The following is a 113304-nucleotide window of genomic DNA, read 5'->3' on the forward strand; positions in this document are numbered from 1 at the left end:
ACGTCGCCGGTCGGGTTCTGGATTTTCGGTAATTGGTCGAGCTCTTTGGTCAGCTCTTTACGCAAGCTGTTGACGTCGAAGCCAACCTGCATCAGCAGAGGCTTGATCGAACCACCCTGCTGTTCAAGCATGGCTTGCATCAAGTGCGCCGGCTCAATCGCCGGATGATCGTGGCCGACAGCCAACGACTGGGCGTCGGACAAGGCCAACTGTAATTTGCTGGTTAAACGGTCTATTCGCATAAGTCACCTTCCTTTTGAGCAGGCCGGACCTAAAAACCATCCTGAATAAAGAAACCTGCCAGATACCGCTATAGATGCGGTCGATTCTGCAAGATTCAAGCGTCAGAGGGTTGATGCAGATCAGACAGTTTAGCGGGTGAGCCAAACGAGGGAGGCAAAGCGACCGGTGCGTGACGCACGGCGATAGGAGAAGAAGCGTGGATCGGTCACGGTGCAGAAACCACCGCCGTAAACCGCTGTGACACCACGTTCAGCCAGACGCAGGCGCGCCAGCTTATAGATGTCAGCCATGAACTTGCCGGCATTGTCGCTCGGTACGAAGGCTTCTGCTGCTTCAGGCAGTTGATTGATGAAGACTTCCCGTACTTCCGGGCCGACTTCAAAGGCTTTGGGGCCAATGGCAGGGCCGAGCCAGACCAGCACTTCTGCGGCCGGAACATCGAGACTGTCGAGGGTAGCTTCCAGCACACCCGTCGCCAGACCCCGCCAACCGGCATGAGCCGCCGCTACACGAGTGCCGGCACGATCGCAGAACAATGCTGGCAGGCAATCCGCCGTCATCGCCGCGCAGGCGATACCCGGCGTTGCTGTCCAGCTGGCGTCTGCGGTCGCAACAATGCCCGGATCCGCATGCGCCACGGCAATTCCGTGCACTTGCTGCAACCAGGCAGGCTGTATAGAGAAGTGATCGGTGAGGCGCCGACGGTTCTCGGCCACAGCCTCAGGACGATCATCGACATGATCGCCCAGATTGAGGCTGTCGAACGGCGCCTCGCTGACGCCACCCTCGCGGGTGCTGACGCAGGCTTTGACGCTGGCCGGCGCAGGCCAGTCCGGCGTCAGCCAGTTCATCCGACGAAGGCCTCGCGATCCTGCTTGAGCAGGGTCAGCAGCCAGACGAAATCTTCCGGCAGCGGTGACTCCCAGCTCATGCGCTCACCGGTCGTCGGATGATCCAGCTCAAGGAAGCGCGCGTGCAGGGCCTGACGCGGGAAATGCTTGAGGGATTCAACCATCGTCGGGTTAGCCGCTGGCGGAATGCGGAAACGGCCGCCATACGCCGGATCGCCGACCAACGGAAAGTTGATGTGCGACATGTGTACGCGAATCTGGTGAGTACGACCGGTTTCCAGCTTCACCCGTACGTGGGTGTGCGAGCGGAAGCGCTCCAGCACACGGTAGTGACTGACGGCAGGCTTGCCGCCCTCCATCACCGCCATGCGCTGGCGCTGCTGGCCGTGGCGACCGATCGGGGCGTTGATCTTGCCCCCAGCGGTGACCACACCGATCACGATGCACTCATAGATGCGGCTGACGCTGCGACTCTGCAGTTGCGTCACCAGCTTGGTCTGCGCCTGAATGGTCTTGGCCACCACCATCAGACCGGTGGTGTCCTTGTCCAGACGATGCACGATACCGGCGCGCGGGACATTGATGATGTCCGGCACATGGTGCAGCAACGCGTTGAGCAGCGTGCCATCGGCGTGACCGGCAGCCGGGTGTACCACCAGGCCCGCAGGCTTGTTGATCACCAGGATGTCGTCGTCTTCATAGACGATGTCGAGTTCGATGTCCTGGGCGATCCATTCGCCCTGGGCTTCCTGCTCGGCAGTCAGCTCAAGGATGGCACCGCCGTGCACGATGTCGCGAGGGCGGATGACCGCCCCGTCCACAGTCAGGCGACCTTCTTTGATCCAGGCGGAAAGGCGCGAGCGAGAGTGCTCAGCGAAGAGTTGGGCAGCGACTTGATCGAGGCGTTGGCCGCCCAATTCGGACGGCACCTCTGCGCGAAGTTCAATTTTATCGGACATGCTCTGACTGTGCGTCGGCACAGCTTTTGGTTTCGGCTGCGCGCTTGTGGTTAAATACGGCGTCTTTTGCCCCGAGGCTTTTCAACGGGGCGCTCATCATAACAGGACGGCCCCGCCCAAGACAGCGGCCGTCATAGGGACGCAAGCCGCCATGCAAGTGAAACACCTGCTGCTGATCGCCATCCTCGCATTGACCGCTGCTTGCTCATCGAAGGAAGTCGTAGACGAAAACCTCAGCGAAGCCGAGCTGTATCAGCAGGCTCAGACTGACCTGGACAACAACAGCTACACCAGCGCCACAGCCAAGCTGAAGGCTCTGGAGTCGCGTTATCCGTTCGGTCGCTACGCCGATCAGGCACAGCTGGAGCTCATCTACGCCAACTATAAGAACGCCGAGCCGGAAGCAGCAAAATCCGCTGCCGAGCGTTTCATTCGTTTGCACCCGCAGCATCCGAACGTGGATTACGCGTACTACTTGAAAGGTCTGACGTCTTTCGACCAGGACGTCGGCCTGCTGGCGCGCTTCCTGCCGCTGGACATGACCAAGCGTGACCCGGGCGCCGCGCGCGACTCGTACAACGAGTTCGCCCAGCTGACCAGCCGCTACCCGAACAGCCGCTACGCGCCGGACGCCAAGCAGCGCATGATTTATCTGCGCAACCTGCTGGCCGCCTACGAAATCCACGTGGCTGACTACTACCTGACCCGTCAGGCTTACGTAGCCGCTGCCAACCGTGGTCGCTATGTAGTGGAAAACTTCCAGGAAACCCCATCGGTCGGCAACGGCCTGGCGGTGATGACTGAAGCCTACCAGCGTCTGCACCTGGACGACCTGGCAGCCACCAGTCTGGAAACCCTGAAGCTCAACTACCCGAACCACCCGAGCCTGCAAGACGGCCAGTTCGTGCCACGGGTTGCCGAAGCCGACAACCGTTCGTTCCTGAGCAAGGCGACTTTGGGTCTGATCGAGTCGCGTCCACCGCTGCCGCCGGGAGAAACCCGCGCCAACCAGGACGTGCAGAAGCAGTTCCAGGACGCGAAAGACGCGATTCCGAACGAGCTCAAGCCTAAAGACGAAAACGGCGACGTGATCGAAGAGCCAGAGCCTGAGTCGAGCAACACCGACCGCTCGTGGTTCAGCTACATGACTTTCGGCGTGTTCGACTGATCACACCGTTTGCACCGAAAAGGGAGATCTGCGGATCTCCCTTTTTTATTGCCGCGCGTTAATAGGCTGTGCGCTTGTCGGGAGCTTGGCTAAACTGCCGGATCATCAGTCGGAAAGCCGCTCATCATGCTTCGTTTATTGTTCTGGATCGTCGTGATTTTTGCCGCGATATGGTTGTGGCGTAAATTCAAGGCGCCTGCCGCGTCCAACCAATCCAACCGTGCCCCTCGCGAACAGGACGCCCCACCGATGGTGCGTTGCGCCCATTGCGGCGTGCATCTGCCGCGCGACCGCGCGCTGAGCGTGCAACAACAGTGGTATTGCAGCCAGGCTCACCTTGAGCAAGGCCCGGGTACCCGTGATCGCTGAGGCCACCCACGCCGACAGCAAACAGGCGCAGCGCCTGCTGCGCCTTTATCATCTCTACCGCTTGAGTATCGGCATCACGCTGGTGCTGCTGATCTCCAGCAACATGGACAACCGCCTGCTGACGTCGGCCAACGACGAATTGCTGCGCGCTGGCAGTTGGCTGTATCTGATCCTCAACATTCTGTTGGTGGTGTTCCTTGAGAACACCCGACGGCCAGCGCAGCTGTTCAGTCTGGCCCTCGTCGATGTCCTGCTTTTATGCGGTTTGTTCTTTGCTGCGGGCGGCGTCGGTAGTGCGCTGGGCAATTTGCTGATTGTCTCGGTGGCGATCAGCAACACCCTGCTACGGCGGCGCATCGGGCTATTGATCGCCGCCATCGGTGCGCTGGGCATCGTCGGCTCGAGCTTCCTGCTCGGCTTCAACCATCCCCTTAGCGCCAATGAATACTTGCAGGCCGGCACCCTCGGTGCGCTGTGCTTTGCCGCGTCGTTGCTGGTGCAGGGACTGATCCGCCGCCTCGAAGTCAGCGAAACCCTTGCCGAGCAACGTGCCAGTGAAGTGGTCAGCCTCGAAGCCCTCAACGCGCTGATCCTGCAACGCATGCGCACCGGCATTCTGGTGCTCGACGAGGCGCGGCGAGTGCAACTGGCCAATCACAGCGCGCAAACCCTGCTCGCGCAGTCGCACCTTCAGGGGCATTTGATCGATGACTATTCCACGGCGCTGGTCGATCGCCTGCAACTGTGGCTGAACAACCCGACCTTGCGCCCGCAGAGTCTGAAAATCCCCGGCAACGGCCTGGAACTGCAACCGAGCTTCATTGCCCTCGAACAAAGCCCCCACCAGCAAACCCTGGTATTTCTCGAAGACCTCGCGCAAATCGCCCAGCAAGCCCAGCAACTTAAGCTCGCCGCACTCGGGCGCTTGACCGCCGGCATCGCCCACGAGATCCGCAATCCGTTGGGCGCCATCAGTCACGCCGCGCAGCTATTGGCTGAGTCCGAGGAACTCGATAGCGCGGATCGGCGTCTGACGCAGATCATTCAAGACCACTCCCAGCGCATGAACCGAGTCATCGAAAACGTCCTGCAACTGTCTCGCCGCCAGCAAAGCGCGCCGCAACGCCTGGATCTCAAGCCATGGCTGGAAAACTTCGTTGTCGAAAGTCGTGAACAGGCCAGCGAACGCCAGCAGATTCACCTGCGGATCAATTCGGGAGATTTCACCACGCTGATGGACCCGAACCAGCTCACGCAAATTCTCGACAATCTGCTACGCAATGGCTGGCGCCACAGCGCCCTGCTGCATGATCAGGCCGAAGTCTGGCTCTCGTTGTTCAGTGATCCCGACAGCCAGTTGGCGGTCCTCGAAGTGCAGGACAACGGCCCCGGCGTGCCTGCCGATGAACAGACACATCTGTTCGAACCCTTCTTCACCACCAGCAGCCAGGGCACCGGCCTTGGGCTTTATCTGTCCCGTGAGCTGTGCGAAAGCAACCAAGCGCGCCTAGACTTTCAGTCACGCCAAGGCGGCGGTTGCTTTCGCATCACCTTTGCTCACGGACGGAAACAAAGTTGAATACGAGCCCACGGCAAAAAATTCTCATCGTCGACGACGAACCGGATATCCGCGAACTCCTGGAAATCACCCTGGGACGGATGAAGCTCGACACCTACAGCGCACGCAATCTGGCTGAAGCCCAGGCGCTGCTGAACCGCGAGAGTTTCGATCTGTGCCTGACCGACATGCGCCTGCCCGACGGTACGGGGCTGGAGCTGGTGCAGCACATTCAGCAACGTTATCCACAACTGCCGGTGGCGATGATCACCGCTTATGGCAGCCTGGAAACGGCCATCAACGCTTTGAAAGCAGGTGCTTTCGACTTCCTGACCAAACCGGTCGACCTTACGCGCCTGCGCGAACTGGTCGGCACAGCCCTGCGCATGCCGGCGGCGGGAGGCAGCTTTACCTCCATTGATCGGCGCTTGCTCGGCGATTCGCCACCGATGCGCATTCTGCGCAAGCAAATCGACAAACTCGCTCGCAGCCAGGCGCCGGTGTACATCAGTGGCGAGTCGGGCAGCGGCAAGGAACTGGTCGCGCGGCTGATCCATGAACAAGGGCCGCGCGCCGGCCATCCGTTCGTGCCGGTGAACTGTGGGGCAATTCCTTCCGAGCTGATGGAAAGCGAATTCTTCGGACATCGCAAAGGCAGTTTCACCGGCGCGGTCGAGGACAAGCCCGGGTTGTTTCAGGCAGCCCATGGCGGTACGTTGTTTCTCGATGAAGTGGCGGACTTGCCGTTGTCGATGCAAGTCAAACTGCTGCGGGCGATTCAGGAAAAAGCCGTGCGCAGTGTCGGCGGCCAGCAGGAAAGCGTGGTTGATGTGCGGATTCTCTGCGCCACACACAAGGATCTCGACGCGGAGGTGGCGGCCGAACGCTTCCGTCAGGACCTGTATTACCGCTTGAACGTGATTGAATTGCGCGTGCCGCCCCTGCGCGAGCGCCGTGATGACATTGAAGTGCTGGCGGCCAATATGCTCAAGCGTTTGGCCAAGGACACCGGCCAGCCGGCAGCACGCTTGCATCCGCAGGCGTTGGAAGCGCTGAAGAATTACCGGTTTCCGGGGAATGTGCGGGAGCTGGAGAACGTGCTTGAGCGCGCGCACACCTTATGTGAAAACCGCACGATCGAGGCTGAAGATTTACGTCTGAGCGAAGGCAACTGCGCGGCGGATGGCGGGATTGCCGATCTGACCCAGATCGATAATCTGGAAGATTATCTGGAGAACGTCGAGCGGAAGCTGATCTTGCAGGCGCTGGAAGAAACGCGCTGGAATCGCACGGCGGCGGCGCAGCGGTTGAGTCTTTCGTTTCGTTCGATGCGCTATCGGCTGAAGAAACTGGGCCTGGATTGAGGGCCCCTTCGCGAGCAGGCTCACTCCCACAGTTGATCTTTGTCGGTCACAAAATCCAGTGTGGGAGCGAGCCTGCTCGCGAAAGCGATCTGCCAGGCTCAACAGATATATCTGACTAGATCCGGCCCTCGGGCGCATACGGCGCCGGATCAATAATCGGCGTCCTTCCCAGCATCACATCGGCAAACAACTGACACGACGCCGGCGCCAGCACCAGTCCATTGCGGTAATGCCCGCAGTTCAACCACAACCCGTCAAACCCCGGCACCCGGCCAATGTAGGGAATCCCCTCCGGCGAACCCGGACGCAACCCCGCCCAGTGACCGACCACTTCGGCATCCGCCAGCGCCGGCAACAACTCAACCGCTGAAGCCTTCAGGCTTTCCAGGGCCACATCGGTCGGCGTCTTGTCGAAACCTTCGTGCTCCAGCGTGCTGCCGATCAGGATATGCCCGTCACGACGCGGAATCGCATAACGGCCCTTAGCCAATACCATGCTCGGCAAAAAGTCCGCCGCGCACTTGTAGAGAATCATCTGGCCTTTGACCGGTTCGACCGGCAACGTCAGGTCCAGCGTCTTCAGCAGATCACCGCTCCACGCCCCTGCCGTCAGCACGACCTGATCGCCCTTGATTACACCCATCGATGTCTCGACTCCAATTACCTGCTCGCCCTCTTGGACAAAGCCGCTGACTTCGCACTGTTCGTGAATGGTCACGTTCGGTAATGCCTGCAGTGCAGCTTTCAGTGATTTGACTAGGCGCGGATTGCGCACGTTGGCGACATCGGCCATGTAGATCGCCCGCGAGAAACCGCCACCAAGCACCGGCACCGCATCATGTGCAGCCGAGATATCCACAGCCCTCAGCGGACGGTTCTCCCGCTCGGCCCAGGCCAGTGCTTCGGCTTCATCGTCCAGATCCAGCCAGTGCAGGCCGGTGGTGTGCACTTCAGGATCCACTCCAGTGTCAGCGAACAATCGCTCGCCGAGCTGTGGATAAAAGTCCTGCGACCAGTGCGCTAGCGCCGTGACCGCCGGGCTATAACGCCACGGATACAACGGCGAAACGATACCGCCGCCGGCCCAAGACGATTCCTGGCCGAGGTTCGAACGATCGAGCAGCACCACACTGCGCACTTCGGAGGCGAGATTGTAGGCGGTCAGCAGGCCAATCACTCCGCCACCGACAATCACCACTTGCTGTTGCCTGGTCATGTTTGATCCAACCGTAAATAAGACAGTGGGCGCAAATGGCACCCGAAAGAAAGCGCCTCAGCGGCCCCAGCAATCCTTGGTGGTCAGCCCGGTGGTCGCGTTGTTCATGCTGCGGACACCGGTGTTGGTCAGGGTGAAATCCCCGCACTTGTCGGTGGCCATGGAGGTACCCGTTTTACGGGTAGCGGTCAGCAGGAAGGTCTGGTCAGCGATGGTCGGGATAATCGTGTAGAAATCATTACCCGTACTCAGACCAGTGATGCCGGTATAGACATTGTTCTTGGTGTAGAAACGCTCGAGGGTTTGCGCCTGCTCCGAGAGCAATCCCACCACTTCAGCGCGGCGGCCTTTTTTTACGTATTCGGTATAGCTCGGTGCGGCGATGGTGATGACGATACCGATGATCGCAATCACGATCATGATTTCGATCAGGGTGAAACCACGGTTGGATCTGCGCATGCCTCAAACTCTCACTTACTGTATTTGCCGCCACATGATACGACGACTGCCGCCGCCGCCCTTCTCCACAATGATCGTGATGGTGCCACTGGTGTCGGTCGTCCCCTTGCGCTTGCCATCGCTGGAGACGAAGTTCAGGGTCGGAATGCCACCGGTGAATATCACTCCGCTGGAGATCGAGTCATTGCTGTCGACCAAACCGTCAGAGCTGGTGTCCAGCACGGCGTAATTGAGCATCTTACCGCTGAACGCATCCAGTTCGACCAGTTTGCCGGTACCAAAACTCGCACAGGGATCAGTGGTATCAACACTCGCCGTGGTAAAGACAATACGGCCCAGCACGATACTCGCCTGATTGATCACCCGCTCGCCAGTCAGCACGTTGTTGTACACCAGCGGAAGATACCAGCCCTTCTCCCCCGGATAAGTCGTCTCATTTTGAGTTGTGGTCAGGAATTGCCCGGAGCTGCCGGAGAATGAACCGGTTATCGCCTGCGCCTGCAAACTGCTGACCGTGAGCTGTCCCGAGCCCCCATCGGCATCCCACACCGAGTAAAACGCCTGCAAATCCTTGTTGGCCTTGTCTGCAGTTTCGTTGAATTTACCGGTACCGACGAAAATCTGTTTGCCACCCAATGAATTGTCCGCCAGCAATGGTTGCGCGGTGATCGGCTGACTCGCGCCGCCTGCCGTGGTGAACAGCGGCTTGCCGGAAAACGCCACGCCCCAGCTTTCAGGCGCAGTAGCGCTGAGGTCGAACTTCCACAAGCGCCCTCGCAAGTCACCGCCATAGGCAGCCTGCACCACATTTTGCGAATTGACCTTGAGCTTCACCGACGACAGACCGTTAGTGGTTTCCGAACTGTCGATTACGATTTTCTTGATCAGCGAACCATCGCGTACGTCCAGCACATACAACGCCGCCACGCCGGAGTTGCTGCCGTAACCGTTGGAAATGAACGCCGCCCAGCGACCATCGGCCAAGCGTGCCACTTCCGGCCGGGCGTAGGCATAACCCAGATCATTGAAAACATTTGCGGTGTTCGCAGTCGTTGGCCCACTCACTTCCCACAGCGCACGCATTACGTTGCCAGCCGAAGCGTCGAACAGTTGCAGCGCATAGAACGTCTTACCGCCGGCGCCGGTGCCGCCGATGGCCAAGGTTTTCCAAGCGCTGTTGAATTGCGCGTCATAAACCCCGACCGGGCCATCGACCAGAAACTTGTGGCTGACACCGTTGATGTAGCTCGGATCGGCAATCAGCCGCAGCGACGGCAATACACTCGACGGCATATAACCGTAACGCCGGGTGCCGTTGGCCGAGTTGATCACGTTGACGAAACCGTCGTTGGCATTTACCACCAGGCTTGCATTCATGCTCGCCGCTTTAGTGGTCAGGTAGGAGGAGTAAGAGGTATCGCCCGACAGGTCTGAGGCGGTTTTATCGGTAGGTGAAGCCAGCACCAATGGCGAATTGATGATGTCGCCCAATAACACGCTGCGTGACTTGAGCCCGGTTTTGTTGGTGCCCTTGCTCCACTCCACCAGGTCAATCCCGGTAATGCCGGTGGGCAGGCCCTGATTCAGCGTGGCCTGCTGTGCGGCGGAAAAATTTCCGTAGGTCAGCGTCACAGCGGCGTTGCTTGCGGTGTTCCAGGACTGATAGGTCGGTGCGGTCGCACCTGGCACGATTGTCGTGTCAGTGTTCCAGAGTGCTGTCGATGTATTAACGGTTCCGGTCGAGGTAAAGCCGAATGACTTGATCGTGCCGCGCCAGTCCTTGGGATCGTAAGTGGTCTGATAAAAGCTGCTGCCACTGCTGATCGTTGTCCCACTGACGGTGCCCGCCCCGCCGGAGCCGGCCTTGGAAGTGATATCGCTCAATGCCGAGGACAGCGCGTTGTTGAGACCCGTGCTGTCGGTGGCCTGATAGTACCGGCCTTGCCCGTAACTTGCCGCGTCAGAGAGCATGTCGTTGTCGGCGGTGAAGCCCACGGTATAGGTGTTCATGTTCTGCTTGGGAAAATCCACCGCGTTCCAACTCTTGCCCGCCGCGTCGGTACCGGTCGAGCGCATGTCGATATCGAAGGCGAACTTGGCGATGTCATCCAGATACAGCGTATCCCCTTCTTTGTCGCCATAGAGGTTGTTGCCGTCATTGCTGACACCGTCCCAGTTCGGTAACCGGCTGCCGCCCAATGGGTCGTTGCTCGGAAAGGTACGGTCGAAGGTCGGCAAGCCATCGGTTATCACCACGCCATAATTTTTCTGGCAGCGGTACTGGATCGGACTGGTGTAGGTCGCGGGCGTGCTGTTGTAGTAAGGCGCCATACCGCGCATGTAGCGGGTGATTTCATAGTAGGTTTCTGCCAACGGCGTGTTGGCCACGGCACTCAAACCATTGATCGATGAGATCAGCGCGTTGTAGTTGGTGTCTGCCTGCGCCTGCGTGACGCTCCCGGACACCGGCGCCAAGTCGCTGATCGAGCGGGCGATATAACCGCCATTACCAGAGTCGTTGTTGGTGACCGGGTTGAAAGTCGACAGACCAATACGCAAAGTGCGATTGCTGGTGACCAGCGCCGTCGACACGTTACGCGCAACGTTCATTCGGTAATCGTTGGGAATCGCCCCTGTGGTGAAGTCACGGGTGCCGTTGCTCGTGGCCAGGCCGACGATATAGGAAATGTAATCGGCGGAATATCGGGTGTTCTCATTGCCTACGGGGTCGGGCAGCTTCAGGCATAACGGCGCCACGCTGTTGTTGTAGAACGCATAGGCGCCGCCCGAGCACCCGGAGGTCGGCAGGCTCGATAGAAACACCGTGTCGCCGGTGATCTGCGGAGCATTGAGCGCAGAGCACAATCCCAGGAAGGCATTGCACTGCCGGGCGGGTGCACGGTTGATGTTCGGATCAAATCCGGCGGCGTAAATGATGCTGTTCATACTCCCCGAATCATCAATCAGCAGCATCACATTCGGTGGCACCGCTGCAGCACTCAACAGCGGCGAATCAGAGGGCGTGAATGCATAGACGGGCGTCGCCAGATACAAGCTCAGCAGCAGGCCGAGCAGCAGCGATGTGCAGCGTTCAATACTTCGCATAGACACTCTCCACCACACTGCGCGAGCTGCCGGCAATGCCGACAGCGGTGACGCGATACAACGTCGCAGAGGTGTTGCTCGGCACGTTGACGGCGGTCAGTGTGGTGCCGATGTTCTGCACACCATAGAAACCATTGCCGGCGGCGATCCAGGTCACCCCGGAGGTCGAGTTGAACCCCGCCGCACTGACCACCGACGACTCCGCCGGCGGTGCGCATTGGGTGGTGCCGCTGCACACGGCGAGCGAATAACTGTCCAGTTGCACAGCGCTCTCCCCAACACGCAGAGCCGCCTCGGCCGTCTGGAACGACTGATTGCGCAGGCTCACACTGCCGGCCATTTTTTCCTGCAGGTTGGCGCTTTGCATCGACGACAAACCAATCAGGGTCAACAACAGCAGGAATACCAGACTGACCAGCAACACCATGCCTTGCTGAGTCTGACGGGAGTGAAGAGAAATCCTCATCAGCGCGCCCTCACTGCAAGCGGTTGCGCAAAGCGGCAACCACGTTGAAGGTTTGATTGCGCACCCGATTGTTCGGATCGTTGAGGGTCAGGCTCAGCCGCACACTGCGAATGCGCGCCGGATCGGCGGGGTTGGCGCTGTAGGTCGAGGCCGCCACATCCGTCGCCGAACTGGCCAGACCAAACGTCACGTTGAATGCACTGACATTGTTCACCAACACCTGCTGGGTCGGTGTGCCGCTGCCGGTGCCCATGAGAATCTGATTGTTGCTGAAGCTGTAGATCAGACGCCGGATCGGGAACGCGATTTGCCCGCTCGCCGGGGAGCGCAAGCCGGTATAGGCCGTTGCGCTATTGCGGCAGTCGGAGAGCACCGTCCAGGTTGGCGTGCCCCCGCCGCTGCCGATATCGGCGGTCACCAGTGTCAGTTTCAGGTTGGCATTGTCCCAGTTGATCGGCATGACCTGCGCAGCGTTGAAGTCGCCCGCGGAGCTCGAATCGAGGATCGTGCCCAGACAGCCGAACATCCCGACCATGCGAATTTCCTGAATCATCTTGCTCAATACGAACCGCGCGTCTTCCTGCATCGCGGCGGCAGTGTTCTGGCTGACATAGGTATTTTTCGCCGCGATGAAAATCTGCACCACGCCAAGCACCACAATCAGCCCCAATGCCAAAGCGATAAGTAATTCGATCAGACCGAATCCACGGTTTTGCTGCTTCATGGCGTGGCCACCGGATCAACCGCAGCGCGGCTGGTCAGGATAAAACTGCGTTGAGCACTGGCGGTGTTGGCTGCCCGTGCGTCGCTCCAGTTGATGGTGATGGTGTAGACGCGCTGATTGAGGGTGATGCTGCCGGTGGCGGTCGGCCCGCCGAAATTGATGATGTTGGTCGAGAAGTCGTAGAGATCCTGATCACGCGCAACGCTCAAGTTGCCCGAAGTCGGCGGCGTGACGGTGTAGTCGGCGCCGGAATTGGCGCGGATGCGGTCCATCATGTCGTAGGCAATGAAACTGGCCTGACTGGTCATCCGTGAGCTGTCGGTGTATTTCAGCGCATTCAGTTGCACCGCTGCCGCGCCCAGCAGCCCGACCGTCAGAATCAGCAACGCGACCAGCACCTCGATCAGCGTCATGCCCTGCTGTACGTGTTGACTCCCTGCCCTCATCCGCAACTTCCACCCAATTGAATTCGTCCGTTCAAACACACATTCAGCGTCCTGCTTTGCGTTCCCAACGTGTAACTGATGGTCACCGCCGTCGACGGCGCTGCCAGACCACCGAGGTTATTGAAATCCAGTGCGGTCACTCCTGAGGGTAGCGTCAGAGTTGCGCCACTGCTCATCGCGGGAACAACCCGCAACACATTGGCCGAAGTGCCAGTACTGTCGTAAACCGACAACTCACTGGCCCAGACGCTGCCACCGGCGGTCGGGCGCAGACGCAGGGTAGTGCCTCGGTCGATGGCTTCGAGCCTGGCGAAGTTGATCGCCCGTTGCAGGTCACCCATCTCGGTATCAGCCTTACTGCCTTGTACCGAACGAGTGAACGCCGGCACCGCCAGAGTGATCAGGATCACGAAGATCGCGATCGCGACCAACAACTCGATCAGCGTGAAACCTTTTGTACGAAGATCCATCAATGCCCTCCGTTGCCGTCGGCTATACCTGCTTCTACACGCTAGAACATTCAACCGGCCCGCGTCGGTTGATTTGCCCTGCCCGGCGCACGGAGCGCGCCGTTCATCACATTCCACGGAGGGAGTTTTCATGCCGCAACAGGGTTTCAGCCTGATAGAACTGCTTATGGGACTGGCGATTGGCGCAATTGTTCTGCTGCTGGTCAGTCCGGCGTTTGCCACGCTCAAAGAATCGAACCATCGGGATCAAGCGGCGCAATCGCTGCTCGATGGCCTTCGCAACGCCCGCACACTTGCCATCACGCGCAATCAGAGCGTGGTGATTCATGGCATCAACGGCGACTGGAGTCAGGGCTGGCGGATCATTCTGGATATCAGCGGCAAGGGGCAGAAAGACAGCAACAATCCACTGCTACAAGAAAGTGTGAGCGACACGCAGGTGCCAATTGTCGGCAATTGGTCGGTGAGTCGTTACGTACGTTTCAGCAGTCTGGGGCAACCGCTGATGCCCGGGCGGGCATTTCAGGCAGGGACATTACATGTCTGCTCGGCTCGCGAGCCGGTCAGCCAGCGTCAGATAGTACTGGCGGCGACCGGCCGTGTACGCCTGAACAGCCAAGAGACTGAGCAGGCGCTGTGCCACAAAAGCCAGCGTGTCAGATCGAACGCACGCGCAGCTCTTTAGGCATCGAGAACGTGATGTTCTCTTCGCGACCGGCCAGCTCATCGGCACCGGTGGCGCCCCAAGCCTGCAGTTGCTGAATCACGCCACGCACCAGTACTTCCGGCGCGGAGGCACCGGCGGTGATGCCGATACGCTCAACGCCATCGAACCAGCTCTTTTGCAGGTCTTCCGCGCCGTCAATCAGGTAGGCCGGTGTGGCCATGCGCTCGGCAAGCTCACGCAGACGGTTGGAGTTGGAGCTGTTCGGGCTGCCAACTACCAGCACCACGTCGCACTCGTCGGCCAGTTGCTTGACCGCGTCCTGACGGTTTTGCGTGGCGTAGCAGATGTCGTCCTTGCGCGGACCGCCGATGGCCGGGAAGCGCGTGCGCAATGCATCGATGACGCGACTGGTGTCGTCCATCGACAGCGTGGTCTGGGTCACGAAAGCCAGTTTATCCGGGTTCTGCACCTGCAGCTCGGCGACGTCTTTCTCGTCTTCGACGAGGTAAATCGCGCCGCCATTGCTGCCGTCATACTGGCCCATGGTGCCTTCGACTTCCGGGTGTCCGGCGTGGCCGATCAAAATGCACTCACGGCCATCGCGGCTGTATTTAGCCACCTCAATGTGCACCTTGGTCACCAGCGGGCAGGTGGCGTCGAACACTTTCAGGCCACGGCCGGCGGCTTCGGTGCGTACGGCCTGGGATACGCCGTGAGCACTGAAGATCACGATAACGTCGTCCGGCACCTGATCCAGCTCTTCGACGAAGATCGCCCCGCGGCTGCGCAGGTCTTCAACGACGAACTTGTTGTGCACCACCTCGTGACGCACGTAGATCGGCGGCCCGAAGACTTCCAGGGCGCGGTTGACGATTTCGATCGCCCGGTCCACACCGGCGCAGAAGCCACGGGGGTTGGCGAGTTTGATTTGCATGCTGTGCCTCGTGTCTTGCGCGCGAAAACAATGAATAACCAACTGGGTGGGAGCGAGCTTGCTCGCTCCCACATTTTTACAGCGCTTTGACGGAAATGATTTCCACGTCAAAGGTCAGCGTCTTGCCCGCCAGCGGGTGGTTGAAGTCGATGGTCACTTGCGCGTCATCGAACTCTTTCACCACACCCGGCAACTCAGTATTGGCCGCATCGTTGAAGATCACCAGCAAACCCGGTGACAACTCCATGTCGACGAACTGCGAACGCGGGATGATCTGTACGTTCTGCGGGTTCGGCTGGCCGAAGGCGTTTTCCGGCTCGACGGTCAGCGTACGCTTGTCGCCAGCCTTGAAGCCGAACAGCGCCGCTTCGAAACCCGGCAGCAGGTTGCCGTCGCCGACCTTGAAGGTCGCCGGGGCTTTGTCGAACGTACTGTCGACGGTGTCGCCGTTCTCCAGGCGCAATGCAAAGTGCAAAGTGACTTCCGTGTTCTGGCCGATGCGTTGCTCAGCCAATACCTGTTCAGTCATGAACGGCTTCTCCGGTCTTTTTACTTTTGAACATATCCAGTGCCAACATCACCGCGCCAACGGTAATCGCGCTGTCAGCGAAGTTGAACGCCGGGAAGTACCAGCGGTTCTGCCAGTGCACCAGAATGAAATCGATCACATGGCCCAAGGCAATGCGGTCATACAGATTGCCCAGCGCACCACCTAGCACCAGCGCCAAAGCGACGGCCAGCCAGGTTTCGTTGCGGCCCAGGCGCTTGAGCCAGACCACCAGCACCGCACTGACCACAATCGCGATCAGGGCGAACAACCAGCGCTGCCAGCCGGAGCTGTCCGCCAGGAAGCTGAACGCCGCGCCGGTGTTGTAAGCCAGGGTCCAGCTGAAGTAATCGGGAATGATCACGATCTGCTGGAACATTTCGAGCCTGCCTTCGAAGTAGAACTTGCTGGCCTGGTCGATGACCAGAACCAGCAAACTCAACCACAGCCAGCTCAACCGTCCAAAACGGCCAACGGCATTAGGCATAGTGACGAACCTCGCCAGCGCCGCTGATGTTGTCGACGCAACGACCGCAGATTTCCGGATGCTCCGGGTTCACACCGACGTCTTCACGGCAGTGCCAGCAACGGGCGCATTTCGGGAAGGCCGATTTGACGATCTTCAGCTTCAGGCCGCTGACTTCAGTCACTACCGCGTCGGCCGGAGCCTGTACAAACGGTGCAACGCTGGCCGTCGAGGTGATCAAGACAAAGCGCAGTTCGTTGCTCAACTTGGCCAGGTCGGCGCTCAGGGCGTCTTCGGCGTACAGCGTCACTTCGGCTTGCAGGTTGCCACCGACAGCTTTCGCTGCGCGCTGGATTTCCATTTCTTTGTTGACCGCTACCTTGACCGCCATCACGCGCTCCCAGTAGTCGCGGCCCAGTTCAACGTCGGCCGGCAGTTCGGTCAAACCTTCGTACCAGGTGTTGAGCATGACCGATTCGTTACGCTCGCCCGGCAGGTATTCCCACAGTTCGTCGGCGGTGAAGGCGAGGATCGGCGCGATCCAGCGCACCAGCGCTTCGGAGATGTGGAACAGCGCGGTTTGCGCCGAACGGCGGGCCTTGCTGTTGGCGCCAGTGGTGTACTGACGGTCCTTGATGATGTCGAGGTAAAAACCACCCAGCTCCTGCACGCAGAAGTTGTGGATCTTCGAGTAAACGTTCCAGAAACGGTATTCGCCGTAGTGCTCTTGCAACTCGCGTTGCAGCAGCAAGGTACGGTCGACTGCCCAACGATCCAGCGCGAGCATTTCTTCGGCCGGCAGAATGTCGGTAGCCGGGTTGAAACCGCTCAGGTTCGAAAGCAGGAAGCGCGCGGTGTTTCGGATACGACGATAAGCGTCCGCACTGCGTTGCAGGATCTGATCGGAAACCGCCATTTCACCGGAGTAGTCAGTCGAAGCAACCCACAGACGCATGATGTCGGCGCCCAGAGTATCGTTGACTTTCTGCGGCGCGATCACGTTGCCCAGCGACTTGGACATCTTGCGACCGGCTTCGTCGACGGTGAAACCGTGGGTCAGCAGTTCGCGGTACGGCGCGTGATTGTCGATGGCGCAGCCGGTCAGCAGCGACGAGTGGAACCAGCCACGGTGTTGGTCGGAACCTTCCAGGTACAGATCGGCACGCGGGCCGGTTTCGTGACCCATCGGGTGCGAACCGCGCAGGACGTGCCAGTGCGTGGTGCCCGAGTCGAACCAGACGTCGAGGGTGTCGCTGATCTTGTCGTACAGCGGCGCTTCGTCGCCGAGCAACTCGGCAGCGTCCATCTTGAACCAGGCTTCGATACCTTCGACTTCAACGCGCTTGGCCACTTCTTCCATCAGCTCGACGGTGCGTGGGTGCAGTTCGCCGCTTTCCTTGTTGAGGAAGAACGGGATCGGCACGCCCCAGTTGCGCTGACGCGAGATGCACCAGTCCGGACGGTTGGCGATCATCGAGTGCAGACGCGCCTGGCCCCAGGCCGGAACGAATTTGGTGTCTTCGATGGCTTTGAGCGAACGCACACGCAGGGTGTCACCGCTGGTTGGCTCTTTGTCCATGCCGATGAACCACTGCGCGGTGGCGCGGTAGATCAGCGGGGTCTTGTGGCGCCAGCAGTGCATGTAGCTGTGTTCGATGACGGTGGTGTGCAGCAGCGCACCGACTTCGGTCAGTTTGTCGACGATCGCCGGGTTGGCCTTCCAGATGAACTGGCCGCCGAAGAATTCCAGCGACGGCACGTACACGCCGTTGCTCTGCACTGGATTAAGGATGTCGTCGTTAACCATGCCGTACTTCTTGCAGGTCACGAAGTCATCCACGCCGTAGGCCGGAGCGGAGTGAACCACGCCGGTGCCAGCACCCAGTTCGACGTAGTCAGCCAGATACACCGGCGACAGACGGTCATAGAACGGATGACGGAAGTTGATCAGTTCCAGCTGTTTACCGGTGGTGGTCGCGATGACCGAGCCTTCGACGCCATAGCGCGTCAGGCAGGCTTCGACCAGCTCTTCAGCCAGTACCAGCAGCTTGTCGCCGATGTCGACCAGGGCGTAGTTGAATTCCGGGTGAACGTTCAGCGCCTGGTTGGCCGGGATGGTCCACGGGGTGGTGGTCCAGATCACGATCGAGGCAGGTTTGCTCAACGACGGCAGACCGAACGCAGCAGCCAGTTGGGCTTCGTCGGCGATCGGGAATGCTACGTCGATGGTCGATGACTTTTTGTTCTCGTACTCGACTTCCGCTTCAGCCAGGGCCGAGCCGCAGTCGAAGCACCAGTTCACAGGCTTGAGGCCCTTGAACACGAAACCGCCCTTGACGATTTCGGCGAGGGCGCGGATTTCACCGGCCTCGTTCTTGAAATCCATGGTCTTGTACGGGTTGGCCCAATCGCCCAGCACGCCGAGACGGATGAATTCGGACTTCTGCCCTTCGATTTGCTCGGTGGCGTAGGCACGGCACAGCTCGCGGGTCTTGTCCGCGCCCAGATTTTTGCCGTGGGTCACTTCAACCTTGTGCTCGATCGGCAGGCCGTGGCAGTCCCAACCCGGAACGTACGGCGCGTCGAAGCCCGACAGGGTCTTCGAGCGGATGATCATGTCCTTGAGAATCTTGTTCAGTGCGTGACCGATGTGGATCGTGCCGTTGGCATACGGAGGACCGTCGTGCAGAACGAACTTCGGACGATCCTTGCCAATCTCGCGCAACTTTCCGTACAGGCCAATACTGTCCCAGCGCTGCAGGATCTGCGGTTCGCGCTGTGGCAGGCCGGCCTTCATTGGGAAGGCGGTGTCCGGAAGGTTAAGCGTGGCTTTATAGTCGGTCATTTAAGGCTCTTCATTAGCGATGGGCGCTAGGTGCGGCTAGTGCACGGGCGGTGGCGACATCCGCATTGATCGCCGTTTTCAATGCCTCCAGGGAGGCGAAGCGCTGCTCTTCACGCAGCTTTTGGTGGAAAACCACCGTCAAACGCCGGTCATACAGATCGCCGGCAAAATCTAGAAGATGGACTTCAAGGTGGGCCTTGCCATCACCTTGTACCGTGGGCCGTACGCCGATATTAGCGACACCGGGCCAGGTCTTGCCGTCGATATCGACATTCACCAGATACACACCTGTGAACGGCACGCGACGACGTTTGAGTTGAATGTTGGCAGTGGGCGTACCCAGTTGCCGGGCCAGTTTCTGGCCGTGCAGCACGCGACCGGCAATGCGGTACGGGCGACCGAGCAAACGTTCGGCCAAGGCAAAATCGGCGGCAGCCAATGCATTACGCACCTGCGTACTGCTGACGCGAATGCCGTCCAGTTCGACGGTTTGCGCGGCTTCGACGGTAAAACCGTGCATCTGCCCGGCCTGCAGCAGGAAGTCGAAATCGCCGAGGCGGTCGCAACCGAAACGGAAATCGTCACCGACTTCCAGATGCTGCACGCCGAGACCATCAACGAGGATGGTGTCGACGAACTCACTGGCGCTGAGCTTGCTCAAGCGCTGGTTGAACGCCAGGCACAACACCCGGTCGACGCCTTCGGCAGCCAGCAATTGCAGCTTGTCGCGCAAGCGGGCCAGACGCGCCGGCGCGGTCTCGGGGGCAAAGAACTCCCGTGGCTGCGGCTCGAAAATCACCACGCAGCTGGGTACGCCCAACTCGAGCGCACGCTCACGCAGTCGGGCCAGGATAGCCTGGTGACCACGGTGAACACCGTCAAAGTTGCCAATAGTGGCGACGCAGCCCCGATGCTGGGGGCGCAAGTTGTGGAGGCCTCGAACCAGCTGCATAACGCGCTTCTTGCTCATAAAGTGGTCGATTATAACCACACCCGACGGTCGACGACAGGCAACACCGTAACGCAAAGTGAACGAGCCGACAAAACTGCCGGCCCGCGCCTGTTTATAAAGGGTAAAACCTCAGCTCAAGGCCTTGCGATTGAAATCACGCAAGCGGAAACCGAGCAACAGCAACATACCGAAATAGGACACCACGCCCGCCGCAACCAATGCGCCCAGACGCAGGAAGCGCTCAAGCATGTGCCCTTGATCCCACGCCGGCATGAAATGCATGCCAAGCAGCAACACTGCCGACATTACCGCCACCGCGATCACCAGTTTGAAACCAAACTTGGCCCAACCCGGCTGCGGCTGATACATCTGCTGTTTACGCAGTTGATAGAACAGCAGTCCGGCGTTGAGACAGGCACCGGCACTGATCGCCAGTGCCAGCCCCGCGTGCGCTAACGGGCCAATCAGCACCAGGTTGAACAGCTGAGTGACCACCAGGGTAAAGATTGCGATTTTTACCGGTGTACGGATGTTCTGTTGCGCATAAAAGCCCGGAGCCAACACTTTGATCACAATAATCCCGAGCAGACCGACAGAGTAAGCAATCAATGCGCGCTGAGTCATTTCGGCGTCGAAGCCACTGAACTGACCGTACTGGAATAGCGAAACAGTCAGCGGCTCGGCGAGAATCCCCAGCGCCAGCGCACAGGGCAGCACCAGCACAAAGCACAGGCGCAGGCCCCAATCGAGGATTCGCGAGTACTCATGGCGATCTTTGCTCGCGTAAGTTTTCGCCAGCGTCGGCAGCAGAATCGTGCCCAATGCCACGCCAAGCACACCCGAAGGCAGCTCCATCAAGCGATCGGCGTAATACATCCACGACACCGAGCCTGCGACCAGAAACGAGGCGAAGATGGTGTTGATGATCAGCGAGATCTGGCTGACCGACACGCCGAGAATCGCCGGCAGCATCTGCTTCATTACGCGCCAGACGCCGGTATCGCGCAGGTTCAGGCGCGGCAGCACCAGCATGCCGATCTTTTTCAGGTGCGGCAGCTGATAGAGCAACTGCGCCAGTCCACCGACCAGTACCGCCCAGCCCAGCGCCATCACCGGCGGATCGAAGTACGGCGTGAGGAACAGCGAAAACACGATCATGCTGACGTTGAGCAACGTCGGCACAAAGGCCGGCACCGAGAAACGGTTCCAGGTATTGAGAATCGCGCCCGCCAGTGAGGACAGGGAGATCAGCAATATATAGGGGAACGTCACCCGCAACAGATCGGAGGTGAGCTGGAATTTTTCCGGCGTATCGGTAAAACCCGGGGCCGTCGCCCAGATCACCCAGGGCGCAGCGATCATGCCCAGCGCCGTCACTACCGCCAATACCAGCGTCAGCAGACCCGACACATAGGCAATAAAGGTTCGGGTCGCCTCTTCACCTTTCTGGCTTTTGTATTCAGCGAGAATCGGCACGAATGCCTGCGAGAAAGCGCCCTCAGCGAAGATACGCCGCAGCAGATTGGGCAGTTTGAAGGCAATAAAGAAGGCATCCGTCGCCATCCCGGCGCCGAAAGTACGAGCAATCAGCGTGTCACGAACAAAGCCCAGAATCCGGGAAAGCATCGTGATAGAGCTGACGGCGGCCAACGATTTGAGCAGATTCATTGAGGGAATTTGTGCCTGTCGATAAACAGCAGGCGAACAAAGCGCCTACTTGTGCGATACTCCGCGCCGCAGCAGCACAGAGCCAAAGCTCGCGAGTTTACAGGTCAAGCGCCGGAAATAAATATCCCGCCTCTTTATACCTACCACTTAGCGGAACGTTTCAAGTGCCCTTGACAAGACTTCAACTCATCGGCATGATTCGCGGCCTATTTTGTTTGCTATTTCCTAAAAAGTCTTTCGAGGAGCTCGACGGTGGCCAACTCACCTTCCGCCAAAAAACGTGCAAAACAGGCTGAGAAGCGTCGCAGCCACAACGCCAGCCTGCGTTCCATGGTTCGCACCTACATCAAGAATGTAGTTAAAGCCATCGACGCAAAAGACGCTGAAAAAGCTCAAGCTGCATACGTTCTGGCTGTGCCAGTTATCGACCGTATGGCCGATAAAGGCATCATCCACAAGAACAAGGCTGCTCGCCATAAGAGCCGCCTGAATGGCCACGTCAAAGCGCTGAAAGAAGCTGCTTAATCCGACGTAGTCATTAAAAAACCGACCTTAGGGTCGGTTTTTTATTGCCTGTGATTTAGCAAATACAGCGCAAAAAAAATGTAGGAGTGAGCCTGCTCCGGGCGGCGTTCCGACGATGGCAGTGTGTCAGTCAGCAAATACATATCTGACGCAGGCTCACTCCTACAGTTGGATTTGCGGTGTTATTGCTGGACGGGTACCCACGGCAGGATCGGGATCGCGGTCACGGCATTCTGCGGACTGCCTTCGATCAAGCGATCGCTGTAGACCAGATACACCAGCGTATTGCGCTTCTTGTCCAGGAATCGCACCACCTGCATGGTCTTGAATACCAGCGAAGTCCGCTCCTTGAACACCTCATCGCCATCCTTCAGATCACCCTTGAACTTGATCGGGCCGACCTGACGGCAAGCGATCGACGCTTCTGCGCGATCTTCAGCCAGACCCAGGCCACCCTTCACACCGCCCGTCTTGGCGCGCGACAGGTAGCAGGTCACCCCCTCAACTTTCGGATCATCGAAAGCCTCGACCACAATGCGGTCGTTCGGACCGACAAACTTGAACACCGTCGACACCTGACCGATTTCCTCGGCCGAGGCCAGCAATGGCATCGCCATCAGCAAGCCCAACAATCCTTTCGCTAAACGCATCGAATTTTCCTTAGACCAGAATCAGGTTGTCACGGTGAACCAGTTCAGGCTCCGCCATGTAACCGAGCAAACCGACAATCGCATCCGACGACTGACCGATAATTTTTTGTGCTTCCAGCGCGCTGTAGTTAGCCAGGCCTCGGGCAATCTCACGACCATCGGGCGCCACGCAGACGACCATTTCACCGCGACGGAAACTGCCCTGCACCAACTTCACACCTACCGGCAGCAAACTTTTATTGCCCTGTGACAGCGCCGACACCGCACCATCATCCAGCACCAACGTGCCGCGAGTCTGCAGATGCCCGGCCAGCCATTGCTTGCGTGCCGCGAGCATGCCGCGCTCAGGCGACAGCAACGTACCGATACGCTCACCCGCCTTCAGGCGATCAAGCACACGCTCAAGACGCCCACCAACAATGATGGTGTGCGCACCGGAACGCGCAGCCAGTCGCGCCGCTCGCAACTTGGTCTGCATACCGCCACGCCCCAGCGCACCACCCGTGCCGCCCGCTACCGCATCGAGACTCGGATCATCAGCGCGCGCTTCGTAAATCAGCTGCGCCTCGGGATTGTTGCGCGGATCGGCGTCAAACATGCCATCGCGGTCGGTCAGGATCACCAGCAGATCCGCCTCGACCAGGTTGGCCACCAGCGCCGCGAGCGTGTCGTTGTCGCCGAAACGGATTTCGTCGGTGACCACGGTGTCGTTTTCGTTGATCACCGGGATGACTTTCAGCTCGACCAATGCGCGCAAAGTGCTGCGGGCGTTGAGGTAGCGCTTGCGGTCGGACAAATCGTCATGCGTCAGCAGAATCTGCGCAGTGTGCCGGCCATGCTCGGCGAAGCTCGATTCCCACGCCTGCACCAAGCCCATCTGACCAATTGCCGCAGCCGCCTGGAGCTCATGCATCGCACTGGGTCGTGCGGTCCAGCCCAAACGGCTCATGCCGGCCGCTACCGCCCCGGAGGACACCAGCACCAACTCGACGCCAGCCTCATGCAAGGCCACCATCTGCTCCACCCAGACACTCATTGCCGCGCGATCCAGCCCTTTGCCATCAGCTGTCAGCAAAGCGCTGCCGATCTTCACGACCCAACGCTGCGCACCTGTCACCTTGCTCCGCATCATCTTCAACCTTAGCTTGAGGGCAACGCGACCCAGCGCCGCCCATGACGTTATTTGTGACTTGCGATTTCCAGATACTAAAACGCCGCTCGATTGAGCGGCGCCTTAGAAAAACGGCTTGCAGCGATGATAACACCGCCCTGAGATGAAGACTCAGCACACACCAGCGATCTTCTAAAGGTCAAAAGATCGCAGCCTGCGGCAGCGCCTACCCAACGAATCAGTCACGCACGTAAATGATTTCCGGACCGTCTTCGTCATCCACATCCTCTTCGTCCCAATCATCGTCGCCGATGTCATGGACCGACTTCACGCCGCTGCGACGCAGGGCACGCTTGTCATCCAGCGCCTGCAGCTGCGCACGGGCTTCGTCTTCGATGCGCTGATCGAGGTCGGCCAGCTCTTCCTTGTAAGCCGGGTCATTGGCCAAGCGATCGGCGCGATCTTCCATGTAACGCATGATGTCGTGGCACAGACGCTCGGTACCGATCTTGGCGATCGCCGAGATCACGTAGACCGGGCCAGTCCACTCCAGGCGATCAACGATTTCCTTGACGCGCTCATCGTGCTCTTCTTCAAGGATCTGGTCGCACTTGTTCAGCACCAGCCAGCGATCACGCTCGGCCAGGGACGGACTGAACTTGATCAGTTCGTTGACGATCACTTCAGCGGCATCCGGCGCGCTGGAATCATCCAGCGGTGCCATATCGACGAGGTGCAGCAACAGACGCGTACGTGCCAAATGCTTGAGGAAGCGAATGCCCAGGCCAGCACCGTCGGAAGCGCCTTCGATCAGACCCGGAATATCGGCAATGACGAAGCTCTTCCAGCGATCGACGCTGACCACACCGAGATTCGGCACCAGCGTGGTGAACGGGTAGTCGGCGACTTTCGGCTTGGCCGCAGAAACGGAACGGATAAAGGTACTTTTACCGGCGTTCGGCAAGCCCAGCAGACCGACGTCAGCCAGTACTTTCATTTCCAGTTTCAGGTCGCGCTGCTCACCCGGCTTACCCGGCGTGGTCTGACGCGGCGCCCGGTTGGTACTGGATTTGAAACGGGTGTTACCCAGACCGTGCCAACCACCCTGCACTACCATCAGTTTCTGGCCAGCCTTGGTCAGGTCACCAATCACTTCCTGAGTAGCAGAGTCGATCACCGTAGTGCCGACCGGCACGCGCAGGATCAGGTCTTCACCTTTTTTACCGGTGCAGTCGGTGCTGCCGCCGTTAGAGCCACGCTCGGCATCGAAGTGCCGGGTGTAACGGTAGTCGACCAGAGTGTTGAGGTTTTCGTCAGCCATCATGTAGATGGAACCGCCGTCACCACCATCACCGCCGTTCGGGCCACCGTTTTCGATGAATTTTTCCCGACGGAAACTCATGGCGCCATTGCCGCCGTCACCAGCCTTTACGCGAATCGATACTTCATCAACAAACTTCATAACCAACGCCTCTCGCCGTACGGACGAGCCGAAAAACAATCAAGACATAAGACTCTTGCAAAAATGAGCGCAGCGACCCCAAAACACGACCTGCATCGCACGCCGACAGCCCATACAAACAGTTTTGCAAGAGACTCACCCCACAAACGAAAAAGCCCCGTCGCGAGACAGGGCTTTTCCAGCGATCGCGCAATTAAGCTGCGACAACGCTCACGTAACGGCGGTTGAACGCGCCTTTTACTTCAAACTTGATCACGCCTTCGATTTTCGCGAAGAGGGTGTGATCCTTACCCATGCCAACGCCGTAACCAGCGTGGAATTGGGTGCCGCGCTGACGCACGATGATGTTGCCCGGAATGATTTTCTGGCCGCCATACATCTTAACGCCAAGGCGTTTGGCTTCTGAGTCGCGACCGTTACGGGTACTACCACCAGCTTTTTTGTGTGCCATGAGTCAATTCTCCTAGTGAGGAATTAGGCTGAAATTAAGCCTGAATACCGGTGATTTTGATCTCGGTGTACCACTGGCGGTGGCCCATACGCTTCATGTGGTGCTTACGGCGACGGAACTTGATGATGCGGACTTTATCGTGACGACCTTGGGAGATCACTTCAGCCACAACGGTAGCGCCAGCAACAACTGGAGCGCCGATATTCACGTCGTCGCCATTGGCAACCAACAGAACGCGATCAAAGGTAACGGATTCGCCGGTAGCGATTTCCAGTTTTTCGATCTTCAGGTATTCACCCGGGGCGACTTTGTACTGCTTGCCGCCAGTAACGATTACTGCATAAGACATGGTATTTCTCCGATAATCCTGCTCACCCAGCTCTTTATAAGAAGAGGTATTGGCTGGCATGGCTGCATAAGGCTGGAAGGCCCGTTGCAATTGCGTAAGGCAGGTGCTGCCCAGGAAGTTCAGGGTGCGCGATTGTACGCAAGGTGCCGCAGGCTTGCAAGTAGCCGTCTATCGCGCCTTGACAGGTCTGGATGGGGGTCCTAGCATGCCGCGCAACCCTTCTGGAGCGACTCTCGCTGATGCAACCCCAAGCTTTCTACCGCGCGGTGGCGGACGATTTTAGCGCCGTCGACGGCATCATCAAGAAGCAGCTGACTTCCCGAGTACCGCTGGTATCGAAAATCGGCGATTACATTACCTCGGCCGGCGGCAAACGTCTGCGTCCTTTATTAGTGTTGCTGTGTGGCAAGGCCCTGGGTCGCGAAGGCGACGACATGCGCCTGCTGGCCGCCACCATCGAATTCCTGCACACCGCCACCCTGCTGCATGACGACGTGGTCGACATGTCCGGCATGCGCCGTGGCCGTTCGACCGCCAACGCCATGTGGGGCAACGCCCCGAGCGTGCTGGTCGGCGATTTCCTGTACTCGCGCTCGTTTGAAATGATGGTCGAACTGGGCTCGATGCCGGTGATGAAGATCCTGTCCCAGGCCACGCGCATCATCGCTGAAGGCGAAGTACTGCAACTGTCCAAGGTGCGCGACGCCAGCACCACCGAAGAAACCTATATGGAAGTCATCCGCGGCAAGACCGCGATGCTCTTCGAAGCTTCGACCCACAGCGCCGCTGCATTGGCCGGTGCTACCGCTGAGCAGAGCGAAGCCTTGCGCACCTTCGGCGACCACCTCGGTGTGGCGTTCCAACTGGTCGACGACCTGCTCGACTACAAGGGCGACGCCGAGACCCTGGGCAAGAACGTCGGTGACGATCTGGCCGAAGGCAAACCGACCCTGCCGCTGATCTACACCATGCGCGAAGGCACGCCGGAACAGGCTGCACTGGTGCGTCAGGCGATCCAGAAAGGCGGGATCGAAGATCTGGAAAGCATCCGCATTGCTGTGGAAGCTTCTGGTTCGCTGGAATACACCGCGCAACTGGCCCGTGATTACGTGGCCCGCGCGATCAAGTGCCTCGATGCACTGCCAGCCAGCGAATACCGCGATGCGCTGGTTGAACTGAGCGAGTTTGCGGTCGCCCGTACGCACTGATACCGCTGAAGCAAAATCAAGAGATCGCAGCCTTCGGCAGCTCCTACAGGGGTTGTCGATGCTGCGATCTTTTGCATTTGACTGCCTGAAAAACTAAAACCCTATACAATGTGCGACTTTTAGCGATCCACACCCAAGGAGCCTTAGTGAGCACGTTGCCACCCTGCCCGAAATGCAATTCCGAATACACCTACGAAGACGGTACCCAACTGGTGTGCCCGGAGTGCGCCCACGAGTGGTCCGCCAGCGGCGAAGCCGAAGTGGCGTCTGATGATGCCGTGAAGAAAGACTCGGTCGGCAACGTCCTGCAGGACGGCGACACCATCACCGTGATCAAGGATCTGAAGGTCAAGGGCACTTCGCTGGTGGTCAAGGTCGGCACCAAGGTCAAGAACATCCGTCTGTGCGATGGCGACCACGACATCGACTGCAAGATCGACGGTATCGGCCCGATGAAACTCAAATCCGAGTTCGTCAGAAAGGTCTGATTCCGCTGTCATCCATCCCGCGCCAGGCGTGGGATGGAGCTTCGCCCTCCCCGCTCCCCCCCAGCAAAACCGCGCAATAGCCAAACGCCAGCCGTTTTGACCTTACGCAATCTTTACCCGGAAAATTTCAGAATCCGCCAATAGACGCTTGCTATTTGACGAATAAGAATTATTCTCATTGAAACCCTTCAAGGAGATGAGAACCATGACTTATTTGATCGACGCGTGGCTGGATCGCCCACACCCTTACCTCAGAATCCTCCATCGGGAAACCGGTGAAGTCTGTGCGGTGCTTGAAGAAGAAGCCTTGCATGAACTGCAGGATCAAGGGGATCTGGACGTCAGCAGTCTCAATTCCAGCGAGCCGTTGGTGCTCAAGGAGCTGGTGCGCAATCTGTTCCTGTTCTGCTATGCCCGGGCCTTGCGCCCGACCAGTGAACTGCATCACAAGATAGAACTATGAAACGCGGTAAAAACTGTAGGAGTGAGCCTGCTCGCGAAATCGTTGTATCAGGCAACAGATTTGCTGACTGAAAGGACGCCATCGTCGGATCGCCGCCCGGAGCAGGCTCACTCCTACATTAGCCCGCCATCAAGGCAGGCCCGGTCTTACAGAACGTCCAGCAGCTCGACGTCGAATACCAGAACGCTGTGCGGCGGGATGCTGCCAACGCCTTGAGCGCCGTAAGCCAGTTCGCTCGGCACGTACAGACGCCATTTGCTGCCGGCATTCATCAGTTGCAGGGCTTCGGTCCAGCCAGCGATCACGCCGCCAACCGGGAATTCTGCAGGCTGGCCGCGCTCGTAGGAGCTGTCGAACACAGTGCCGTCGATCAGGGTGCCGTGGTAGTGAGTACGTACTTGATCTTCACGGGTCGGCTTGGCGCCTTCGCCCTGAGTCAGCACTTCGAATTGCAGGCCGGAAGCCAGGGTAGTGATGCCGTCACGCTTGGCGTTTTCAGCCAGGAAGGCCAGGCCTTCGCCAGCAGCGGCTTCAGCTTTGGCAGCGGCTTCGGCTTGCATGATTTCGCGGATAACCTTGAAGCTGGCGGACATTTCTTCCTGGCCAACACGGCTTTCCTTGCCGGCGAAAGCGTCGGTCAGACCGGCCAGGATGGCGTCCAGGCTAACGCCCGGTGGCGGGTTGTCGCGCAGCTGGTCACCCAGCTGACGGCCGATGCCGTAGCTGACGCGGGTTTCGTCGGTGGACAGATTTACTTCGGACATGACACTGCTCCGCTGTGCGGACGGCCACAAGACTTGCCGTGCGAGCACAGCGCGTCCCGGCGCGCCCGGAACCAAAAGGGCGAGCAGACTAGCACAGATGCCCGGCGATGGGGCGCAAGGCCTACAGGGCTGAACGCCAGGCGAGCGGCACCTTCAGGCTTTCATCGATACTACCGGCCAGGCCGCACATTTCGTCATGCACCGAGGTGTGTACAAGATTGAAGGGCAGCACCGGAAACGCATGCAGCAGATCCCGCGCATGCTCCACCGAACGCAGTGTCAGCATGTTGCCTTTGAGATCACTCAACGGATACGCCGCGCCATGCATGCGTGCTTCGAGCAGATAAATCCCGCCTTCCATGGAGATCAGGTTCAACTCATCGACCTTCCTGGCGATGGCAAACGCGTTCAGCTCTTGCAGGTTCATGAAAGCACCTCACACAGTGGCGAGTCTGGACCTCTACAGGGATATGCTCGCGCGCAACAAAGCACAAGCCACAAACGACACCGCCCGTCTGTTTCGCAACAGACGGGCGGTGTTTTTGCAGCGATCAACGGTTGATCAGTGCTTGGTGACTTTGTCCAGGTAACCCATGGCGAACGCCGAAACCACAAAGGTCATGTGGATGATCACGTACCACATCAAGTGCTCGGGATCGACGTTCTTGGCGTCCATGAAGATGCGCAGCAAGTGGATCGAGGAAATCGCCACGATCGAAGCCGCCACTTTCATCTTCAACGACGAAGAGTCCATGGTGCCGAGCCAGCTGAGCTTTTCCTTGCCTTCGTCGATGTTCAGTTCAGAGACGAAGTTCTCGTAGCCGGAAATCATCACCATCACCAGCAGACCGCCGACCAGTGCCATGTCGATCAACGACAGCAGCACCAGAATCAGTTCCGACTCGGCCATCGAAAAAACGTTGGGCAGGATGTGGAACACTTCCTGGAAAAATTTCAGTGCCAGCGCCAGCAACCCGAGCGAAAGCCCGATATAGATTGGCGCCAGCAGCCAGCGCGAGGCGTACATTGCATTTTCGATAAAGCGTTCCATTGAATCTCACACAAGGGGGTGGAAATGGCGGCGAGTATACCAGCCCCCTGTGACAGCCAGAAACTGCCCGAAAATCCGCCACCTGCGCGTGCGGATGATTTTTTTCTGCTAGTGTCGAAACCATTGACAGCCCAGCGACTGCAGACAGGACGTGTGGAAATGGATGTGCGATTACCGATAACGACGGCCGGAATTTGCCTTGCTCTGTTGATCAGCGGTTGCTCGCCCGGCGACGAAAAACACACCACCAGCCTTGAAGAAAAAACGGCAAAGTTCGAACAGTCACTGGACGCCATCACCGACACCAAACTCAAGGACGCCATCACCGAACTCGGCGGCTCACTGCTGCTGCTCGAACGCGCGCAACTCAAGCTCAACGACAATCCGCCGCGCACCGAATACGGTGAAGACGCGCTCGCCGTGCTCAAGCACTACCCTGCCCCGCAGACGCTGGTCGATACGTTTATCAACGGCCTGTTCGTGCTGCACAAGGATGCCAGCTCCGATTACCTCACCGATCTGCAACCGGTGTTCCCGTTCAACCTGAACATTCCCGGCGGTTTCTTGTTTCCACACGGTGTGGAATGGCAGTCGGTGACGTTGAGCAACAAACGCGTGATCGCCTATCAGCCGGAATGGTCGGAAACCGATCCGGGCATTCAGCTCAGCCCCTCCAGCTCCAACGTCACCAACCCCGATGACCTGACCGTGACCTACCCGTTCATTGACGGACTGGACGTGGACAAGAAGTCCCTGCCGCAACCGGTCAGCCTGCAAGGCCAGATCGAAGTCATCGCACCGCGCCGCTTGTACAGCTTCGACCTGACGACAAAAGACGTCGGCCAGACCCGCAGCAATGACAACCTCAGCGTCAAACTGCTGAAGCTCGAAAACAACTACGCCGAAGTCGAATTCAGCAACAGCCTGCCATTGGCTGCGGAAGTCGCAGAGACGCAGCTCAATCCGCTGATCGTCCAAGCCCGCGACAAGACCGGGCAATACCTGATACGCGCCGGCTCGATCAACGAGAGTCCGGAGCAAGTGGCCTTCTATGAAAAACAACTGGCCTACCTGCAACAGCAGAAGGGCTGGAGCGAGGCGCTGGAAAAGCAACTCACCGAAGAGCAGCAGGCATTCGAGGACAAGCACCCGCGTCGCTATAACAAGGTCTATTTCAATGGCCCGATCGACACTCTGGAAGTCAGCGTGCTCGACTTCTCCTCGGCGACGGTGACGCGCAAATCGCTGGATCTGCCGATTCGCACGTTCAGTCAACACACGACGCAGAAGGCTATCCAGCCGCTGGACCTGCCAGTGACGGTCTACGACGATCTGGCAGCCAACTGGCTCAAAGGCGCGAGCCTGACCGAGGACCAATTGAAGGCTGGCATCCGCGTCCATCAATCCGTGGAAGAACCGAGCGCTGCGCGCATCGAGTTTTCCCATCGCCGTACGTTCAACGATGAATTGCTCGGCGATGACTTCAGCCCGGGGGTCAGTCCTGTCACGTTCTTCACTGAAAAGCGCAGTGGCAAGCTTGATGAGCCGATCGAACTGCCGCCCGAGGCTTACCAGGTCGATCCGCTGCGCGCGACGATCACTTACGACCTGAACCTGTTCCCGGAAACCCCGGCGATCGCCGTCGGCTCAATGCCGCTGTTTCTCGCGACTGTGGCCAAGCAGGCATACGACGCCAAGTCCTTGCCCAAAGGTCTGGAGATCAAGAACAACCTGCTGGTGGTGGACCTGAAATTGTTTCCGCCCAACGAATGGCGTTTCTTCGTCAAAGACGACAGCGGCAACTACCTCAAGCAGATTCTTTCTGTCAGCCACGATGCGAGCGCAGAAGGCCCGGCGCTGTTCGGCGTGCACTATTTTTATGGCCGCCCGACTCACGTAGAAACCTACCAGCGCACCGACCTCGCCACTGTGCAATACGGCTTTGAGGTCAAACTCGACCGGGCGCAGGTGCCTGAGGCTGCCCACTGAAGAGCCAGATCAAAAGATCTCAGCCTGCGGCAGCGCCTACAGGGCGCGGCCACGGCCACCGTTGATCTGCCGCAACTGGGCTTGCAGGTGCAGGCTCCAGATCTGCGGATCATCGGCTAGTTCATAGCCGTGCAAGGTCAGGCTTTCAACGATGGTGTCGAGTATCGATTCGGCGGCGACCGGCCCATGAAACGGGCCTTGGGCCTTGATGGCGGAAGGTTGTTCACCGGCCATGCCGGCGGCGAAGAGCAGCGTCCACATGCCGTTATCGCCGGCCAACGGCTTGATGGCGCATTCGATACGGGTCACCAGACCCAGGCATTGACGGGTGAGACAGAGGTTGCGCGACATGGCGGCGACCCTCGGTGAAGCCGGTATTCAGCCCTCACGGGAGGACTGGCTCGATCCAGTGATACTGTCGATATCCTTGAGCTGAGAATAGAAGAAAAGTCCGCTGCGCAAGCCGAATGAGACCAGAAGGCGCCGAATGGTCATTGTGTGAATATTGGCGTCAGAGTTGTGGCGATTTTCCCGAAGATCACCACAAAGACCAATGTAGGAGTGAGCCTGCTCGCGATAACGGTGTGCCAGGCAACTTATTCGCCGACTGACACTCCGCTATCGCGAGCAGGCTCACTCCTACCGTTTGACCGCGTTTGGGTTCAGGCCGGTTTGGCTTCGGCCAGCGCTTCTTGGGCCAACTCTTTCTCGGCTTCCTTGAGGTCTTCTTCGCTGATCATCTCGGCAATGTCACGCAAGCGCTCGACCACCCGTGCGTTGATGCTGCCTTCGGGGAATTCGCCGTCGGCATTCGGTTCACCGGCCGGTTCGCCCACCAACAGACTCAACGCCTCGTCGGCCTGACGCACCGCGTACACGTGGAACTGTCCGGCACGCACCGCCGCCAGGACTTTCTCATCGAGCATCAGCGTGGCGACGTTGGCCTGCGGAATGATCGCGCCCTGCTCGCCGGTCAGCCCGCGTGCTTCGCAGAGACGGAAGAAGCCTTCGATTTTCTCGTTAACCCCGCCCACTGCCTGTACTTCACCGAACTGGTTGATCGAGCCGGTGATCGCAAAGCACTGTTTCAATGGCGTTTTCGACAGCGCCGAAATCAGCGTACAGGCCTCACCCAGCGACGCACTGTCGCCGTCGACGTAACCGTACGACTGCTCCAGCGCGATGCTCGCGGAAATCGCCAGCGGGAATTCCTGGGCATAACGGCTGCCCAGATACCCGGTAAGGATCATCACACCTTTGGAGTGAATCGGCTGGCCGAGGTTGACCTCACGCTCAATGTCGACAATGCCGCTGCCGCCCGGATACACCGTGGCGGAAATCCGCGCCGGCACACCAAACGCCGAGTCGCCGACTTCTAGCACGGTCAGACCGTTGCACTTGCCGACAGCGGCGCCATCGGTGTCGATCAGGATGATCCCGGCAAGCATGTCGTCGAGAATCCGCGCCGACACACGACCGGTGCGCGTGGCCTTGGCTTTCAAGGCACGTTCGATATGCCCGGCATCGGTCATTTCATCGCCGGCCAGGTGACGGATGAAATCCGCTTCGCTGACCAGTTGGAACAGATCACCAATGCGCGCCGACAAACGCCCTTGGTGCTCGGCCAAACGTGCGCTGTAGGTTGCCAGACGCGCTACCGCATCAGCGGTCAGCGGCGCCATGCCTTCTTCCGAAGTACGGGTTTTCAACAACTGGGCGAATTGCTCCAGGCTCTCGTCGACCATCGGAATGTCTTCGTCGAAGTCGACCAGAACACGGAACATCTCCTGGAAGTCCGGATCGAGATCTTGCAGCGTGTAGTACAGCGACCGCGCACCGATGATGATGACTTTGACCTGCAACGGAATATGCTGCGGGTTGAGCGTCACGGTGGCGAAACGGCCCATCTCGCCCAGCGGTGATTCCATTTTCAGTTTGCGCGATTGCAGGGCGCGTTTCAGCGCGTCCCATACGAACGGCTCGCTGAGCATTTTTTCTGCTTCAAGAATCAGGAAACCGCCATTGGCGCGGTGCAAGGCACCCGGACGCAGCTGACGATAGGTGGTGTAAAGCGCGCCCTGATCGGTGGTGTATTCGATGCGACCGAAGAGGTTTTCGTAAGTCGGGTGCGGTTCGAACACTACGGGTGCACCGCCGCTCACTGGGTGACCGACTACCAGGCTTGGCGCGTATTGCTCCTCCAGCAGTTTGCGTGCGACGGCGTCAGTCTTGCTGTCGTCGACCAGTTGCTCGACCACGGTTTTCAGCAGGTACACCTGCATCGCTTGCAGGTAACCGCAGACCGCAGCGTTCTCGGCGTACTTCTCCGACAACGGCGACAGTAGCGGCTGCAAGGCCAGGGTGATGGTTTCTTCGTTGAGCGAGCGCAGTTGATTGTTCGACTCACGCTTCCACTGCGGCAGGCTGGCGAGTTCTTCGTTCAGGCGCTCTTCGAGGCCGGAAATGTCATCGTGAAAACGCTCGCGATCGGCTTCCGGCAACTGGGCAAATTCCGCTTCGTCCAGTGCTTTGCCGTCGAGCATCGGCGTGAAGGCGATGTTGCTGCTGTCGCGATACAGGGCAACGTCTTTTTCCAGGGCCAGGCGCTCGATGATGTCGAGGGCTTTGTCGTAGCGCTGGTTGAAGGCGCGGTCGATGGCGCTTTTCTTTTGCTGATAGGACGGGTGTTCGAACACCGCTGGAAATGTCGCCAGCAGGTTGTCGATCAAACCGTTGATATCACCGATGAATGCACCGGCAGTGCCCGAAGGCAGTTCCAGGGCGCGCGGTTCGCGCGGCTCATCGAAGTTATTGACGTAGACCCAGTCCGCCGGGGTCTGCAGGCGTTTGCCTTCGGCCTTCAGGTAGCGTTTGACGAACGAGAAACGGCCAGTGCCGGGCTCGCCCATGACGAAAACGTTGTAACCGGGGCGTGGCATGGCCACACCGAACTGCAAGGCTTCGACCGCGCGTTCCTGGCCGAGCACACCGCGAAAGGGCTCCAGATCATTGGTGGTAGTGAAGCTGAACTGTTCAGCGGAAAACGGACGGGTCAGCGCTTCGGGCGCGAGACGCAAGCTGGCAGCAACAGGATCAGGCATCGGGCTTCCTTAACAATCAGGCGGGGCAGATAGCGGCATTCTGGCGCCGCCCGTGCCCCACTGGCAAGGCGCGCCACATGACAAAGCATAGACAACCGGCAATGCCAGCGGCCCGCCCCCTGAAATCGGGGTTTATTCCAAATATTTTGCAAAAAACCACGGAACCCCTGGAACATGCCTAAACTCCAAACTGCGCGGCTGGAACTAATACCGGCCCACTGGCTTCGTTTGGCTCTGAACGTAAGCTCGCCGAGCGGCGATCAGGCAAGGCGAAAACAGGCGAGGAAGCGGAGTGTAGGGTCCTACATGAGCATTCCGAGCCTGTTTTCAACGCAGCATGATCGTCGCGCAGGCAGCTTACGTTTAGAGCCGGCCAGAACCCTGTCCATTGGTATGCACATAAAGAGAAAAAAGCTATGAAACGGATTCTTCTCGGTACTCTCTTCACCGCTGTATCCATCAACGCAATGGCGCAAGCTCCAGGCGGCCCGGATTGCGGTTGGGGCAACATGCTGTTCGAAGGTCAGCGTGGCACCCCGGCGCACTTCCTCGCTTCCACCACCAACGGTACTTCCGGTAACGCCACCTTCGGGATGACGTCCGGCACCAACGGTTGCTCGACCAACGCATCGCTGACCTACGGCGGCAAATCCTGGTTTGCCATGAATGGCATGATGAACGAGCTGTCCGAAGACATGGCCAAAGGCAACGGCGAAGCGCTGACGACTTATGCCGTGGTACTGGGCGTGGCACCGGAAGACCGTGCGCACTTCGCTGCTGTGACTCACGAGCACTTCCAGCAGATCTTCAGCAAGGCTGACGTGACCGCTGAAGACGTGCATACCAACACCCTGGCCGTACTGAAATCGGATCCTCGTCTGGCCAAGTACGCGACTCAAGCTTAAGCTCGACCCTACCCGCTTCCTTCGGGAAGCGGGTTTTGTTTTTTCGGCCCGCCCTCCTTGGGTCTTTATTTCTTTCCTGTTCAAGTTGCCGACTATGCTCAAACGCCTTGCCTGGCTGGCGCTCTGTGTCTGCGCCCCGCTGTCCGCCGCGCCCCACATCGACCCTCCACGTTTGCAGCAACTGGCCAACGACCGCTTCTGGATTTCCCTCGGTCACTACGAAACCGCCAAGCTTGGCGGCTGGCGCAGCTATGTCAGCGACAAGAAGTTCTTTCTTGCGCCCGATGGCAATGAACATCCCGACCGCGAACTGGCGGCCACCGTGCAAGCGCTGTACGCCCCGGCCAGTCTCGGCGAGCAACACGCGCAGTGCGTTTATCCGGCGCGCACTCGCTGGCTGAAAGCGCAGCTCAATCTCAGCGATCTGCCAGCGCCGGCATGCGCCGAATACAAGAAGTGGTTCAAGGACGTCTCGCCGCACAGCGCGGTGATGATCTTCCCGGCGGCTTATTTGAACAGTCCGTCATCGATGTTCGGCCACACCCTGCTGCGCATCGATCAGGCCGATGTGCAGGCCGACAAGACCTCGCTGCTCAGTTACGCGATCAACTTCGGCGCCTACATCGAAGGCTCGGACAACAGCATCCTGTACGCCTGGAAAGGTTTGATGGGCGGTTATCCGGGACTGTTCGCGCTGGTGCCGTACCAGGAAAAGCTCTCCGAATACCGCAGCCTGGAAAACCGCGACCTGTGGGAATACCGGCTCAACCTGACGCAAGAAGAAACCGCGCGCATGGTCGAGCATGTGTGGGAGTTGAAGCAGATCCAGTTCGACTACTTCTTCTTCGACGAAAACTGCTCGTATCGTCTGCTTGAGTTGCTGCAGGTGGCACGCCCGAGCCTGCGCCTGACTGAACAATTCCCGTTGACCGCGATTCCCACCGACACCGTCAAAGCGGTGAAGGAAGCCGGGCTGGTGGAAAGTATCGAATACCGCCCGTCACGCGAGCGCGAATTGCTCAGCCGTGCCGAGCCTTTGAACAGTGACGAACAGCAATGGGTGCTGAACGTCAGCGCCGATCAACAGCAGTTGCAGAATCCGGCGTTCAAAGCCCTACCCCGCGATCGTCAAGCGTTGATCATCGACGCGGCGTATCGTCTGGAGCGCTACCGCGCCAACGGTCAGGAACGCGATCCACAACGGGCACAGCGCAGCTTTGAACTGCTGCGAGCGATCAACAAAAACCCCGCACCCGAACTGGAAATACCACAACCAGGCTTGCCCGAAGACGGCCACGAATCGCGCACCTGGCAGGCCGGTCTCGGCACCCGTGGTGATCGCGCATTCGGTGAGTACGGCTTGCGCATGGCCTATCACGATCTCAACGACAACGCCGAGAGCTTCCCGCTCGGCGCGCAGATCGAGATCCTGCAGATGAAACTGCGTCAGTACGAGGGCAATCAATGGCAGTTTCAGCAACTGGATCTGGCGACCATTCGTTCGCTGACACCGCGTAATGAGCTATTGCAGCCGCTGTCGTGGCAAGTCACTGGCGGTCTTGAGCGCGTACCGGGCAAGCACGATGACGAGACGCTGGTCAGCCACGTCAATGGTGGCGGCGGCGGGACGTGGGCGCTGGGGGATGATGTGCTGGGTTTTGCCCTCGGCACCGTGCGCGTTGAACACAACAATGATTTCGCCGAGTTCGTCTCGCCAGCCGGCGGTTTCAATACCGGCGTGTTGTGGAAAAACCCGTTGGGCAATCTCAGTCTGGAGGCTAAAGGCGATTACTTCTTCAATGGCGAAGTACGCCGCAGCCTCAGCCTGAATCAGCAGTGGGAGTTGTCGCGCAACCTTGGTTTGCGCTTGAGTGCGCAGCGTGAGTTCAGCCATCTCGCCACCCCGGAAACCGAGGTCATGCTTGAAGTGAAGTGGTATCACTACTGATCCCGAACACATCCCCCTGTAGGAGTGAGCCTGCTCGCGATAGCAATTCATCAGTCACTGGTGCGGTGACTGATACACCGCTATCGCGAGCAGGCTCACTCCTACAGGGGATTTGTGGTGCTCAACGAATTACTCACATGCCTTTCACCAACGCTCGACGAATCAGCTTCTAGACTTTCCCATAAGCCGAGAACCGGCGCGGGAGAGTGCGATGTGGCGGTGTGCGGGTTTGCTGGGTGTTGTGCTGTTACTGGGCGGTTGCCAGACCACCCATGAAGATTTGATCGCCAAGGGTTATCCACCGGCCTTCGCCGACGGCTTCGATGACGGTTGTGTCAGCGGTCGTCAGGCGGCGGGTTCGATCAGTGGCGAGTTTCGCAAGAATGTGCCGCGCTATCTCAAGGACAAGCAATACGCCGAAGGCTGGACCGACGGCTTCCGCCAGTGTCAGGCAATGTTGGAAAACAAGGACCGCGAACAGTATCGCAATGAACATTGGGACGAACGCGAGCGCGCCTGGCAGCAACAGAAAGATCAGGACGCCGGGCGGGCCTATCGCTCGCAATAGGTCGTTTCCAGACATCCAGTGAAACCAAATGCCTGCGAGCATGGCCCAAACCTCATACGAGGAGAACACCATGAGTCGCGCATTCGTCAACGAAGACAACGCCGCCGCGCAAGCCGATCAGCCGGTCGAACGGCAGGTCAGCGAGCAGCCCAATTACGTCACCGCGCAAGGGCTGGCGCAGTTGCAGGAAAAAGTCGCCGAACTGCAAACCCTGCATGCCGAACAATCAGCCAGAGGTGAGCAGGCCGACAAGCAACGGCTGGCGGATCTGCAACGTGATTTGCGTTATTTCAATCAGCGCCTGAGCAGCGCACAAGTCGCGGTTGCCGCGACCTCCACCGACAAAGTGCAGATCGGCAGTTGGGTGACCTACGCCGACGAACACGACACCGAACGCCGGGTGCAACTGGTCGGCGAAGATCAGGCCGATGCGAGCAAAGGCCTGATCAATTGGGGCTCACCGCTGGGCCGCGCGCTGCTGGGTGCGCGGCTCAATGACGAGGTGCTTTGGCAGCGCCCCGCCGGCGATCAAGTGATTGAAGTGATCCGCATCGAACCGGCTTAAACCACGCCCTGCGCGAGCATTGCGTCGGCGACTTTGACGAAGCCGGCGATGTTCGCGCCTTTGACGTAGTTGATCCGTCCGTTCTCTTCGCCGTAGTGCACACAAGCGTGGTGGATCGACTGCATGATCGCGTGCAGCTTGCTGTCCACCTCACCTGCCGTCCACAGCAAGCGCATGGCGTTCTGTGACATCTCCAGGCCACTCACCGCCACACCGCCGGCGTTGGATGCCTTGCCCGGAGCGAAGAGAATGCCGGCCTCGATAAAGATATCCACAGCCTCCAGCGTGGTCGGCATGTTCGCGCCCTCAGCTACGCACACGCAGCCATTGCGCAGCAGTGTGCGCGCGGCTTCGGCGTCGAGTTCGTTCTGCGTAGCGCACGGCAGCGCGATGTCGCACGGCAACGACCACGGCAGCTGACCCGCGCGGAATTCCAGACCGAACGCTGCCGCCAGTTCACTGATGCGTCCGCGCTTGACGTTTTTCAGCTCCAGCAGCGCCAGCCACTGCTCTTCGCTCAGCCCAGCCTCGCAATACAGCGTGCCTTCTGAGTCGGACAGGGAAATCACTTTGCCGCCCAGATCCATGACTTTGCGCGCGGCGTACTGCGCAACGTTGCCGGAACCGGAAATCGCCACGCGTTTGCCTTCGACGGTCTGCTCGCGGCGTTTGAGCATTTCTTCGGCAAAGTAGACGCAGCCGAAACCGGTGGCTTCCGGACGAATCAGGCTGCCGCCGTAGGTCATGCCCTTGCCGGTCAGCACACTGGTGAACTGGTTGCTCAGGCGCTTGTACTGGCCAAACAGGAAACCGATCTCGCGCGCACCGACACCGATGTCACCGGCCGGCACGTCAACGTCGGCGCCGATGTGGCGGTACAACTCGCTCATGAACGCTTGGCAGAAACGCATGACTTCGCCGTCGCTCTTACCCTTCGGATCGAAGTCCGAGCCGCCCTTGCCGCCGCCCATGGGCAGCGAGGTCAGGGAGTTTTTGAAGGTCTGTTCGAAGGCGAGGAATTTCAGCACACCCAGGTTCACCGACGGATGGAAACGCAGGCCACCCTTGTACGGGCCGATCGCACTGTTCATCTGGATGCGGAAACCGCGATTGACCTGGACCTTGCCCTGATCGTCGACCCACGACACGCGAAAAATCACCGCGCGCTCCGGCTCGCAGATGCGCTCCAGAATCCCCGAGGTCAGGTAATGCGGATTGGCTTCGAGAAACGGCCACAAACTGCGCAGGACTTCTTCGACGGCCTGGTGGAATTCGGGTTGATCCGGGTCGCGTTTTTTCAGGCGAGCGAGGAAGGATTCGACGGATTCGATCATGGGAAAAGTCTCGGCAAATTTATTGTCGTTGGAGGAGATTGGGCTGGACTGTAACAAACGAAATGCGCACAGGAACAGAGCAAAATGTCGCAGTTATGAAATTAAATGGTGCACAGGATATAAATAAGGCGGTTTTTTGAGCTTGTTTTGCACCTGAATGGGGAGTCTGGGTTCAAGAAATGCACCACCAGTTATACAGCTATCGCGAGCAGGCTCACTCCTACAGGGGAACGCATTTCAAATGTAGGAGTGAGCCTGCTCGCGATGGCCACACCTCGATCCCGCTGAAAAAAACCAGGCAAAAAAAACGGAGCCCGAAGGCTCCGCTCTTTTATGCAACCAACCCGATATCAGGCCAGTTTCTTGTGACGCACGCGGTGTGGCTGGGCAGCCGCTTCGCCGAGACGCTTTTTGCGATCGGCTTCGTACTCGGTGTAGTTACCTTCGAAGAAGATCGCTTGCGAGTCGTCTTCGTACGCCAGGATGTGCGTCGCCACACGGTCCAGGAACCAGCGATCGTGAGAGATCACAATGGCAGCGCCCGGGAAGTCCAGCAGGGCTTCTTCCAGCGAACGCAGGGTTTCCACGTCGAGGTCGTTGGACGGTTCGTCGAGCAGCAGGACGTTGCCGCCCTCCTTCAGGGTCAGCGCCAGGTGCAGACGACCGCGCTCACCACCGGACAGATCCTTGACGAACTTCTGCTGATCGCCGCCCTTGAAGTTGAAACGACCGACGTAGGTACGCGACGGGATCTCGTAGTTGCCGATGCGGATCTGGTCGGAACCGTCGGAGATTTGCTGGAATACAGTCTTGCTGCCATCCAGGTCATCACGGCTCTGGTCAACGCAGGCCAGTTGCACGGTTTCACCGACTTCGATGCTGCCCGAATCCGGCGTTTCCTTGCCCATCAGCATGCGGAACAGGGTCGACTTACCGGCACCGTTACCGCCGATCACGCCGACAATGGCGCCTTTCGGCATTGAGAACGACAGGTTGTCGATCAGTACGCGATCGCCGTAGCCCTTGGTGACGTTCTTGAATTCGATGACCTTGTCGCCCAGGCGCGGACCGGCCGGGATGTAGATCTCGTTGGTTTCGCTGCGCTTCTGGAATTCCTGCGATTGCATTTCTTCGAAGCGTTGCAGACGCGCCTTGGATTTCGACTGGCGGGCTTTCGCGCCTTTGCGCACCCACTCCAGTTCTTCTTTCATGGCTTTTTCGTGAGCCGACTGCTGCTTGGATTCGGCGGCCAGACGATCGGACTTGGCTTCGAGCCAACCCGAGTAGTTGCCTTCGTACGGAATGCCCGCGCCGCGGTCGAGTTCGAGAATCCAGCCAGCGACGTTATCGAGGAAGTAACGGTCGTGCGTGATCGCTACCACAGTGCCCGGGAAGTCGTGGAGGAAGTGCTCCAGCCACGCCACCGAGTCGGCGTCCAAGTGGTTGGTCGGTTCGTCGAGCAGCAGCATGTCCGGCGCGGACAGCAGCAGACGGCACAGGGCCACACGACGCTTTTCACCACCGGACAGGTGTTCTACTTTGGCGTCCCAGGCCGGCAGACGCAGCGCATCGGCGGCGACTTCCAGTTGACGCTCAAGGTTGTGACCATCGCTGGCCTGCAGGATCGCTTCGAGTTTGGCTTGCTCGGCAGCCAGCTTGTCGAAGTCGGCATCCGGATCGGCGTAAGCGGCGTAGACCTCGTCCAGACGCGCTTGCGCATCCTTGATCACGCTGACCGCTTCCTCGACCACTTCACGCACGGTCTTGGTTGGATCAAGTTGTGGCTCTTGCGGCAGATAGCCGATGTTCAGGTCCGGCATCGGACGGGCTTCGCCCTCGAACTCGGTGTCGACGCCAGCCATGATTTTCAGCAGCGTGGACTTACCCGAACCGTTGAGGCCGAGTACACCGATCTTGGCGCCGGGGAAGAACGACAGCGAAATGTTTTTGAGAATTTCCCGCTTCGGCGGAACAACTTTGCCCAGCCGATGCATGGTGAAGACGTATTGAGCCATGGAGAACCTTGGGTCAGTGACAGATGAATGATTGCAGCGCAGGCGAAGCCCGGCCAGACCATGCGCGTCGTTCACTTGATGGTTATCAATGCGTGCGCGCTGAAAAAGTCTGAGTCTAGGAGCTGGAACGCTCCCGCGTAACCGGCAAAGCTACCTGATTGACCAGTGGCAGTCCAGCCGCGCGGGGCTGGCACTTCGCCACGACTCAAGGCATGCTAGCCGCCCTTTGGGCGTCCGGCTTATAGTGCACGTCGCGCCAGTCCAGCCAAATCGCAGGATCACAGCTTGTCCAATGTCACTCCGCCAGCTTCTGTGAGCAGCACCCCACCGGCGCCCGGCTCGTCCCTGCGCGGTACATTAAAGGGTGCGCTGGCGACGCTCGTGCTTTTATTGCTCGCGTTGCTGTTCTGGCAACTGCTCGATCAACTGCGCGAAACCCAGAAAAACCAGCGCCAGTACACCATCGATTACACCGCAGACCTCGCCTCGCAGGTCAGCCTGAACATGGCGCTGAACGCGCAAATCGCCCTCAATCTGCTACCGATCGTCGAACAACCGCAATCAGCCGACGAACAGCAGGTGCTTTTGCGCAAGCTCCAGCAATCCTTGCCTGACCTGCGCAGCCTGGCCCTGCTCACCCCTTCCGGCAAAATCATCAGCGACAGTGACGACAACAGCCACGACGCCAGCTACCTCACTGAACTGGTGCGCCGCAGCCGTGCACAGGCGCATTACTTCAGCAACGCCGACGACGGTTCTGTGGTGCATCTGTTATTGCATCAGGCCAGCGGCAGCACGCGCGGTTATTGGGCATTGCGCCTGACTCCGACGTTCTTCGACTCGCTGACCAAACAGGGCGAAACCGGCATCCGCCCGTTGTGGCTGGTGGAAAACCGCCTCAACCATCAGATCATCAGCCGCGACGAAGCGCAGCCCTCGGCCAGGGCCGGCGTCTTGAGTCCGGACGACATGGCCAACACGGTGTTGACCGTGCCGCTGAGCAGCAGCGACTGGCAGTTGCGTGGCCTGTTCGACCGCCAGCGTGTGCTCGAGGAACTGCTGCCGGCGTTCATCGGCAAATGCCTGCTGGGCCTGGCGTTCTCGATGTTGCCGGTGATTGCCCTGCTCAACATGCGCCGGCGCCAGCGCCAGTTGCATGAGGGTCGCCGCCGTTATCAGGACATTTTCGAGGGCACTGGCGTGGCCCTCTGTGTGCTGGACCTGTCCGGCCTGAAGCAGGTCTTCGACAAGGCGCAGATCCAGACCAGCGACCAGCTCAAGGCCTGGCTCGACCAACCGGCGCAACGCCAGCAACTGTTGCAGGAATTGCGCGTCACCGAGGTCAACCAGGTTGCGCTGCAATTGCTCAATGTCAATTCCTGCGAGCACGCCTGGCAACTGTTGATCGACGGCCATCCACACCGCCAGTGCGCCATCGGCAATCAAGTGCTCGACGCCGTCCTGCAGCAGCAAAAGCAGCTGGAACTGGAAATCAAATTGCCGGACATCAACGGCCGCGACCAGCACCTGTGGATGGTGTTGCGTCTGCCGACCGAGCAACACGACTATAAAGCGGTGATTCTCAGCATCAACGACATCACTAGCCGCAAGCTGATCGAACTGTCGCTGCTCGAACGCGAAGGCTTCTGGTCGGACGTGGTGCGCACGGTGCCGGATCACCTGTATGTGCAGGACGTGATCAGCCAGCGGATGATTTTCAGCAACCACCACCTCGGTCAGACCCTCGGCTACAACCGCACCGAACTGCACCAGATGGGTGAGTATTTCTGGGAAATCCTCCTGCACCCGGAAGATGCCGACTACTACCATCGCTCGCGGCAGATGCAGCGCCACGCCGGTTACAGTCAGTTGCTCCAGTGCCAGTTGCGTTTCCGCCATCGCGACGGCAAATGGCGGCGTTTCGATATTCGCGAACAAGCGCTGGCCCGGGACAAACACGATCAGGTCACGCGGATCATCGGCGTGGCCAAGGACATCACCGAACAGATCGAAGCCAGCGAATCCCTGCGCGACAGCGAGCAGCGCTACCGCATGCTTGCCGAAAGCATCAGCGACGTGATTTTCTCCACCGACAGCAAGCTCTCGCTGAACTACGTCAGCCCGTCGGTGCAGGCCGTGCTGGGTTATGACGCTGAGTGGATTTTCCAGAACGGCTGGCAATCGACCATCGCCAACCCGCAACAACTGAGCGGCATCTACACGCTGATGGATCGCGTCAGCAAGGCGCTGGACAAACCCGAGCAACTGGCGGTGTTGCGCAACCAGGTACAGACGCAATTGTTCCTGTTCGACTGCCTGCGCGCCGATGGCCGCAAGATCCCGATCGAGCTGCGTCTGGTGCTGGTGTGGGACGAACATGGTGCGTTTGAAGGCGTACTCGGTGTCGGTCGCGACATCAGTCAGCAGCGCCGCGCAGAGAAAGACCTGCGCATGGCCGCCACGGTTTTCGAACACTCGACCTCGGCGATCCTGATCACCGACCCGGCCGGTTACATCGTGCAAGCCAACGAAGCCTTCAGTCGCGTCAGCGGTTACGCCGTGAGCGAAGTGCTCGACCAATTGCCGAACATGCTCACCGTTGATGAGCAGCAGGACGCACACCTGCGCTACGTACTCAAACAACTGCATCAGCACAGCACCTGGGAAGGCGAAGTCTGGCTCAAGCGCCGTAACGGCGAGCATTACCCGGCGTGGGTCGGCATCACCGCCGTGCTCGACGACGAAGGCGATCTGGCCAGTTACGTGTGCTTCTTCAGCGACATCAGCGAGCGCAAGGCCAGCGAGCAGCGGATTCACCGCCTCGCCTACTACGACGCCCTGACCCACTTGCCGAACCGCACGCTGTTCCAGGATCGTCTGCACACCGCGCTGCAATCGGCCGAGCGGCAGAAGTCGTGGGTGGTGCTGATGTTCCTCGACCTCGACCGTTTCAAACCGATCAACGACTCCCTCGGTCACGCCGCCGGCGACCGCATGTTGAAAGACATGGCCACGCGCCTGTTGGCCTGCGTCGACGATGACGACACCGTGGCGCGCATGGGCGGCGACGAATTCACGCTGCTGCTGCAACATCGCTCCAGCCGCGAAATGGCGCTGAACCGGGCGATTCATGTCGCCGAGCAGATCCTCGGCAGCCTGGTGCGGCCATTCGTGCTCGAAGGTCGCGAGTTCTTTGTCACGGCCAGTATCGGCATTGCCCTGAGTCCTCAGGACGGCAACGAACTCAGCCAGTTGATGAAGAACGCCGACACCGCGATGTACCACGCCAAGGAGCGCGGCAAGAACAACTTCCAGTTCTATCAGGCCGACATGAACGCCAGTGCGCTGGAGCGTCTGGAACTGGAAAGCGATTTGCGCCACGCCCTGGAACAGAACGAATTCGTCCTGTATTACCAACCGCAATTCAGCGGTGACGGCAAACGCCTGACTGGCGCCGAAGCGCTGTTGCGCTGGCGCCATCCACGCCGTGGCCTGGTGCCGCCGGGGGATTTCATTCCGGTGTTGGAAGAGCTGGGTCTGGTGGTGGACGTCGGCGACTGGGTGATCAGCGAGGCGTGCCGTCAGTTGAAGACCTGGCACCAGAATCGTGTGCGTGTGCCGAAGGTGTCGGTGAACATCTCGGCGCGGCAATTCTCCGATGGCCAACTCGGCACGCGGATCGCCACAATCCTGCGTGAAACCGGCCTGCCACCGGCGTGTCTGGAACTGGAGCTGACCGAAAGTATTCTGATGCGCGAAGTCAGCGAAGCGATGCAGATTCTTGCCGGGCTGAAAAACCTTGGCCTGAGCATTGCGGTCGACGACTTCGGCACCGGTTACTCATCGCTGAACTACCTAAAACAATTCCCGATCGACGTGTTGAAGATTGACCGCACCTTTGTCGATGGTTTGCCGTCCGGTGAGCAAGACGCGCAGATCGCCCGGGCGATCATCGCCATGGCGCATAGCCTGAATCTGGCGGTGATCGCCGAGGGCGTGGAAACCCATGAACAGCTGGACTTCTTGCGTGAGCATGGTTGCGATGAGGTTCAGGGCTATCTGTTCGGCCGACCGATGCCGGCGGGACGGTTTGAGGCGCAGTTCAGTAATGACGCGCTCTTTATGTTCGACTGAAGATCGGCGGCGCGCCTTTCGCGAGCAGGCTCGCTCCCACAGGGATTGATTTCGATCACAAAATCGCAGGCCTGCCTCGATTACTGTGGGAGCGAGCCTGCTCGCGAAGCGGCCTTCAAAAGCACCGCACATCTGTCATGAACGCCACTTGTCTGCGACATGATGTCGTTTCATATGCCATCCAAAACCCATTGGGTTAGAATGCCCCCCTTTTCTGCCCCCGATCCTTGAGGACCGCCATGTTCAGCCGTGATTTGACTATTGCCAAGTACGACGCCGACCTTTTTGCCGCCATGGAGCAAGAAGCTCAGCGCCAGGAAGAACACATTGAGCTGATCGCTTCGGAAAACTACACCAGCCCAGCGGTGATGGAAGCTCAAGGCTCGGTCCTGACCAACAAGTACGCTGAAGGCTACCCAGGCAAGCGTTACTACGGTGGTTGCGAGTACGTTGACGTTGTTGAGCAACTGGCCATCGACCGCGCCAAGGAACTGTTCGGCGCCGATTACGCCAACGTTCAGCCGCACGCCGGTTCGCAAGCCAACGCCGCTGTTTACCTGGCCCTGCTGCAAGGTGGCGACACCATTCTGGGCATGAGCCTGGCACACGGTGGTCACCTGACCCATGGCGCCAGCGTTTCCTCCTCCGGCAAGCTGTACAACGCCGTACAGTACGGCATCGACGCCAACGGCCTGATCGACTACGACGAAGTCGAGCGTCTGGCGGTTGAGCACAAGCCGAAAATGATCGTGGCCGGTTTCTCTGCCTACTCGCAGATTCTCGACTTCCCGCGTTTCCGCGCCATCGCTGACAAAGTCGGCGCTTACCTGTTCGTCGACATGGCTCACGTGGCCGGTCTGGTCGCCGCTGGCGTCTACCCGAACCCGGTGCCTTTCGCTGACGTCGTGACCACCACCACCCACAAGACCCTGCGCGGTCCACGTGGTGGCCTGATCCTGGCTCGCGCCAACGCCGAGATCGAGAAGAAGCTGAACTCCGCGGTATTCCCGGGCGCCCAGGGTGGCCCGCTGGAGCACGTGATCGCCGCTAAAGCGATCTGCTTCAAGGAAGCGCTGCAGCCTGAGTTCAAGGCCTACCAGGAACAAGTGGTGCTGAACGCCCAGGCCATGGCCGAAGTGTTCATCGAGCGCGGTTTCGACGTAGTTTCGGGCGGTACCAAGAACCACCTGTTCCTGCTGTCGCTGATCAAGCAGGACATCTCCGGTAAAGACGCCGACGCCGCTCTGGGCAAAGCGTTCATCACCGTGAACAAAAACTCCGTGCCAAACGATCCACGATCGCCGTTCGTTACTTCCGGCCTGCGCTTCGGTACTCCGGCTGTGACCACTCGCGGTTTCAAGCAAACCGAGTGCAAAGAGCTGGCCGGCTGGATCTGCGACATCCTGGCTGACCTGAACAACGAAGCGGTGATCGACGCCGTTCGTGAGAAAGTCAAAGCCATCTGCAAGAAACTGCCGGTATACGGCGCTTAATTGCGACGTTAAACCCGCAGCATGAAAAACCGGCCAAGCGATTGGCCGGTTTTTTTTCGCCCCTGATTTCCCGTGTAGGAGCTGCCGAAGGCTGCGATCCTTTGATCTGGATCTTAAAAACAAGATTAAAAGATCGCAGCCTTCGGCAGCTCCTACGCGGCTATGGCCACTGGTCAGACCGGTCATGCCAATTTTGATATTTTCACTTGTCATCGCGAAAAAACCGAGCGTAGACTGCACCCGCACTGGACATACCGGTAAGACCACAATAATTAAGTCCTGAATCTGATGCGCCACGCGCACGGCAGCCAGGACACCGACCAGGATTCCTCCCATGCTCAGATGGTGCTCGCGCTCAATCTTCCTCCAAGTGGTTCTCGGACTGATGCTCGGCATCGTCTGCGGGCTGACCCTTCCTGAATACTCGGCCCAGCTCAAACCGCTCGGCGACGGCTTCATCAAACTGATCAAGATGCTCATCGGCCTGATCGTGTTCTGCGTGGTAGTCAGCGGCATCAGCGGTGCCGGCGATCTGAAGAAGGTCGGGCGCATCGGCCTCAAGTCGGTGATCTACTTTGAAGTGCTGACCACCATCGCTTTGGTGATCGGCCTGGTCTTCGCCTTCAGCACCGGCATCGGCAGCGGCGCGAATATCCATCTCGAGCAACTGTCTGCGGCCGACATGGGCGATCTCGCCGAACGCAGCCAGCATATGCACACCACCACGCAGTTCCTGATGGACCTGATCCCAACCTCGGTGATCGGCGCCTTCGCCGACAACAACATCCTGCAAGTTCTGCTGTTTTCGGTGCTGTTCGGCAGCGCGTTGAATCTGGTCGGTGAAGCGGCCTCCGGGATCTCCCGACTGATCAACGAACTCAGCCATGTGATCTTCCGGATCATGGGCATGATCGTGCGTCTGGCACCGATCGGCGTGTTCGGCGCCATCGCCTTTACTACCAGCAAATATGGCCTTGATTCCCTGCAACACCTGGGCAGTCTGGTCGGTTTGTTCTACCTGACCTGCATCGCATTCATCAGCGTGATTCTCGGTCTGGTGATGCGTGCTTCCGGCCTGCGCATGTGGCCGCTGTTGAAGTATCTGCGTGAAGAACTGCTGATCGTCATGGGCACGGCATCGTCCGACGCCGTGCTGCCACAGATCATGCGCAAACTCGAACACCTCGGCATTGGCAGCTCGACCGTGGGTCTGGTGATTCCGACCGGCTACTCGTTCAACCTCGACGGTTTCTCGATCTACCTGACTTTGGCCATCGTATTCATTGCCAACGCTACCGGCACGCCGCTGGCCATGACCGATTTGCTGACGATTCTGCTGGTATCGCTGATCACCTCGAAAGGAGCCCACGGGATTCCCGGTTCGGCACTGGTGATTCTCGCAGCGACGCTGACCGCGATCCCGGCTATTCCGGTGGTCGGCCTGGTGTTGGTGCTGGCCGTGGACTGGTTCATGGGCATCGGCCGCGCGTTGACCAACCTGATCGGCAATTGTGTCGCCACGGTGGCGATCGCCCGTTGGGAAAAAGACATTGATGTACAGCGAGCCAACAAAGTACTGAGCGGCCAGCAGGGCTACACCTTTCAGCCGCGTAAAACAGCGACTCCGGCGCACCAGCAGGAGTTCTGATTTAACCCCTGTAGGAGCTGCCGCAGGCTGCGATCTTTTGATCTTGAGTTTGCGGCTATCTCCCCCAGGCAAATGGAGCAAGACCCTTGATAACCACATCAACCGTCGTCAACTCAGTCGTAGAAAAACTCCGCGCCGCATTGGCCCGTGGCCAGTGGCGCTCCGGCGACATGCTGCCGGGTCAGCGCGAACTGGCCGAACAACTGGGCATCAGCCGCCCGAGCCTGCGCGAAGCGGTGATCGTTCTGGAAACCCTTGGCCTCGTACGCTCGATGCCAGGCAAAGGCGTAGTCGTACTCGACGCGCAACTCAGCGACAGCCAAAGCCATGACAGTGCAGTCGCCGGTGCCAGCCTCGAAGACGTGCTGCAACTGCGCTACACCCTTGAGCCGTTCATTGTCGGTCTGGTCGCACAATCGATCAGCAGCAAGGAAGTCGGCCAGTTGCGCCTGACCCTGATGGACATGCGCGAAGCCCTCGAGGCCGGCGACAGCGAGGCCGGGGTCAGCGCCTACATCGCCTTTCACGAAGAGCTGTTCACCCTGACCTCGAATCCGATCTTCCAGAGTGTGGTGCAGCAAACCAGCAACGCCCTCAAGCAAAGCGCCGAGGTGCTGCGTAATTCTCCGGAACATCTGGCCGAGCGACTGGAAGAAAACGAAGCGGTGGTCCGCGCGATCCGCAGCAAGAATAGCGCCCAGGCCAGCGCCGAAATGCGTCGGCACATTTTGCGCGAAGGCCAGCGGATGGGGATTGAGCTGAATATTCCCGAAGACAACTTGAGTCGCTGACCCCAACTGGAGACAGGCCATGAACAGTTTCGCTGCAGCGTCGCACACTCGCCAGACCACGTCGCCCCTGCCCTTCTCGTGCCTGCGCACACCGGCGGAGGATCTGTATCCGCGACTGTTCGATGCGATTCTGGAACAGCGCATCGATTCGGCCAGCCGTTTTACCGAGGACAGTTTGAAAGAGATGTTCGGCGCCAGTCGCGCCGACGTGCGCCGGGTGCTGACCCAACTGTCCCATGAGCACGTCATTGTCTTGCGCGCCAATCACCGGCCGCGGGTGGCGGCACCTGATCGGGAACAAACGCGGCAGGCCCTGCATGCGCGGCGACTGACCGAGAGCACGCTGGTGCGTCTGGCCTGTCAGCGTCCGCAGGCAGACGATTTGAAGCACCTTCGCACGCTGATCGAGCGCGAACGTCAAGCGGTCGAGCAGGATCGGCGGGGTGCGGCGATTCGCTTGTCCGGGGAGTTTCATCTGCAATTGGCGCAAATGGCGGGGAATGCACCGTTAGCGCATTTTCTTGGCAGTCTTGTGCCGCTTACATCATTGGCGATTGCACGAAGTGTGGGCCAGACGCATAGCTGTTGCGCTTGGAAGGAGCATTTGGCGTTGGTGGAAGCAGTGGACCATCGGGATGTTTCCAAAGCAGCCATGCTGATGAATCAACATCTGGACAATCTTGAGCAGACGCTGCTGGGTTCAGACCTTGAGCATTGTGCTGTCGGTTAGATAGCTATCGCGAGCAGGCTCACTCCTACATTTGAAATGCGTTCCCCTGTAGGAGTGAGCCTGCTCGCGATGGCGTGATTACGGGCACCGAAAGCCCATCAGGCAGAAGCCACTCTGGCAAACCCCGCCCGAATCTTCTCTTCCGGCAAATCATCGGCAATAAACACAATCACACTTTCCCGCGCCTCACCCTCGGCCCATTCGGTATCCCAGTCAAAACCATAAAGCTTCAACACCCCCTGAAACACTAGGCGCCGATCCTCACCCGCGATGTTCAGCACGCCTTTGTAACGCAGCAATTGCTTGCCGTGTTCTTCCAGCAATTCATTCATGAACTCGCTGAGCTGATCGATATCCAGCGGCTGATCGGTGCGCAATACCAGACTGGAAATGCGATCAATCGACGGCGCCTTGCTCACCGGACGCAGGCTCAATCCGCCGCCGAGATCGGCGTTGAGGTTGAAGCCGCGCACATCAAGAAGTTCTGCCAGATCAATGGTGCCGTGTTCGACCACACGAATCGGCGCCCGGCGGTTGATCCGTGTCAGGCGCTCGCTCAGTGCATTGAACGTGGCTTCATCGACCAGATCGGTTTTGCTCACCAGCAAGCGGTCGGCAAAACCGATCTGCGCCTGGGCGATCGTCTGGCTCAGGTGTACGTCGGCGTGGGCGGCATCGACCAGGGTGATGATGCCGTCGAGCAGATAGCGCTCGCGCAGTTCTTCATCGATGAAAAAGGTTTGCGCCACCGGCGCCGGATCGGCCAGACCGGTGCACTCGATGACCAGACGATCGAACGCGATCTCACCGCTGTCCAGCCGTTCAAGCAGCAGGTACAGCGCTTTGGTCAGGTCAGTGTGAATGGTGCAGCACACACAGCCGTTGGCCAGGGTCATGACTTGCACCGGCTCATCACCCAGCAACTGAGTGTCGATACCGGCGTCGCTGAATTCGTTTTCGATCACGGCGATTTTCAGGCCGTGCTCGGCTTTGAGGATATGGCGCAGCAAGGTGGTCTTACCGGCGCCGAGGAAACCGCTGAGTACCGTGACCGGGATGGGAGAGGACAAAACTCGATCTCCTTCAAATGAATGAACAATACAAAAACAAATGTGGGAGCGAGCTTGCTCGCGAAAGCGGTGTGCCAGTCAAATTATTCATCAACTGACACTCCGTATTCGCGAGCAGGCTCGCTCCCACAGGGATTACCTCAACCTTGCGCTGTCAGCTCAACAGCACTTCGGCCCACCCTTGCCACCGTAACGGGCTTCCTGACGTTCGCGAAAGAACATCTCGTAGCTCATCACCGGCTTGTCCGGGTGCTTGGTTTGCATATGCTCGACGTAGGTGTCGTAGTCGGGCATGCCGACCATCAGGCGCGCGGCCTGACCGAGGTATTTACCGAGGCGACTCAGGTCATTGAACATGCTGCAATCCTCTGGTTACGCATCCGGCAGGGCCTGGAATGGCGATTCTTTATCCGTACGCTCTTTTTTGCCCCAAGCGGCGATGCCGACCTTGAGCGCATAGAACAGGATGCTGAAGACCACGAACAGGAACAGCGCGGTGAGCGTTGCGTTGGTGTAAGCGTTGAAGATCACGTGCTGCATCTGCTCGACGCTTTTTGCCGGTGCCAGCACCTGACCGTTGGCCAGCGCATCGCTGTATTTCTTGGCCAGCGACAGGAAGCCGATCGCCGGGTTGGCGTCGAACAGCTTGATGAAGCCCGCGGTCGTGGTGCAGATCAGCAGCCAGGTAGCCGGCAGCAGAGTGACCCAGATGTAGCGCTGGCGCTTCATTTTGATCAGGACCACGGTGCCGAGCATCAGCGCAATACCGGCCAGCATCTGGTTGGAGATACCGAACAGCGGCCACAAGGTGTTGATGCCGCCCAGTGGATCGATCACGCCTTGGTAGAGCAACCAGCCCCACATCGCCACACAACCGGCGGTGGCGATCAGGTTGGCGGTCCACGATTCGGTGCGCTTCAGCGCCGGAACGAAGGAACCGAGCAGGTCCTGCAGCATGAAGCGCCCGGCACGGGTGCCGGCGTCCACAGCCGTCAGGATGAACAGCGCTTCAAACAGGATCGCGAAGTGGTACCAGAACGCCATGGTGTTTTCACCCGGCAGGACACTGTGCAGGATCTGCGCGATACCGACCGCCAGGGTCGGCGCACCACCGGCACGGGCCAGGATGGTGGTTTCACCAATGTCATGCGCCACGGCTTGCAGCGCTTCCGGCGTGATCGCGAAGCCCCAGCTGGAAACCACTTGCGCAACCGAAGCGACGTCACTGCCGACCACAGCAGCCGGGCTGTTCATAGCGAAGTACACGCCAGGCTCGATCACCGACGCGGCAACCATGGCCATGATCGCCACGAACGACTCCATCAACATACCGCCGTAGCCGATGTAGCGAGCGTTGGTTTCGTTATCCAGCAGCTTCGGCGTGGTGCCCGAAGAGATCAATGCGTGGAAGCCCGATACCGCACCGCAAGCGATGGTGATGAACAGGAACGGGAACAGACCGCCCTTCCACACCGGGCCAGTGCCATCGACGAACTGGGTCAGCGCCGGCATTTTCAGCTCGGGCATGGTCACCAGAATACCGATCGCCAGTGCGACGATGGTGCCGATTTTCAGGAACGTCGACAGGTAGTCGCGCGGTGCCAGAATCAGCCAAACCGGCAGCGATGCAGCGACGAAACCGTAACCGACCAGCATCCAGGTAATCTGCACGCCGGTGAAGGTGAACGCCTTGGCCCACACCGGATCAGCAGCAATCTGCCCACCGAGCCAGATCGACCCGAGCAGCAGCAACACGCCGACCACGGAGATTTCGCCGATGCGGCCCGGGCGGATGTAGCGCATGTAAATGCCCATGAACATCGCGATCGGGATGGTCGCCATTACGGTGAAGATGCCCCACGGACTCTCGGCCAACGCTTTAACCACGATCAGCGCCAGCACCGCGAGGATGATGATCATGATCAGGAAGCAGCCGAACAAGGCGATGGTGCCGGGCACGCGGCCCATTTCTTCACGCACCATGTCGCCCAGGGAACGGCCGTTGCGCCGGGTCGACATGAACAGCACCATGAAGTCCTGTACCGCGCCCGCCAGCACCACGCCGGCAATCAGCCAGAGCGTGCCGGGCAAGTAGCCCATCTGCGCGGCCAGCACCGGGCCGACCAGAGGTCCGGCGCCCGCGATCGCGGCGAAGTGGTGACCGAAAAGAATGTGTTTGTTGGTCGGCACATAGTCCAGACCATCATTGTTGAGCACGGCGGGGGTGGCCCGACGCGGGTCCAGTTGCATCACGTTGTTGGCGATGAACAGACTGTAGTAACGGTACGCAACCAGATAAATGGCCACAGCGGCGACCACGATCCACAAGGCGTTGATCGCCTCGCCGCGGCGCAACGCCACTACGCCCAGGGCGCACGCTCCTACGATTGCCAGCACTAGCCAGGGTAAGTGGCGTAGCAGGCTATTATTATTTTTCATTTTATTATTCCAGCCAGGGTGGACAAGAAAGACAGCCACCCCGAGTTTAGCGCTTACGGCGACAAAGGCCATACCCCGACATTGGTCTAGACGCTTTAGCAATTGGCTGGCGCCCGCATTCGCGGTCTATAGTCAGCGAACCTTCATGAGGATTGCGCCATGAGCGAACACCCAGCCAACCGTCGTCGCTTCAAACGTATTGCGTTCGATGCCAGAACCGAGCTGAGTCAGGGCGATTACATCTGGCCGGTCAAGCTGATCGACCTGTCGCTCAAAGGATTGCTGATCGAAAGGCCGGAGCCGTGGTTGGGGGATGCGGAGAAGGATTTTTTCGTCGACATTCACCTGAGCGATGACGTCGATATCGAGATGGATGTGCATCTGGCACACGAAGAAAATAACCAGTTGGGCTTTGTCTGCCGACATATAAGCCTGGAATCGATCCAGCGCTTGCGGCGCCTGATCGAGTTGAATCTGGCGGATGAGGCTGAACTGGAGCGCGAGCTGGGTGCCCTGATCGAAATCTAGAATCCACAATTGAACCCTGTGGGAGCTGGCTTGCCAGCGATAGCGATTTCAGACTCGACGAATATGTCGACGGACAGAACGCAATCGCTGGCAAGCCAGCTCCCACAGGTTATGCAGTGGGTTCAAGTTATTCGAAGAGCGCGTCAAGGGCCTGTTCGAGGCGGGTCACGGCGATGATCTGCAAACCCGGAGGCGATTCCTTCGGCGCATTGCCCTTGGGCACGATCGCGCGCTTGAAGCCATGCTTGGCCGCTTCCTTCAACCGCTCCTGACCGCTCGGCACCGGACGCACTTCACCAGACAGCCCGACCTCGCCGAACACCAGCAGATCATGCGGCAACGGCCGGTTGCGCAAGCTCGACATGACCGCCGCCATCAACGCCAGATCCGATGCTGTCTCCAACACCTTTACCCCACCGACCACGTTAAGGAACACGTCCTGATCATGGGTCGGAATCCCGCCATGGCGATGCAAAACTGCGAGCAACATCGCCAAACGGTTCTGATCCAGCCCCAGCGTCACCCGACGCGGATTGGCCAGATGGCTGTCATCAACCAGCGCCTGCACTTCCACCAGCATCGGTCGAGTGCCCTCCCACGTGGCCATGACCACACTGCCGGGGACTTCTTCCTGCGCACGGGTGAGAAAAATCGCCGACGGGTTGGAGACTTCTTTCAGGCCCTTGTCGGTCATGCCGAACACACCGAGTTCGTTGACCGCACCGAAACGGTTTTTCACCGCACGCAGCAAACGCAAACGGCCATCGGACTCGCCTTCGAAATACAGCACGGTATCAACCATGTGTTCGAGAACTCGGGGACCCGCGAGCGCGCCTTCCTTGGTGACGTGGCCGACGAGGAAAATCGCCGTGCCGCTCTGTTTTGCATAACGCACCAGCAGCGCCGCGCTCTCACGTACCTGGGAAACACCGCCGGGGGCAGATTGCAGCTGTTCGGTGAAGATTGTCTGGATCGAGTCGATCACCATCACCTTGGGCTTTTCCTGTCGGGCGGTGGCGATGATGGTTTCGATGCAGGTTTCGGTCATTACCCGCAGTTGATCCTGCGGTAAGCCGAGGCGCCGGGCACGCATGGCCACTTGCTGTTGGGATTCTTCGCCGGTGACGTAGAGAGCCGGCATGCTTTTGGCCAGGTTGCACAGGGTCTGCAACAGGATGGTCGATTTACCGATACCCGGATCACCGCCTATCAGCACCACCGAGCCGTCGACCAGACCGCCACCGAGGACCCGGTCCAGCTCACCGGAGGCGGTGGAAAAGCGCGGAATTTCTTCGATGCTGACTTCGGCCAAGGTCTTGATCTGCGCCTGCTGCCCGGCCCAGCCGGTGCGGCCGGTCGGTGCTGTGGCGCCGCCGCTTTCGATCATGGTCTCGGTCAGGGTGTTCCAGGCGCCGCACTCGCCGCACTGGCCCGCCCACTTGGGAAAGGTTGCGCCGCACTCGGTGCAGCCGTACATGCGCTTGGCCTTGGCCATCAGAACCCCCGACAAAAACCGCGATGATAACGCACGTGCCGACGATCAGCGCGGCGCCGCACTACGGATTTCGCCACTGGCCAGACGCGTGGCGCTATTACCGAACGGATCTTCGGCATTCAGGTCCGCGCCCTTGGCTTTCAGCGCATCAAGCAATTCCAGGCGCTTGAACAATCCGGCGTACATGGCTGCCGTCTGCCCGGCACCGTTACGCTGATCGGGGCTGCAATCGGTGGCCATCAGGCGCCGGGCGATCTGTACTTCACCTTTGAAAATCGCCCCCATCAGCGCGGTGTTGCCACGTTGATCCTGGGCACAGGCATCGGCGCCGGCTGCAAGTAAACGCTCCACGGCCGGAGCCTGACCGTGATAGGCCGCCAGAATCAGCGCGGTGTAACCCTTGCTGTCGCGGGTGTCGAGGGAATACCCGGACTCGATGAACGTGTCGATCATCGGCACATCACCGCGTCGGGCCGCATCGAAGTAATAGTCGCGCAGTTGGGCCTGGATTGCCTCGGGACTCTGCTCGACCGGTGCCGCCCATGCCGCGAACGACAGGCAACCGGCCAAGAGTAAAAGACAGCTTCGCATCAGCATTCTCCTTTAAACGAAACGGGGCCTGACTCAGGCCCCGCGTGCGCTACATCGGTATCAGTCGACCAGTTTCGCTGCCAGCGCCTTGACCCGGCTCAGGTCGCCTTTGGCCACTTCAGTGACGCCAGTGCCGTATTCCGGATCGGCCTTATAAAGGAAGGACAGGATGATGTGCTTGCTCTCATCATCGGTGGTTGCCAGCGAGCCGCCGAAGCTGTCGATCAGGTCCCGGCGTTCTTGCTTGCTGAACGAGCGATACAGATCGCCGGCCTGCTTGAAGTTCTGCTCACGCTGAATTTTCGCCTGCTGGGTGCTGCCCGATAGCGCCGATTGGCTGTAACGCGCGCCTGGCGTCTCGTCACGGGGCTGCAGTCGGCTTGGCTGATAGTTCACACCACTGTTGCTGGCGCCGAAGTTCATCGCGCCATCCTGGTTGCCATTGTTCACGGCAACTTTCGGCGCATTGATCGGCAATTGCAGGGCATTGGCACCCAGGCGATACATTTGCGTATCGGCATAAGAGAACACTCGGCCTTGTAACAAACGGTCTTCGGAAGGTTCGATACCTGGAACTACATTGGCTGGCGCCATGGCCACTTGTTCGGTTTCCTGGAAGACATTCGCCGGATTACGGTTCAACACCATTTGTCCAACTTTTCGCTCAGGAATACCTGGCCAGATCTTGGTGGCGTCTAATGGATCAAAATCAAACTTGGACAAGTCTTGTGGTTTCAGCACTTGAATGTACAAGTCCCATTTTGGGAAGTTACCTTTATTAATGTTGCTAACCAGATCATTGGTCATATGACTGTAGTCTTGACCCTGGACGTTCGCGACTTGTTTTGGCGTGAGGTTATTAAGTCCCTGCAAGCTCTTCCAGTGAAACTTGACGTAGTGGACTTCACCCTTGGCGTTAATCAACTTGTAAGCATGAACACCATTACCGTCCATTTCTCGATAACTGGCCGGCGTTCCCGAGTTCGAATACAACTCGGTCAGGGTACGGGTGGCTTCCGGTACATGAGAGAAGAAGTCGAATCGGCGAGAATCGTCATCTAGGTTAGTCCGCGGATCCGGTTTGAACGCGTGCACCATGTCGGGAAACTTGATCGCGTCGCGGATGAAAAAGGTCGGAAAGTTATTGCCGACCAGGTCCCAGTTGCCGTCAGCCGTGTAAAACTTGGTGGCGAAACCTCGTGGATCACGCAGGGTTTCCGGCGAGTGATTGCCGTGCACCACCGCGGAGAAGCGCACGAATACCGGCGTGCTCTGGCCAGTGGCGAACACCTTGGCCTTGCTCAGGTCACTGAGATCGTTGGTCACGGTGAAGGTGCCATGGGCGCCGGTACCACGGGCGTGAACCACACGCTCGGGAATGCGTTCACGGTCAAAGCGCTGCAGTTTCTGAATCAACTGCACATCCTGCAGCAGCACCGGGCCATTGGCACCGGCGGTCTGCGAGTTCTGATTGTCGCCGACCGCTGCACCGTTATCGCGGGTCAGGGGCGCGGCATTTACGGAGAAGGTCAACAGGCTGGCGGTGAGTACGCCGAGGGTGCGACGACGGGGAAAAGCCCCCAGTCCAAGTGCGGAGTTCATATCAGGATCCTCTGGTTTTTTTGGGCGCATCCAGGTGCGCCAACCCAAGGCTAGAGGCCTGCGGCGTCGAACATAAATAGAAAGAACATAACGCCACGATTGAGAAAATTGGCTTTTCGATCAGCGAGTTACAGTATATTTCGCGCGCGATTGCTGGCACTTTGCAAACTAATCGTCGATTGATGTGTCGATAAAAACGGGCATTGTAAGAAGGTGTTTCGCGCAGGACGCGTTTTGCTGATTTACACTGCGTACACCAAACTCATCTGTAACAAGGAAATAACTATGGGCGTGCTAAGCGAGTTCAAGGCCTTCGCGGTCAAAGGCAATGTGGTCGACATGGCCGTCGGTATCATCATCGGTGCTGCCTTCGGCAAGATTGTTTCGTCGTTTGTCGGTGACGTCATCATGCCGCCAATCGGCCTGTTGATCGGTGGGGTCGACTTCAGTGATCTGGCCGTCACGCTCAAGGCCGCCGAAGGCAATGCGCCTGCAGTGGTGCTGGCCTACGGCAAATTCCTGCAGACCATTCTGGACTTCGTGATCGTCGCGTTCGCCATTTTCATGGGTGTCAAAGCGATCAACCGCCTCAAGCGCGAAGAGGCCGTGGCCCCTACCCTGCCACCGGTTCCGACCAAGGAAGAAGAGTTGCTGGGCGAGATCCGCGACTTGCTCAAGGCCCAGAACACCCGGCCCTGAATGCAGTGCACGATAGAAACAACGGCGCCTTCGAGGCGCCGTTTGTTTACCAGTAATTCTCCACAGCCACCTGACCGGGCCGGCGGGTCAGGCTGAGGCTCATGTGGCGTTTTTTCAGCAGCGCGCGCGTGTCATCGATCATCTGTGGATTGCCGCACAGCATGACACGCGAGTGCTCCGCCGACAGCTCCACACCCGCGGCGCGCTCCAGTTCACCATTTTCAATCAGGGTAGTGATGCGCCCGTGCAATGCGTCAGGATGCGCTTCACGCGTCACCGTCGTGATGAACTGCAATTTGTGCGCATGTTCGCTGAGGTATTCACGCTGCGTGAGTCCGGCAATCAACGCCTGATAGGCCAACTCCCGCGCCTCGCGCACGCTGTACACCAGAATGATTCGCTCGAATTTTTCCCAGACTTCGAAGTCCTGCAAAATCGACAGAAACGGCGCCACCCCGGTGCCTGTGGATAACAGCCATAGATCGCGCCCATCGACGAAACGGTCCAGTGTCAGGTAGCCGAAAGCCTGGCGATCTACCAGCAAGGTGTCGCCGACCTGCAGCCGACTCAGCTCACTGGTGAACTCCCCGCCCGGCACGACGATGGAAAAGAACTCGAGAAACTCGTCAAAAGGCGACGACACCATCGAATAGGCACGCCACACGATGCTGCCATCGGCTTTGGTCACACCGAGCCTGGCGAACTGCCCGGCGCGGAAACGGAACCCTGCATCCCGGCTGGTACGCAAGGTAAACAGGCTTGGGGTCAAGGGTTGAACATCAAGCAACGTCTGCGTGGTGTATTTCTCGGCACTGGCGGTCATGGGGCACTCCATTGAACGATTGCTGCCAGTGTCGCGCATATTGGTCGCCTTAAACACCGACGATGAGCAATGGCATTCAGCCACTCTTCACCTAAATGAATAGCAACTGAACTCATCAAATAAAATTAAATGTAAAACTGAAATTTAGGATGACGACCTGAATACTAAACCCGTCATTCGCTAAGAACCTTTTATAAAAACATTCCCACCATCAATATCGAAAAAATTTAATGCCCCTTGTATGAAACGTCCTACACTCCGTTGCGTGCCGGATCTTTTGGATCCATTTGCACCCCCCCCCCCGTAATACCAATGGAGATTCTGTAATGGAAACGTGGAAGGAGTCGCAGTTAAAGCAACTGACTTTCGCCAGGGATATAGACGCTGCTTATACGATTCTGTTGAGATTCGCCGAAAACCTGGGCTTTAACTTTTGTGCCATTTCGGTTACTTCACCCAATCGGGAACTACGTCTTGATCCCTTGCAAATCAACAACTACCCCAAAGAATGGAACGCACAATATGATCAGAAACATTACAGTAAAATCGACCCACTGATAGCACACTGTAATCACTCAATGATGCCCATCGTCTGGAGCGAATCGGTATTCGCAGAAAAGCCTCAGCTTTGGCAGGGTTTGCAGCAATATGGACTGCAATATGGCTGGTCACAGTCGTTCCACCATGAGCAAAGCGGTTTGTGCAGCATTATCAGCCTGGCGCGCAAGCATTGCCCCATCAGTCCTCTGGAGTTGTATGAACATTTTGGTTATATGTTCTTCGCCACCAGTCACCTGAGTGAACTGTTCGCCCGGACGCTGCCGCCCCAATCTCTCAAGCCCCGCCAACCGCACCTGTCGCCCCGCGAACTGGAGGTTCTGCAATTATCAGCCGGCGGCAAGACCGCTTATGAGATTTCGAAAATCCTCAGCCTGAGCGAACGCACCGTGAACTACCACGTGCAGAACGTCATCGAGAAACTCAACGTCTGCAACAAGATTTCCGCTGTCATCGCGGCCGCCAGAGCCGGCATCATCTAATCAAGCAGTCTTGCGTCCCCTATAAAACGTGCAGGTAATAACCAAGAAAAAAACGTACCATTCGCGACCCTCCTGAGTGATGACGTGAACGTTCGGCGTTGCAGTACACTCGGTCGGTGCCGCAGCACAATGTCAGGGCTGTGGAACACCCCGTTGATTACCCTGAGTTCCCGCCCCATGCCTTTGCTTGATACGCCCTTTGCCCAACTCGACCTGATCCGCCAGCCCGAACAGCAGAACGAACCGCTGCAAGCCTTCGATGCCGCTGACGAGTACCTGCTTAACCATTTGGCGGCGCAGCAACCGGCGGCGGACACGCACGTGTTGGTGCTCAACGACAGCTTCGGTGCGTTGGCTGCCAGTTTGTCAGGCAAGGTCAGGGTCAGTAGCAGCGGTGACTCATTCCTCGGTTTCCAGGGGCTGGAAAAAAACCTGCTGCGCAATGGTCAGGCATTCGACACTGTTCGCGGGATCCCCGCGAGCGAGCCATTGGTCGGACCGTTTGATCGGGTGCTGATCCGCGTGCCGAAAACCCTTGCACTGCTGGAAGAACAACTGATCCGCTTGCAGGGGCAACTCGCGCCCGGCGCTGAAGTCGTCGCAGCGGCCATGGTCAAACACCTGCCACGCGCCGCCGGTGATCTGCTTGAACGCTACATTGGTCCGGTGCAAGCCTCACTGGCGGTGAAAAAGGCTCGCTTGTTGATCGCCACGCCTGAAGCAAAACCCCCGGCCGTCTCGCCCTACCCGTCACGCTATCGCCTCGACGAGCCACCGATCGAGTTGCTCAACCACGCCAACGTGTTCTGTCGCGAAGGCCTGGACATCGGCACGCGTGCGTTCCTGCCGCACCTACCGAAAAACCTGGGCAGCGCCCGAGTCGCCGATCTGGGCTGTGGCAACGGTGTACTGGCAATCGCGAGTGCCCTGCAAAACCCTGATGCGCATTACACGCTGGTCGACGAGTCGTTCATGGCGGTGCAATCGGCTACGGAAAACTGGCGTGCAGCGCTGGGCGATCGCGAAGTGATCGTGCGAGCCGGCGACGGTCTGGCCGGACAGGAAGCGCAGTCGCTGGATGTGGTGCTGTGCAATCCGCCGTTTCATCAGCAGCAGGTGGTGGGCGATTTCCTCGCCTGGCGCATGTTCCAGCAGGCGCGTGAAGCGTTGGTGGTGGGTGGCGCGCTGTACATCGTCGGCAACCGTCATCTGGGTTACCACAGCAAACTGGCGCGGCTGTTCCGCGGCGTCGAGCAAGTGGCCGCCACACCGAAATTCGTCATTCTTAAAGCGCGCAAGTAAACCTCAAGGCAAAAAAAACCCTCCGTGAGGAGGGTTGCAAAGCCGTACCCGAAGGCGCCGGGACGGGGATGATTCAGTGCGTGGTCAGGCCTGCCGCGTTCATGAACAGGCGCATCAGGCTGGCGGCGATAAACAGCACGCCGACGCTACCGACCCAGATCAAGGCCAACCAGCCGAGCCGCTGCCACAGCGGTTTTTTTTCGGCTTCTTCAATGTCGTGCAGGGAATGTTTGCCGGTCATTGTTTCGATCCTCATCAGTCAGATCGATGGCGCCGTTGCCGACGCCATCGCGAGCAGGCTCGCTGCCAAAGGGTTTCGCTTAGTGATAACCGTCCTCATGGGTGACCTTGCCGCGGAACACGTAGTAGCTCCAGAAGGTGTAACCCAGGATGAACGGAATGATGAACAGCGTACCCACCAGCATGAAGCCCTGACTTTGCGGCGGTGCGGCGGCGTCCCAGATCGAGATCGACGGCGGCACGATATTCGGCCACAGGCTGATGCCCAGACCGCTGTAGCCGAGGAAGATCAGTACCAGGGTCAGCAGGAACGGCATGTAGTTGGCATTGCGCGCCACGGCGCGGATCAGGCCGTACATTGTCACCAACACCAGAATCGGCACCGGCATGAACCAGAACAGGTTCGGCATGCTGAACCAGCGGGTGGCAATATCCGGATGAGCCAGCGGCGTCCAGATACTGACAATACCGATCACGGCCAGCAGCACGAAAGCCAATGGCCGTGCCAAGTCATGCATCTGTTCCTGGAGCTTGCCTTCGGTTTTCATGATCAGCCAGGTACAGCCGAGCAAGGCATAGGCCACCACCAGCGCGGCGCCGCAGAACATTGTGAACGGCGTCAGCCAGTCCAGTGAACCGCCGGCGAACTGCCGATTGACCACCGGCAAGCCGTCGATGAACGCGCCCAGCGCCACGCCCTGGAAGAACGTCGCCGCCACCGAGCCGCCGATAAACGCCTTGTCCCACAGATGGCGCTTGTCGTCCTTGGCCTTGAAACGGAACTCGAACGCCACACCACGGAAGATCAAACCGATCAACATAAAGATCAGCGGCAGGTACAGCGCCGACAACACTACCGAATAGGCCAGCGGGAACGCGCCGAACAACGCCGCGCCGCCCAGTACCAGCCAGGTTTCGTTGCCGTCCCAGACCGGGGCGACGGTGTTCATCATCACGTCACGGTCGACTTTGCCCGGGATGAACGGGAAAAGAATCCCGATACCCAGATCGAAGCCGTCCATGACCACGTACATCATGATGCCGAAGATGATGATCACGGCCCAGATCAGCGGAAGATCAATACCCATGGCTCAAATCTCCTTGGTCAGGCTGGGGGTGTCGTGATCGGCATCGGCCGAATCGTCGGCGGCGGACAAAGGACGCGCCGGCGTACGCTGCTTGCCTGGACCACCGTCCGGCGTCTCGGCGCCTTCGCTGATCTTCGGCCCCTTGCGCACCAGGCGCATCATGTAGCCGAGACCTGCGCCGAACAGGGCGAAATACACCACCACAAACATGATCAGGGTGATGCTCATCTGCATGAAGCTGTGGTTTGAAGACGCATCCGCCGTGCGCATCAGCCCGTAGACCACCCACGGCTGACGACCGATTTCCGTGGTGAACCAGCCCGCAAGAATCGCAATCAGGCCGGAAGGCCCCATCCACAAGGCCAGATACAGGAACGGCCGTGAGGTGTAGAGCGTGTCGCGCTTACGCAGCCACAGGCTCCACAGACCGGTGAAGATCATCAGGAAACCGAGGCCGACCATGATCCGGAACGACCAGAACACGATGGTCGAATTCGGCCGGTCTTCCGGCGGGAATTCCTTGAGCGCCGGGACCTGTTTGTCCAGCGAGTGAGTGAGGATCAGACTGCCGAGGTACGGGATCTCCACGGCGAATTTGGTTTTCTCTTCTTTCATGTCCGGCCAGCCGAACAGGATCAGCGGCGTCGCTTCGTCGCCTTTGTTTTCCCAGTGACCTTCGATCGCGGCGATTTTCGCCGGCTGATGTTCGAGGGTGTTGAGGCCATGGAAGTCGCCGATGACTGCCTGGATCGGCGCGACGATCAGCGCCATCCACATCGCCATCGACAGCATCGTGCGGATCGCCGGGTTGTCCTTGCCGCGCAGCAAGTGCCAGGCCGCCGAAGAGCCGACGAAGAACGCCGTGGCGACAAACGCAGCCGTGGCCATGTGCATCAGGCGATACGGGAACGATGGGTTGAAGATGATCGCCAGCCAATCGGTGGGGATTACCTGACCGTTGACGATCTCGAAGCCCTGCGGAGTTTGCATCCAGCTATTGGACGCGAGAATCCAGAACGTCGAAATCAGCGTGCCGATGGCCACCATGACCGTGGAAAAGAAGTGCAGCCCACGTCCGACCTTATTCCAGCCAAACAGCATCACCCCGAGGAAACCGGCCTCAAGGAAGAATGCCGTGAGCACTTCATAGGTCAGCAACGGCCCGGTGACGGCGCCGGCGAAGTCCGAGAAGCGACTCCAGTTGGTGCCGAACTGGTAGGCCATGACGAGCCCCGAGACCACGCCCATGCCGAAGTTGACGGCAAAGATCTTCGACCAGAAATGGTAGAGATCACGGTAGGTGTCATTACGGGTTTTTAGCCACAAGCCTTCGAGCACCGCGAGGTAACTCGCCAGGCCGATGGTGATGGCCGGGAACAGGATGTGGAACGAGATGGTGAACGCGAACTGAATTCGGGCGAGATCGAGTGCCTCTAAACCGAACATAAGTCTTCCTCTGTCAGGTAATACCGGCGTCCGGGCTTGTGGCCCCTGCGCCTACTGCCCCCACGGATATGGAGTGCGGCGAATTCTGATTCGTTCTTTTTAAACAACCATCGCAACGCAGGGAGTCTGGTCAACGCGCCACCAGAGCATCGCCCAGGAGGGTCTTGATCTGGATCAAGCAACGTTGAAAGAGTAGTCCCATTTCCGACGAAGAACTGCGTGGTCGTTTGCCGCGTGACAAGTTGCCTCATCGGCGCGGCGATGCTCTGCAATGGATTTCTTGCGGCGAGCTTGAGGAAATCGATGTCTGCCTAACTAAATTTTTTGTCATAGCAACTTCCTGTTACAGACTGGTGATAACCTCGCGATTCCCCTCGAGCCAGACCTGCCTTCAGATGCCCAGCCAAGCGCCCCTGCTGTTACGTCACCATCGTCCGTTTCTCGCTTTCTGGTTCGCGCGGATCTTCACCGCCAGCGGCTTTCAGATGCTCACTGTGGCAATTGGCTGGAACCTCTACCAATTGACCGGCAACGTCCTCGATCTGGGTCTGGTCGGCCTGGTCGAATTCGCCCCGCGTGTGCTGTTCATGTTGCACACCGGGCATGTCGCCGACCGCTATGACCGACGCAAAGTCGCGGCGATCTGTCAGTCGTTGCAGGCATTGATCGCCCTGGCGCTGGCCATCGGCAGCGCCACCGATCACGTCACCCGCGAGATGATCTTCATCCTCGCCTTCCTGCTCGGCGCGGCGCGTTCGTTCGAGATGCCGACCACCCAGGCACTGCTGCCGAGTATTGTGCCCAGCGCACTGTTCCCACGGGCGGTGGCAGCGGCACAATCGGCGCAACAGTCGGCAACCATCGTCGCCCCGGCGCTGGGCGGCTTGCTCTACGCGTTCGGCAGCGTCTGGGTGTATGGCCCGACCGTGCTGCTTTATGTCATTGCCTGCACCTTGATGCTCAACCTGCCCGCGCGGCAAACACCACTGAACAAAGGCAAAGCCACGCTGGATTCGTTGCTGGCGGGGATTCGCTTCATTCGCAGCCGCCCGGACATTCTCGGGGCGATTTCGCTGGATTTGTTTGCGGTACTCCTCGGCGGCGCCACGGCGTTGTTGCCGGTATTCGCCAAGGACATCCTGCTGACCGGGCCATGGGGCCTCGGCCTGCTACGTTCGGCACCGGCGGTCGGCGCACTGGGGATGTCGCTGTTCCTCGCCCGATTTGCCGTAGAACGCAACGTTGGCCGGATAATGTTCACGGCGGTCGGCGTATTCGGCGTTGCCACCATCGCCTTCGGCCTGTCGACCTCGTTCTGGTTCTCGCTGGCGGTGCTGGTGGTACTCGGCGCGGCGGACATGATCAGCATGGTCATCCGCGCCTCTTTCGTACAATTGGAAACCCCCGACGAAATGCGCGGCCGGGTCAGCGCGGTGAACGGGCTGTTTATCGGCGCTTCCAATCAGTTGGGCGAATTCGAATCCGGCGTCACCGCCCACTGGTTCGGCACCGTGCCGGCGGTGGTGATGGGCGGGATCGGTACGCTGGTGGTGACGGGGACATGGATCAAGTTGTTTCCGACGCTGGCTAACCGGGATCGCATGCATGTGCCGGTGGAGGAGGTGAAGGTCTGACAACCTCCAAAACACAAAATAACTGAAAAGGTGCGGTACATAGTTACCGCACCGAGTGTAATGTATCGCCTTACACTCCAGCCCATGATCAAATCCTTTCAGCACAAAGGCCTTCGAGGCTTCTATGAAACGGGTTCGACTCGCGGGATTCGTGCCGACCACGCAAAACGGCTGTCGCGCATGCTGCAGTTCATGGATCGCGCTACGATTCCCGCAGATCTAGACCTTCCGGGTTGGCGCCTGCATCGATTGAAAGTTGAACTGACGGAGTACTGGTCGCTGAGCGTTTCAGGCAACTGGCGAGTGATCTTTCGTTTTGTCGGTTCGGATATCGAACTGGTCGATTATCTGGATTACCACTGACAGGAGGCAGGCTCATGCCCATGCACAACCCGCCACACCCCGGCGAAACCCTGCTGATGGATGTTTTGCCCGAGCTTGGCATCAGCGTGACCGAATTGGCCCGACACTTGGGCTTCGCGCGCCCACATCTTTCCCGTGTACTACACGGACATGCGCCAATCAGCCCGGATCTGGCTGTGCGTCTTGAGCGTGCTGGCATTGGCAAGGCGCGTGTGTGGCTAGGCGTACAAACCGACTACGATCTGTGGCAAGCGGAGCATCGGGAGCAACCGGTTATCGAACTGATCGCTGTCCACGCCTGACACCTCCAGCCACTACAACTCCCCCGCCACTTTCACCCGCAAGGCCTTGCCGCCGAGTTGCTCGACCAGCGTCAAGGCAAACTCCAGCGCAGCGCTGGAACCTTGCGCGGTGATGCAATTGCCGTCGACCACCACCGGTTGATCAACAAACGTACAGCCCGAGAGTTGATGGCTGGCGCTGGGCAAACAGGTCATGCGTCGTTGACGCAGCACTCCAAAGGTTTGCAGGGCGACGGCCGGGGATTCGGCGATGGCGGCGAACAGGCGTCCGGCGCTGGCTTGATCCTTGAGCAGTTGTTGCAGCGGTTGATGTGCGGCCAGATGTTGTGAACCGACAACACCGCCGGGCAGTACGATCAGGTCGAAGGTTTGCGCCAGCACATCGACCAGCATGCCGTCGGCGGTCAGGCGTGTACCACGCGCGCAGGTCAGCATGCGTCGTCCTTCAATACTGGCGGCGACCACTTCGATGCCGGCGCGGCGCAGCACGTCGATCAGGGTCACGCTTTGCAGATCATCGATGCCCTCGGCGAGGGTAATCAGGGCTCTAAAGGTCATGGGCGCTATCCGCTGGGTGATACTTTAAGCGTAGTCAGCTTCACCCGGATCGCGCTGCAACAGCCGTTACTTGATGTAAAGCTGGGTCGACATCGTATTGCGTGGCGCGTTGATCGAGGTGTTGCTGAAGGTGAAGGTACCTTCCTGTTTGCCCGCCAGATCGAAGGTATAAAGAGAACCAACGGTGCTACGGCCCGGACTGCACTCGGTCAGGTTGCCATTATCAAAGGCACATACCGGCGCTCGGGTGCCGTTCACTTCGAAACCATCCAGCGTGGCATGCGGCTGGCTCTGGCCGTATCCGACTTCCAGTACATAGACTTTGATGCTCGGCCCGTTGTGATTGCATTGGGTCTGTGTCTGCCCATCACCAATGTCTTCCAGGCCACAGGCCGGCGATTGCACCTTGATCACTTTCACTTGGGTCAACGGCTCCGCCGAGGCCGCCAACGCTAACGGCGTCACGGCCATCAGTGCTGCAATCAAACCCGAACCCTTCATCCAGCACCTGCTCATGCGCTTCCCGTCCCGAAAAAATCAGCGCGCAGTATGGCGCAGTTGGCTTCAAGGCAAAACTTCGCCGACGATCGACACCAACAACCGCCATATTCCTCACGCTGCTGGTATGATGCGCGGCTTTTTCCGGCCCACCACAATTTTCCAGGCGCTTGCGATGGTCTGTGCTTTGCTGTTGAGGTCGATACATTCACGGCGCCACGCGCGCCACGGGGAGCAGACATGCTGGAAAGGCTGTTTCAACTCAAGGCACACAACACCAACGTGCGCACCGAGATTCTGGCGGGCATCACGACTTTCTTGGCCATGGCCTACATTCTGTTCGTCAATCCGAGCATTCTCGGCGAGACCGGCATGGACAAGGGTGCGGTGTTTGTCGCCACCTGTCTGGCGGCTGCGATCGGTTCGACGATCATGGGCCTGATCGCCAACTACCCGATCGCCCTTGCGCCGGGCATGGGTCTGAACGCCTTCTTCACCTACACCGTCGTCCTGCACATGGGCCACACCTGGCAAGTGGCGCTGGGTGCGGTGTTCATCTCGGCCGTGTGCTTCTTCCTGTTGTCGATCTTCCGTATCCGTGAATGGATCATCAACAGCATCCCGCTGCCACTGCGCTCGGCGATTGCTGCCGGTATCGGCCTGTTCCTGGCACTGATCGCCCTGCACAACGCTGGCATCGTGGTCAGCAACCCGGCGACCATGGTCGGCCTCGGTGACTTGAAAGCCCCGGCACCGATCCTCGCCACCCTCGGCTTTGCCCTGATCGTTGCCCTCGAAGCGCTGAAAGTGCGCGGTGCAGTACTGATCGGCATTCTGGCAGTGACCATCATTTCCATCGCCATGGGCGTCACCCCGTTCAACGGCGTGACCTCGATGCCACCTTCGCTGGCGCCGACCTTCATGCAACTGGACATCAAAGGCGCACTGGACATCGGTCTGGTCAGCGTGATTTTCGCGTTCCTGTTCGTCGACCTCTTCGACAACTCCGGCACCCTGATCGGCGTCGCCAAGCGCGCCGGCCTGATGGGCAAGGACGGCCACATGCCGAAAATGGGCCGCGCACTGATCGCCGACAGCACCGCGGCCATGGCCGGTTCGTTGCTGGGTACGTCGACCACCACCAGTTACATCGAATCTGCTGCCGGCGTGAGTGCGGGCGGGCGTACCGGTCTCACCGCCATCGTCGTGGCGATTCTGTTCCTGCTGGCACTGTTCTTCTCGCCACTGGCGGCCAGCGTTCCGGCCTTCGCCACCGCGCCGGCACTGCTGTTCGTCGCCGTATTGATGACTTCCGGTCTGGCGGAAATAGACTGGGACGACATCACCGTCGCCGCGCCGGTCGTGGTGACAGCGCTAGCCATGCCGTTCACTTACTCGATCGCCAACGGCATCGCGTTCGGCTTCATCGCCTGGACCGTGATCAAGTTGCTGTCGGGCCGCGCTCGTGAGCTGAACCCGGCGCTGGTGATTCTGTCGATTCTGTTTGTGATCAAGTTGGGTTGGTTCAACGCATGACATTCGATTCCCAGGCTTACGCCGAGCAACTTGAAGCCAAGGTCACGCGTTTGCGTGATCTGCTGGCGCCGTTCGATGCCCCCGAGCCGACCGTGTTCGACTCGCCGCTGCAGAACTTCCGTCTGCGCGCCGAATTCCGCCTGTGGCGCGAGGGCGGCGAGCGGCATTACGCGATGTTCTCGCAGGACGACAAACGCACGCCGATCCTGATCGAAGCGTTCCCGATTGCCAGCCTGCGCATCAACCAGTTGATGCCGCAATTAAAGGCTGCCTGGCAGGCCAGTTCGGCGCTGAGCCACAAGCTGTTTCAAGTGGAGTTTCTGACCACACTGTCTGGCGATGCGATGATCACCCTGTGCTATCACCGCCCGCTGGACGAACACTGGCATACAGCGGCGACGAAGTTGGCGGCGGATCTCGGCGTCAGCATTATTGGTCGCTCGAAGGGTAAACGCGAAGTGCTTGGCCTCGATTACGTGGTCGAGAAACTCGACGTCGGCGGTCGCACCTTCAGCTATCGCCAGCCGGAAGGCGCGTTCACCCAGCCGAACGGCACGGTGAACCAGAAGATGCTCAACTGGGCGTACGAAGCACTCGGTGACCGCACTGACGACTTGCTGGAGCTGTATTGCGGTAACGGTAACTTCACCCTGCCGCTCGCGACTCGCGTGCGCAAAGTGCTGGCTACCGAAATCAGCAAAACCTCGGTCAACGCGGCATTGAGCAACCTCAGCGAAAACGCTGTGGATAACGTCACTCTGGTGCGTTTGTCTGCCGAAGAACTGACCGAAGCGCTCAACGAAGTGCGCCCGTTCCGTCGCCTGCAAGGCATCGACCTGAAGAGCTACGAGTTCGGCAGCGTCTTCGTCGACCCGCCGCGCGCCGGCATGGACCCGGACACCTGCGAGCTGACCCGCCGCTTCGACAACATCCTGTACATCTCCTGCAACCCGGAAACCCTGGCGGCCAACATCGCCCAGTTGCACGACACGCACCGTATTACCCAGTGCGCGTTGTTTGACCAGTTCCCGTGGACGCATCACATGGAATCGGGTGTGTTGCTGACCCGGCGTTGATTACGGGACAGCAGATACGAAAAAGCCGTCGTGATTGACGGCTTTTTTGTGGGCGCTCACTAAGCGGGATCGACCTTACGCGGACGCCCGCCCTTTTTGCCATTCGCCCGCGCGGCTGCAGACTTTGCCGCGCTGCTCTGACGGCCGTTGCGCGAAGCAACGGCAGAAGCGGCCATGGCCAATAGTGATGGGCTCGCCGAAATCATCCCAGAAATGGAAACGTCGAGGTCTTTACCCTCGTGACAAAGCGCAGTGCCCGCGAAGCCGACTGTCAGGCTTTCATAGTCCGCTGCGTTGAATCCGTCGAACTCTGGATAACGATCCACCGGTAGCAACACACCGCTGCCGTCTTCAAAACGGATGATCAGGGATGGTTTCTCAAAGGTTACGGAGACAGCCTGCAAGCTATTCGTCCGGCGTGCTTGCCCTTGCTCGATGGCGACGTCGATCATCTCCTCCGTGAGGGGACGACGTGCGGATGGCTTGGCTTTGATGACCTTCATAAATCGATTTCCACTCCTTCCAATGCGTCTATCAATGTCAGAAGAGTTTTGCCCTCGTCTGGCAGATAACGCGCCGATCCCACTCTGTATGTCGTGTCAGTGACGAGTTTCATCCCCAACACTTCGTTTGAATGGCTGTCCCACAATTGATTGTCGAGACAGACAGTTTGCAATTTCGACCACCAGATCCCGCGTGCTCGTCGCAGATGAGCAGGCTGCTCAAGGGATCGACACAAGCCTTCCACCACGGCCAAGGGTGGTCGACGAGAAAGCGGCACGACGTCCCAAAGCTCAATATCGTTGTGCCAGAAACTGAACTGTAATCGGGCACTCCAACTGCCCGCATTCACGTGAACGTGTGGTGGGCAATGTTCATCTCGCAGCATGATGACAATCGACAATCCTTTGTAGCTGCACACCTTCATGCTAACCCATCCGTTAGGTTAAAAAGTTTCAGGATTTGAGATTCCTTTCAAATCCGACGACTGGTGATCAAGCACATGACGTTTCACCGCTTTTGAGGCTAGCGTCGGAACGGGTCATGAGTCGGTCAATCTCCGGTAAAAAACGTAAGCAAAGCTGTCGTCATATCTCGATCAATATTGCTTCTGTGCGATCACCGAACATAAAACGCCACGTCCATTTTTGTTCAATTGACCATGGTAACCATCTAGTACATTTTATCTCCACAGGCTGAAATCCTCGGCCAAAGCCAAAAACAATAAGTGGAGTTACCCCTCATGCCCCCTATCGTTCTGGTGCTCAATGGCCCGAACCTGAACCTGCTCGGCACTCGTGAGCCGGCGACTTACGGTCACGAAACCCTTGCGGACATCTCGGCTCTGTGCGGTCGCGCTGCCGAAGAATTCGGCCTGGCCGTGGAGTTTCGCCAGACCAATCACGAAGGCGAACTGCTCGACTGGATTCACGCTGCCCGTGGCCGTTGCGCCGGGATCGTGATCAATCCGGCCGCGTGGACGCACACTTCGGTGGCGATTCGCGATGCGCTGGTGGCCAGTGAATTACCGGTGATCGAAGTGCACCTGTCCAACGTCCACGCCCGCGAGCCGTTCCGTCATCACTCGTTTGTCTCGGCGATTGCCACAGCGGTAATGGCCGGTTTTGGCAGTCACGGCTATCGACTGGCACTGGAACATTTCAGCCAGCGGCTGAAGGGGTAACTCGCATGTCTCGCTCTAACGTGATACTCGCCGGGCTGATCGGCGCCGGCATTCAGGCCTCGCGCACACCCGCGCTGCATGAGCACGAAGGTGATGCCCAAGGCCTGCGTTATCTGTACCGACTGATCGATCTCGATCAACTGAAAATGGACAGCACCGCCCTGCCCGACCTGCTGCTGGCGGCCGAGCGGATGAACTACACCGGATTGAACATCACCTTCCCGTGCAAGCAGGCGATCATCCCGCTGCTCGATGAGTTGTCGCCGGAAGCCGAAGGCATCGGCGCGGTGAACACGGTGGTACTGAAGGACGGCAAGCGTGTTGGCCATAACACCGACTGTCTCGGTTTCGCTGAGGGCTTTCGCCGGGGGCTGAAGGACGCTGCCCGCGAGCGCGTAGTCCAGATGGGCGCCGGTGGCGCAGGCGCAGCAGTGGCCCACGCATTGTTGAGCGAAGGCGTACGGCAACTGAGCATTTTCGATGTCGACCGTGAGCGCGCCGAGAGTCTGGCGAACAATCTCAATCAGCATTTCGGCTCGGGTCGCGCCGTGGCCGGGCAAGATCTACCGAGTACGCTGAATCAGGCCGACGGGCTGGTGAATACCACGCCAATGGGCATGGCCAAACTGCCGGGCATGCCGGTGCCGGTCGAGTTGCTGCGCAAGGAATTGTGGGTGGCGGAGATTGTGTATTTCCCGCTGGAAACCGAACTGCTGCGCAACGCCCGCGCGCTGGGTTGCCGGACGCTGGATGGGGGCAACATGGCGGTGTTTCAGGCGGTGAAGGCGTTTGAATTGTTTAGCGGCGTGGTGCCGGATGCGCAGCGGATGCTCGCGCATTTTCAAAGCATGAATGGCTGAATTCTTTCCCCCTGTGGGAGCGAGCCTGCTCGCGAAGGCGTACGGCCAGCCAATACATCTGTTGACTGACACACCGCTTTCGCGAGCAGGCTCGCTCCCACAGGGGAATGTGTCAGGCCTGCAGGTAACGCAACACCGATTCGCAAATCATCTCGCGATGCCGCTGCTTGATGCTTTCATCCGGCAGATCGATCTGAAAGATCTCGCCAAACGTGTGCCGGTTCGACACGCGATAGAAGCAGAAAGAACTGATCAGCAAATGCACATCCAGCGCATCCAGCCCCACACGGAAAACACCTTCAGCAGCACCACGACGCAGAATCTCGCCGAGTGAATCGAGGATGGTGTTGTTCATCGCCTTGATCGCATCGGAACGCTTCACGTATTCGGCGTTATGGATGTTTTCGATGCTGACGATGCGCACGAAATCGACGTTGCGGTCGTGGTGATCGAAGGTGAATTCCACCAGACGCCGAATCGCCTCTACCGGCGCCAGCTCGGCCAGGTGCAGACGGTTTTCGGTGCTGCGGATGTCACCGTAAAGCTTTTCCAGCACCTCGACGTACAACTGCTCCTTACTGCCGAAGTAGTAATAGATCATGCGTTTGGAGGTGTGGATTCGCTCGGCGATCGCATCGACGCGAGCACCGGACAAGCCTTGCTGGACGAACTCGACGATCGCCTCCTGCAAGATGTTCTCGCGGGTCTTTTCCGGGTTGTTCTTGCGACTCTTGCGCGGCTCTACAGTGGAAACTTCAGGAGCTGCGGAAAGTTCTGTATTCATCGTCATTGCGGGCTCACGGCCATCACTGCACAGGCGGCGATTATGGGCTGCGCAGCACAGTGAAGGAAGCCGCGCGGCCCGTGTTTAATCCCGCGTTTACGAATTTCCTACAACTTCGCCTGGCGCACGGCGCCACTGCGTGATTTGGCCATTGCCGCCAGACGCACCGCGACGTTCGCCGCGCCATACCCGGCATAGCCGTTCTTACGCTGGATGATCTCGAAGAAGAAGCGCCCTTCAAACGGTTCGGTGTAGACGTGGAACAGCTCACCGCCCTGCGCATCACGGTCGTACAGAACGTTGTAATACGCCAGTTCACTGAGAAACTCGTCGTCAAAATCGAAGCGCGCGGCAAGGTCGTCGTAATAGTTGAGCGGAATATCCAGCAGCGGCACGCCGGCTTCTTTGGCGCGACTGACTTCGGCGAAGATGTCGTCACAATCGAAGGCGATGTGGTGCACACCGGAGCCGCGATAACTTGACAGCGCGTGGGAGATAGCGGTGTTGCGGTTCTCGGAGATGTTCAGCGGCAAGCGGATCGAACTGTCGCGGCTACGCAAGGCGCGGCTCTTCACCAGACCATACGGATCAGGCAGCACCACTTCATCGTCCGCCTCGAAATCCAGCAGGCTCTTGTAGAACAGCACCCAACTGTCGAGGCTGTCGGCCGGCAGCGCCATGGCCATGTGATCGATACGCTTGAGACCGCCGCGTGCCGGCGCATCTGCCAGCAGATTGAAATCGGTGCCGTAGACATCGGCCTGTTCATCCACCAGATAAATCAGGCTGCCGTCCGGCGCACGCACCGCTGCCAGCTCCAGTTCATTGGGGCCGACCAGTCCACGATAGGGCTGACCTTTGTAAGCGACGGCGCGGGCCAAGGCACTGGCGCTGTCCTTGACCCGCACGGCGGTGGCGCACAGCGACGGGCCGTGAGCCTCGAAAAAGCTGTGAGCAAACGAGTAAGGCTCGGAGTTGAGGATCAGGTTGATGTCGCCCTGACGCAGCAGGCTCACACTCTTGGAACGATGCTGCCCGGCCTTGACGAAACCGAGGCGCTCCAGCCAGTTCGACAGTTTGGCGCCGAGGCTTTCGTCTACGGCAAACTCAAGAAACTCGATGCCGTTGTACTCGCTGGCCTTCGGTGTTTCGAAAAGGATTTCGCGATTGGCGACAGGCGTCGCTTCCTGCTCGAGACGCTGGCGGGTCTTCTCTTCCAGATACAGCAGTGAACGTAAACCATCGGCGGCATTGGCCCGTGGCGGCGCGGCGCGGAAGCCATCGTTGAAAATTTCCAGCGACAGCGGCCCGGCGTAACCGCTCTGGATGATCGGCGCGAGGAAACCCGGCAGATCGAATTCGCCCTGTCCCGGGAAGCAGCGGAAATGCCGGCTCCACTCCAACACGTCCATCTGCAGGATTGGTGCATCAGCCATTTGCACGAAGAAGATCTTCTCGCCTGGAATGTCGGCGATAGCGCTTGGATCGCCCTTCAACGACAAGGTGTGAAAGCTGTCGAGCAATACGCCGAGGCTCGGGTGATCGGCTTGGCGCACGATGTCCCAGACCTGTTGATAAGTGTTGACGTGACGGCCCCAGGCCAGTGCTTCGTAACCGATACGCAAGCCGCGCGCACCGGCATGCTCGGCCAACAGGCGCAGATCATCGACTAGAATTTGCTGATCGCCGACGCTGTCGGCCGAGGCGTTACTGCAGACCAGCACCAGATCGGTGCCCAGTTCCTGCATCAGGTCGAACTTGCGCTCGGCCCGCTCGAGATTGCGCGCGAGGCGATCGCGGCGGCAGCCTTCGAAATCGCGGAACGGCTGAAACAGAGTGATGGCGATGCCGAGGTCGGCGCACATCTGTTTAATTTCTCGCGGACTGCCGTCGTAGTACAGGAGGTCGTTTTCAAAAATCTCCACCCCGTCGAACCCGGCGGCGGCAATGGCTTCGAGTTTTTCCGGCAGGGTGCCGCTCAAGGAAACGGTGGCAATGGAACGCTGCATGTTTCAACTCCCGGACTGCGCCGCTTTATCTTTACTGTAGGAGCTGCCGAAGGCTGCGATCGTTTGATCTTTATTCGTGAAAACAGAATCAAAAGATTGCAGCCTTCGGCAGCTCCTACATGGGATGGTTTTTATAGTAGGGAAATTATTGGCTGCATCGATCGCGGCAGCAATTTAAAGTGTACTACCCGGTTAGTTTTGCGTGCGATTATCGAACACAATGGCGGTTTGGCGAATTGACGATTTTTCGTCCACTGCCCAACATCGACTGCACATTGAGTCCGGATCTGAACCACCGGTCGCAGCGTGCAAGTAAAAAGCACACCAAATAACAAATCCAAAAACGGGTGGAACACATGATTCCTTCACAGACTTCCCGCATGGCTCCGGCCATGAGCACTGCCACGGGTGGCATCGGCGACAAGATCCGCGGCGCCATGGCTGTCGGCAAGACCCGTTGGGGCATGCTGGCGCTGGTGTTTTTCGCCACTACCCTGAACTACATCGACCGCGCCGCCCTCGGCGTCATGCAGCCCATCCTCGCCAAGGAAATGAGCTGGACGGCGATGGATTACGCCAACATCAACTTCTGGTTTCAGGTCGGCTACGCGATCGGTTTCGTCCTGCAAGGTCGCTTGATCGACCGGGTCGGCGTCAAGCGCGTGTTCTTCTGCGCCGTGCTGCTGTGGAGCCTGGCCACCGGTGCCCACGGTCTGGCAACGTCAGCCGTTGGCTTTATGGTCTGCCGGTTTATCCTCGGTCTGACTGAAGCGGCGAACTACCCGGCCTGCGTGAAAACCACGCGCCTGTGGTTCCCGGCCGGCGAACGTGCGGTTGCCACCGGCATCTTCAACGCCGGCACCAACGTCGGTGCGATGTTCACGCCGATGCTGCTGCCTCTGGTGCTGCACGTCTGGGGCTGGCAAGCGGCGTTCCTGTGCATGGCGGCGCTGGGCGGGATCTGGCTGTTGTTCTGGGGCTTGAAATACTTCAACCCGGAAGATCACCCGAGCGTGAAACAGTCCGAGCTGGACTACATCCAGCAGGAAGTCGAACCGGAACAGGCCCGCGTGCCGTTCTCGAAAATCCTGCGGATGCGCGGCACCTGGGCCTTCGCCCTCGCCTACTCGCTGACCGCACCGGTGTTCTGGTTCTATCTGTACTGGCTGCCACCGTTCCTCAATCAGCAATACAACCTGGGCATCAACGTGACCCAAATGGGTATTCCGCTGATCATCATTTACGTCACGGCTGACTTCGGCAGCGTCGGTGGCGGCATTCTGTCTTCGTTCCTGATCGGTCGCGGGATGAACTCGATCAAGGCGCGGCTGCTGTCGATGTTCCTGTTTGCTTGCTGCATCATCGGCGTGATCATGGCCGCCGGCTCAGCCAACCTGTGGGTGGCGGTGGCCGCGATTTCTCTGGCAATCGGTGCGCACCAGGCGTGGACAGCAAACATCTGGAGCCTGGTAATGGACTACACGCCCAAGCACATGATGAGCACAGTGTTCGGTTTCGGTGGTATGTGCGCAGCGATCGGCGGGATGTTCATGACCCAGATCGTCGGCCACATCCTCACCGTGACCAACAACAACTACACCGTGTTGTTCACCCTGATTCCGGCGATGTACTTCATTGCGCTGACGTGGATGTACTTCATGGCACCGCGCAAGATTCCTACCGTCACCGAGTAATCTGCCTACACCCGGCTTCCTTGTAGGAGCTGCGGCACGCTGCGATCTTTTGATCTTGATGTTGAAGATCAAAAGATCGCAGCCTCGTTTCACTCGTCAGCTCCTACACAGGGGTTTGCGTATCCCTCAACGGCGGCTCTGCTGCCACGCTGCCGCCAGTCCGCTGCAACAGATCACCGCGATGCCAATGATCGTCAGCAGACTCGGCGTGTGATTGAACAGCAGCCAGCCCAACAACCCGGCAAACACAATCTGGCAATAACCGAACGGCGCCAGCAGTGCTGGAGCGGCATGGCGGAACGCCTGGGTCAGAAACAAATGCGCGGTCATCCCGCAACTGCCCAGCGCCAGCATCAACCCGGCATGGGTCAACGTCGGCACCTGCCAGAAGAACGGCACTAGTGCACTCATCACCAGCGTGTTGCATAACCCGGCAAAGAAGTTGCTGGTGGTCGGGCTGTCCACCTCGGCGAGCTTGCGGGTCAGCAGTTGATAAAAGCAGAAAAACAGCGCCGAGCAGAACGGCAGCAACACCGCCGGAGTAAACAACTCACCGCCGGGGTGGACGATGATCAGCACGCCGATAAAGCCGCAGATCACCGCGATCCATTGACCTCGGGTCACTCGCTCCTTGAGCAGCGGCACCGACAATGCGGTCACCAATACTGGCGCAAGAAAGTTGACCGCCGTGGCTTCCGCCAATGGGATGTACAACAACGCGGTGGTGAAGAACAGGCTGGTGCCGAGCAGGCACAGTGCCCGAACCAATTGCCATAGCGGCTTCTTGGTGCGCAGCACACGCAACCCGGATTGCGGCAGAAAAATCCCTGCCATCAGCAGTGTGTGCACCAGATAGCGCGCCCAGACCACCATCACGATCGGATAAAAACCGGACAGGTATTTCGACAATGCGTCGTGACTGGAGAACAGGAAGGTTGCCACGACAATCAGCAAGATCCCCTTGAAGGGTTGGTTGACACCGGAGAGCGGGGTGCTGACAGTCATTGGTTATCCCTGTTTGAACAACAATACGGTGGCGAAGGAGATCGCGCGGCGGTCGCCGATTGGGGACGGCTACGCAGTCCACTGGGAGCAAGCTCCCTCGCCACAAAAAAGACTCACAGTCGCGCCAACAATTCCCGCGTCCTGTCGATCGCCATCTGCGCTCGCTCCAATCCGCTCACGCCCTGCTCCAGCAGTTTTACCGTGGGAATTTCCAGACTCAGTGGAATATTAGTCGGCAGCGCTCGCAGCAACCCGAGCAGATCGCAATCACCCTCGCCGGGAAACCGCCGCTCGTTGCGCGCCTGACGCAAGATCTCGGCCATGTCTGACGGCCTCGGCCCCGCTACATCACATAATTGCGCATAACGCAGACGCGACACTGGCACTTCAGCCAGATCCTCCAAGCGTGACGCCGAACGATCAAAGTGGAACGCATCGACCAGCACCGCAGCGTTTTCCCGATCAGCGTTTTCGACAATTCGTAGCGCTTGTTCGAGGTTGCGCGCATCAGTCCAGGGCATGAACTCCAGATGCGGGTGCAGCCGGTAAGGCGCGGCCAGATCGCAAAGCGCCGCAAAGTTATCGGTGAGCCGCTGCTCGTCAGGATCGTTACCGGCGACCAGCAATTCGGTAGCGCCAAATTCCGCACCGACCGTAAGAAGTTTCTCGAAATCGGCGACGACGGTTTGCGGCTTCAATCGCAGGATTTCCACGTCGAGCACGCGGATGCGGGTGTCGCGCAGCCGCTGCAAAGTCTGACGGCGCAATTCAGCATCGGCGACCAAAGGGAAATGATGCTCCTCGGGCGTCGCCGGTTCCAGGCGCAGACCGACATGGCTGTAACCAGCACGTGCCGCCACTTCGACCATTTGCGGTGGCGACAACTCCAGCACGGTGAGGCTGGCCAGAGACAGGATTCGTTCGTTCATGTTCAAGCCTCAATCAGTGCAGGGGGGCAGGCACGGCCGGTGGCCGCGGCCTCGCGTATGGCTTCGATCAGCGCCAAAGTGCGCGCAGCGTCGGTCGCACTCACCAGCGGCTCGACTTCACGCCGCGCCACGCGGACGAAATGCTGTAACTGCAAGCGTAAAGCGTCGTCACCGCCGGAGGATTCTTCGACCATCAACAAGGGCTCATGCCAACCGGCGTCGACCTGCTCAGCGCCATAGTGCCAACGCTTGAGCTGCGGAATGCTCAACGCTCCGGTAGTCCCGGCCAGCAGATAACAGGGCTGATCGGCCTGACGCGGATACACTGGGTTCTCGCCGGAATCCAGCTCCCAACTCCACGGCGCGGCGACCGCGTCGGAACCGCTCAATGTGCCCAATGTGCCGCCTTCGAATTGCAGCAACACCGCCGCACTGTCTTCGTTGGCGAAACCGCGCACGGCGTTGTCGGTGATCGCTTGCACCGAGCGCACTTCACCGCACAGATGCCGTAGCAGGTCGAGGTCGTGGATCAGGTTGGTCAGCAACATTCCGGCGCCCGGTTCGCGGCGCCACGGGATCTCGAAATAGCTGTCGGGTTTGCGCAACTGGAACAACGCAGTGACCGTGGTCAGACGCCCGAGTGCCCCGCTCTGCACCAATTCATGGGCCCGCACGATCAGCGGGTTGTGGCGCCGATGATGGCCGACCAGTACCGGCACGCCGCTGCTTTTGACCGCCGCAACCAGTTCGCGCACTTCATCCAGGTGCACGCCGACCGGTTTTTCCAGCAACACCGGCACACCCGCCGCCAGACAATCGAGCGCCGTGCTGACGTGTTGATTATTCGGATTGGCGACGATCACCGCGTCTGGCCGGATTTGCTCCAGCATCTGACGATGATCAGCGAAATGCCTTACGCCCCATTCGGCCGCAAGCCCTGCTGCTTGCGGCCCAGGATCCGCCACCGCACACAGCGTTGCTTCGTTGAGGGTTTGTAGATGCCGATAATGTTGCTGGCCCATGTTGCCGGCGCCGATCAGGGCAATTCGAAGGGGCGAATTCAAGGTGCGGTCCTTTTGTAATTGTTGTTGGAATATCACTCCAGCAACAATTTAGAACCGAGTTCCACAATCAAACACCCATCCATCCTGAAACCGTGCGAACACCGCACAACTTCGTGAACAACAAAAATCCCCTGTAGGAGTGAGCCTGCTCGCGATAGCGGAGTGTCAGTCGCCGTTAACGTTGGCTGACATACCGCTATCGCGAGCAGGCTCACTCCTACAGGGGGTCTGTGTGAACTCGGATTAGATAAACAGTTCTGAGGCCAGGCTGGCTGCTGATAATTCTTCGGTGAAGGTCAGCAACAGCGGCGCCAGCTCATGCAACCGCGCCCCCGGCATCCGCGCACTTGGCCCGGCAATACTCAGTACACCGATCACCCGACCATCCGTTGGATGCCTCACCACCGCCGCAATCGCCGAAGTCCCCACGGCCGAACTCTCCTCAACCCAGGCATAACCCTGCTCACGAGCCAGACGCAGCCGTTCCAGCAACTCGATATTTGAACGCGGCGCATTCGGCCCGATCCCCACCGGCACCTCCGCCGCCTGCCGCTCGACCAGTGACAGCGCCTCGGCGTCGCTCATGCACGCCAGCCACGCATGCCCGGAGGCGGTGTAGAACAGCGGCGCATCGCGGCCCATGTCCGGGTCATAACGCAGACCGGTGCGCGCGCCTTGTGCCTTGGCAATCCAGGTCTGGCGCTCGCCATCGATCACGCCCAAACGCACCAGTTCGCCGGTTTCCTGCGCCAGTCGGTCGAGTACCGGCTGGACGATATCGGCACCGCAGCTCGACAGGTATTGAAAGCCCATAGCGACCAGTTTGGTCGACAAGTGATAGCGCAACGTTTCCGCATTCTGCCTTACGTAGCCCAACCGAATCAGCTCGGCGAGCAAGCGGTGTGTTGCACTCTTGGGGATATCCAGCTGCTCGGCGAGCGTCTGCATCGGCAGCCCGCGCGGATCACTGGTGAGGCTTTCCAGCACGCTGAAAACCCGTTCGATTTGACTGCCGGCCATGGGGACGTCCAAAGAAATTTTGCTGATTCTAGAAGACATTGACGGCAAAGCGAAATCTGGAACCGGCTGTTCGATAACCGCCCATTTTATGGGTTAAAGGCTTGTCGAGTCGTCACGACACTGGTTATTTTCTGGAATCAAATTCCAAAAATAACTTACTGCCGGAGCGTTGTTTGATGTCTGCCGAACATCCTGATATCAACTGCGACGTATTGGTCGTCGGTTCCGGTGCCGCCGGTTTGTCGGCCGCCGTGACTGCCGCGTGGCATGGTTTGAAAGTCATCGTTGTCGAGAAAGATCCGGTATTCGGTGGCGCCACTGCCTGGTCCGGTGGCTGGGCGTGGGTGCCGTGCAATCCACTCGCGCGTCGGGCCGGGATCATCGAAGACATCGAACAACCGCGCACCTATTTGCGCCATGAACTGGGCGAGCACTTCGACCCGGCGATGATCGACGCTTTCCTTGAAGCGGGACCGCGCATGGTCGGGTTTTTCGAGCAACACACTGCGCTGCAATTTGCCGATGGCAATGCCATTGCCGACATTCATGGTGACACGCCGGGTGCTGGCACCGGTGGCCGCTCGGTCATCGCCGCGCCTTACGATGGACGCAAGGTCGGACGCTTGCTCAAGCGCCTTCGTACAACGATGCGCGAAACGTCCTTCATGGGCATGCCGATAATGGCCGGGGCGGATCTGTCGGCGTTCCTCAATCTGACGCGCTCGCTGAAAGCGGCATGGCATGTGACCTGGCGCTTTACTCGACACCTGTTCGACCTCGCCGTGCATGGCCGGGCGATGCAACTGGTCAACGGCGTGGCGCTGGTGGCAAGGCTGGCGAAGTCCGCCGAAGACCTTGGCGTCCTGCTCTGGGAGTCGGCGCCTGTGACGGAACTGCTGCGTGAAGGCTCGCGCGTCTCGGGCGCTGTGGTCAAAACAGACAAAGGCCCGATCCGCATTCATGCACGCAAAGCCGTATTGCTCGCCGCCGGTGGTTTTGCCAATGACATCGAGCGACGCAAAGCCCTGTTCCCGCGCACGCCGACCGGTCACGAGCATTGGGCGCTGCCGCCGCTGGCCGTCGACGGCGATGGTTTGCGCCTGGGCGAAAGTGTCGGCGCACGGGTCAATGCCGATATAGCTTCGCCCGTGGCGTGGGCGCCGGTATCGCAAGTGCCACATTCCGACGGCAGCATCGGCCATTTCCCACACATCATTGAGCGCGGCAAACCCGGGATCATCGGGGTTCTGCGCAACGGCCAGCGTTTCGTCAACGAAGCCAACGGTTATTACGACTACGTCAGCGCCATGGTCGCTGCTGCGCCGGAAGGTGAAGAAGTCGCCTCATGGCTGATCTGCACGCGCGCCTTTCAACGGCGTTATGGACTGGGCATATCGCGGCCATTTCCGCTGCCAGTGTCAGATTTTATCCGCAGCGGCTATCTGAAAAGCGGCAACAGTATTGAAGAATTGGCCCTCGCCTGCGGCATCGACCCGAGCGGGTTGCGCCAGACTGTGGATAACTACAACCGCCATGCCCGCCACGGCGAAGACCCGTTGTTCGGTCGCGGCGCAACACCCTACAACCGCAAACAGGGTGATCCGGCGAACCTGCCCAACCCCTGCGTTGCCCCAATAGACACCGGCCCGTTCTACGCCGTGAAAGTCCAGCCGGGCTGCTTCGGCACCTTCGCCGGACTCAAGGTCAACCCGCACGCGCAAGTACTGGATACCCACGAACAGCCCATCGTCGGCCTCTACGCAGCCGGTGGCGACATGGCCAGCATCATGGGCGGCCACTACCCGGCGGGCGGTATCAACATCGGCCCGGCGCTGACTTTCGGTTACATCGCCGCCCGGCATATCGCCGGCATGACTGCTTTCGAACAGGAGATCGACCATGCAGCACATCGTTAATGCCCAAGGTTTGAACATGCCGAAACTCGGCCTCGGCACCTGGCCGATGCTCGGCGACGAATGCACTCGCGCCGTGGAGCAAGCACTGGAACTGGGTTATCGACACATCGACACGGCAGCGGCCTACAACAACGAGGACGCCGTCGGACAAGCACTGGCGAATACCCCGACACCGCGCGAGCAGATTCACGTCACCACCAAAGTCTGGTGGGATCAGCTGCAACCCGACGCGATGCGCCATTCCATGGACCGCAGCCTTACCGCGTTGCGCAGCGACTACGTAGACTTGTTCATGATCCACTGGCCCACCACCGACTGGGACCTGCCACGCACCCTCGAGACATTGGCTTCGTTCAAGAAACAGGGGCTGGCACGCAACATCGGCGTGGCGAATTGTCCGCTGCCGTTGCTGCGCAAAGTCGTCGAGGAATACGGCATCGGTCTGTCAGCGATTCAGGTCGAATACCACGTCCTACTCGGCCAAAACGCCCTGCTCGACTACGCCCGTCAACACGACATGGCACTAACGGCCTACACCCCGCTGGCGCGCAACAAGGTCTCAGACATCCCACAGATTCAACAGATCGCCAACAAACATGGCGTGTTGCCGACCCAAGTAGCGTTGAAATGGTTGCTTGATCAACCCAACGTCGCAGCGATTCCCAAGGCCAGCAGCCGCACCAATCAACTGGCCAACCTCGCCTCGCTGAAAGTTGAACTGGATGATGAAGACCGCGCATTGATTGCAGCACTGCCGAAAAACCAACGCCAGGTCAGCCCGGATTTCGCCCCTGAGTGGGATGCTTTTGATCGCTGATTGATAATCCTGCGATAGAAATCCTGCGCGGGATTGAATTTGCCGCGTGCCAGACCGTCAATAACAGGCCCGACCTCGTCAACACGAGGCCGGGCCTGTTTGCGTGTGGCCAATAGACGGACGACCGGACTGGCGCCACACTCACACTACAGCAACACTCATCACCACCCGATACACACAGAGGATTCCCACATGCTATGGAAAAAAGGCCGACGCAGTGACAACGTCGTCGATGCCCGTGGTGATGATGCCGGCGGTGGCGGCGGCATGCGTTTCGGCGGCGGTAAAGGCCTGAGCCTGGGGGCAATTCTGCTGATCGTCGGTATCGGCTGGATCACCGGGCAGGATCCGCTGCAGATTCTCGGCCAGCTCGCCGGGCAATCCACCCAACAATCGGCGCCAACCTCGCAAACCCGTCAGGCCCCGCCGGCGAACGATGAACAGGCCGAATTCGTTCGCTCGATCCTTGGCGATACCGAAGACACCTGGGGCGCGATTTTCCAACAGGCCGGGCGCCAATATAAGGACCCGACCCTGGTGCTGTTCAGCAACCGGGTCAACTCCGCCTGCGGTCTGGCAACCTCGGCCACTGGCCCGTTCTATTGCCCGGCGGATCAGAAGGTCTACCTGGACATGGCGTTCTTCCAGGAAATGTCGCAACGCTTCAAAGCGGCCGGCGACTTCGCCCAGGCCTACGTGATCGCGCATGAAGTCGGACATCATGTGCAGACGCTTCTCGGCGTCTCGGCGAAAATTCAGACAGCTCGCCAGCAAGGTCGGCAGATGGAAGGCGACGGCGGTTTGCTGGTGCGTCAGGAATTGCAGGCCGACTGCCTCGCCGGCGTCTGGGCCTACAGTGCGCAGAAGCGTTTGAACTGGCTGGAACCGGGCGATATCGAAGAGGCCTTGAATGCGGCCAACGCCATCGGTGATGATCGCCTGCAACAACAGGGTCAGGGCCGTGTGGTGCCGGACTCGTTCACCCACGGTACGTCGGCGCAAAGGGTGCGCTGGTTCAAAACCGGATTCGCGCAGGGCCAGGTCGGCCAGTGCGATACCTTCGCGGCGAAAAACCTGTAAATGCATAAATGGCTTTTGGCGTTACTGATCGTTGGCAGCACTGCGCAAGCCGCCGGTGTCGATGCGATCAGCCCCGGTCGTTTGCAACTCAAGGCCGGGGAAATGGCAGTCGGCATTGGTCCTGCGCCGGAGAAGATCGAACGGGTGCTGATCGTCATTCATGGCCGGTTGCGCAACTCGGAAACCTATCGCAAAAGCGCCGAGAGCGCCGCCGAGCTGGCGGGACAAAGTGCCCACACGCTGGTAATCGCGCCGCAGTTCCTCAATGAAAGCGATGTCGCGCTGTACTCGCTCCCCGCCACGTTGCTGCGCTGGCAAGGCAACGAGTGGATGGGCGGCGGCTTATCCACAGGGCCGAACCCGTTGAGTTCCTACGCCGCACTTGATGAGATCGTCGGACGGATCAGCGACCGCAAACAGTTTCCCGACGTGAAGCAGATCGTGATCTTCGGTCATTCTGGCGGTGGCCAGGTGGTGCAGCGCTATGCCCTGCTGGCCAAGGATCAGCCTGCGCTGAAGGCCAACGGCATTCGCTTGCGCTATGTCGTGGCCAATCCGTCTTCTTATGCCTACTTCAACGAACAACGGCCGGTGGCGTTCGATCACGCCAAGTGCGCGGGTTTCAATCGCTGGAAGTACGGCCTGGCAGACATGCCGGTCTATGCCGGTGGGCAAACGCCGTTGCAGCTTGAGAGCAGTTACATCAAACGCGAGGTGATTTATCTGCTCGGGCAGCAGGACGTCGATCCCAAGCATCCGGCGCTGGACAAGCGCTGTGAAGCCGAGGCGCAAGGTGCGTATCGCTTGGAGCGTGGGAAATTGTACTTCGGCTATTTGCTGCGTCGGCATCCGGAAGGGGTGAATCAGCGGCTAGTTGAAGTGCCCGGGGTTGGGCATAACGGCGATGGGATGTTGACCTCGCCGGAGGGGCAGAAGGCGTTGTTTGAATAAGTCCTGCATTGAATGATCTGCCGCCATCGCTGGCAAGCCAGCTCCCACAGTGGGTTGTGTCGCACACATTTTGCATCCACTGAAAATCCCTGTGGGAGCTGGCTTGCCAGCGATGAGGCCAGATCAAACAACCGAGATGTCAGGTAAACAACATCCTGCGCAATTCGACACAATCCTTCGCATGCCAATCGGTCAGCTCCGGCCACGGGTTTTCCGGCAAATTCACCAACACCGTCCGCGCGCCCGCCGCTCGCCCGCAATCCAGATCAAAGCGGTAATCACCGACCATCACCATCTCGCTGGCCGGTACTTCCCAGGCGTCTGCCAGCTTCAGCAACCCACCCGGATGCGGCTTCGGCGGTGCTTCATCACGGCCCAACACATCTTCCACCGCGAAGCAGTCGGCCAAACCAATCGCCTCCAGCGTCACATGCGCCAGTTCCCGCGCATTGCGGGTCAGAATGCCAAGGCGATAACCGCGTGCGTGCAGATCACGCACCAGCTCCACCGCTCCGGTCGCCGGGGTCGAACCCAGCGCCAGATCCCTTTCGTGTTCCAGCAGCCAGGCGTGTTTCGCCGCTGCTTCATCCGCCGGCAACGCGGCGAGATGAGTGAGGATGTCGTCCTCCGGCGGAATCGCCAGCGCCACGCGAATCGCCGCAAAATCATGCACGGCGACGGTCAGCGTGCCGTCCATATCGAACACCCAGTGCTTGACCTCTTTCAGACTCATGCCCAGTCCTTGCGATGGCGGATCAGGCCTTCCTGCGTCACCGAAGCGACCAGTTGCCCGGCGCGGTTGTACACGCTGCCACGGGAGAATCCACGGGAATTGCCGGCCCACGGACTGTCCATCGCGTAGAGCAACCAGTCATCGGCGCGCAGATCGTTGTGGAACCACAGCGCGTGATCAAGGCTGGCGACCTGCATGTCTTTCTGCCACACCGATTTGCCGTGGGGCAGCATTGAGGTGGTCAACAAACCGAAGTCCGAGGCGTAGGCCAACAAGTATTTGTGCAGCGCCGGGATGTCGGCCAATGCGCCGTCGGCGCGGAACCACACGTATTTGATCGGATCGGCCGGCTGCGGGTTGTATGGGTCCTTTTCGGTGACCGGGCGTACTTCGATCGGTTTCGGGCACAGCAGTTTTTCACGCATGTGTTCCGGGATCAGGTGCGCGCGTTGCTGGGTCAACTCCAGCTCCGACGGCAGGTTTTCCGGGCCGACCACCACCGGCATCTGGCTCTGGTGCTCGAAGCCTGCCTCGTCGTATTGAAACGAAGCGCTGCAGGTGAAGATCGGATGGCCCTTCTGAATCGCCGTGACGCGGCGAGTGCTGAAACTGCCGCCATCGCGCACGCGATCAACCGAATAGACCACCGGCAACTTGGCATCGCCCGGACGCAGGAAATAGCCGTGCATCGAATGCACATGGCGCGCCTCTTCAACGGTCTGACTGGCCGCCGACAGCGACTGGCCGAGCACCTGGCCACCGAACAACTGACGGAAACCCAGATCCTGGCTACGGCCACGGAACAGGTTTTCTTCGATCGGTTCCAGGGTCAGCAAGTCGACCAGATCTTCCAACACTTGGCTCATTCAGACTCTCCTCACACAAAGCACTATGCCGCGCAGTCTTGGCTGCGGCGGCCGATTCAGATTCTGGCGCGGGCCAATGATATGGCGGCCATTGTAAACGTCCGTGTCGGCTTATCCATGCAAGGTTTGCAGCCATTGTTCCCGAGTAATGCGGTACAGCACATGCCGTCTTAGCGGATGATCGACGGCAAGCTTGGGGTGATCAAAATCATCTTCCGGGGCGTGATGCATGCCGATCGCCTGCATGACTTTCTCTGAGGGCAAATTGGATTGCGCGGTGAAGGAAACGATTTCCTTCAAGGCCAACCGATCAAAGCCGCAACGCAGAGCGGTCCACGCTGCTTCGCTGGCGTAACCCAGGCCCCAATGTTCCTTGGCCAGGCGCCAGCCGATTTCCACTGCTGGAGTGAACGGCGCATCAAAGCCGACCACGCCGAGTCCGGTGAAACCGATAAATTCGCCGCTGTCCTTGCGCTCCAGCGCCCACAGGCCAAAACCGTGCTCGGCGAAATGCCCGCGCACGCGGCCGATCATCGAAGCACTTTCCAGTCGGCTCAACGGTGTCGGGAAGTAGCGCATCACTTGAGGATCGGCGCACATCGCGGCAAATGCCGGCAAATCCTCGTCCTGCCACTGACGCATCAGCAAGCGCGCGCTTTCAAGTTCCAGTATCGGCTCCATCATGCCCCTCCGTATCCATGCCGCAAGTCTACATCGCTGGTAGGATCCTTCACTCTTTCCTACGTTCCTACATGAAACCGCCATGCCACTGCCGCTGATCTACCACGAAGACTACAGCCCCGAGTTTCCGGCGGATCACCGCTTCCCGATGGACAAGTTTCGTCTGCTGCGCGATCACCTGGTCGACAGCGGTCTGACCCGCGACGCCGACCTGCTGCGGCCCGAGATCTGCCCCAACGACATCCTCGCCCTCGCCCATGACCGTGCGTATATCGAACGCTACATGAGCGGCGAGTTGTCCCGCGAAGACCAACGGCGTCTGGGTCTGCCGTGGAACGAAGCCTTGGCGCGGCGCACGGTACGGGCGGTCGGCGGTTCGATTCTGGCGGCGGAAAAAGCCTTGGAACATGGCTTGGCCTGCCACTTGGCCGGCGGCACCCACCATGCGCACTACGACTATCCGGCGGGCTTCTGCATCTTCAATGACCTGGCGATCATCAGCCATTACCTGCTGCAAAGCGGCCGGGTCAATCGCGTGCTGATCTTCGATTGCGACGTGCATCAGGGTGACGGCACCGCGCGGATTCTGCATGACACGCCGGAGGCGATTACGGTTTCCCTGCACTGCGAGAAGAATTTTCCTGCACGCAAGGCGGAAAGTGACTGGGATATCCCGCTGCCCAAGGGCATGGGCGACGCTGATTATTTGAAAGTGGTCGACGACACACTCAATTATCTGCTGCCGCTGTATCAACCGGACCTGGTGCTGTATGACGCCGGCGTCGATGTACACAAGGACGATGCCCTCGGTTATCTGCAACTGACGGACGAAGGCGTCGCCGCCCGCGACGAAAGCGTGATGCGCCATTGCCTGGGCCGCGACATTCCGGTGATGGGCGTAATTGGCGGCGGCTACAGCAAGGATCGCCACGCCCTCGCCCGCCGCCACGGCATCCTCCATCACAGCGCGCAACGGGTCTGGCAGTCACACGGTTGTCATTGAGTTGTGCTGCGTTACCCACAATGGCTGTGGAACTGCCTGTGGATAACCTGAGTGAAAGGGACTACAGGCCATACCGGTTATGGCCTGCAGCGCACTGATCATTTTTCAACCAACATTTCAAGCCCACCCGAATCCCTTGTAGGAGTGAGCCTGCTCGCGATAGCGTCAGCACCTTCAACATTAACTTGGCTGATACACCGCTATCGCGAGCAGGCTCACTCCTACAAAAGATCTCGGCTGCTAGAATGCGCGCCTTATCCCGCCATACCGCAGCGCTCACCATGACTCAGAATTCCGCCTCCTCCCCCGCTCACGTCGCCATCATCGGCGGTGGCCCCGCCGGCCTGATGGCCGCCGAAGTGCTGAGCCAGGCCGGAATCCGCGTCGATCTCTACGACGGAATGCCCTCGGTGGGCCGCAAGTTCCTGCTCGCCGGCGTCGGCGGCATGAACATCACCCACTCCGAAGCCTACCCGGCATTCCTTTCTCGGTACGCCGAGCGCGCGCCGCAAATCGCCCCGCTGCTGCGCGGTTTCGATGCCGATGCGCTGTGTAAATGGATTCATGATCTGGGCATCGAAACCTTTGTCGGCAGCTCCGGCCGGGTGTTCCCCACTGATATGAAAGCGGCCCCGCTACTGCGCGCCTGGCTCAAACGCCTGCGCGACAGCGGCGTCGTTATCCACACACGCCATCGCTGGCTCGGTTGGGATGCACATGGCGCGCTGCGCATCGACAGCCCGGAAGGTGAAATCACCGTCAAACCCGATGCCACGCTGCTTGCCCTCGGCGGCGGCAGTTGGTCGCGCCTCGGTTCCGACGGTGCGTGGATGCTGGCTCTGGAGCAGCGCGGTGTAGGACTGGCGCCGTTGCAACCGAGCAATTGCGGCTTCGAAGTGCAGGCCTGGAGCGATTTGATGGTGAGCAAATTCGCCGGCGCACCGCTGAAAAATATCGCCATCGGTTTGAATGACGATATTCCGCGTTTGGGCGAATGCGTGATCACCGCGACCGGGATTGAGGGCAGTCTGATTTATGCGCTGTCGGCGCCGATTCGTGAGGCAATCAACCAATATGGCGCGGCGGTTGTTCACATCGATTTGTTGCCCGGCCGACCTGTGGATAAATTGCAGGCAGCGTTGAGCAAGCCACGCGGTTCGCGGTCGATGGCCAAGCATCTGCACAGTCAGGTCGGGATTGATGGGGTGAAAGCGGCGTTGTTGCGTGAGTTGACTGATGCGGCGACGTTTGCTGATCCGGCGCTGCTGGCGCGGGCAATCAAAGCGTTGCCGCTGACTCTGCTCAAAACGCGGCCATTGGACGAGGCGATCAGCAGTGCCGGGGGCGTGACGTTCGAGGCGATGGATGAGCGTTTGATGCTCAAGGCGTTGCCGGGGGTATTCTGTGCGGGGGAGATGCTCGATTGGGAGGCGCCGACGGGCGGCTATTTGCTGACGGGGTGTTTTGCCAGTGGTCGGGCGGCGGGCTTGGGTATTGTGCAATGGCTCAAGTCCGAGGCGTCTGCCTGAACCCTCACCCCAGCCCTCTCCCAGAGGGAGAGGGAGCTGACCGAGGTGTCTGACGTCATCCGTCGACCTGAAAGACCGAGTCGATTATGGATTTGGTCAGCCGACCGAGGTGTCTGGCGAAAGCCCTGTCGATTGTGGATTCACAACAGTCGGACCAGGTCGGCGTAATTCCCGAATATCCCCCAATCAGTCCCCTCTACCCCTGGGAGAGGGCTAGGGTGAGGGGCTTTTGACTTTAAGGTTTGCGCTTGCGCGGCCCGGTATTGAACACCGGCACTTTACGCACAGGCTTGACCGAAGGCTCCGGCGCCTGCGTCTCGCCGCTGTCGACCCATTTGCCCAGATTACGCTTGCCGCCACCACCGGAAGCCTTCGGCTTCTTCGGCTTTTTCGGTTTCTTGATCACCTGACCGCTGGCATCGGTGTCCGGCACGCGGTGCTCCGGTTCGAAATCCGGCTCGTTCTGACGTTTCAAGGTCTGGCGCGTCAGCATTTCAATCGCCGACAACATGTTCACTTCATCCGCGCATACCAGCGAGATCGCCTCACCGGTCGCGCCAGCACGACCCGTGCGGCCGATACGGTGGATGTAGTCTTCAGCTACGATCGGCAGATCGAAGTTGATCACCAACGGCAGATCTTCGATATCCAGGCCCCGCGCCGCAACGTCAGTCGCCACGAGAATCTGCACTTCACTGAGTTTAAAACGGTCCAGCGCACGCTGACGGGTCGCCTGAGGTTTATCACCATGGATACCGTCGGCATTCACGCCCAGGCCCTGGAGTTTTTCCACCAGCGCATCCACACCGTTACGGGTCTTGGCGAACACCAGCACCTGCTTCCACTTGTTCTTGCGCATCAGGTGCACGAACAGTTCGGCCTTGCGCTTCTTGTCCACCGTGACGATCCACTGCTTGACGGTGTTGGCGGCGACGTTGCGCGGGCTGACTTCGATACTCAGCGGATCGTTGAGCATCTGCCCGGCGAGCAGGCGAATGTCATCGGAGAAGGTTGCGGAAAACAACAGGGTCTGGCGCTTTTTTGGCAGCATGCGGTAAATGTTCGCCAGTTCTTCAGAGAAGCCCAGGTCGAGCATACGATCGGCTTCATCCAGCACCAGAGTCTGCAACTGATCGAGTTTCAGCGCGTTCTGGCGGAACAGGTCGATCAGGCGACCGGGCGTGGCGACCAGCACATCGACGCCGCCGCGCAGCTTCATCATCTGCGGATTGATGCTGACGCCGCCGTAAACCGCATAAGTACGCAGCGGCAGGTTTTCGGCGTACTGACGCACAGACTCATGAACCTGCTCGGCCAGCTCACGGGTCGGCACCAGAATCAGTGCACGCGCCGAGTTGGCAGCGACTTTCGGCCCTTCCATGGCCAACAACTGCAGCAGTGGCAAGGCGAAACCGGCGGTTTTGCCAGTGCCGGTCTGAGCGGCTGCCATCAAGTCACGACCGGCCAGCACGGCCGGAATGGCTTGCGCCTGAACCGGCGTCGGGGTCTGGTAGCCGAGCGTCTCGAGGGAGCGCAGCAAGGGTTCGATCAGGCCAAGGGTGGCGAAAGTCATGGGAGTACCGTAGGAAAAAATAACGCAGGCATGCAATGCCGCGCAGTTTACCCTAATTCGTACGCGTTTCTGTGGGAACGGCTGTCGGCGCCACGACTGGCGGCTGTGCCGGCCGACGCCACTGCGGCAAGCCAATCAACACCACCGCGCTGATGATCACCAGCATCGCCAGCGCTTCTTCGATGCCGATGGTCTCGCCGACAAACACAATCCCCAGCAACACCGCGACCGCCGGGTTGACGTAGGCATAACTGGTCGCCGCCGCCGGACGTACGTGCTTGAGCAGGTACATGTAGGAATTGAAGGCGATGATCGAGCCGAAGAAGATCAGATAGGCCAGCGCCAGCCAGCCCTCAATCGGCGGGACAGCTTGCAAGTGTTCACCACTGGCAGCGCTGCCAATCAGCAGCACCACACCGCCAACGAGCATTTCCACCGCGCTGGCCATCGCGCCCTGTGGCAACGGCAAATGTCTGCTCCACACCGAACCGAACGCCCAGGTTGCCGCCGCGAAAATCAGCAATGCTGCGCCCAGCGGACTCGATTGCAGGTTGGAGCCCATGTTGAGCATGGCAATACCAACAATCCCCAACGCCACCCCGGCCCATTCCAGCCGAGTGTTACGCGCGCCCCAGAAATATCCACAGAGCAAAGTAAACAACGGCACCGTCGCCACCGCCAATGCCGCCACACCCGAAGCCACGCCCGTGTGCTCGGCCACGCTCACCGCTCCGTTACCGAAACTGAGCAGCAAAATCCCGATGATCCCCGCCGCTTTCCACTGCGCCCAGGTCGGCGCCGGAGCCCCGCGCCAGCGCAGGAAGGCGTACATCAGGCTGCCGGCGATCACGAAGCGCACCCCGCCGAGCATCAGCGGCGGCCAGTATTCGACGCCGATGCGGATCACCAGATAGGTCGATCCCCAAATCACATACAACGCAAAAAACGCGGCGATCAGCGGCAAGGAAAAACGGCGCAAGGCAGACATGGGCAGCTCGAAAGTCTGAGTCAGGGGATGGATTATTCTAGAAAGGCTGACGAGCAAAAATAAGTTACAAAACCTGTTTATAGCGCCGGTACACTTTGGAAATCACGGAGATCGGTGGAATAAACCACGATTTCGAAAGTCTGGCATTTTCAGGAGTCCGGCCTTGGACAAATACGACCGCATGCTGCTCAGCGCCCTGCTGGAAAATGGCCGTGCGTCCTACGCCGATCTGGCGCGCAAAGTTAACCTCTCCGCCCCGGCGGTGGCCGAGCGCGTTGCCAAACTTGAGGCAGCCGGGGTGATCACCGGGTATGAGGCGAAAATCGACCTGTCGAAAATCGGCCTGCCGATCCAGTGCATGATCGAATTGCGCCTGCACCAGAACGGCAGCCAGAAGGTCTACGACGAACTGGTGAAGATCCCGCAACTGACCGAATGCTTTCGAGTCACGGGCGATCCGTGCGTGATGATGAAGGCTGCGGTGGGGTCGATGACGGAGCTGGAGGAGTTGATCAATCGGGTGGCGAAGTTTGGCTTCAGCAAGACCTCGATTGTGTTGTCGAGCGCGATTGAAAAGCGCGTGCCGCTCGGTCACATCGAAAGCAACGGCAAATAGTTCGGCTCCCCCGAATGATCGTTCCCACGCTCTGCGTGGTAATGCAGCCCGGGACGCTCCGCGTCCCGTTTAAAGCCGAACGCAGAGCGTCCGTTGAGGCATTCCCACGCAGAGCGTAGGAACGATCGGTCTGTGGGGATCAGCGGTAGCGTTGGAGGTGTTCGCTGACTTTCGCAGCCGGGACTTTCTGCAACTTGCACAGCAGGTCGTGCGATAGCTCGCTTACACCGTGCTTATGCCGCAACTCATCCGCCAGATGCGCCATCAGATTCGCCGCCATCTCGGCATCGGCCATGGCCCGGTGAGCCTGGCCGGTATGCGGCAGGCGCGCGAACGTGGTGAGCGTGCCGAGCTTGTGATTTGGTGCCGCAGGCATCAAGCGCCGTGCCAGCAGCAGCGAGCAGGCAAAGTTCTGCAATCGCGTGCGTTTGATCCGCCCCAGTTCAAAGTCCCAGAACTTCTGGTCGAACGAGGCATTGTGCGCGACCAGCGGCGTGCAACCGACAAACTCATTGACCTCGTTCATCACCTGCTCGGCCGAGGGCGCGGTGCGCAACATGGCGTTGCTGATGCCGGTCAGTTGTTCGATGAACGCAGGGACCCGCACGCCGGCGTTCATCAGGCTCTGGTAACGCTCGACGATGCGGCCGTTTTCCAGCATGACCACAGCGATTTCCGTGGCGCGGCAGTTGCTGTTCGGCGACAGGCCAGTGGTTTCAAAGTCGATGACTGCAATGCGTTCCAAACCGGGTTCAACTCCGTACAAATCAATTCTTCAGTAACAGCTCAATTCTTCAACAACAGTGCGCCTTCGATCGGCACATAACGGCTGGCGGCGCGGATCAGCGAGTTGGCGGTCAGACCCGGCACGCCGTAGGCGACCGCTTGCACGCCGTGTTTGCTGATGATGCGTTCGAGCAGCATGTCGAAATCGCCGTCACCGGAAGCCAGGACGATTTCGTCGACGTGGTCGGCGGCGTCCATGATGTCGAGGGTGATGCCCACGTCCCAGTCGCCCTTGGCCGAGCCGTCGCTGCGCTGGATGTAGGGTTTGAGCTTCACGGTGAAACCGAGGTTGCGCAGGATCTGCTGGAACTGCTGCTGCTTGCTGTCGCCACGGTCGATCGCGTAGGCGTAGGCCTCGACGATCTGCCCGTCCTTGCTGATGTCGGCCCACAATGCGGCGTAGTTGAAGTGACAACCATAGGCCTGACGCACGGTGTAGTAGAGGTTCTGCACGTCGGCGAACACTGCGATTTTTTTCACCGGAGTTCCTGTGGGCGCGCAAGCGCACGAAGCGGGATCAGGCGCCAGGCCCGAAAAAGGCGCTCAGTATGCCAGCCATCAGGAGGGTTCCGCGAATAATCGGCCCGGGCCGCCAGGGGCTCCGGACGAATGGTGAGTCAGACGAAGGAATCGTCGTCATCGAAGAACGATGAGTTGTCGTTGCCGTAGTCGGTGTCGGTGAAGCCGCTCTGGTCATTGCCAGAGAAGCCGTTATCGGCCACACGCTGGTCATCGCCCCAACCGTTGTTGCTCTGGTCGGCGACCTGCGCCGGCTCTTCCTTGATCACTTCAACGATTTCTTCCGGCTGCTGGTTGTGATGGAACAGGCTGCTGATGCCCTGCGCCAGCATCACGCCACCGGCCACACCGGCGGCGGTTTTCAAGGCGCCGCCGAGGAAGCTGCTGCCGGCTGCCGGAGCGGCTTGTTGCGCATAGTTAGGCGGTGGCGCGCCGAAGTTCTGTTGTGGCGCGGGGGCCGCGTAATTCTGTTGCGCTGCCGGTTCGCGCCAGCCGCCAGTCGAGGCTGGGGCGCTCTGGGTCGGCGCCGGACGCGGGCTGCCACCAAAAATGCTCGACAGGAAACCACCGCCGCCGCTCGGCGCCGGTGCGGCACTCTGCGCCTTGGCCGCTTGCAACTCGGCCTGCAACTGCTGGACTTGCCGGGTCAGTTGCTTGTTCTGCTCGTCGAGGCTCTTGAGCGCTGCCTCTTGCACCAGAATCGCCTGGGTCATGAAATAACCTGCCGCCGGCTGGCGGGTCAGGTGTTCCTTGATCCGCGCCTCGGCCTGGGCGTCCCGCGGGGCTGCCTCCGTTTCGGCCTGTTGCAGCCGGGAAAACAGTCCATCGATCAGGGTTTGCTCTTCGCTGTTCATGGCGACCTCGTAGATTGCCGGGGATAACATTGCCCTCGACCACGTTGGCCGAGGTGCTCTCCTGTAATGGAGACGGCGACAAAACGTTTCAATGACCTTTACCGAATGTTTACGTTTGTGTCGCGCCAGCCATCATCGGTTAAAGTGAGCCACTGTTTTCGACCTGCGATACCGACTGATGAATGCCCTCGAAGTGCTGCGCGACTCTCTGTATTTTTTCAAACGCCATTTGGGCAGCATCGTGCGGTTGTGCTTGCCGCTGGTGATTTTCGAAGCATTCCTGCAACAAGTGGTCGATCACGCCAGCGGGCCGGATAACATCTCGGCGATCAGCATCGTCGTTGGTCTGTTGGTGTATCCGCTGTACACCGCCGCACTGATCCTCTTTCTCGATGCGCGCAGCCGTGGCGAGGCGCCGCGCAACCGCGATCTGCTGGCGATGGCCGCCACCCTTTGGCCGCGCTTCGCGTTGCTCACGGCGCTCAATACCTTGCTGATTCTACTGGGCCTGTCGCTGTACTTCCTGCCGGGCCTGATGTTGATGGTGATGCTCGCGTTCGGCGAGTACCTGCTGGTGCTGCGTGGTATGGGTCCGTTGCAGGCGATGAAGGAAAGCCTGCGCCTGACCCGCGGGCATTTCTGGCGGATCCTGCTGTGCATTCTCTGCGTGATGACGCCGCTGTGGTTACTCAAAGGCGCGACACTGGCGGTGTACCCCGAGCCGCAGAATCCTGTGATCGCCATTCTGATCGACAGCGCTCACAGCTTCCTGCAACTGTTCACCAGTGTGGTGCTGTTTCGCCTGTTCATGCTGATCAGCGAATTACCTGACAAACGTGACAGAGCCATCTGACAGCACTGCACTTGGGCTTCGAGACGACCGTCAGGTATGCTCGGGGCCACTTTCTGTAACGCTATAAGCCGAGCCATGACCCGTCTACTGCGCTACACCCTGTTGCTTGTCGTGCTCGCCATCATCCTGATCGGCGGGCTGCTGTTCAGCCTGACCTGGCGCCCCGACGCCCGCGAAACCTTGCCGGTCAGTTGCACCGCCACAACACCGACGCTGGTGCCGGGCCAGGCGCTGAAAGTCATGACCTGGAACGTGCAATACCTGGCCGGCAAACGCTACGTGTTCTGGAGTGATCTGGCTCAGGGCGATGATGAAGCGCCGACGCTGGAAGACATGGCCTTCAGCCTCGACGAAGTGGCGCGAGTGATCCGCGACGAGCAGCCCGATCTGGTGCTGTTGCAGGAACTGGATGACGGCGCCAAGGCCAGTGATTATCAGGATCAGCTCAAACTGTTGCAGGAACGGGTCGCCGACCTGTATCCGTGCAGTGCCAGTGCGTTCGACTGGAAGGCCGAATTCGTCCCCGACCCGCACATTTACGGCAGCGTCGGCCGGCAACTGGCGACCCTGAGTCGCTACCGCATCGAGCACGCAGAACGCCTGCAATTGCCGGTCGCTGCCGCCAACTTCATCAACCACCAGTTCCAGCCGAAAGACGCCCTGCTCGCGACCAAACTGCCCCTGAGTGACGGCGGGCAACTGACCGTATTCAACACCCACCTTGAACGCTCCAGCCAACCGGGTGACACCGCGCTGGCACAATTGACCGCCGTAGCCAAAGTGCTCGACAAGTATGAGAGCCAAGGCCTGCCGTGGCTGATCGGCGGCGATTTCAATCTGTTGCCGCTCGGCCAGTACCGCCGCCTGCCTGCCGAACAGCGCACGCCCTACTCCGCCGACAGCGAACTGCATCTGCTGTGGGACAAGTACCCGATGATCCCGACCAACAACGAAGCCAGCGGCATCGACCGTGCGCACTGGCTGACCCACTACCCCAACGACCCCGGCCTGAATGGCCCTGATCGTACAGTCGACTATCTGTTTTACAGCCCGAAGATCAAGCGGGTCGAAGCAAGGGTGCGCCAGGACGACACGTTGCGCATCTCCGATCACCTGCCGGTGATTGCGCGCTTCCTGCTGCCGGCCGGGCCGTAGCGGAGACCGAAACAAAAGCAAATACAAACCCGGGAACTAAGCTCCATGTCTTGAACTCGACATGGACGCCTATGAAAATCTTACTGGTCTGCAAAGACATCGGCGGTTATGCCCGCAAATTGGCTGCTTATTTGAGCATCGATAATGACGTCTGCTTTATCGATACGTTTTCAATGCCCGACAGGTTTGCACGAAGCCCGAAAATCATTCGTCGCTGGCTGAAACATTGGGATCGGTTGCGGCTGTTCAAAAAGACAATTCGTACATCGGGACGATTTGACGTGGCGCTCGTCATCAATCCGGCACAGATCGACCCCAAACAGGTTACAGCCGGCCTGCAAGCCTCTGATCGAAAGATCGCTTACCTGTACGACAGCTTCAGTCGATGGCCGATGAGCCGTGAAGAACTTGCCGTGTATGACCAGGTGTTTTCATTCGACCCGGAAAATGCCAAGAGCCACGGCCTGAAAAAACTGCACAATTTCATTTACGACGATTATGTCGCAGACGGCGATCCCGATAAATACTCGGCCTGCGTGGTGATGGCGGGCAAGGACAGGGTTCCCGCCCTCGAAGCGCTGGTACGGGAATTTGATCGGCTCGGCATCACCGACTGCAAATTTCTGGTTCAGAGCAAACCGATTCCGGGTACGCATCCGGGCATCACTTTTTTCGAACAGAGAATGTCGCTGGAATCCGTGGGTGAGTTGGTCAAGCGCTCACGGATTATTCTGGACATTGCCAAACCCGGTCAGGCCGGTTTGAGCTTCCGGTTCTTCGAAGCCATGGCCTCACGGAAAAAAGTCATCACCACCAACAAGAGCGTGGTCGACTATGACTTTTACAACCCGGCGAACATTCTGGTGATCGATGAGGCCAACCCGGTGATTCCGGAACGGTTCATTACTGATCCGTATGTCGATGTGCCTGAGCACATCTACCAGAAGTACACCTTGCAGGGGTGGGTCAAAACCGTATTTGCCCGGCCGTAAGCTGACCTCGCCATCCCTTGCACCACAGGACCCTGTGGGAGCGAGCCTGCTCGCGAAAGCGGTGTGTCAGGCACCCTGTTTATCGACTGACACTACGCCTTCGCGAGCAGGCTCGCTCTCACAATGGCCAGGCTTTATGACCGTTGGATCAATGCACCTCTTCCAGATCATCATGCAGCAATCCGAAGATCTGTCGTTTCATGTCGATGAACGAGCGCTCCATGACCATGTCCAGTGAACGCGGGCGTTCGATCGGCACGTCGAGAATCTGCTTGATCCGCCCCGGTTTCGCGCCCATCACATAGACCCGGTCGCCGAGCAGAATCGCTTCGTCGATGTCATGGGTGACGAACAACACGGTTTTCTTGCTGTTACCCCAGACCCGCAGCAACAACTGTTGCATCTGCAGCCGTGTCTGGCTGTCGAGGGCGCCGAACGGTTCGTCCATCAGCAGAATCTGTGGATCATTGGCCAGTGCCCGGGCAATTGCCACGCGCTGCATCATCCCGCCCGACAGCTGTTTGGCGTAATTGTCGGCGAACCCGGCGAGACCGACTTCGTTGACGTAATAATCGACGATCTCCTTGCGCCGCGCCGCCGGCATGCCACGACGCTTGAGGCCGAACTCGACGTTCTGGCGTACCGTCAGCCACGGAAATAACGTGTAACTCTGAAAGACCATGCCGCGATCCGCGCCAGGGCCCTGCACTTGCTGGCCGCCGACATAAATCTCGCCGGAGGTCGGCTCAGCCAGCCCCGCAGTCAAATACAACAGACTCGACTTACCGCAACCCGACGGCCCGACCAGCACGGCAAACTGCTGATCCGGCACCTCGAACGACACCTCCTCCAGCGCTGTAAACGTTCCGCCGTCAGGTTTCTTGTAGCGCAGGCTGACCTTGTCCACCTGCAAGCGTGGCGCCGCTTGCGCCGGGGTCGCGACAGGTTCGATGAAACGATGATTGGCAGCAGTCACTGAGCCCATGCGGCAACCCTCAGGCGAAGAAAGCGGAACAGTTGATCGGTGACCAGACCGAGCAGGCCGATGATCGCGATGGCGAGGAAGATCACGTCAACCTGAAAACCGCGCATGGCCTTCAGGCTCAGGTAACCCAAACCGCTGGAAGCGGCGACCAGTTCAGCCACCACCAGATAGGTCCAGGCCCAGCCCATGGTCACCCGCAACGTGTCGAGCACGCCGGGCACCGAGGCCGGCGCGATCACATGCAATACCGCGTCGCGGCGGTTGGAGCCCAAGGTGTAAGAAGCGTTGATCAAATCCTTGGAAATGCCTTTCGACACGTCAGCGATCATCACCAGTTGCTGAAAGAACACGCCGAAAATAATCACCGACACGCGCTGCTCCAGACCGATGCCGATCCAAAGGATGAACAGCGGCACAAACGAGGTCACTGGCAGATAACGAATGAAATTCACCAGCGGTTCAAGAAACGCCTGAACGATGCGGAAGCTGCCCATCAGCAACCCCAGTGGCACCGCCACCAGCGACGAAACAATGAAGCCGACCATCACCACTTCGACACTGGCCCACACATGGGTACCGAGGGTGCCGTCGCGTCCCAGGCGTACGGCGGCTTCAACCACAGCGCCCGGTGTCGGCAGGAACATCCCCGGGACGATGCCGCCGTAAGACAACCCGGCCCAAAGACCGACCAACAACACCCAGGCCAGAGCGCTGGCGCTCCACACCACTGGCACCGGCAAAGCGGTTTTCGGCGTGAGGCTGCGGCTCAGCCACGAATTGCGCTTGAACATGACAGACCTCCTAGAGCGGGCTGACAAAACGGTTGTCGACCAGCTCGTCGTTGCTGACGTTGTACGGTTTGCCCTGCAATTCGCTGGCGGTTTCGTTGGCCAGTTTGATCAGCGCTGCGCTGTCGCCGGGCTCGCCCGGCGAGCCGAGAAGTTTCTCGCTCATCGCTTGATCGTAGAAACGCACACCTTGTGCGGCGGCGGCCAGTTCCTTCGGATCGGACAGGTAACCGCCGACGCCTTTGGCCATGATTTTGTACGCGTCTTCCGGGTGATCCTTGGTGTACTGCACGGCTTTGTACAAGCCGGCGACCAACGCCTTGACGTCTTCCGGCTGTTTTTCGATAACCGTGCAATTGAGCGCGACCACATCGACGATCACCCCGGGGGTGCTGCTGCTGTCGATCAATACTTTGCCCTGCTGCTTGTCGCGGACCATCGACAAGTGCGGTTCCCAAGTCACGGCAGCGGGTACGCGACCGGCGATGAACGCGGTCGCGGCATCGTCAGCGGTCATGTTCTGCACGGTGATGTCGGTCATCTTCATGCCGTTCTTTTTCAGCAGGTACGAGAGCCAGAACTGTGAAGTCGAGCCTTCGTTGACCGCCACGGATTTGCCCTTGAGTTCTTGCAGGCTCTTCACATCCTTGCCGACCAGCACACCGTCGCCGCCATGACTGTCGTCCAGCGCCGCGACGGCTTTGAAGCAGAATTGCGGACGGTACTTGAGCACTTCATCGATGGTCGAGGCCGAGCCGGACAGTTGCCCGGAGGCCTGCGCGGCCATGTACATCGAGGCCTCTTCGACCACCGGCAACTCGACGGTCAGGCCATTTTCCTTGAAGTAGCCCAGGTCCTGAGCCAGATAGAGGGTGCCGTAGCCGACCCACGTGGTGTGGCCGATGGACAAGGTGCCGGCCTGGGCGCTGGTGGCGACCGTGGCAGCCAGGGCGGTGATTGCCAGAGGATGAGTAAGACGTGAACACAAGGACTTGATCATGGAGCACTCCCGACGCTGTTGATTTAGTTTTGTCATGGGCAGTACGGTCGCCGGCCGTTATGCAGTTGCTGCCGTTGGTCTCTCGCGGACGCTTGGGCGGACAACATTCGGCTGGCGGGCAAGATCGATGGTGGCCCATGTGCGCGGTGAGGAAAATCAGGAAATTGTTGGCTGCAAATGATGAAAAAACTGGCTAGTGCGCACTGCTAAAGGGCGGGGATTGCGGGGGTGCGCGAGGTGGGTGCAAATTGGGGATTTTCGGCTACTGGGAGAATGCTATCGCTGGCAAGCCAGCTCCCACAGGGATCGCGAGTGTGCCTGGATTGTGTGAACAACGCTGAAACCTGTGGGAGCTGGCTTGCCAGCGATGGCGCCGCGTCAGTCGACATTTTCGCTGCTGACCCACCGCTTTCGCGAGCAGGCTCGCTCCCACAGGGGATCTGCCGTGCGACTTAGATCCAGTGTGGGAGCTGGCCTGCCAGCGATAAGGGCGACGCGGTTTCAGCGCAATTGAAACCAGGTAGTTTTCAGTTGGGTGTATTTGTCTAATGAATGCAATGACAGATCCCGGCCAAAACCCGATTGCTTGCCGCCGCCGAAAGGCACCGTCACATCCAGCGCATCGACCGTGTTGACCGACACCGTACCCGCGCGCAACTGTCGCGCCACTCGATGGGCGCGGTTAAGGTCATCGGTCCACAGCGACGCCGCCAGCCCGTAGACACTGTCGTTTGCCAACCGCACCGCTTCCTCTTCACTGTCGAATGGCACGACCGCCAGCACGGGCCCAAATACCTCTTCACGAAACAGCGGCATGTCAGCTGTCACACCGGTAAAAATCGTCGGCTCAATAAAATTATCCGACCCGTTGAAACGCCGCTGCTGCCCACCACACACCCGCGTCGCCCCCGACTGCTCGGCACTGCGAATAAAGCGCATGATGCTCGCCGTCTGTTTGCTGTCGACAATCGCCCCGGCGCTGCTCTGCGGATCCAGCGGATCCCCCGGTAACCAACGCTCGGCCTGTGCTTTCAGGCGTTCGACAAACGCATCATGAATCGAGCGCTCCACCAGCAAGCGCGAGTTGGCCGAGCAGACTTCGCCCTGATTGAAGAAGATCCCGAACGCGGCTTTCTCCGCCGCCAGATCGAGATCCTGACAGTCAGCGAACACCAGATTGGCACTCTTGCCGCCGCACTCCAGCCAGACCTGTTTGAGGTTCGATTGTGCGGAGTACTGCATGAAATATTTGCCGACCTGCGTCGAGCCAGTGAACACCAGACAATCGACATCCGCGTGCAGACCCAAGGCCTTGCCAGTCTGCTCACCAAGCCCCGGCAACACGTTCAGCACACCCGGCGGCAGCCCTGCTTCCAGCGCCAGTTCGGCCAGACGCAGTGCCGAAAACGGCGACTGCTCGGCCGGTTTGAGGATCACCGAATTACCCGCCGCCAACGCCGGCGCGAGCTTCCACGCGGCCATGTCCAAGGGGAAATTCCATGGCACCACAGCAGCGACTACACCGAGTGCTTCACGGGTAATGGTCGCGAGCACATTCGGCGCACTGGGCGCGACCTGATCGTAGAGTTTGTCGATGGCTTCGGCGTACCAACGGAACACCCCGGCGGCGCCCGGCACGTCAATGTTGTAGGCATCCATCACCGGTTTGCCCATGTTCAGCGAGTCGAGCAACGCCAGTTCTTCGCGATGACTCATCAGTAAATCAGCCAGACGCAGCAGCACCTGTTTGCGCTCGGCCGGAGCACGTTGCGACCACGTACCGGCCTCAAAAACCTGTCGTGAATTGCGCACCGCCGCGTCGACATCAGCCTCGCCGCACGCAGCGACGTTGGCCAGACATTGCCCGGTCGCCGGGTTTATCGCAGCGAAAGTCTGCCCCGATTGCGCCGCGCAATGCTTGCCGTCGATCACGGCCTGATCGGGAAACTTCAATGCAACGGCGCGGCGCTGCCACTCTGCAAGCTCGAACACGACGGATGCTCCTGAGACGTTATTGTGCCTCGATGGTCGCTCAGGTCCGCACGGGCTAAAAATAGTAAAAATGTCTTCGCAGGCAATAAAAACACTGGGCAACGACTTTCCCCAAACCCCGCGCAGGTGGCTATGGTTGAGGGACAACAACATCGTCGCGCAACGGACGTGGCGGCGCACAAATTGCTTGCAAGTCGAGTCCGCTCGTCCTGAGGTTTGTCGTGGCCGCCTACAATTTGCGTCAGCTGAAATACTTCATCACCACCGTCGAATGCGGCAGCGTTGCCGAGGCTTCGCGCAAGCTGTACATCGCGCAGCCGGCGATTTCCACCGCGATCAAAGGCCTGGAAGACAGCTTCGGCGTGCAACTGCTGATCCGTCACCACGCCCAAGGCGTGTCACTGACCCCAAGCGGTGCGCGGTTCTTTCGCAAGGCTCAAGAACTGTTGCGCATGGCCAAGGAGTTCGAACAGAACGCCCTCGCCGACAACGACGTGGTCGCCGGGCAGATCGATATCGGTTGTTTCGAAACGGTCGCGCCGTTGTATTTGCCGCAGTTGATTTCCGGGTTCTCGGGGCTGTATCCGGGCGTGAAAATCCGCATTCGCGACGGTGAGCAACAAGAGCTGGTGCAAGGCCTGACGTCAGGCGCGTTCGATCTGGTGATTCTTTATGAACATGAGCTCGACGCGACCATCCAGACCGAACCGCTTATGCCGGCGCAACGACCTTATGCGTTGTTGCCGGCGGATCATCGCTTTGCCCAGTACAAGCAAGTGTCGCTGCGCGATCTGTGTCTGGACCCGATGATCTTGCTTGATGTGCAGCCGAGCCGGACCTACTTCGTCAGCCTGTTCGAAGAGCTTGGATTAACACCGCGTATCGAGTTCAGCTCGCCATCGGTTGAAATGGTGCGCGGAATGGTTGGCCAAGGTTTCGGCTTTTCGATTCTGGTAACCAGACCGCATTCGGAATGCACCTACGATGGCAAGAAAGTCGTGTGCGTGGACATCGTCGAAGACGTCACCGGTTCCGGTTTGGTGGCGGCGTGGCTCAAGCGCGGGCAGTTGACCAAACCGGCGCAGCTGTTCGCCGATTATTGCCGCGAGCAACTGACCGCGAAGACCGCTCACATGCCTGGTGGAATATAACCGGGGACATACCTGACATTGGTGCACTTGCCATGCAGGATCCGTCCATCTTCGATCAGGAACTGCGCGATCTTCTTCTGTTGGTTGATTTTCGCCTGCAATTTGCAATCGGAACTGTGCCCGACTTGTTGATAGTGCTCGGTGTACACCATGCCATTGCCGGTATGGGTCATCGAAGTCCCGGCCGCTTCGGTGGTGGTCCAGCTCGCGGACTTGTACCAGGTCAGCACCGCCAAGGGTTCGCCGTTCGGACCGATCTCCTTTTTCATCGAGTCGGGTTTGCCGAACAAGTCCAGCGCTTCCTGCGCATCACGCCCTTCCCAGCGGCTCTGCGCAATGGTGGAACAGCCAGTCAAGAGCAACGCGGCCAACACGGTGGCCAGCAATAAACGGATGTAAGTCATGGGCTGTCCCGGCTTATTTTTTAAGTTCGAGCAGACTGTCGATGTTGTCCATCATCTGGCTCTTTTCCTGAATCGGTGCAAGTTTGAAGAACATCTGCTGGAGCATCTGGATCATTTGCATGTATTCCATCTTGCCCACGGCGGCCATGTCGTTTTTAGCCCGACTACCCGGCGCGCAGGCAAACTTCAGCGCTTGCTGGACCCAGAATTCTTTCGGGGTCTGCCATTGGTTGGCAACTTTCAGATGACGCAGGGTGTATGCGAGACGCTCGATGGACTGGCCAATGATAAAACGTACCTTGCCCGTAGAGCACTGGGTTTCGAGGTTGTACACGTCGATCATTGGTTTGCCGGGCTCTTCATACACCAGCGTGACCGCCACCATGGTCGCGCCTTTGGTTTTTTCCGAAGGCACCACCGACGTCGCATCCGCCACGTACATGATGTTTTTATGGGCAACGCCGTTGCCGTAGATAATCCACCAGTCGCCAACCGGGTTGGATTCTTCGGCATTTGCCGAATTGCAGGCAACGACAAGCGCAGCCGACAAGAAGATCAACTTCTTGAACTTGAGAAAAGATGACATGGGCAGTTCCGTTCCTTGGGCACAGGTTGCCAGGCAGCAACTTGTTATTGTTCGGGCCGCCACTTTAGGAGGCGGCCCGAACAGGGGCAATTAGGGCGGATGGGCTAATAGCGCGCTGCCACTACTGCTCAGGTGCCCCGAGGCTTCGCCCGCGCCGTGGCTTCGGCGACCAGGGGATCGTCCGGCCAGTAATGCTTCGGATAGCGACCCTTCAAATCCTTCTTCACCTCGGCATAGGTGCTGCGCCAGAAGTTGGCCAGATCCTGCGTCACCTGCACCGGTCGCCTTGCTGGCGACAACAGATGCAACTTGACCACCTGGCGCCCGCCGGCAATCCGCGGCGTATCCGCCAGCCCGAACAACTCCTGCAAACGCACCGCGAGAATCGGCGGAAACTCGCTGTAGTCCAGACGAATCGACGACCCCGACGGCACACTCAGATGATGTGGCGCCAGCTCATCAAGCTTCTGCGGTAGCGGCCACGGCAGCAAGTTACGCACAATGCTCGACAGATCCAGATTAGCAAAATGGCTGAGCCGCGAGACCTTGCCCAGATACGGCATCAGCCAGTCTTCAAGGGTATCGAGCAACGTCGCATCACTGACATCCGGCCACTGACTGTCGTCCTGATTGTGCAATTCCAACTGCCGCAACAACGCCACACGTGCCTGCCACTGGCGCAGTTCCGGCGTCCACGGCAGCAGTTCCAGACCTTTGCGTCGCACCAGATTGACCAGCGCCTGACTGCGCGCATTTTCATCAAGACCGGTCAACGGCTCACGGCTGAGAATCAGCTCGCCGACCTTGCGCTGGCGTTCGGCGCGCAGCACACCTTCGCGTTCGTCCCAGTCGAGTTGATCAACGTTGCGCACCTGTTCGGCGAGCACCGAATCGAACAGCGCCGGATCGAAATCCGCCGCCAGATAAATCCGCTCCTCGCGCTGGCCCTGACGGCTGCCGAGGTCGGCAATGACGATCCACGGCTCTTTCATCAGGCTATCGGCTTCGGCGAACAGCGCCGCGCGACCGTTGGCCAGACGATATTCGGCGCCACCGGCACGCCGCTGTTGCGCGACGCGATCCGGGTAGGCCAGCGCCAGCAAGGCACCGAGCCAGCGCGGATGATCGGGATCGCTGACCGGCTCGCTCGCCTTGCCGCGCAGATAACCGCGATATTGCCGCACCAGTTGCCGGGCGCGCTGCACACCACCGTGCGCACCGCGAGCGGCGCGTTCTTCGCCGGATAGCAGAACCAAGCGACTGTGCAAATCTGCCCCGGCACCGCGCAAGATATCGCGCTCGCCCAGCAGCGCGGCGACATCGCAGGCCATGTTCGCCAGCCCCAGCGCCTGACCGCGCAGGAGCAAATGCCCGATGCGCGGATGCGCCGGCAACTCAGCCATGGCCTGACCGTGAGAAGTCAGCGCCTCACCTTCCAGCGCGCCGAGCCGCTGCAACAACTCCTGCGCCTGGGCATAAGCGGCCGCCGGCGGAACATCCAGCCAGACCAGTTCGCCCGGCGTGACACCCCAGCGCCCCAATTGCAGCGCCAGGCTGGCGAGATCCGCCGAAAGAATTTCCGCACTGCCATACGCGGCCAGTTGTTCGTGCTGATCCTGCGACCACAAGCGATAGCAAACGCCCGGCTCCAATCGCCCGGCGCGGCCCGCACGCTGGGTGGCGCTGGCCTTGGAAATCCGCTGAGTATCGAGGCGGGTCATGCCGCTACCGGGGTCGAAACGCGGCACTCGCGCCAGCCCGGCATCAATGACTACGCGCACGCCGTTGATGGTCAAACTGGTCTCGGCAATGTTGGTCGCCAGCACCACTTTGCGCTGGCCGGTCGGCGCCGGGTCGATGGCGGCACGCTGGGCGTTGAGGTCCAGTTCGCCGTGCAATGGGCACAGCAAAACATCACTGCGCTCACCGATGACGTCGGCCAGTTGTTGATGGACGCGACGGATTTCCGCCTGCCCCGGCAGGAACACCAACAGGCTGCCGGTTTCGTCGTGCAGCGCTTCGAGCACGGTTTGCGTAACGCGCTGATCGATGTACTCGCCGGGCTGATACGGCCGGCCCCAACGCATCGTCACCGGATACATGCGGCCTTCGCTGCGCAGGATCGGCGCGTCATCCAGCAACCCGGCCAGACGCTCGCCTTCCAGCGTGGCCGACATCAGCAAAATCTTCAGCGGCTGTTCAGCCCGGAACAGCTCGCGACCGTTCAGACTTAAGGCCAGCGCCAGATCGGCGTCGAGGCTGCGTTCGTGAAACTCGTCAAAGATCAGCAGGCCCACGCCTTCCAGCGCCGGATCATCCTGCAAACGGCGGGTGAGAATGCCTTCGGTGACCACTTCGATACGCGTATTGGGGCCGACCTTGCTATCGAGACGAATGCGATAACCGACGGTTTCCCCGACCTTCTCGCCCAACTCGCTGGCCAAACGCTCCGCTGCTGCACGCGCGGCGAGACGGCGCGGTTCAAGCATCAGAATGGTCTGCCCGGCCAGCCACGCTTCATTGAGCAAGGCCAAAGGCACGCGGGTGGTTTTACCGGCGCCCGGCGGTGCTTCGAGCACGGCTTCGTGGCGTGTCGCGAGGGCTTCACGCAGGGCGGGTAAAACGTCATCGATTGGCAAAGAAATCATGCTGGCTCCAAAACAGAGGCGCGAGTATAACGGCGAACTGCTAGGCGTTCGTCAGGGTCTTAACTTCACACGACTACGCTTCGTTCTTAGATGAATCAGGAGATTTCCCCATGCGCTTACCTTTTCGCCTGATCGGCGGTGTACTGGTCGCTACCCTGCTCACGCAAATTACCGCGTGCGGTTCGATTTTCTACCCGGACCGGCGCGGGCAGATCGACGGCAAGATCGACCCGGCGATTGCCGTGCTCGACGCCGTGGGCCTGCTGTTCTACGTCATTCCCGGGCTGATCGCGTTTGCCGTCGACTTCGCCACCGGTGCGATCTATTTCGAACCGGGCCACACTGCGCAGATCGATCCGGCCAAACTCAAGCAAGCCATCGGCCCGGACGGCCAGGTCGATAATCACAAGTTGCAGGCTATTCTCGAAAGCGAGTTGGGCCGAGATTTCCCACTGGATGATCCGCGCCTGATTCAACACAAGGGCAGCACTCAACAACTGGCGATGTTCGGCCTGCAACCCGCCGCTTAAAAAGGACGTTCAATGACATCCAGCCCCGAACACGCCCGCCTGCTCAGGCTGGCAACCCGCGCTTCGGTAGCGGTGGCGTGCACGCTGATCATCGCCAAAGCCATCGCCTGGTGGCTCAGCGGCTCGGTGAGCATGCTCGCCGGCCTTACCGACTCGGCGCTGGATGGCATCGCTTCGCTGCTCAATCTGCTGGCCGTGCATTACGCGCTGCGCCCGGCCGATGACGATCATCGTTATGGTCACGGCAAGGCGGAGTCGCTGGCGGGGATGGCGCAGGCGCTGTTCATTGGCGGCAGCGCGGTATTGATCGCGTTTCAAGCCTATGAACGCATCCAGCATCCGGAACCGCTTGGCGCACCGTGGATCAGCATTGGCGTGATCATTTTCTCATTGCTGCTGACGGTGGCCTTGCTGGTGCTGCAGCATCGAGTGATCAAGCAGACCGGTTCCAACGCCGTGCGTGCCGACTCACTGCATTACCGATCCGACCTGTTACTCAACGGCAGTATTCTGGTGGCGCTGGTGTTGGCCGGGTTCGGCTGGCATCAACTGGATGCCTGGTTCGGACTCGGCATTGCCGCCTATATCCTGTGGAGTGCGATCCAGATCGCCCGGGAAAGTTTTTCGGTGCTAATGGATGAAGAACTGCCAACCGACGTCAGTCAGCACATGCTCGAATTGGCCTGCAGCGTGCCGGGGGTGTTGGGCGCGCATGACTTGCGCACGCGGATCTCCGGCAACCACTGGTTTGTGCAGTTGCACCTGGAATTGCCGGGGGAATTGACCCTGTCAGTGGCCCACGGCATCAGCGACCAAGCCGCCGATGCCATTCACAAGGCCTACCCGCGAGCCGAGGTGCTGGTGCACGCCGACCCGCAGGAAGTGGTCAAGTCTGAACGGGCGCAAACCCGGCTTCAGTAACTGACCTGATAACCGCGACTGCTCAGGCAATTACCCTGCGCCTGACGGTACGCCTGCACCACTTCGGGTGCCGGTTGATACGTCGCGGTGCGCGGGTCGAAACCGCTTTGCTGCACGGCGTACTGATAGCACTGGTATCCGTCCTGCTGCACCTGCTCCGGCGACTGGCCGTTGGCCGGATAGGCTTCGACGTCATAACCTTGGGATTGCGGCTGCGGTTGTGGCTGAACCGGCGGCTCGACGACTATATAATCCTGGGTCGCCTCCTGATACGCGTAGTAGGCACCGGCGGCGAGGAACAATAGCGAACCACCGATCCACACTTCACGGGCGTAATCGGGCAAATACTGAATGCGAATCCCGCGTGGCGGCTGCACGACGATGTAGCGCGGGCCTTGTGGGCGATACCAGTAGCCTGCGGAGTAGAAGTAATCCTGACCGCGATACGGCACGCGGTAGTCACGATCCGGGAAACGGTCGATCACATGCCCCGGTCGATATTGCGGACCAGGCCCCCAGCCATTGCCATGACCATCCGGACGGCCCGGCCAGCGATTGTCATTGGGCCGGTTACCGGTCTGCCATTGCTGATTGTGATAACCGTTTTGCGGGCGCTCGTCGCGGTAGTAACCCTGACGCGGTTCCTGGGTCTGGCGCACGGTATCGGGCCGTGGCTGGATCGGCAGGCTATTGGCCGGCAGTTGTGGCGGTGGTGGCGGCTGGCGCACCGGGTTGGGGTTATACGCCGGACGATTCTGGTCGTGGTTTTGCCACGGACCATTGTTGTTGCCGTTGTGCTCGAACTGGCGGCTGTTGTCGCCACGAATGATCTCGTTGTTCTGCGGGCGCGGCTGATTCTGCTGTGGCTGATTATTCTGCGGACGCGGCTGATTGTTGCCGCCATGGCCCTGATTATTGCCCTGATGGTCCTGGCCATGGCCACCGCCCTCCGGCCCGCGATTCTGCGGTTCATCGGCAAGCGCTTGCGCACTGACACTCACACACAGCAAACCAACACCGGCCAGACGCCAGATGCGCGAATTCATGCTTTTTCTCACTGCGGGGCCTGTAAATGTAAGAGGGCTTGTCACTAAGACCGGGAATACACACACCGGGTTCTGCAACAGGTTATCAGTCACGCAACTTATTTATTGAGCGTCCAGCATGAAATCGCAGGCAAGAAAAAAGGGAGACCCGTCGGCCTCCCTTTAGAGAACTTCGTCCTGGCTCGACGCTTTTGACGTCGGCTCACCTCACGCCGTCTTCTGGACAGTGTGCAGCTCGGGGGCCGGCACAACCCCGGTGGGGGTGGCGGCCGCGGCAGGCCGGATAGGGCGGGCCGCGTGGACTGTGTTACCGAGCAGTGATTCTGGTGATAAGAATAGGCCTGAGACGGCGACAGAGGATTGCGAAGATTGCTGAAATAAACACCACTTGCGCAATTTTTAACCCTGGATAGATAATCTGCCGCAATAGTTACAACCAAGGACAGATTGATGAGCAAACTCGACCGTTACGACCTGAGTATTTTGGCGGAATTGCAGCGCGACGCCCGCATCTCCAACCAGGAGCTGGCCGAGCGCATCGGTCTGTCGCCCTCCCCTTGCTCGCGCCGGGTCAAGCAACTGGAAGACGACGGGTATATTTCGCGTCAGGTGGCATTGCTCGATCGCAAAATGCTTGGGTTGAGCCTGACGGCGTATGTGCTGATCGGCATGGACCGACACACGCCAGAGCGATTCGAGAACTTCGAAGCGGCGATTCGCACGTTGCCGCAGGTGTTGGAGT

109 protein-coding genes (2 of these 109 running past the window's edge) are annotated in these 113304 nt (G+C 59.3%); 45 read left to right on the forward strand and 64 right to left on the reverse strand.

Annotated features, from left to right (window positions below):
* The 3 genes from clpB to rluD all read right to left on the reverse strand — a co-directional run.
* A protein-coding gene (clpB, locus tag ACOYXH_RS21100) for an ATP-dependent chaperone ClpB (protein WP_095048690.1) crosses the window boundary here: on the reverse strand, nt 1-242 show its 5' end (the start). 2323 nt of this gene lie to the left of the window's left edge; the window shows 242 of its 2565 coding nt (coding positions 1-242); the start codon lies at nt 240-242; the stop codon falls past the left edge of the window.
* A 129-nt stretch (nt 243-371) separates the two neighbouring features.
* A complete protein-coding gene (gene pgeF, locus ACOYXH_RS21105) occupies nt 372-1094 on the reverse strand; it encodes a peptidoglycan editing factor PgeF (protein WP_460409926.1) in 723 nt (240 codons plus the stop codon).
* Nucleotides 1091-2053, reverse strand: coding sequence for a 23S rRNA pseudouridine(1911/1915/1917) synthase RluD (gene rluD, locus ACOYXH_RS21110; protein ID WP_016986220.1), 963 nt, complete (start codon nt 2051-2053; stop codon nt 1091-1093). The genes pgeF and rluD overlap by 4 nt, the downstream gene beginning before the upstream one ends.
* A gap of 151 nt (nt 2054-2204) precedes the next feature.
* Between rluD and ACOYXH_RS21115 the strand changes: the two genes are divergently transcribed.
* The 4 genes from ACOYXH_RS21115 to ACOYXH_RS21130 all read left to right on the forward strand — a co-directional run bounded on the left by ACOYXH_RS21115 (nt 2205) and on the right by ACOYXH_RS21130 (nt 6512).
* Complete coding sequence (locus ACOYXH_RS21115; protein WP_258708833.1) at nt 2205-3221, forward strand: outer membrane protein assembly factor BamD; 1017 nt, start codon at nt 2205-2207, stop codon at nt 3219-3221.
* 126 nt (nt 3222-3347) lie between these two features.
* Nucleotides 3348-3590: a PP0621 family protein gene (locus tag ACOYXH_RS21120; protein ID WP_093434843.1), complete on the forward strand. Its 243-nt coding sequence runs from the start codon at nt 3348-3350 to the stop codon at nt 3588-3590.
* Nucleotides 3580-5169: a sensor histidine kinase gene (locus ACOYXH_RS21125; RefSeq protein WP_095125453.1), complete on the forward strand. Its 1590-nt coding sequence runs from the start codon at nt 3580-3582 to the stop codon at nt 5167-5169. The genes ACOYXH_RS21120 and ACOYXH_RS21125 overlap by 11 nt, the downstream gene beginning before the upstream one ends.
* Nucleotides 5166-6512 (forward strand): sigma-54-dependent transcriptional regulator, encoded by a 1347-nt coding sequence (locus tag ACOYXH_RS21130; RefSeq protein ID WP_460409927.1) that lies wholly within the window; start codon nt 5166-5168, stop codon nt 6510-6512. The genes ACOYXH_RS21125 and ACOYXH_RS21130 overlap by 4 nt, the downstream gene beginning before the upstream one ends.
* Nucleotides 6513-6627: 115 nt before the next feature.
* On the opposite strand, the gene thiO is transcribed toward ACOYXH_RS21130, so the two are convergent.
* Genes thiO through ACOYXH_RS21165 form a run of 7 tightly spaced genes read right to left on the reverse strand, consistent with a single transcriptional unit; the run spans nt 6628 to nt 13398 of the window.
* Nucleotides 6628-7728, reverse strand: a complete 1101-nt coding sequence (thiO, locus tag ACOYXH_RS21135; RefSeq protein ID WP_460409928.1) for a glycine oxidase ThiO — start codon at nt 7726-7728, stop codon at nt 6628-6630.
* A gap of 57 nt (nt 7729-7785) precedes the next feature.
* Complete coding sequence (locus ACOYXH_RS21140) at nt 7786-8187, reverse strand: type IV pilin protein (RefSeq protein ID WP_095048695.1); 402 nt, start codon at nt 8185-8187, stop codon at nt 7786-7788.
* A 15-nt stretch (nt 8188-8202) separates the two neighbouring features.
* On the reverse strand, nt 8203-11292 hold the full coding sequence (locus ACOYXH_RS21145) for a pilus assembly protein (RefSeq protein WP_460409929.1): 3090 nt from the start codon (nt 11290-11292) through the stop codon (nt 8203-8205).
* A complete protein-coding gene (locus ACOYXH_RS21150; RefSeq protein ID WP_095048697.1) occupies nt 11279-11758 on the reverse strand; it encodes a pilus assembly PilX family protein in 480 nt (159 codons plus the stop codon). The genes ACOYXH_RS21145 and ACOYXH_RS21150 overlap by 14 nt, the downstream gene beginning before the upstream one ends.
* A 10-nt stretch (nt 11759-11768) precedes the next feature.
* Nucleotides 11769-12482 (reverse strand): PilW family protein, encoded by a 714-nt coding sequence (locus ACOYXH_RS21155; RefSeq protein WP_095048698.1) that lies wholly within the window; start codon nt 12480-12482, stop codon nt 11769-11771.
* Nucleotides 12479-12928 carry a type IV pilus modification protein PilV gene (gene pilV, locus ACOYXH_RS21160; protein ID WP_095048699.1) on the reverse strand — a complete coding sequence of 150 codons (450 nt, stop codon included), beginning with the start codon at nt 12926-12928 and terminating at the stop codon, nt 12479-12481. The genes ACOYXH_RS21155 and pilV overlap by 4 nt, the downstream gene beginning before the upstream one ends.
* Nucleotides 12925-13398: a GspH/FimT family pseudopilin gene (locus ACOYXH_RS21165; protein ID WP_095048700.1), complete on the reverse strand. Its 474-nt coding sequence runs from the start codon at nt 13396-13398 to the stop codon at nt 12925-12927. Before ACOYXH_RS21165 ends, pilV begins: the two co-directional genes overlap by 4 nt.
* A gap of 130 nt (nt 13399-13528) precedes the next feature.
* Here ACOYXH_RS21165 and ACOYXH_RS21170 point away from each other — a divergent pair, with 130 nt between their 5' ends.
* Nucleotides 13529-14083 (forward strand): GspH/FimT family pseudopilin, encoded by a 555-nt coding sequence (locus ACOYXH_RS21170; protein WP_460066059.1) that lies wholly within the window; start codon nt 13529-13531, stop codon nt 14081-14083.
* On the opposite strand, the gene ispH is transcribed toward ACOYXH_RS21170, so the two are convergent.
* The 6 genes from ispH to murJ all read right to left on the reverse strand — a co-directional run bounded on the left by ispH (nt 14055) and on the right by murJ (nt 21477).
* Entirely contained in the window at nt 14055-14999 is a 945-nt protein-coding gene (ispH, locus tag ACOYXH_RS21175) for a 4-hydroxy-3-methylbut-2-enyl diphosphate reductase (protein ID WP_095048702.1), read from the reverse strand. The genes ACOYXH_RS21170 and ispH overlap by 29 nt on opposite strands.
* A gap of 76 nt (nt 15000-15075) precedes the next feature.
* Nucleotides 15076-15513, reverse strand: coding sequence for an FKBP-type peptidyl-prolyl cis-trans isomerase (gene fkpB / locus ACOYXH_RS21180; RefSeq protein ID WP_177409248.1), 438 nt, complete (start codon nt 15511-15513; stop codon nt 15076-15078).
* Nucleotides 15514-15520: 7 nt separating this feature from the next.
* The gene (lspA, locus tag ACOYXH_RS21185; RefSeq protein WP_095048703.1) at nt 15521-16033 is read right to left on the reverse strand and encodes a signal peptidase II; all 513 of its coding nucleotides are present in this window, start codon (nt 16031-16033) and stop codon (nt 15521-15523) included.
* The gene (gene ileS, locus ACOYXH_RS21190; protein WP_095048704.1) at nt 16026-18857 is read right to left on the reverse strand and encodes an isoleucine--tRNA ligase; all 2832 of its coding nucleotides are present in this window, start codon (nt 18855-18857) and stop codon (nt 16026-16028) included. Before ileS ends, lspA begins: the two co-directional genes overlap by 8 nt.
* A 13-nt stretch (nt 18858-18870) precedes the next feature.
* Nucleotides 18871-19809 (reverse strand): bifunctional riboflavin kinase/FAD synthetase, encoded by a 939-nt coding sequence (ribF, locus tag ACOYXH_RS21195; RefSeq protein WP_174244482.1) that lies wholly within the window; start codon nt 19807-19809, stop codon nt 18871-18873.
* Nucleotides 19810-19938: 129 nt separating this feature from the next.
* On the reverse strand, nt 19939-21477 hold the full coding sequence (gene murJ, locus ACOYXH_RS21200) for a murein biosynthesis integral membrane protein MurJ (protein ID WP_095048705.1): 1539 nt from the start codon (nt 21475-21477) through the stop codon (nt 19939-19941).
* 252 nt (nt 21478-21729) lie between these two features.
* Between murJ and rpsT the strand changes: the two genes are divergently transcribed.
* Entirely contained in the window at nt 21730-22002 is a 273-nt protein-coding gene (gene rpsT, locus ACOYXH_RS21205) for a 30S ribosomal protein S20 (protein WP_003228351.1), read from the forward strand.
* Nucleotides 22003-22184: 182 nt separating this feature from the next.
* On the opposite strand, the gene ACOYXH_RS21210 is transcribed toward rpsT, so the two are convergent.
* The 5 genes from ACOYXH_RS21210 to rplU form a co-directional block, all read right to left on the reverse strand.
* Nucleotides 22185-22652: a CreA family protein gene (locus ACOYXH_RS21210; protein ID WP_007909822.1), complete on the reverse strand. Its 468-nt coding sequence runs from the start codon at nt 22650-22652 to the stop codon at nt 22185-22187.
* Between the two features lie 10 nt (nt 22653-22662).
* A complete protein-coding gene (proB, locus tag ACOYXH_RS21215; protein ID WP_042561149.1) occupies nt 22663-23781 on the reverse strand; it encodes a glutamate 5-kinase in 1119 nt (372 codons plus the stop codon).
* Between the two features lie 220 nt (nt 23782-24001).
* A complete protein-coding gene (gene cgtA, locus ACOYXH_RS21220) occupies nt 24002-25225 on the reverse strand; it encodes an Obg family GTPase CgtA (protein ID WP_016986202.1) in 1224 nt (407 codons plus the stop codon).
* Nucleotides 25226-25418: 193 nt separating this feature from the next.
* Nucleotides 25419-25676: a 50S ribosomal protein L27 gene (rpmA, locus tag ACOYXH_RS21225; protein ID WP_003176049.1), complete on the reverse strand. Its 258-nt coding sequence runs from the start codon at nt 25674-25676 to the stop codon at nt 25419-25421.
* Between the two features lie 34 nt (nt 25677-25710).
* Nucleotides 25711-26025 (reverse strand): 50S ribosomal protein L21, encoded by a 315-nt coding sequence (rplU, locus tag ACOYXH_RS21230; RefSeq protein WP_003176051.1) that lies wholly within the window; start codon nt 26023-26025, stop codon nt 25711-25713.
* Nucleotides 26026-26264: 239 nt separating this feature from the next.
* On the opposite strand from rplU, the gene ACOYXH_RS21235 reads away from it, so the two are divergent.
* The 3 genes from ACOYXH_RS21235 (at nt 26265) to ACOYXH_RS21245 (ending at nt 28184) form a co-directional block, all read left to right on the forward strand.
* Nucleotides 26265-27233 (forward strand): polyprenyl synthetase family protein, encoded by a 969-nt coding sequence (locus ACOYXH_RS21235; RefSeq protein ID WP_007950962.1) that lies wholly within the window; start codon nt 26265-26267, stop codon nt 27231-27233.
* Between the two features lie 146 nt (nt 27234-27379).
* Entirely contained in the window at nt 27380-27721 is a 342-nt protein-coding gene (locus tag ACOYXH_RS21240; protein ID WP_016986200.1) for a zinc ribbon domain-containing protein YjdM, read from the forward strand.
* Nucleotides 27722-27926: 205 nt separating this feature from the next.
* On the forward strand, nt 27927-28184 hold the full coding sequence (locus tag ACOYXH_RS21245) for a PA4570 family protein (RefSeq protein ID WP_034153845.1): 258 nt from the start codon (nt 27927-27929) through the stop codon (nt 28182-28184).
* Nucleotides 28185-28330: 146 nt separating this feature from the next.
* Here the strand turns inward: ACOYXH_RS21245 and ACOYXH_RS21250 are convergent, their stop codons facing one another.
* The 3 genes from ACOYXH_RS21250 to ACOYXH_RS21260 form a co-directional block, all read right to left on the reverse strand.
* A complete protein-coding gene (locus ACOYXH_RS21250; RefSeq protein ID WP_008078561.1) occupies nt 28331-28948 on the reverse strand; it encodes an FKBP-type peptidyl-prolyl cis-trans isomerase in 618 nt (205 codons plus the stop codon).
* 121 nt (nt 28949-29069) lie between these two features.
* Complete coding sequence (locus tag ACOYXH_RS21255; RefSeq protein WP_095125457.1) at nt 29070-29375, reverse strand: DUF6482 family protein; 306 nt, start codon at nt 29373-29375, stop codon at nt 29070-29072.
* Between the two features lie 135 nt (nt 29376-29510).
* The gene (locus ACOYXH_RS21260) at nt 29511-29999 is read right to left on the reverse strand and encodes a TIGR00645 family protein (protein WP_007909801.1); all 489 of its coding nucleotides are present in this window, start codon (nt 29997-29999) and stop codon (nt 29511-29513) included.
* A 159-nt stretch (nt 30000-30158) separates the two neighbouring features.
* On the opposite strand from ACOYXH_RS21260, the gene ACOYXH_RS21265 reads away from it, so the two are divergent.
* Nucleotides 30159-31988, forward strand: coding sequence for a hypothetical protein (locus ACOYXH_RS21265; RefSeq protein ID WP_460409930.1), 1830 nt, complete (start codon nt 30159-30161; stop codon nt 31986-31988).
* A 36-nt stretch (nt 31989-32024) separates the two neighbouring features.
* On the opposite strand, the gene ACOYXH_RS21270 is transcribed toward ACOYXH_RS21265, so the two are convergent.
* Together ACOYXH_RS21270 and ACOYXH_RS21275 are read right to left on the reverse strand one after the other, a co-directional pair.
* Entirely contained in the window at nt 32025-32339 is a 315-nt protein-coding gene (locus ACOYXH_RS21270) for a PA4575 family protein (RefSeq protein ID WP_007909799.1), read from the reverse strand.
* Nucleotides 32340-32650: 311 nt separating this feature from the next.
* Entirely contained in the window at nt 32651-35089 is a 2439-nt protein-coding gene (locus ACOYXH_RS21275) for a Lon protease family protein (protein WP_095125459.1), read from the reverse strand.
* 416 nt (nt 35090-35505) lie between these two features.
* On the opposite strand from ACOYXH_RS21275, the gene ACOYXH_RS21280 reads away from it, so the two are divergent.
* From ACOYXH_RS21280 to ACOYXH_RS21295, 4 genes are all read left to right on the forward strand, one after another.
* Complete coding sequence (locus tag ACOYXH_RS21280; protein WP_007909797.1) at nt 35506-35994, forward strand: DUF3015 domain-containing protein; 489 nt, start codon at nt 35506-35508, stop codon at nt 35992-35994.
* A 94-nt stretch (nt 35995-36088) separates the two neighbouring features.
* Nucleotides 36089-37942 (forward strand): Lnb N-terminal periplasmic domain-containing protein, encoded by a 1854-nt coding sequence (locus ACOYXH_RS21285; protein WP_460409931.1) that lies wholly within the window; start codon nt 36089-36091, stop codon nt 37940-37942.
* Nucleotides 37943-38153: 211 nt separating this feature from the next.
* Nucleotides 38154-38510: a hypothetical protein gene (locus ACOYXH_RS21290; RefSeq protein WP_093434789.1), complete on the forward strand. Its 357-nt coding sequence runs from the start codon at nt 38154-38156 to the stop codon at nt 38508-38510.
* Nucleotides 38511-38580: 70 nt separating this feature from the next.
* The gene (locus tag ACOYXH_RS21295; RefSeq protein ID WP_095125461.1) at nt 38581-39075 is read left to right on the forward strand and encodes a GreA/GreB family elongation factor; all 495 of its coding nucleotides are present in this window, start codon (nt 38581-38583) and stop codon (nt 39073-39075) included.
* Here ACOYXH_RS21295 and gdhA read toward each other — a convergent pair.
* Both gdhA and ettA read right to left on the reverse strand, forming a co-directional pair.
* Nucleotides 39072-40409, reverse strand: coding sequence for an NADP-specific glutamate dehydrogenase (gene gdhA / locus ACOYXH_RS21300; RefSeq protein WP_460409932.1), 1338 nt, complete (start codon nt 40407-40409; stop codon nt 39072-39074). The genes ACOYXH_RS21295 and gdhA overlap by 4 nt on opposite strands.
* A gap of 350 nt (nt 40410-40759) precedes the next feature.
* The gene (ettA, locus tag ACOYXH_RS21305; protein WP_007909789.1) at nt 40760-42424 is read right to left on the reverse strand and encodes an energy-dependent translational throttle protein EttA; all 1665 of its coding nucleotides are present in this window, start codon (nt 42422-42424) and stop codon (nt 40760-40762) included.
* A 285-nt stretch (nt 42425-42709) separates the two neighbouring features.
* On the opposite strand from ettA, the gene morA reads away from it, so the two are divergent.
* From morA to ACOYXH_RS21330, 5 genes are all read left to right on the forward strand, one after another.
* Complete coding sequence (gene morA / locus ACOYXH_RS21310) at nt 42710-46558, forward strand: cyclic di-GMP receptor MorA (RefSeq protein ID WP_095048714.1); 3849 nt, start codon at nt 42710-42712, stop codon at nt 46556-46558.
* Between the two features lie 239 nt (nt 46559-46797).
* Nucleotides 46798-48051, forward strand: a complete 1254-nt coding sequence (glyA, locus tag ACOYXH_RS21315) for a serine hydroxymethyltransferase (protein WP_095125462.1) — start codon at nt 46798-46800, stop codon at nt 48049-48051.
* A 334-nt stretch (nt 48052-48385) separates the two neighbouring features.
* Entirely contained in the window at nt 48386-49699 is a 1314-nt protein-coding gene (locus tag ACOYXH_RS21320; protein WP_460409933.1) for a C4-dicarboxylate transporter DctA, read from the forward strand.
* 86 nt (nt 49700-49785) lie between these two features.
* Nucleotides 49786-50490 carry a FadR/GntR family transcriptional regulator gene (locus ACOYXH_RS21325; protein ID WP_034153832.1) on the forward strand — a complete coding sequence of 235 codons (705 nt, stop codon included), beginning with the start codon at nt 49786-49788 and terminating at the stop codon, nt 50488-50490.
* Between the two features lie 19 nt (nt 50491-50509).
* The gene (locus tag ACOYXH_RS21330; RefSeq protein WP_095048716.1) at nt 50510-51220 is read left to right on the forward strand and encodes a GntR family transcriptional regulator; all 711 of its coding nucleotides are present in this window, start codon (nt 50510-50512) and stop codon (nt 51218-51220) included.
* Between the two features lie 98 nt (nt 51221-51318).
* Here ACOYXH_RS21330 and yjiA read toward each other — a convergent pair whose 3' ends face one another.
* The 3 genes from yjiA to ACOYXH_RS21345 all read right to left on the reverse strand — a co-directional run bounded on the left by yjiA (nt 51319) and on the right by ACOYXH_RS21345 (nt 54729).
* Entirely contained in the window at nt 51319-52290 is a 972-nt protein-coding gene (yjiA, locus tag ACOYXH_RS21335; RefSeq protein ID WP_095048717.1) for a GTPase, read from the reverse strand.
* Between the two features lie 159 nt (nt 52291-52449).
* Nucleotides 52450-52647, reverse strand: coding sequence for a YbdD/YjiX family protein (locus ACOYXH_RS21340; RefSeq protein WP_003228401.1), 198 nt, complete (start codon nt 52645-52647; stop codon nt 52450-52452).
* Between the two features lie 15 nt (nt 52648-52662).
* Complete coding sequence (locus ACOYXH_RS21345; protein WP_038361749.1) at nt 52663-54729, reverse strand: carbon starvation CstA family protein; 2067 nt, start codon at nt 54727-54729, stop codon at nt 52663-52665.
* A gap of 159 nt (nt 54730-54888) precedes the next feature.
* Between ACOYXH_RS21345 and ACOYXH_RS21350 the strand changes: the two genes are divergently transcribed.
* Entirely contained in the window at nt 54889-55257 is a 369-nt protein-coding gene (locus tag ACOYXH_RS21350; RefSeq protein WP_095048718.1) for a PilZ domain-containing protein, read from the forward strand.
* Between the two features lie 127 nt (nt 55258-55384).
* Here the strand turns inward: ACOYXH_RS21350 and radA are convergent, their stop codons facing one another.
* From radA to katB, 3 genes are read right to left on the reverse strand one after another with little or no spacing between them, the layout of a single operon-like run.
* Nucleotides 55385-56752 carry a DNA repair protein RadA gene (gene radA, locus ACOYXH_RS21355; RefSeq protein ID WP_007909773.1) on the reverse strand — a complete coding sequence of 456 codons (1368 nt, stop codon included), beginning with the start codon at nt 56750-56752 and terminating at the stop codon, nt 55385-55387.
* Between the two features lie 45 nt (nt 56753-56797).
* Nucleotides 56798-57343: an ankyrin repeat domain-containing protein gene (locus ACOYXH_RS21360; protein WP_258708843.1), complete on the reverse strand. Its 546-nt coding sequence runs from the start codon at nt 57341-57343 to the stop codon at nt 56798-56800.
* 60 nt (nt 57344-57403) lie between these two features.
* On the reverse strand, nt 57404-58945 hold the full coding sequence (katB, locus tag ACOYXH_RS21365; protein ID WP_095048720.1) for a catalase KatB: 1542 nt from the start codon (nt 58943-58945) through the stop codon (nt 57404-57406).
* A 285-nt stretch (nt 58946-59230) separates the two neighbouring features.
* On the opposite strand from katB, the gene mscL reads away from it, so the two are divergent.
* Entirely contained in the window at nt 59231-59644 is a 414-nt protein-coding gene (gene mscL, locus ACOYXH_RS21370; RefSeq protein WP_460066076.1) for a large-conductance mechanosensitive channel protein MscL, read from the forward strand.
* A 46-nt stretch (nt 59645-59690) separates the two neighbouring features.
* On the opposite strand, the gene ACOYXH_RS21375 is transcribed toward mscL, so the two are convergent.
* A complete protein-coding gene (locus ACOYXH_RS21375) occupies nt 59691-60467 on the reverse strand; it encodes a ferredoxin--NADP reductase (protein WP_095125464.1) in 777 nt (258 codons plus the stop codon).
* Nucleotides 60468-60793: 326 nt separating this feature from the next.
* On the opposite strand from ACOYXH_RS21375, the gene ACOYXH_RS21380 reads away from it, so the two are divergent.
* Together ACOYXH_RS21380 and ACOYXH_RS21385 are read left to right on the forward strand one after the other, a co-directional pair.
* On the forward strand, nt 60794-61507 hold the full coding sequence (locus ACOYXH_RS21380) for an autoinducer binding domain-containing protein (RefSeq protein ID WP_095048723.1): 714 nt from the start codon (nt 60794-60796) through the stop codon (nt 61505-61507).
* A 177-nt stretch (nt 61508-61684) separates the two neighbouring features.
* Nucleotides 61685-62809: a methyltransferase gene (locus ACOYXH_RS21385; protein WP_095125465.1), complete on the forward strand. Its 1125-nt coding sequence runs from the start codon at nt 61685-61687 to the stop codon at nt 62807-62809.
* 73 nt (nt 62810-62882) lie between these two features.
* Here ACOYXH_RS21385 and ACOYXH_RS21390 read toward each other — a convergent pair whose 3' ends face one another.
* The 3 genes from ACOYXH_RS21390 to ACOYXH_RS21400 form a co-directional block, all read right to left on the reverse strand.
* Nucleotides 62883-63050 carry a DUF2474 domain-containing protein gene (locus tag ACOYXH_RS21390; RefSeq protein ID WP_095048725.1) on the reverse strand — a complete coding sequence of 56 codons (168 nt, stop codon included), beginning with the start codon at nt 63048-63050 and terminating at the stop codon, nt 62883-62885.
* A 79-nt stretch (nt 63051-63129) separates the two neighbouring features.
* Nucleotides 63130-64137 (reverse strand): cytochrome d ubiquinol oxidase subunit II, encoded by a 1008-nt coding sequence (cydB, locus tag ACOYXH_RS21395; protein ID WP_007909749.1) that lies wholly within the window; start codon nt 64135-64137, stop codon nt 63130-63132.
* A 3-nt stretch (nt 64138-64140) separates the two neighbouring features.
* Nucleotides 64141-65583 (reverse strand): cytochrome ubiquinol oxidase subunit I, encoded by a 1443-nt coding sequence (locus ACOYXH_RS21400; RefSeq protein WP_095048726.1) that lies wholly within the window; start codon nt 65581-65583, stop codon nt 64141-64143.
* Between the two features lie 395 nt (nt 65584-65978).
* Between ACOYXH_RS21400 and ACOYXH_RS21405 the strand changes: the two genes are divergently transcribed.
* The 3 genes from ACOYXH_RS21405 (at nt 65979) to ACOYXH_RS21415 (ending at nt 67882) form a co-directional block, all read left to right on the forward strand.
* Nucleotides 65979-67217, forward strand: a complete 1239-nt coding sequence (locus ACOYXH_RS21405; RefSeq protein WP_095125466.1) for an MFS transporter — start codon at nt 65979-65981, stop codon at nt 67215-67217.
* 84 nt (nt 67218-67301) lie between these two features.
* Entirely contained in the window at nt 67302-67580 is a 279-nt protein-coding gene (locus ACOYXH_RS21410) for a type II toxin-antitoxin system RelE/ParE family toxin (RefSeq protein ID WP_320413520.1), read from the forward strand.
* Nucleotides 67581-67594: 14 nt separating this feature from the next.
* On the forward strand, nt 67595-67882 hold the full coding sequence (locus ACOYXH_RS21415; RefSeq protein ID WP_095048728.1) for a HigA family addiction module antitoxin: 288 nt from the start codon (nt 67595-67597) through the stop codon (nt 67880-67882).
* Between the two features lie 12 nt (nt 67883-67894).
* On the opposite strand, the gene ACOYXH_RS21420 is transcribed toward ACOYXH_RS21415, so the two are convergent.
* Both ACOYXH_RS21420 and ACOYXH_RS21425 read right to left on the reverse strand, forming a co-directional pair.
* Entirely contained in the window at nt 67895-68440 is a 546-nt protein-coding gene (locus tag ACOYXH_RS21420) for a DJ-1 family glyoxalase III (protein ID WP_095048729.1), read from the reverse strand.
* Between the two features lie 66 nt (nt 68441-68506).
* Nucleotides 68507-68956 (reverse strand): DUF4879 domain-containing protein, encoded by a 450-nt coding sequence (locus ACOYXH_RS21425; RefSeq protein ID WP_095048730.1) that lies wholly within the window; start codon nt 68954-68956, stop codon nt 68507-68509.
* 222 nt (nt 68957-69178) lie between these two features.
* On the opposite strand from ACOYXH_RS21425, the gene ACOYXH_RS21430 reads away from it, so the two are divergent.
* Both ACOYXH_RS21430 and trmA read left to right on the forward strand, forming a co-directional pair.
* Nucleotides 69179-70474: an NCS2 family permease gene (locus tag ACOYXH_RS21430; protein WP_095048731.1), complete on the forward strand. Its 1296-nt coding sequence runs from the start codon at nt 69179-69181 to the stop codon at nt 70472-70474.
* Nucleotides 70471-71550, forward strand: a complete 1080-nt coding sequence (gene trmA / locus ACOYXH_RS21435; protein ID WP_095048732.1) for a tRNA (uridine(54)-C5)-methyltransferase TrmA — start codon at nt 70471-70473, stop codon at nt 71548-71550. Before ACOYXH_RS21430 ends, trmA begins: the two co-directional genes overlap by 4 nt.
* Before the next feature lie 59 nt (nt 71551-71609).
* On the opposite strand, the gene ACOYXH_RS21440 is transcribed toward trmA, so the two are convergent.
* Together ACOYXH_RS21440 and ACOYXH_RS21445 are read right to left on the reverse strand one after the other, a co-directional pair.
* Nucleotides 71610-72053 carry a DUF2442 domain-containing protein gene (locus ACOYXH_RS21440; protein ID WP_095125470.1) on the reverse strand — a complete coding sequence of 148 codons (444 nt, stop codon included), beginning with the start codon at nt 72051-72053 and terminating at the stop codon, nt 71610-71612.
* Complete coding sequence (locus tag ACOYXH_RS21445; protein WP_095125471.1) at nt 72050-72478, reverse strand: DUF4160 domain-containing protein; 429 nt, start codon at nt 72476-72478, stop codon at nt 72050-72052. Before ACOYXH_RS21445 ends, ACOYXH_RS21440 begins: the two co-directional genes overlap by 4 nt.
* A gap of 315 nt (nt 72479-72793) precedes the next feature.
* Between ACOYXH_RS21445 and aroQ the strand changes: the two genes are divergently transcribed.
* Together aroQ and ACOYXH_RS21455 are read left to right on the forward strand one after the other, a co-directional pair.
* On the forward strand, nt 72794-73234 hold the full coding sequence (gene aroQ / locus ACOYXH_RS21450; RefSeq protein ID WP_008084592.1) for a type II 3-dehydroquinate dehydratase: 441 nt from the start codon (nt 72794-72796) through the stop codon (nt 73232-73234).
* A gap of 5 nt (nt 73235-73239) precedes the next feature.
* Entirely contained in the window at nt 73240-74094 is an 855-nt protein-coding gene (locus ACOYXH_RS21455; RefSeq protein WP_095048735.1) for a shikimate dehydrogenase, read from the forward strand.
* 112 nt (nt 74095-74206) lie between these two features.
* Here ACOYXH_RS21455 and ACOYXH_RS21460 read toward each other — a convergent pair whose 3' ends face one another.
* Together ACOYXH_RS21460 and quiC are read right to left on the reverse strand one after the other, a co-directional pair.
* On the reverse strand, nt 74207-74884 hold the full coding sequence (locus ACOYXH_RS21460) for a TetR family transcriptional regulator (protein WP_095048736.1): 678 nt from the start codon (nt 74882-74884) through the stop codon (nt 74207-74209).
* 101 nt (nt 74885-74985) lie between these two features.
* On the reverse strand, nt 74986-76887 hold the full coding sequence (quiC, locus tag ACOYXH_RS21465) for a 3-dehydroshikimate dehydratase QuiC (RefSeq protein ID WP_460409934.1): 1902 nt from the start codon (nt 76885-76887) through the stop codon (nt 74986-74988).
* Nucleotides 76888-77243: 356 nt separating this feature from the next.
* On the opposite strand from quiC, the gene ACOYXH_RS21470 reads away from it, so the two are divergent.
* Nucleotides 77244-78581 (forward strand): MFS transporter, encoded by a 1338-nt coding sequence (locus ACOYXH_RS21470; protein WP_095125472.1) that lies wholly within the window; start codon nt 77244-77246, stop codon nt 78579-78581.
* 126 nt (nt 78582-78707) lie between these two features.
* Here the strand turns inward: ACOYXH_RS21470 and ACOYXH_RS21475 are convergent, their stop codons facing one another.
* The 4 genes from ACOYXH_RS21475 to ACOYXH_RS21490 form a co-directional block, all read right to left on the reverse strand.
* Nucleotides 78708-79586: a DMT family transporter gene (locus tag ACOYXH_RS21475; RefSeq protein ID WP_034153813.1), complete on the reverse strand. Its 879-nt coding sequence runs from the start codon at nt 79584-79586 to the stop codon at nt 78708-78710.
* Between the two features lie 113 nt (nt 79587-79699).
* A complete protein-coding gene (locus ACOYXH_RS21480; protein WP_460066088.1) occupies nt 79700-80515 on the reverse strand; it encodes a sugar phosphate isomerase/epimerase family protein in 816 nt (271 codons plus the stop codon).
* Between the two features lie 2 nt (nt 80516-80517).
* Entirely contained in the window at nt 80518-81579 is a 1062-nt protein-coding gene (locus ACOYXH_RS21485) for a Gfo/Idh/MocA family protein (RefSeq protein WP_460066090.1), read from the reverse strand.
* 243 nt (nt 81580-81822) lie between these two features.
* Nucleotides 81823-82599 (reverse strand): IclR family transcriptional regulator, encoded by a 777-nt coding sequence (locus ACOYXH_RS21490; RefSeq protein WP_095048741.1) that lies wholly within the window; start codon nt 82597-82599, stop codon nt 81823-81825.
* Nucleotides 82600-82775: 176 nt separating this feature from the next.
* Between ACOYXH_RS21490 and ACOYXH_RS21495 the strand changes: the two genes are divergently transcribed.
* From ACOYXH_RS21495 to ACOYXH_RS21510, 4 genes are all read left to right on the forward strand, one after another.
* Nucleotides 82776-84515 carry an FAD-dependent oxidoreductase gene (locus ACOYXH_RS21495; RefSeq protein WP_258708849.1) on the forward strand — a complete coding sequence of 580 codons (1740 nt, stop codon included), beginning with the start codon at nt 82776-82778 and terminating at the stop codon, nt 84513-84515.
* On the forward strand, nt 84499-85332 hold the full coding sequence (locus tag ACOYXH_RS21500; protein ID WP_095125475.1) for an aldo/keto reductase: 834 nt from the start codon (nt 84499-84501) through the stop codon (nt 85330-85332). The genes ACOYXH_RS21495 and ACOYXH_RS21500 overlap by 17 nt, the downstream gene beginning before the upstream one ends.
* A gap of 192 nt (nt 85333-85524) precedes the next feature.
* The gene (gene ypfJ / locus ACOYXH_RS21505; RefSeq protein ID WP_095125476.1) at nt 85525-86412 is read left to right on the forward strand and encodes a KPN_02809 family neutral zinc metallopeptidase; all 888 of its coding nucleotides are present in this window, start codon (nt 85525-85527) and stop codon (nt 86410-86412) included.
* Nucleotides 86413-87363 (forward strand): alpha/beta fold hydrolase, encoded by a 951-nt coding sequence (locus tag ACOYXH_RS21510; RefSeq protein ID WP_460409935.1) that lies wholly within the window; start codon nt 86413-86415, stop codon nt 87361-87363.
* Between the two features lie 139 nt (nt 87364-87502).
* On the opposite strand, the gene ACOYXH_RS21515 is transcribed toward ACOYXH_RS21510, so the two are convergent.
* The 3 genes from ACOYXH_RS21515 to ACOYXH_RS21525 all read right to left on the reverse strand — a co-directional run bounded on the left by ACOYXH_RS21515 (nt 87503) and on the right by ACOYXH_RS21525 (nt 89643).
* Nucleotides 87503-88096: an HAD family hydrolase gene (locus ACOYXH_RS21515; RefSeq protein WP_320413526.1), complete on the reverse strand. Its 594-nt coding sequence runs from the start codon at nt 88094-88096 to the stop codon at nt 87503-87505.
* A complete protein-coding gene (tesB, locus tag ACOYXH_RS21520; RefSeq protein ID WP_095048747.1) occupies nt 88093-88962 on the reverse strand; it encodes an acyl-CoA thioesterase II in 870 nt (289 codons plus the stop codon). The genes ACOYXH_RS21515 and tesB overlap by 4 nt, the downstream gene beginning before the upstream one ends.
* Nucleotides 88963-89073: 111 nt before the next feature.
* Nucleotides 89074-89643: a GNAT family N-acetyltransferase gene (locus tag ACOYXH_RS21525; protein WP_095048748.1), complete on the reverse strand. Its 570-nt coding sequence runs from the start codon at nt 89641-89643 to the stop codon at nt 89074-89076.
* Between the two features lie 82 nt (nt 89644-89725).
* Between ACOYXH_RS21525 and ACOYXH_RS21530 the strand changes: the two genes are divergently transcribed.
* Both ACOYXH_RS21530 and ACOYXH_RS21535 read left to right on the forward strand, forming a co-directional pair.
* Complete coding sequence (locus ACOYXH_RS21530) at nt 89726-90646, forward strand: histone deacetylase family protein (RefSeq protein WP_034153803.1); 921 nt, start codon at nt 89726-89728, stop codon at nt 90644-90646.
* A gap of 281 nt (nt 90647-90927) precedes the next feature.
* Nucleotides 90928-92175, forward strand: coding sequence for a TIGR03862 family flavoprotein (locus ACOYXH_RS21535; RefSeq protein WP_460409936.1), 1248 nt, complete (start codon nt 90928-90930; stop codon nt 92173-92175).
* A 235-nt stretch (nt 92176-92410) separates the two neighbouring features.
* On the opposite strand, the gene ACOYXH_RS21540 is transcribed toward ACOYXH_RS21535, so the two are convergent.
* Both ACOYXH_RS21540 and yedA read right to left on the reverse strand, forming a co-directional pair.
* Nucleotides 92411-93748: a DEAD/DEAH box helicase gene (locus ACOYXH_RS21540; protein ID WP_095048750.1), complete on the reverse strand. Its 1338-nt coding sequence runs from the start codon at nt 93746-93748 to the stop codon at nt 92411-92413.
* 52 nt (nt 93749-93800) lie between these two features.
* A complete protein-coding gene (gene yedA / locus ACOYXH_RS21545) occupies nt 93801-94736 on the reverse strand; it encodes a drug/metabolite exporter YedA (RefSeq protein ID WP_460409937.1) in 936 nt (311 codons plus the stop codon).
* Between the two features lie 163 nt (nt 94737-94899).
* On the opposite strand from yedA, the gene ACOYXH_RS21550 reads away from it, so the two are divergent.
* On the forward strand, nt 94900-95352 hold the full coding sequence (locus ACOYXH_RS21550) for an Lrp/AsnC family transcriptional regulator (RefSeq protein WP_095048752.1): 453 nt from the start codon (nt 94900-94902) through the stop codon (nt 95350-95352).
* Nucleotides 95353-95491: 139 nt separating this feature from the next.
* On the opposite strand, the gene ACOYXH_RS21555 is transcribed toward ACOYXH_RS21550, so the two are convergent.
* From ACOYXH_RS21555 to ACOYXH_RS21565, 3 genes are all read right to left on the reverse strand, one after another.
* On the reverse strand, nt 95492-96097 hold the full coding sequence (locus ACOYXH_RS21555; protein WP_077574644.1) for a 3'-5' exonuclease: 606 nt from the start codon (nt 96095-96097) through the stop codon (nt 95492-95494).
* A gap of 41 nt (nt 96098-96138) precedes the next feature.
* Nucleotides 96139-96618: a LabA-like NYN domain-containing protein gene (locus tag ACOYXH_RS21560; RefSeq protein WP_007949802.1), complete on the reverse strand. Its 480-nt coding sequence runs from the start codon at nt 96616-96618 to the stop codon at nt 96139-96141.
* A gap of 137 nt (nt 96619-96755) precedes the next feature.
* The gene (locus ACOYXH_RS21565) at nt 96756-97511 is read right to left on the reverse strand and encodes a DUF2076 domain-containing protein (RefSeq protein ID WP_460409938.1); all 756 of its coding nucleotides are present in this window, start codon (nt 97509-97511) and stop codon (nt 96756-96758) included.
* A gap of 178 nt (nt 97512-97689) precedes the next feature.
* Here ACOYXH_RS21565 and ACOYXH_RS21570 point away from each other — a divergent pair, with 178 nt between their 5' ends.
* The 3 genes from ACOYXH_RS21570 to ACOYXH_RS21580 all read left to right on the forward strand — a co-directional run bounded on the left by ACOYXH_RS21570 (nt 97690) and on the right by ACOYXH_RS21580 (nt 100511).
* Complete coding sequence (locus tag ACOYXH_RS21570; protein ID WP_093434664.1) at nt 97690-98364, forward strand: YciC family protein; 675 nt, start codon at nt 97690-97692, stop codon at nt 98362-98364.
* A 75-nt stretch (nt 98365-98439) separates the two neighbouring features.
* Nucleotides 98440-99519: an endonuclease/exonuclease/phosphatase family protein gene (locus ACOYXH_RS21575; protein WP_460409939.1), complete on the forward strand. Its 1080-nt coding sequence runs from the start codon at nt 98440-98442 to the stop codon at nt 99517-99519.
* Between the two features lie 71 nt (nt 99520-99590).
* Nucleotides 99591-100511 carry a hypothetical protein gene (locus tag ACOYXH_RS21580; RefSeq protein WP_460409940.1) on the forward strand — a complete coding sequence of 307 codons (921 nt, stop codon included), beginning with the start codon at nt 99591-99593 and terminating at the stop codon, nt 100509-100511.
* A gap of 148 nt (nt 100512-100659) precedes the next feature.
* On the opposite strand, the gene ACOYXH_RS21585 is transcribed toward ACOYXH_RS21580, so the two are convergent.
* The 4 genes from ACOYXH_RS21585 to ACOYXH_RS21600 form a co-directional block, all read right to left on the reverse strand.
* Nucleotides 100660-101496, reverse strand: coding sequence for an ABC transporter ATP-binding protein (locus ACOYXH_RS21585; RefSeq protein WP_034153794.1), 837 nt, complete (start codon nt 101494-101496; stop codon nt 100660-100662).
* Nucleotides 101484-102287, reverse strand: a complete 804-nt coding sequence (locus ACOYXH_RS21590) for an ABC transporter permease (RefSeq protein ID WP_064392296.1) — start codon at nt 102285-102287, stop codon at nt 101484-101486. Before ACOYXH_RS21590 ends, ACOYXH_RS21585 begins: the two co-directional genes overlap by 13 nt.
* Nucleotides 102288-102297: 10 nt before the next feature.
* Nucleotides 102298-103284 (reverse strand): ABC transporter substrate-binding protein, encoded by a 987-nt coding sequence (locus ACOYXH_RS21595; RefSeq protein ID WP_258708855.1) that lies wholly within the window; start codon nt 103282-103284, stop codon nt 102298-102300.
* A 501-nt stretch (nt 103285-103785) separates the two neighbouring features.
* Nucleotides 103786-105276 carry an aldehyde dehydrogenase gene (locus ACOYXH_RS21600; RefSeq protein WP_460409941.1) on the reverse strand — a complete coding sequence of 497 codons (1491 nt, stop codon included), beginning with the start codon at nt 105274-105276 and terminating at the stop codon, nt 103786-103788.
* A 221-nt stretch (nt 105277-105497) separates the two neighbouring features.
* Here ACOYXH_RS21600 and ACOYXH_RS21605 point away from each other — a divergent pair, with 221 nt between their 5' ends.
* Nucleotides 105498-106427: a LysR substrate-binding domain-containing protein gene (locus ACOYXH_RS21605; RefSeq protein WP_460409942.1), complete on the forward strand. Its 930-nt coding sequence runs from the start codon at nt 105498-105500 to the stop codon at nt 106425-106427.
* Here the strand turns inward: ACOYXH_RS21605 and ACOYXH_RS21610 are convergent.
* The 3 genes from ACOYXH_RS21610 to hrpB all read right to left on the reverse strand — a co-directional run bounded on the left by ACOYXH_RS21610 (nt 106406) and on the right by hrpB (nt 110065).
* Complete coding sequence (locus ACOYXH_RS21610; RefSeq protein WP_093434651.1) at nt 106406-106831, reverse strand: hypothetical protein; 426 nt, start codon at nt 106829-106831, stop codon at nt 106406-106408. The genes ACOYXH_RS21605 and ACOYXH_RS21610 overlap by 22 nt on opposite strands.
* Nucleotides 106832-106844: 13 nt before the next feature.
* Nucleotides 106845-107417 carry a hypothetical protein gene (locus ACOYXH_RS21615; protein ID WP_460409943.1) on the reverse strand — a complete coding sequence of 191 codons (573 nt, stop codon included), beginning with the start codon at nt 107415-107417 and terminating at the stop codon, nt 106845-106847.
* A gap of 128 nt (nt 107418-107545) precedes the next feature.
* Nucleotides 107546-110065 (reverse strand): ATP-dependent helicase HrpB, encoded by a 2520-nt coding sequence (hrpB, locus tag ACOYXH_RS21620; RefSeq protein WP_460409944.1) that lies wholly within the window; start codon nt 110063-110065, stop codon nt 107546-107548.
* Between the two features lie 110 nt (nt 110066-110175).
* Between hrpB and ACOYXH_RS21625 the strand changes: the two genes are divergently transcribed.
* Together ACOYXH_RS21625 and ACOYXH_RS21630 are read left to right on the forward strand one after the other, a co-directional pair.
* A complete protein-coding gene (locus ACOYXH_RS21625) occupies nt 110176-110595 on the forward strand; it encodes a hypothetical protein (RefSeq protein WP_007909665.1) in 420 nt (139 codons plus the stop codon).
* Between the two features lie 12 nt (nt 110596-110607).
* Nucleotides 110608-111516: a cation diffusion facilitator family transporter gene (locus ACOYXH_RS21630; protein WP_093434645.1), complete on the forward strand. Its 909-nt coding sequence runs from the start codon at nt 110608-110610 to the stop codon at nt 111514-111516.
* On the opposite strand, the gene ACOYXH_RS21635 is transcribed toward ACOYXH_RS21630, so the two are convergent.
* Nucleotides 111510-112562 carry a DUF6515 family protein gene (locus tag ACOYXH_RS21635; RefSeq protein WP_220557042.1) on the reverse strand — a complete coding sequence of 351 codons (1053 nt, stop codon included), beginning with the start codon at nt 112560-112562 and terminating at the stop codon, nt 111510-111512. The two genes, ACOYXH_RS21630 and ACOYXH_RS21635, sit on opposite strands and share 7 nt — an antisense overlap.
* A 450-nt stretch (nt 112563-113012) precedes the next feature.
* On the opposite strand from ACOYXH_RS21635, the gene ACOYXH_RS21640 reads away from it, so the two are divergent.
* Nucleotides 113013-113304, forward strand: partial view of an Lrp/AsnC family transcriptional regulator gene (locus ACOYXH_RS21640; RefSeq protein WP_008081091.1) — the 5' portion only. 188 nt of this gene lie beyond the right edge of the window; 292 of the gene's 480 nt are visible here — the first part of the coding sequence; it begins with the start codon at nt 113013-113015; its stop codon lies off the right edge, out of view.

The sequence above is a fragment of the Pseudomonas sp. Mb7 genome (assembly GCF_054790525.1).

Excerpts from the sequence above, each read along its gene's own strand:
- pgeF (WP_460409926.1), bottom strand. The coding sequence starts at position 1,094 with ATGAACTGGCTGACGCCGGACTGGCCTGCGCCGGCCAGCGTCAAAGCC.
- rluD (WP_016986220.1), bottom strand. The coding sequence starts at position 2,053 with ATGTCCGATAAAATTGAACTTCGCGCAGAGGTGCCGTCCGAATTGGGC.
- ACOYXH_RS21115 (WP_258708833.1), top strand. The coding sequence starts at position 2,205 with ATGCAAGTGAAACACCTGCTGCTGATCGCCATCCTCGCATTGACCGCT.
- ACOYXH_RS21120 (WP_093434843.1), top strand. The coding sequence starts at position 3,348 with ATGCTTCGTTTATTGTTCTGGATCGTCGTGATTTTTGCCGCGATATGG.
- thiO (WP_460409928.1), bottom strand. The coding sequence starts at position 7,728 with ATGACCAGGCAACAGCAAGTGGTGATTGTCGGTGGCGGAGTGATTGGC.
- ACOYXH_RS21140 (WP_095048695.1), bottom strand. The coding sequence starts at position 8,187 with ATGCGCAGATCCAACCGTGGTTTCACCCTGATCGAAATCATGATCGTG.
- ACOYXH_RS21145 (WP_460409929.1), bottom strand. The coding sequence starts at position 11,292 with ATGCGAAGTATTGAACGCTGCACATCGCTGCTGCTCGGCCTGCTGCTG.
- ACOYXH_RS21150 (WP_095048697.1), bottom strand. The coding sequence starts at position 11,758 with ATGAGGATTTCTCTTCACTCCCGTCAGACTCAGCAAGGCATGGTGTTG.
- ACOYXH_RS21155 (WP_095048698.1), bottom strand. The coding sequence starts at position 12,482 with ATGAAGCAGCAAAACCGTGGATTCGGTCTGATCGAATTACTTATCGCT.
- pilV (WP_095048699.1), bottom strand. The coding sequence starts at position 12,928 with ATGAGGGCAGGGAGTCAACACGTACAGCAGGGCATGACGCTGATCGAG.
- ACOYXH_RS21165 (WP_095048700.1), bottom strand. The coding sequence starts at position 13,398 with ATGGATCTTCGTACAAAAGGTTTCACGCTGATCGAGTTGTTGGTCGCG.
- ACOYXH_RS21170 (WP_460066059.1), top strand. The coding sequence starts at position 13,529 with ATGCCGCAACAGGGTTTCAGCCTGATAGAACTGCTTATGGGACTGGCG.
- ispH (WP_095048702.1), bottom strand. The coding sequence starts at position 14,999 with ATGCAAATCAAACTCGCCAACCCCCGTGGCTTCTGCGCCGGTGTGGAC.
- lspA (WP_095048703.1), bottom strand. The coding sequence starts at position 16,033 with ATGCCTAATGCCGTTGGCCGTTTTGGACGGTTGAGCTGGCTGTGGTTG.
- ileS (WP_095048704.1), bottom strand. The coding sequence starts at position 18,857 with ATGACCGACTATAAAGCCACGCTTAACCTTCCGGACACCGCCTTCCCA.
- ribF (WP_174244482.1), bottom strand. The coding sequence starts at position 19,809 with ATGCAGCTGGTTCGAGGCCTCCACAACTTGCGCCCCCAGCATCGGGGC.
- murJ (WP_095048705.1), bottom strand. The coding sequence starts at position 21,477 with ATGAATCTGCTCAAATCGTTGGCCGCCGTCAGCTCTATCACGATGCTT.
- ACOYXH_RS21210 (WP_007909822.1), bottom strand. The coding sequence starts at position 22,652 with ATGCGTTTAGCGAAAGGATTGTTGGGCTTGCTGATGGCGATGCCATTG.
- proB (WP_042561149.1), bottom strand. The coding sequence starts at position 23,781 with ATGCGGAGCAAGGTGACAGGTGCGCAGCGTTGGGTCGTGAAGATCGGC.
- cgtA (WP_016986202.1), bottom strand. The coding sequence starts at position 25,225 with ATGAAGTTTGTTGATGAAGTATCGATTCGCGTAAAGGCTGGTGACGGC.
- rpmA (WP_003176049.1), bottom strand. The coding sequence starts at position 25,676 with ATGGCACACAAAAAAGCTGGTGGTAGTACCCGTAACGGTCGCGACTCA.
- rplU (WP_003176051.1), bottom strand. The coding sequence starts at position 26,025 with ATGTCTTATGCAGTAATCGTTACTGGCGGCAAGCAGTACAAAGTCGCC.
- ACOYXH_RS21235 (WP_007950962.1), top strand. The coding sequence starts at position 26,265 with ATGCAACCCCAAGCTTTCTACCGCGCGGTGGCGGACGATTTTAGCGCC.
- ACOYXH_RS21245 (WP_034153845.1), top strand. The coding sequence starts at position 27,927 with ATGACTTATTTGATCGACGCGTGGCTGGATCGCCCACACCCTTACCTC.
- ACOYXH_RS21250 (WP_008078561.1), bottom strand. The coding sequence starts at position 28,948 with ATGTCCGAAGTAAATCTGTCCACCGACGAAACCCGCGTCAGCTACGGC.
- ACOYXH_RS21255 (WP_095125457.1), bottom strand. The coding sequence starts at position 29,375 with ATGAACCTGCAAGAGCTGAACGCGTTTGCCATCGCCAGGAAGGTCGAT.
- ACOYXH_RS21260 (WP_007909801.1), bottom strand. The coding sequence starts at position 29,999 with ATGGAACGCTTTATCGAAAATGCAATGTACGCCTCGCGCTGGCTGCTG.
- ACOYXH_RS21265 (WP_460409930.1), top strand. The coding sequence starts at position 30,159 with ATGGATGTGCGATTACCGATAACGACGGCCGGAATTTGCCTTGCTCTG.
- ACOYXH_RS21270 (WP_007909799.1), bottom strand. The coding sequence starts at position 32,339 with ATGTCGCGCAACCTCTGTCTCACCCGTCAATGCCTGGGTCTGGTGACC.
- ACOYXH_RS21275 (WP_095125459.1), bottom strand. The coding sequence starts at position 35,089 with ATGCCTGATCCTGTTGCTGCCAGCTTGCGTCTCGCGCCCGAAGCGCTG.
- ACOYXH_RS21280 (WP_007909797.1), top strand. The coding sequence starts at position 35,506 with ATGAAACGGATTCTTCTCGGTACTCTCTTCACCGCTGTATCCATCAAC.
- ACOYXH_RS21285 (WP_460409931.1), top strand. The coding sequence starts at position 36,089 with ATGCTCAAACGCCTTGCCTGGCTGGCGCTCTGTGTCTGCGCCCCGCTG.
- ACOYXH_RS21290 (WP_093434789.1), top strand. The coding sequence starts at position 38,154 with ATGTGGCGGTGTGCGGGTTTGCTGGGTGTTGTGCTGTTACTGGGCGGT.
- ACOYXH_RS21295 (WP_095125461.1), top strand. The coding sequence starts at position 38,581 with ATGAGTCGCGCATTCGTCAACGAAGACAACGCCGCCGCGCAAGCCGAT.
- gdhA (WP_460409932.1), bottom strand. The coding sequence starts at position 40,409 with ATGATCGAATCCGTCGAATCCTTCCTCGCTCGCCTGAAAAAACGCGAC.
- ettA (WP_007909789.1), bottom strand. The coding sequence starts at position 42,424 with ATGGCTCAATACGTCTTCACCATGCATCGGCTGGGCAAAGTTGTTCCG.
- glyA (WP_095125462.1), top strand. The coding sequence starts at position 46,798 with ATGTTCAGCCGTGATTTGACTATTGCCAAGTACGACGCCGACCTTTTT.
- ACOYXH_RS21320 (WP_460409933.1), top strand. The coding sequence starts at position 48,386 with ATGCTCAGATGGTGCTCGCGCTCAATCTTCCTCCAAGTGGTTCTCGGA.
- ACOYXH_RS21330 (WP_095048716.1), top strand. The coding sequence starts at position 50,510 with ATGAACAGTTTCGCTGCAGCGTCGCACACTCGCCAGACCACGTCGCCC.
- ACOYXH_RS21340 (WP_003228401.1), bottom strand. The coding sequence starts at position 52,647 with ATGTTCAATGACCTGAGTCGCCTCGGTAAATACCTCGGTCAGGCCGCG.
- ACOYXH_RS21345 (WP_038361749.1), bottom strand. The coding sequence starts at position 54,729 with ATGAAAAATAATAATAGCCTGCTACGCCACTTACCCTGGCTAGTGCTG.
- ACOYXH_RS21350 (WP_095048718.1), top strand. The coding sequence starts at position 54,889 with ATGAGCGAACACCCAGCCAACCGTCGTCGCTTCAAACGTATTGCGTTC.
- radA (WP_007909773.1), bottom strand. The coding sequence starts at position 56,752 with ATGGCCAAGGCCAAGCGCATGTACGGCTGCACCGAGTGCGGCGCAACC.
- ACOYXH_RS21360 (WP_258708843.1), bottom strand. The coding sequence starts at position 57,343 with ATGCGAAGCTGTCTTTTACTCTTGGCCGGTTGCCTGTCGTTCGCGGCA.
- katB (WP_095048720.1), bottom strand. The coding sequence starts at position 58,945 with ATGAACTCCGCACTTGGACTGGGGGCTTTTCCCCGTCGTCGCACCCTC.
- mscL (WP_460066076.1), top strand. The coding sequence starts at position 59,231 with ATGGGCGTGCTAAGCGAGTTCAAGGCCTTCGCGGTCAAAGGCAATGTG.
- ACOYXH_RS21375 (WP_095125464.1), bottom strand. The coding sequence starts at position 60,467 with ATGACCGCCAGTGCCGAGAAATACACCACGCAGACGTTGCTTGATGTT.
- ACOYXH_RS21380 (WP_095048723.1), top strand. The coding sequence starts at position 60,794 with ATGGAAACGTGGAAGGAGTCGCAGTTAAAGCAACTGACTTTCGCCAGG.
- ACOYXH_RS21385 (WP_095125465.1), top strand. The coding sequence starts at position 61,685 with ATGCCTTTGCTTGATACGCCCTTTGCCCAACTCGACCTGATCCGCCAG.
- ACOYXH_RS21390 (WP_095048725.1), bottom strand. The coding sequence starts at position 63,050 with ATGACCGGCAAACATTCCCTGCACGACATTGAAGAAGCCGAAAAAAAA.
- cydB (WP_007909749.1), bottom strand. The coding sequence starts at position 64,137 with ATGGGTATTGATCTTCCGCTGATCTGGGCCGTGATCATCATCTTCGGC.
- ACOYXH_RS21400 (WP_095048726.1), bottom strand. The coding sequence starts at position 65,583 with ATGTTCGGTTTAGAGGCACTCGATCTCGCCCGAATTCAGTTCGCGTTC.
- ACOYXH_RS21405 (WP_095125466.1), top strand. The coding sequence starts at position 65,979 with ATGCCCAGCCAAGCGCCCCTGCTGTTACGTCACCATCGTCCGTTTCTC.
- ACOYXH_RS21410 (WP_320413520.1), top strand. The coding sequence starts at position 67,302 with ATGATCAAATCCTTTCAGCACAAAGGCCTTCGAGGCTTCTATGAAACG.
- ACOYXH_RS21415 (WP_095048728.1), top strand. The coding sequence starts at position 67,595 with ATGCCCATGCACAACCCGCCACACCCCGGCGAAACCCTGCTGATGGAT.
- ACOYXH_RS21420 (WP_095048729.1), bottom strand. The coding sequence starts at position 68,440 with ATGACCTTTAGAGCCCTGATTACCCTCGCCGAGGGCATCGATGATCTG.
- ACOYXH_RS21425 (WP_095048730.1), bottom strand. The coding sequence starts at position 68,956 with ATGAGCAGGTGCTGGATGAAGGGTTCGGGTTTGATTGCAGCACTGATG.
- ACOYXH_RS21430 (WP_095048731.1), top strand. The coding sequence starts at position 69,179 with ATGCTGGAAAGGCTGTTTCAACTCAAGGCACACAACACCAACGTGCGC.
- trmA (WP_095048732.1), top strand. The coding sequence starts at position 70,471 with ATGACATTCGATTCCCAGGCTTACGCCGAGCAACTTGAAGCCAAGGTC.
- ACOYXH_RS21440 (WP_095125470.1), bottom strand. The coding sequence starts at position 72,053 with ATGAAGGTCATCAAAGCCAAGCCATCCGCACGTCGTCCCCTCACGGAG.
- ACOYXH_RS21445 (WP_095125471.1), bottom strand. The coding sequence starts at position 72,478 with ATGAAGGTGTGCAGCTACAAAGGATTGTCGATTGTCATCATGCTGCGA.
- aroQ (WP_008084592.1), top strand. The coding sequence starts at position 72,794 with ATGCCCCCTATCGTTCTGGTGCTCAATGGCCCGAACCTGAACCTGCTC.
- ACOYXH_RS21455 (WP_095048735.1), top strand. The coding sequence starts at position 73,240 with ATGTCTCGCTCTAACGTGATACTCGCCGGGCTGATCGGCGCCGGCATT.
- ACOYXH_RS21460 (WP_095048736.1), bottom strand. The coding sequence starts at position 74,884 with ATGACGATGAATACAGAACTTTCCGCAGCTCCTGAAGTTTCCACTGTA.
- quiC (WP_460409934.1), bottom strand. The coding sequence starts at position 76,887 with ATGCAGCGTTCCATTGCCACCGTTTCCTTGAGCGGCACCCTGCCGGAA.
- ACOYXH_RS21470 (WP_095125472.1), top strand. The coding sequence starts at position 77,244 with ATGATTCCTTCACAGACTTCCCGCATGGCTCCGGCCATGAGCACTGCC.
- ACOYXH_RS21475 (WP_034153813.1), bottom strand. The coding sequence starts at position 79,586 with ATGACTGTCAGCACCCCGCTCTCCGGTGTCAACCAACCCTTCAAGGGG.
- ACOYXH_RS21480 (WP_460066088.1), bottom strand. The coding sequence starts at position 80,515 with ATGAACGAACGAATCCTGTCTCTGGCCAGCCTCACCGTGCTGGAGTTG.
- ACOYXH_RS21490 (WP_095048741.1), bottom strand. The coding sequence starts at position 82,599 with ATGGCCGGCAGTCAAATCGAACGGGTTTTCAGCGTGCTGGAAAGCCTC.
- ACOYXH_RS21495 (WP_258708849.1), top strand. The coding sequence starts at position 82,776 with ATGTCTGCCGAACATCCTGATATCAACTGCGACGTATTGGTCGTCGGT.
- ACOYXH_RS21500 (WP_095125475.1), top strand. The coding sequence starts at position 84,499 with ATGCAGCACATCGTTAATGCCCAAGGTTTGAACATGCCGAAACTCGGC.
- ypfJ (WP_095125476.1), top strand. The coding sequence starts at position 85,525 with ATGCTATGGAAAAAAGGCCGACGCAGTGACAACGTCGTCGATGCCCGT.
- ACOYXH_RS21510 (WP_460409935.1), top strand. The coding sequence starts at position 86,413 with ATGCATAAATGGCTTTTGGCGTTACTGATCGTTGGCAGCACTGCGCAA.
- ACOYXH_RS21515 (WP_320413526.1), bottom strand. The coding sequence starts at position 88,096 with ATGAGTCTGAAAGAGGTCAAGCACTGGGTGTTCGATATGGACGGCACG.
- tesB (WP_095048747.1), bottom strand. The coding sequence starts at position 88,962 with ATGAGCCAAGTGTTGGAAGATCTGGTCGACTTGCTGACCCTGGAACCG.
- ACOYXH_RS21525 (WP_095048748.1), bottom strand. The coding sequence starts at position 89,643 with ATGGAGCCGATACTGGAACTTGAAAGCGCGCGCTTGCTGATGCGTCAG.
- ACOYXH_RS21530 (WP_034153803.1), top strand. The coding sequence starts at position 89,726 with ATGCCACTGCCGCTGATCTACCACGAAGACTACAGCCCCGAGTTTCCG.
- ACOYXH_RS21535 (WP_460409936.1), top strand. The coding sequence starts at position 90,928 with ATGACTCAGAATTCCGCCTCCTCCCCCGCTCACGTCGCCATCATCGGC.
- ACOYXH_RS21540 (WP_095048750.1), bottom strand. The coding sequence starts at position 93,748 with ATGACTTTCGCCACCCTTGGCCTGATCGAACCCTTGCTGCGCTCCCTC.
- yedA (WP_460409937.1), bottom strand. The coding sequence starts at position 94,736 with ATGTCTGCCTTGCGCCGTTTTTCCTTGCCGCTGATCGCCGCGTTTTTT.
- ACOYXH_RS21565 (WP_460409938.1), bottom strand. The coding sequence starts at position 97,511 with ATGAACAGCGAAGAGCAAACCCTGATCGATGGACTGTTTTCCCGGCTG.
- ACOYXH_RS21570 (WP_093434664.1), top strand. The coding sequence starts at position 97,690 with ATGAATGCCCTCGAAGTGCTGCGCGACTCTCTGTATTTTTTCAAACGC.
- ACOYXH_RS21575 (WP_460409939.1), top strand. The coding sequence starts at position 98,440 with ATGACCCGTCTACTGCGCTACACCCTGTTGCTTGTCGTGCTCGCCATC.
- ACOYXH_RS21580 (WP_460409940.1), top strand. The coding sequence starts at position 99,591 with ATGAAAATCTTACTGGTCTGCAAAGACATCGGCGGTTATGCCCGCAAA.
- ACOYXH_RS21585 (WP_034153794.1), bottom strand. The coding sequence starts at position 101,496 with ATGGGCTCAGTGACTGCTGCCAATCATCGTTTCATCGAACCTGTCGCG.
- ACOYXH_RS21590 (WP_064392296.1), bottom strand. The coding sequence starts at position 102,287 with ATGTTCAAGCGCAATTCGTGGCTGAGCCGCAGCCTCACGCCGAAAACC.
- ACOYXH_RS21595 (WP_258708855.1), bottom strand. The coding sequence starts at position 103,284 with ATGATCAAGTCCTTGTGTTCACGTCTTACTCATCCTCTGGCAATCACC.
- ACOYXH_RS21610 (WP_093434651.1), bottom strand. The coding sequence starts at position 106,831 with ATGACTTACATCCGTTTATTGCTGGCCACCGTGTTGGCCGCGTTGCTC.
- ACOYXH_RS21615 (WP_460409943.1), bottom strand. The coding sequence starts at position 107,417 with ATGTCATCTTTTCTCAAGTTCAAGAAGTTGATCTTCTTGTCGGCTGCG.
- hrpB (WP_460409944.1), bottom strand. The coding sequence starts at position 110,065 with ATGATTTCTTTGCCAATCGATGACGTTTTACCCGCCCTGCGTGAAGCC.
- ACOYXH_RS21625 (WP_007909665.1), top strand. The coding sequence starts at position 110,176 with ATGCGCTTACCTTTTCGCCTGATCGGCGGTGTACTGGTCGCTACCCTG.
- ACOYXH_RS21630 (WP_093434645.1), top strand. The coding sequence starts at position 110,608 with ATGACATCCAGCCCCGAACACGCCCGCCTGCTCAGGCTGGCAACCCGC.
- ACOYXH_RS21635 (WP_220557042.1), bottom strand. The coding sequence starts at position 112,562 with ATGAATTCGCGCATCTGGCGTCTGGCCGGTGTTGGTTTGCTGTGTGTG.